Consider the following 115,343-nt stretch of genomic DNA (forward strand, 5'->3'; position numbering starts at 1 on the left):
AGCATTGGCGAGAGTCTGCAGAAATTATTTCAGTATTAAAATGCTGCGCCAATTGTATAGCCAGACTTGTTTTACCCGATGCAGTGGCACCAGCAATTATAATAACGGTATTCTTTTTGGGTGCCATAATATAATAGTTATGCAGACTATTAAAAACAATAGCAATATTTTAAAATATTTGGTAAGGCTTGGCTAATTAGCAATTAATGTTTTGAGCCCGGCTTATATTTTCAATGAGGCTTTTCTTGCGTCGCACTCTTGTACGTTCAGTACATTATTCAACAATTTTTAATACCCATCTATTTATTAGATATCAATACATTCTTTTTAGCCGCCACAAAGAAGAAACCTGAAGTGTGCGACGCAAGTAAAGCTTAATAGAAATTCAATTGTCTGGTCCAGCAATAAATTAAATAAGCATCTATTAGCCCGGTAATACAAAATTCTTTACATCTTCGGCTGTAATTAATTTGCCCGATAATATAATAAGCCTTTCTACCACATTTCTTAATTCGCGTATATTTCCTGTCCAGTTATGTTGTTGTAACGCTACCATTGCAGCAGGATCTATAGACTTTTTTGCCTGGCCATAATCTTCCGCAATATCTGCCAGAAACTTGTTTACCAGCAAGGGAATATCATCCTTACGGTTATTAAGCGAAGGCACATGAATTAATATTACACCCAAGCGGTGATAAAGGTCTAACCTGAAATTTTTAGCTTCGGTTTCTTTTAATAAATCCTTATTAGTAGCTGCAATTACACGTACATCTACAGCAATTTCTTTATCGGCCCCTACCCTTGTTATTTTACCTTCCTGTAACGCACGTAATACTTTGGCCTGGGCGCTTAAACTCATATCGCCTATTTCATCTAAAAACAAAGTACCACCGCTGGCTTGTTCAAATTTACCAATGCGCTGTTTAATTGCAGAAGTAAAAGAGCCTTTTTCGTGACCAAATAATTCGCTTTCTATCAACTCGCTGGGGATAGCCGCGCAGTTAACTTCTACCAGCGGTCCATTGCTTCTGTTGCTTTTTTCGTGCAACCAACGGGCTACAAGTTCTTTACCTGCACCATTTTCACCGGTTATTAAAACCCGTGCATCGGTGGGTGCCACTTTATCAATAGTATCTTTTATGCGCAAAATAGGTTCGCTTTCGCCAATAATTTCCTGTACACGGTTTACTTTACGTTTTAATACTTTGGTTTCCTTTGCCAAACTGTTTTTATCTACCGCATTTCGAATGGTAATTAACAGTCGGTTTAAATCCGGGGGTTTGGCTACATAATCATACGCACCTTTTTTTACAGCATCAACAGCAGTTTCAATAGTGCCATGCCCACTTATCATTATAACCGGTACGTCTGGATTTTTTTCGGTGGCGCGGGATAAAAATTCAAGTCCATCTATTTTGGGCATTTTAATATCACAGAGTACCGCATCGTAAGTGGTGGCACAAAACAATTTCCAGCCTTCCTCACCATCGGCGGCTTCATCTACTTTAAACCCTTCATATCCCAGTATTTCGCTCAGGGTTTTACGAATGGCTCTTTCATCGTCAATAATCAGTATCTGTTGCATATTCTAATTATTTGGTGCGCTATTAGCATTGTGATTGACTGCAAATATAGGTATTGCTTTGCTGAGCTATTACAAAGCTAAAACAGGATTGGTTGCATCAGCATAGATGGCAGAATGCCAAAAGGCCTCAAAACATTCGGTTGGGTTATTTTTAAACCCATTGCTGAATAGCCTTACAAACGTACAAGAGTGCGACGCAAGTAAAGCCCCCAACTTTTGTTTTGCCCGGCCAATAACTAAATTTTACAATATTATTTTAACTCCAGCATAATAATTTCTGGTTGAGGCTGCATTAAAATACCTGTTGCCAGCTGCATTAATATCGTTGCCAAGGCTGTATTTTTCGTTTAACAGGTTATCGGCACCTGCAAAAATATCAAGCCTGGTATTTTTTAATTGCAATTGCTTACCTATTTTTATTTGTAATAAATGATAAGGTGCAGACGCTACGGTATTAGCATCGTTTAATTGAATTGCACTGGAATAGTTGAACATTATATTGGCATAATAAAGATGTCTGGTTATTATATCAACACCGGTAATATTTACTGTGCGCGGAACACCAGTTATTTTATTGCCGGAATAATCGGTAGTACCAATAGTGTAGCTATCAAAATAATAGGGCTGATAGGCAAGACTATTCCACAAATGCAAACTGCGTACTAAACTGTTTTTTTGTTCTATAATTCGGGCATTCCACCAAATTTCCAAACCCTTTTGTATGGTACTTCCGGCATTTACAAAATAGTCGGCACCATTTGCATCGTTACGGCGAACAATGGCGCTTTTAAGATTAAAATAATTGAAGGAGGCACTGTAAGAAAAACTGTTTTGTAGTAAAGTACCTTTTATACCCACTTCATAATTCCAGCCATACTCGGCCTGCAGGGTTTCGTTTACCACACCAGAAGAAGGCCTTACTTCGGCAAGGCTTGGTGGTGAAAATCCTTTAGAGATATTGGCAAATATATTAGTACTTTTTAATACTGCATAGGAAATACCCAAACGTGGACTAATAGCAGGATCGGCATTTTTTATTTTGGGATAATCGGTATTGACTGGTGTTACCCTGTTGTACCAAAAACGATAATCGTTATTACTAATACCTGCCTGTAAAAACCATTTTTCTGCAATATTCATATTTACCTGAGCAAACAAAAAATACTGGGTAACATGTACTTTGTCTTTATACTGTGTAGTATCTGGCACCCCAGCTTTATTGCCGTATACCCTTATATAAGAATCGTTGTATTGAAAATCGGCGCCTGCATTGGCTTCCAGTTTAAATGAATTGTGTTTATACGTGTAGGCAAAGTTGGTACGGGCACTATAGTTCCACTCTTTTCGCTTTTCAAAGTTGGTAATAAAGGGATTTTGAAAATCGGTTTTATTCAACCCAACTGTGGTGCTATTGGTAATATGTCCCGTAAGCTTTGTTTGCAATGTTATTGCAGCTAAACCAGTCTCGTTATAAACAGCTGTTTTTTGGGTTATTGCGCCAGGAAAACTACCTGCTGCAAGGCGGGCCAGCCGTGGCGCAGTATCGTATTGCGCCTGAGTTATACCACCCGGTGTTTCATAATGAAGCCTGGTATATAATGCCAGAAAGGAAATGCTGGTATTTTTACTGGCCATCCATTTGCCATTCCACCTGATTATATTTCTGTCTAATGCAGATTGCTGCCGGTAGCCATCGCTACGCACATACGATTGCTGTAAGTCGGATACAAATTTAGTGCTGCTATAATGCCAGCCTGCCTGCCCGCTAAAAAGCCCAAAAGAACCGCCGGCAAGCCCAAATTGTAATTGGTTCTTTTTTGCCAAAACCTCAGTGTTACTATGTAGGATAATGGCGCCACCGGTATTAGCCCCATAAAAACTTGATGCTGGCCCTTTAATAATCTCCATAGATTGAATACTGTTTGCATCAACCAGATTAATATAGGTGTTACCAGTAGCATCAGTTAAAGGCAGTTCGTCCCAGTATACTTTTATATTTCTAACACCAAATGGCGAACGCAATAAACTACCCCTAACTGATAATCGGAAACTGCCGGGAGAACGTTCTTCCATTCTAACACCAGGAACAGTATTTACTGCCGGAAGCAGGCTTACAACACCTTGCGCAGTTAAATCCTTCTTGCTGATGAACGCGATAGAAGCAGGCACATCTTTTAATGGCAGCTTGGCAGAAAAGGCAGTAACGGTCACACTTTGCAGTATAACACTATCATTTAATGCAAATAAAGAATCTGCCTTTTGGGCAAACAATACGCTATTACCAAAAAACATTATCACCAATAGTTGTAAAAATTTGATGCGCATACAATGTGTTCTTGTTTAAACAGGAAATGGAATATAAAAGAGGCTTCTAAAAAATAAAAATCCCGATATAAATCTATACCGGGATTTTTACAAATTGTTTATTAATTACTTCTGTAAATACATGACTTCTTTAACCAATTTAACCGTTCTGGTTACATCTGGTATGGCGAGTGCTGCCAAATTAGGCGCATAGTGCATGGGGGCATCGGCACTGGTAATTCTTAAAACTGGTGCATCAAGGTAATCAAAACCTTCTTTTTGGATACGGTATGCTATTTCCGATGATACAGAACACATTGGCCATTGTTCTTCTACTATTACCAGGCGGTTGGTTTTCTTTACACTTTCCAAAATGGTTTTCCAATCCAATGGACGAATAGTTCTTAGGTCTATCACTTCTGCGCTGATACCTTCTTTCTCCAATTCTGCAGCAGCACTAAGTGCTACTTTCATCATTTTGTTATAAGAAACAATGGTAACATCCTTACCCAAACGTTTTACATCTGCTTTACCCAGTTCTATATAATATTCTTCTTCAGGTACTTCGCATTTATCACCATACATCATTTCACTTTCCATAAACATTACCGGATCTTCTTCGTACCTGATAGCTTGTTTCAACAAACCTTTTGCATCGTAACCGTTGGAAGGTGATATTACTTTTAACCCAGGAATATTTGCATAATAACTTTCAAATGCTGTTGAGTGCTGGGCACCTAACTGGCCGGCACTGCCATTACCACCACGAAAAACAATGGGGCAGGTTATTTGCCCGCCACTCATGGCAAGCATTTTAGAGGCAGTATTTAAAATCTGGTCTAATGCCAATACAGCAAAGTTCCAGGTCATAAATTCCACAATTGGGCGTAAACCATTTTGGGCTGCACCCACAGCTACAGCAGTAAAACCAAGTTCTGCAATGGGGGTATCTATTACCCTTTTTGCACCAAATTCGGCCAACATACCCTGACTTACCTTGTAAGCACCATTATATTCTGCTACTTCCTCACCCATTAAAAAAACCCTGCTGTCTCTTCTCATTTCTTCATTCATGGCCTCACGCAGGGCCTCACGAAAAGCAATTTGTCGCATATATTTCTCTGTTTAAACGCTTTAAAAACTTGGCAAAAATATAGGTTTATAGTTTACAAAATTCAAATAAGGCCAACAGTACTTATATAAATAAAAAACATGGGTGTATTGTAACCATAAAACAATACAGGCTAATCTATTATTTACCAGGCAATGGAATGTTATAGCAGCATTCTTGCGTCGCACTCTTGTGCTGCAGGTACTGTATGCGGCTTATTGAAATAGGGAAAAGTGGCATTTAAACCAGTTAGAATGCTCTATCAATTAATCTGTCTTTTGTCCAATAGCATTCATGCAGCACAAGAGTGCGACGCAAGTAAAGCTACATTTTGTATTGGGCCGGGTACATAAAAAAAATCCCGCAGTTGTTGGCTGCGGGATAAAGTATTAAACCATGGTAAAGGTTTCCAGAAATTTGGTAGTAAAATTACCTTTTCTGAAATCTTCATTTTTCATGAGTTGCAAATGAAATGGAATGGTGGTTTTAACACCTTCTATAATATACTCGCTTAATGCACGGTACATGGTGTCTATTGCCTCTTCACGGGTGCGGGCTACCGCAATTAATTTGGCAATCATAGAATCATAGTAAGGCGGAATTACATAACCGGCATACACATGACTATCAACACGTACACCATGGCCACCTGGCGTATTTAACACGGTTATTTTACCCGGAGATGGTCTGAAATCGTTGTAAGGATCTTCAGCATTAATGCGGCATTCTATGGCATGCATCTGAGGCAGGTAATTGATGCCGGATATTTTCTCACCCATTGCAATTTTAATCTGCTCTTTAATCAGGTCGAAATTAATTACTTCTTCGGTTACACAATGTTCTACCTGTATACGGGTATTCATTTCCATGAAGTAAAAATTACGGTGTTTATCTACCAGAAATTCAATGGTACCAACACTTTCGTAATTAATGGCGCTGGCTGCCTTTATAGCTGCTTCTCCCATTCTTTCTCTTAGCTCGGGTGTCATAAAAGGAGAAGGCGATTCTTCCACCAGCTTTTGGTGGCGGCGTTGAATGGAGCAATCTCTTTCACTTAAATGGCAAATATTACCATATTGATCGCCTGCCACCTGAATTTCTATATGGCGTGGTTCTTCCACAAATTTTTCCATATAAATACCATCGTTTTTAAAGGAGGCTGCTGCTTCAGTTTTGGCTGTTGTGTAGGCTTTTTCCATTTCGGTATCATTCCAAACCACCCGCATACCTTTACCACCACCACCGGCAGTTGCTTTAAGTATAACCGGGTATCCAACTTCTTTAGCTAAAGTAATGGCCTCTTCAATACTGCCTAGCAAACCTTCGCCACCGGGCACAACCGGCACACCGGCTTTAATCATTGTTTCTTTGGCGGTAATTTTATCGCCCATGCTATTAATCATGCTGGCTGTTGGGCCTATAAACTTAATGCCATGATCAGCACAAATTTGGGAGAATTTTGCATTTTCGGCCAAAAAACCATACCCTGGGTGAATAGCATCTGCATTGGTTATTTCTGCAGCAGCCATAATATGAGGAATGTTCAAATAAGAATCGCTGCTTTGAGGTTTTCCTATACAAACGGCTTCATCAGCAAATTTTACATGCAAGCTATCTTTATCGGCAGTAGAATAAACCGCTACTGTTTTAATACCCATTTCGCGGCAGGTTCTAATAACACGTAAAGCAATTTCGCCACGATTGGCTATAAGTATTTTTTTAAACATTGAATTAGATTGAAGTTGTGCAAATAAACAAAAGTGCGGATATAACAATAAGGATTATACCTGTTTGTTTATCCGCATCATCGTGTAAGCTTATGCTGGTTCTACCAGGAACAAAGGTTGGTCGTATTCAACCGGGCTGGCATCATCTACCAATACCTTAACAATTTTACCGCTTACTTCACTTTCAATTTCGTTGAAAAGTTTCATTGCCTCTATGATACAAACCACTTTACCTACAGAAACAGCTTCTCCAACTTCTGTTAGCAAAGGTTTATCAGGCGAAGCCCTGCGGTAAAAAGTACCTATCATCGGGCTCTTAATAGTAATTAAATTAGAAGCTGCAGGCGCAACAGGTGTTGCAGGAGCAGCGGCAGCGGGAGCAGCAGGAGCGGCGGCTACAGGTGCAGGTGCATATACTGGAGCAGCCGGTGCGGTTGCATAAACTGCCGGCGCTATATCTTCTTTTTGCTTAATGGTAATTTTAAAACCTTCTTCCTCTATACTAAGTTCCCCGATATTACTCTTGTTTACAATCTTGATAAGTTCCTGGATCTGCTTGAAGTCCATAATTGAATTTTTTGGGATTTTGTAATGTTTTGAGACCTTTTTACCCTAATTGGAGGGGCAAAATAGGCATTTTTTGGCTAAAAGTGCAGAAAAATAAAAAAATCATCCTGCGCAATTAGTAAAAAAAAGACAGTAAAAAACTGTCTTTTTCGAATTACATATTAAAATTAATTATTATTCTTTAACACGCTCAACATATTCGCCACTCTTGGTATTAATCCTTATCAGCTCGCCATCATTTACAAATAGGGGCACATTCACTGTGGCACCTGTTTCGATGGTGGCTTGTTTTAGGGCACGGGTGGCAGTATCACCTTTAAGGCCAGGTTCGCAATAGGTAATTTTTACAACAATTTTTTCAGGCAATTCGGCGCCAATTGGCATATCTGTTTCGGTGTTTACAAATACAAATACTTCGCTGCCTTCTTTTAAAAACTGAGGTGCGTCAATCATTTCTTCGGCCAAAGCAATTTGCTCAAAAGTTTCGTTATTCATCAGGTTAAAGCCTGATTCGTCTTTATACAAATATTGATAGGTTTTCTTTTCAACCCTTACCGGAAAAATGTTTTCACCACTATTCCAGGTTTTTTCAATAGAACGTTTATTATCAACCCCTTTAAGTTTGGCCCAAACTTTTGCTGCTGCTCTTGCGGTTTTATTCTCGCCAAATTCAATAACAGAATACAAACTGCCGTCCAGTTTCAAAATCATTCCGCGGCTGATATCTGCTGTACTTGCCATAAATAGTTTTTTTATTAGACGGCAAAAGTAGTAATTGACTTTTAAATTACCACTACTATTCAAATACCATTTTAAAGAAGCATGTTTTTGGCCCGAAACATTAAAAAAAATTTAGATTTTGAATCATTATTGCATAATCAAAAAAAAAAATGTAATAAATCCCGTTTTTTGAAGAATATTTTTATTTTCGTATATCCAAAGAGGCAGTGCGACCATACTCTTGAACGTTTCCGGTAAATGTTTTTAGTTTTGGGTTACTGAATTCTGTTGGCTTTTATTCACTTAACTTTTTTTTCAAAATGAACATTTACGTTGGAAACCTGAACTGGAACATGACCAGTGAAGACCTTCAAAACCTGTTTGCTCCCTATGGCGATGTAATCTCAGCAAAAATTGTTACTGACAAATTTAACAACAACCGCAGCAAGGGCTTTGGTTTTGTTGAAATGAGTGATGATGATGCTGCACGCACAGCTATTAGCAACCTAAACGACACTGATGTATCAGGTCGCAAAATTGTAGTAAACGAATCTGCACCCCGCAAAGAGGGTGAAGGTGGCTACAAGAAAAAACCTTACAGCGGTGGCGGCGGTGGCGGCTTCCGTGGTGGTAATGGCGGCGGCGGAAACAGCGGTGGCGGTTATAACCGTAACCGTGGTGGAAGCGGTGGAAGCAGTAGTGGCGGTGGTTACAACCGTTATTAATATACGTTCAACCAAAACGCATTAAGTCTGGCAAAATTTGCCAGACTTTTTTTATTTTAACCATCTCCTATATTAAATTTTACATTTTACAGTCTTTACAAATGATGTTTTATATGGTTTACCAGCCCCTCTTACTGCTGCCATGTAAGAGGAACCCTGAACCGAGCGTGGCAAGTAAAGCTTAATTATTGTTCTATTGCCTGCTCCATAAATTGTTTTTCCTGCAAATATTGAAAAGGTATTTTACCAAAATAATATTTATGAGAATTTTCTGTGCCGGGTTTTACCCTGTAACAAACTTTTACCGATATTGCCCAAAAAAATAATTGAATAAGTTAGCAAATACCACAAAAGCATTATTGGCAGGCAGTTTACTTTTTGCTGCCTGGCCGGTTTCTCCACTTACTTTTATTATATTCATTGCATGGGTGCCACTACTTATGGTGGCAGATAATACAACAAAGAAATTATCCTTTTTTTGGTATACGTTTTTAACAACGCTTGTTTGGAATGTATTAACTACCTGGTGGATATGGAATTCTACCGATATTGGATCCATAGCAGCCATGGTGGCCAATAGCCTGTTGATGACCTTGCCTTGGTGGGGCTATTTTATTTTTAAAACCAATTATGGGAAAAGAACTGGTTATATATCGCTGGTGTTTTTTTGGTTGCTATTTGAATATATACACCTTAACTGGCAACTAAGCTGGCCATGGCTAACATTGGGTAATGTATTTGCGCAACAAATTAATTGGGTACAGTGGTACGAATTTACAGGCACCAGTGGCGGTAGTTTATGGATATTATTGGTAAATATTTTGCTCTACGATACATGGATACAAATAAGGAACAAATCAGTAAAACCTTTGCACATATTAATACTTACTGTTGTTTGGGTTTTACCTTTTGTTATTTCTTTTCTTGTAAAACCGGAAACCAATCAAAACCCTGTTGCCAATAGCAACAATGTTATAATTGTACAACCAAATATTGACCCCTACAGCCAAAAATTTGACCAATCCACCATTTCAACACAGGTACAAACATTTATACAATTATCAGAACAGGCATTAGATACCAATACAAGACTTGTTGTATGGCCCGAAACTGCATTACCCGCAGCAGTTTGGCAGGATGAACTTAAAAACGCCAGTATATATGCTCCTGTTTTTGATTTTGCAAACAGGCATCGCAATATTACCATTGTAACCGGTGCAGAAACTTTTAAAAGCTATGGCGCGGAAAAACTAACCACATCTGCCCGATTTAACGAAAACGATAATAGTTATTACGATGTGTTTAATGCAGCTGTAGCTATAAAATCAAATAGCCCTTTGCAGTTTTATAACAAAAGTAAATTGGTGCCCGGCGTTGAAACCTTACCCGATTTTTTACTTTGGATGGCACCTGTTTTTGAAAAATTTGGTGGTACCGCCAGCGGCTATGGTAAATCAGCTGAATCTGCCGTTTTTATTGAGCCTGGCAACCCCTATATTCCTGCCCCAATTATTTGTTATGAAAGTATTTATGGCGAATATGTAAGCACTTATGTACAAAAAGGCGCAAATATTTTAACCATTATTACCAACGATGGTTGGTGGGGCAATACTCCTGGCCATAAACAGCACCTGGCTTATGCCAGACTAAGAGCAATAGAAACCAGAAAATGGGTGGCCCGTAGCGCCAATACTGGCATATCGGCCGTGATTGATAATGCAGGAGCGATACAACAAACACAGCCATGGGATACTGCAGCGTATATAAAAGCTGCTATACCACCAGTTAGCGGGGAAACCTTTTATGTAGCGCATGGAGACATTATATCTACCATTGCTATGGCTATTGGAATATTGCTGATTGTTTGGAATATATTCATGCAATTGCGCAAAAAAAGCATCATTAAGCAAATGCGCAAATAGGCCATGGGCCAGGCAATTAATTATTGTGGCATCGTCTCTTGCGTCGCACTCTTGTGCTGTTGGATATTTTGGCGTCAAACAAAATTTTTATATGATTCTCTTTGATAAAAAATTATTCCCACTCTTCCTGTAGCTTTTGCTTTTGGGTTGTTGAAAAATGCAACACACGATTAAGCAAATGTCCAGCTGCCATTTTAATACCATTTGAATTACTGGCTACAACATTGGCTATTGCAAATTGCAAAAAGGTACCTGCCAGTTTTTTAAGCGGGTTATGCGAAAATCCAAATAAAATTTTCTTTGATAAATAGCCTGTTGAAATACCAATTACATTATTTAATAAAGTATCCTTTATTTGGGGAGAAGCTGACACTTCCTGCAACGTTTTTTTTAGCAGGTTAATGGGCTGTAAACTTTCATAAACAATATGCACCTGCTCTTTTAACATGGTTAATTGTAGGGCCTGTTTACTTTCAGCCAACAAAATAGCTTGTCGCAAACCAATGGATTCATTGTGCTTTCTCATTCTTTATTTGATTTTAGCATGCTAACAATCAGGCTATTACTTACACTTGTCTTTATCCATTCCTTTCTGAAAATATATACTACCAATCCTATAAGCATGTATACCCCTGCCATTATAAAAAAACCATTATACAATGCCCCTGTTAAAGTGCCAAGCCATATGGCAAGTCCAATACTTACCAGCAAGGCAACGCTTGCAAACACTATAAAAAGTATAATAGTGATTGCAAGCGAAGAAACTATATCTGCGGTTTTGTCAATTGCTTTTAGGGTAACCAGCTCTATTGTTGTTTTGCGATAGTCTTCTACTTTTTCAAAAATAGTTTCTAATGAAGTTGGCTGGTTATACATAATATAAATTTTAAAGCTAGAGAAATTGCTACCTCTAAAGAAATTGCAATTGTTTATCAGGAAATTGAAGATTTCGCCTCTTTCTTTACCTCATCAAAACGCATTTTGCCATTGGCAATAAGATCGTTTGCTTCATCTTTGGTACGTTCATATTTATTGGAAATTGATTCTACCAAATCTTCAAATTTCTCCTGCAGCGATTCTGCGTAATCTTCGCCTTTATTTAAAATTTTACGCCTTGTTCTAATACCTTTTTCGGGTGCAAATAATATACCCAGCAATGTGCCTGCGGCAACGCCTGCCAGCACTCCTAATAATACTTTACCTGGTGTCATGTTTAAACTTTTTAATGATAAAAAATATTTTATAACGTACAACATTGTGTTACGTAATGCAAAGTGAACTCATATAAAAAATTACCAGTTACACAATATTGAAAATATGTTTCATAATTCACATATTAGTCCCCCCCAGCTCTCTTTTCATTACTGTTTGAACTGAATTTGTAGCATTCGGCATTAAATATTGCTAATTCAACATTACTTAATTGGTATACAATAAATTACTAAAGTATATTTACATTAACCCCATTTACACATGCAAACACCCCAATTATCTGTAAGAGAATTAAGCATTGATGATATTGCCCCTCTAACCCAATATTGGCTTTCATGCACCAATGAATACCTGCATGGTATGGGTGTAGATGTAAATAAAATGCCTGCAAAAGAATGGTGGATACAATTGCTGCAACAACAGTTATTAACGCCACATGCCCAAAAGCAATCGTTTTGCGTTATATGGCATTTAAATGATGAACCTGTTGGTCATTCAAATATTAATAAAATCATTCCCTCACAGGAAGCCTATATGCACCTCCATATTTGGAAACAGTCAGCCAGAAAAAGCGGATATGGATTACAATTTATTTATAAAACCCTGCCTTTTTATTTTAATACCTACCAGCTGCAGCATCTTTACTGCGAGCCTTATGCACTTAACCCGGCCCCAAATAAAACACTGGCCAAAGCTGGTTTTACCTTTTTAAAAGAATATATCACCACCCCCGGATTTTTAAATTTTGAACAACCCGTTAACCGATGGCATTTGAGCAGAAATGCATTTATGCAATTGCAACACTCATAGTTTTTTTATACCTGTAGATAGTTAAATTTTATTATAAATCACCTGCTGCCACTGGATCAGAACCTTGAACCGAGCGTGGCAAGTAAAGCCCCATTATTAATCGGCCGCCGGCTAACAAATTGACTTTTACGCTTACTACTTTAAAAGCTTTAACAACTATTTGATACCAATACAGAAGTTTGGTACGTTTCATGCATGCATACATAAACTTCTGTTACATGAAACCAGTTATTTCCATATTACTACTAATAATATGCAGCTATAAAATACAAGCCCAGTCTAATTATAGCAGGGCCATTGGTATAAAAATACCGGGAGGCTTTTCTGTTAGCTACAAACAATTTGTTGCCGATACAAAAAATTTGGAAGCCCAGGCCACTATTTGGAATAAAGGCTTTAGGGTTAGTGGTTTATATGAATTTAATTATTACAATTTTAATACCGCCGGACTTAGCTGGTTTGTTGGACCCGGCGCCCACATTGGCTTTTGGAAAGAGGATAGTCCCACGCCCAAAACTGAAAACAGTAAAATTGACATTGGTATAGATGGCATTATTGGTCTTGATTACAAAATAAAAAATGCACCCCTTAATATTAGTTTAGATTGGCAACCCGCCATTACATTAATAGGCACTGCCGGTTTTACACCTGCATATGGTGGTGTAGGTATACGTTACACATTTTAACCTAGTTTATAAAAAAACACAAAACACAACAATATGAAGAAAAAGATGATGGTGGCCACCTTGCTTATTTTATTGGCAGGTATAACAGCACAGGCTCAAAGTACAGGCAGCACTTACAAAACAGCGGTGGGTATTAAATTTTATCCGGGTGCTGTAAGCGTAAAAAGTTTTATCAAAGAAAATAAAGCCATTGAAGGTTTGGGCTACTTATACAGCGATGGTTTCAGACTTACTGGTTTATATGAAATTCATGGTGATATTGAAGGTGTTGACGGACTTAAATGGTATGGTGGCCCCGGCGCTCATATTGCCGCCTGGAACAACAATTGGAAAGACCAGTATCCAACCAGAGATGGAGGCATAGCCATTGGTATTGATGGTGTGTTGGGCCTTGATTATAAGTTTAATGGACTGCCCATAAATGTTAGCTTGGATTGGCAGCCATCCTTCAATTTTGTGGGTTATAATTATTTTGAAGGAGGTTGGGGTGGCCTTGGTATACGCTATACTTTATAAATATTTTTTTAGCCAGGCTAAATAACAGGTATGGCGCTTTACTTGCGTCGCACTCTTGTACGTTAAGCAATATGGCAGCAATAAAACATAACACTCCAAAGGGGGTAAGCATACCACATATTAACCCTTTATACAGCAATAAGCCATTGTAAAATTACAATGGCTTATTGCTGTTTTACAATATACTTAAAGAAACAATTAACAAACAGCTAAAAAGGATTGTATATTTTTGAATGGAAATGCTATTACATAGAATTCAATTATTTGCAATGAGGTATATTATTTTAATGTTTATTTGCTGCATAACAGAGCCTTTATTTTCACAGCAAAACACCTCAGCGAAAACCACAACTACCAACATCAATTATTTCGAAGATACCAGTAATTCACCCACCATTGCTAATGAGGTAACACGCACTTATCTGGTTAAAATTACGGAAGGCAACAATACATTATTTACAAAACGCTTTAATCAACACATATTAAGGCAAATTGATAAAAACTGGTTTATTGTATCAGCAACCAAAAAAGAGCTAAGTGCTTTTACCCAAATAAGCACCATTAAAAAAGCAAATAATAACTGGAAGCTAAGTGCTAATCTTAAAACAAATGCCGCAAAAAATGGCAATTACTTCATACAAATTCATCCGGCTGATAGTTTGGATTTTGAAAATTGGTTGGCGCAACACAAGGCAAGTGCTATTATTTTAAGTCGCTACCCTTCCCTGCAGTTGTACGAAATTAAAACCTCTGCCGCTTTTGTAAAAGAGCAATTATTGCCTAATGCCTTTGTTGTTTTTATTGATTCGAAACCAAACAAGCCTGTTGAAGAAACTTCAATAAATGACTATGATAACAGCGTAAATGCCACCAATTTATTTTTTGCAAAATATCCATCAATAAATGGTGCTGGTTTAACCACATCAGTTAAAGAAAATTTGTTTGATAGTACCGATATTGATTTTAGTGGAAGGTATCTGCATACCAATTTTGCGGGCAGTCAGCAAACCACCCATGCCAGCATAATGGCCACTTTAATTGGTGGTGGAGGCAACAGCTTTTTTTCCGGCAAAGGAGTAGCATGGGGTTGCCGTTTATCTTCGGCATCTTTTACCAATTTGCTGCCCGAAAGTAATGCCAGTTACCAGCAATATAATATTAGTGTGCAAAACCATTCATATGGGGTTGGGGTTGAAAATTTTTACGGTGCAGATGCTGCCGCCTATGATAAAAGCATGTTGGATAACCCAACACTACTACATATATTTTCTGCCGGCAACTCGGGTAGTGCCACGCCAACAGATGGTAATTATGCCGGGCTTGCAGGTTTTGCCAACCTAACAGGGAGTTTTAAGATGGCTAAAAATATCATAACGGTTGGATCGGTTGATTCATTTTATCAGGTACCGGTTTTAAGTTCAAAAGGCCCGGCCTATGATGGAAGGATTAAACCGGAACTGGTGGCTTATGGTAACGATGGCAGCTCCGGTGCAGCAGCCATTACTTCTGGCGTGGCGTTGGCCGTACAAAGCGCATATGCCAGTTTACATAACCAGGTATTACCAGAAAATGCATTGGTAAAAGCTATCCTCATCAACAGCGCCGATGATATATTAACTCCCGGACCGGATTTCTATTCAGGCTATGGAAATGTAAATACCTATAAAGCTGTAAAAGACATTTTATCGGGTAATATATTTAATGGTACAATTAGTCAAAATGAAATAATCAATCATTCCATTAGTATTCCTTCAAATGCCATTAATTTGAAAATTACCCTTGTTTGGAATGATACGGTTGCCAATACAAATGCTTTTACCGCTCTGGTAAACGATGTAGATATCAGCCTTGAACAAAACAGCAATCAACAGATAAATTACCCATGGGTATTAAATAGCGCTGCAATAACAGATTCTTTATTACTGCCTGCCAAAAATGGAATAGACAGCCTTAATACTGTTGAACAAATTTATATTGCAAACCCGCCGACAGGTGATTATATCATACATGTAAAAGGAACCAAAATTGTAACCAACCCACAAGCCTATTATATAGTATACAGATGGGATACGGCCAATACATTTGAATTTATTTCCCCGGCAAAAGAGGACCACTTTACTGCAGGTTCGGCTGCCATATTTCGCTGGCAAAGCAATTACAATACCGGTACCACAGGGGTATTGGAATATAAATATACGGGTAGCAATAACTGGCAAACCATTGATGCCGCTGTTAACCTGACACAACTTTATTACAAATGGAATACCCCGGATACATTTGCATTGGTAACTGCAAGATGCATTATTGGCAGTTCTATTTATGTTAGCGATACCTTTAATTTTTCACGACAATTATACCCGAAAATTGGATTTAGTTGTTCCGACTCTTTAATGATTTATTGGGAAGCCATTAAAGGTATTTCGCAATATGAAGTGCTTAAACTGGGTAATACTTATTTGTTGGAAGCAGCACTAACCAACGACACCAGTATTATTTTACCAGTTAATTATTTGCAGAATAAATATGTAGCTGTAAGACCGGTATTTAGCGCCGGCCATACTGGTGTAAATAGTTATACATTTGATTATAGCACACAAGGTATTGGTTGTTATATCAGCAATTTTTTAGCCGATCTAAACTCCAGTAATAATGCCAGCTTACAACTGTCACTGGGAACGGTTGTAAATATTAATCATATTGCTTTTGAAGAATTGGGTTTAAATGGATGGGTGAATATTGCCACATTAACACAGGTTACCCAGCTGAATAATAGTTTTGAAGACAATACCTTACACAATGGCATTAATACTTATCGTGCTGTTGTTACTTTAAATAATGGCACTGTTTTGTATAGCAATACCGCTACTGTATACTATTTTGGCAATAATACCATTGTGCTGTTTCCGAACCCGGTGCCACAAAATGGCAAACTGGTAGTATTATCCAATAATTTTTTGGCAAATGCACTTACTATTTACGATATGATGGGGAAAAAAGTATTACAGGAAACAATAAGCAATTTGCGTCAGGATATTCCCATACATAGGCTTGCAAAGGGTATGTATATTGTTCAAATTACCCGAAATGATACCATACTTTATAATGGCAAATTACTGATACAGTAAAGTATACCCTTCGCTAATACTGCAGTTTTTTGCCGATAAAAGAACCGGAGGCACAAGAGTGCGACGCAAGGGAAGATGCCAACTTTACTGCTGCCTGGCTAATAATTATCTGTTTAAAATCTAATAAAACAAAAGACCCGTAAAAATACGGGTCTTTTAAACTTCATAGGATTGTGGTAGGTTTTGTCTTTAGGATACGGATGGTCGCTTTCTAAGGGTAAAGGGTTGAATACTGTTTGCTTTTATTAACACTGTAAAATTACAGCCGCACCCAAACTATGGATGTAGTAATGCGATTAAAGATGATTTATAAAATGTACTTTTTTAGTGTAGAATATTTTCTACATCATAACCATTCGCTGCTTTTTGGCAGGTATATAACAATAGCAATTTTATACTTTAGCTGACTTGAAAGAGAAAAAGCGTTGTGCCAGATAGCTGAATGTGATTACAAATACAGAGGTAATCATATTGGCAGGCGTAGGATACCAGCCAAAAACCTCGATAAATAATTTTAGTAATATATACTTTAATAGAATAGCGCCGGCTACAGTTACAAAATAGCGGAAAAGTTGGATACCTTTTTTTATTTCAGATTCGGGGAAAACAACATAACGGCTTAAATAAAAACCAATGGGGAAGGTAAACCAGATAGAAAACAGGTATTCCGCTGCTATATAGGGCTTTAAAGCAAAAAAACCAAGGTCTACTGCCGGCTTTAGAAAAATGAAATTATTGGCAATAAAGTACAGAAATATACCAAAAGCCGTATTGCCCCCACCACAGGCTGCATACCTGAAAGTTTGCAGCGGCATGATTTTTTTGAACGGAGGATAGAAAATATCCACCACCTGCAAAATGGTTTTCTTTAGCCAGAAATGCAATTTGATCATAAACGGCGGCGAAGGTAATTGTTTAAATGATTTTATGTTGTTAAAAGCCAAAGCCGGGTTTATACCACATTGAATTGGGTTTTAGCAATGCTGCCAAATTGCTTTTCTGTATTTTTGCCACCCAAATTAATTAAGATGAGTGTTGTTGATTTTATAAAAGAGGCTGCAGCAGCTGCAATTAAGGATATTTATCAGGTTGATATCAATCCTGAACAAATTACCGTAAATGCCACAAAACCAGAATTTGAAGGCGATTATACCATTGTATTGTTTGCGCTAATAAAACAATTACGCCAATCTCCCGAGGCCATTGGTAATGATATTGGCAAGCATTTAGTAACCCAACAACCTAACCTCTTTAGCAGCTTTAATATTATAAAAGGGTTTTTAAACCTCGAAATTGCTAACCATTTCTGGTTATCTTTTTTAAATAGAGAGTACCCAAATAGTCAATATGGAATACAACCATCCAACGGTAAAAAAGTAATGGTGGAATATTCATCCCCCAATACCAACAAGCCGCTGCACCTTGGGCATTTACGCAATAATTTTCTGGGCTGGAGCATTGCAGCCATATTAAAAGCCAACGGCTGCGAGGTTATAAAGACCTGTATTGTAAACGATCGCGGTATTCATATTTGTAAAAGTATGATTGCCTGGCAGCTTTTTGGCAATGGGGCCACACCACAATCTACCCAAATGAAAGGAGACCATTTTGTTGGTGACTACTATGTAAAATTCAACGATGTTTATAAACAGCAAATAGAAGAATTAACTGCCGGTGGCATGACCAAAGAACTGGCCGAAAAAGAAGCGCCTATTTTTAAGGCTGCCCAACAAATGCTGATTGATTGGGAAGCAGGCAAACCCGAAATAATGCATTTATGGAAAACCATGAATGAATGGGTATACGAGGGTTTTGGTGCCACCTACCAAAAAATAGGCAGCGATTTTGACAAAACCTACTATGAAAGTGAAACCTATTTATTGGGTAAAGATTTGGTAGAATCTGGCCTGGCCAAAAAGGTATTTGAACAGGAAGCAGATGGCAGTGTGTGGATTGACCTAACGGCAGATGGACTTGACAGAAAAATAGTAAGAAGAAGAGACGGCACATCAGTATATATGACACAGGATATTGGCCTTGCCGTAAACAAATACGAGGAGTTTAAATGCGACCAAAGCATTTATGTGGTGGGCGATGAACAGAATTACCATTTTAAAGTATTGAAACTGATTTGCCAAAAACTGGGCTTACCCTCTGCTGATGGTATAGACCATTTAAGCTATGGCATGGTAGAATTACCTACCGGTAAAATGAAAAGCCGTGAAGGTACCGTTGTAGATGCCGATGATATAGTAGAAGAAATGATTAGCATTTCTAAAGCTAAAACAGAGGAACTGGGCAAGGTAAAAGACTTTACCAGCGATGAATTAACTGAGCTATACAATACCATTGGCCTTGGTGCCTTAAAATTCTTTTTGCTAAGGGTTGATCCTAAACGTAAAATGATTTTCAACCCGGAGGAAAGTATAGATTTTCATGGTTTTACCGGGCCATTTATACAGTACACCCATGCCAGAATAAAGAGCATTTTGCGTAAACTGGACGCTACTGTACCTCAACCCGCGGCCGGTATATTATTGCCATTGGAAAAGCAGGTTATTGCACAACTTGAACAATTTAATTCAGTAATTGCAGAAGCGGCGGCAGAGCAAGACCCTTCTAAACTGGCTATTTATATTTTTAATCTGGCCAAGACATTTAACTCATTTTATACTGAGCATTCTATTGCCAATGCCGAAAGCAACGAAAAGCAACACCTGCGTAAACACATTGCACAACTCACTGCGTATACCATTAAAAATGGTATGCAATTACTGGGCATTCAGGTGCCGGAACGAATGTAAAATGCTTGTATTACTATTTATGCAGTAGTATGTTTTGGGCCAGGCAATAAGTTTTCATGGCAGCTTTACTTGCGTCGCACACTTGTACAACAGCACTTGCAGCAGCTTTTAACAGCCAACTGCATTTGGTGTTTACAAACTGTTTGTGAACAGCGCCAGATAGCCATTACAAACAATCTAACTGAGCAAACAATCCTAATTGTATTAGCTGCTGCATAGCATTACCATAGCACAAACCTGCGACGCAAGTAAAGCCAATTTGCTACCTACTGCCGGGTAAATAAATAGGCTTATTATTAGCTCTTGCTATTAATTTATTTACTTAGCCACTGTATATTAAACAGGTTTAACTGCTGCCTGAAACTATCAATTAACGCAGGTGATGTAGCCGAAATAAGATTATGTTTTTCGTACAAATCATTGGTTAGGCTGTACAATTCTTCGGTGTGTGTTTTACCATTGTATATGTATTTTATCAAAGCACTATCGCTGCGCAACATTACTGCATAATAATCTCCCATCTGATGATACGAATATTTTTTTACCGTTCCATTTAGCAGCGAACAGCCTTCCCAGCTTGCAGGTATGGGCAAACCCAGCCGGTCTACAATGGTGGGCGCTATATCCAGAGCAGTGGCATATTTCAGCTGATGATATTGTACACTATCACTATCGTAAATAAGCAAGGGTGTTAAAATATGATCGGTATATACATTTTTGGTATGGCCGTAAATGCCTCTTTCTCCAAGTGCCTCGCCATGATCTGCGGTAACAATTACTATGCTATTTTGTAAATAACCCTTTTGCTGTAAGGTGTTAAAAATATTGCGAATAAAATAATCGGCCTGCAAAATACCATTGTCGTAATTATTGGTATATTCTACTCTATTCTTATTATGACGGCAGGGTGTAAATTGCTGAAAAGCCGCATATTTTTTGCCTGTAAAGTGTGCTGAGTTTAAATGAATCTGAAAAAAAGAAGGGTTGTTTTGATAGTTTTTTACCAAACCTAATCCCTCAAAAATAATACTATCATCATTGCGGGTATAACGTCTTGCGCCAGACCCATCCAGGTAAACGTTAAACAGGGTATCGTTGCCATAAAAAGATTTAAGATCGTAATAATTGGTATGATCGCCTGATATTAAAAAATTAATCTCGTACCCTTTATCACGCAACAGATCCTGAATTGAAAAATTAGAGTGCCCTATATGGCTCCATATTTTTGAGCGCTCTATACCCAAAATACCTGCAAATGAGGCACCTGCCGCTGAAAAGCAAATATTTGCCTTTTGCAAATGGCCATTGTTGTACATGCTATCTAAAAAGGGACTGGTTTTTCTACCATAACCATACATGCTCAGGTGGTCGGCCCTAAGTGCATCTACAATAATAATTACTACGTTCTTTTTTTTGAATTGATTTGTATCCGGATAATTTTTTCTTATGCTAATATCTTCCTCACCCTGTTGCAGGGTTTGGTTTTGATAAATAGTTCTGTCGGTGAGTAACACCCTGCTAGCAGGCTCTTCCAGGTACTGCATCCTAAGTATGCATTTTTCTCCATAACCCTCTGCAATAACCATTGCTACAAGTATACAGGCAAAACAAGAAATCAATGTAGTTAGCTGTAACCTGTTTGAAGAATGCCTCCATATTTTTATGTATTTAGTGGCATAATAAAATGGCGTTGCAAACAATTCAGCACACCAGCGTAAGGTTGCCACCATAATCAGGCAGGGAACACCAAACAATGCAGCATACACCCAAACAGCACTATAAGATGTGTTACTAATTAAGGCATCCATATTTTTTAGATAGGACCAAAAAAGTAGCATCGTAAATGGTCTTGAATTATACTCCTGCCCAATAAAAGCCAGTATATAAACAAAATAAAGTAGGATGGTAACACTGGCCCAGCAAAAAGCCATTGCATGTTGTAAAGCAATGCTATTAACCGACGAAAAACAGGCAAGCAAGCTTCCCGTTATAATTATACAGCCATACATGCTCACCACAAAAGCTACATGCCAGCAAAGCATAAATGGCGGACATTGAATATATTGTTGATAAGCAAATGCAACAATACCAGCCAGCAGTAAATGCCCAATAAAAAAAGGAAGAAATAATTTTTGTGGATGGTAATTAAATGCAGGCATAATTGTAAAAACGGGCAAACCCTCTGTAAACAAAGCTAATATTTCTATGCACTTAAAAACAAACATGTAAAAGCCAATGTATGAACCTGGCTAAAAACATGGTGCGGCTTTACTTGCGTCGCACACTTGTACGGTTAGATACTTTATGCAGCAAAACAACAGCCTGCAGGTTACTGTGGCTTCTCTAGCCACACTACATTTTGTACAGACTGGTGTGGTTTACCAATAATGTCTGCATACAATTCAGGTCTTCTGGCATTGGTATAACGGTAACCACCAGCCTGTGTAAGCTTTTCCTGTGTAATAGTGGCAATGATAACATCGTTACCCAATTTGCGACATTCAGCAATAATATCGCCAAAGGGATCAACAATCATTGAGCAGCCATTTTTTAGCTGATCATCATCCATACCAATGGCATTTGCAAATACAGCGTAAATAGCATTATCGTAAGCCCGGGCTGGCAGCCATTTCATCAGCCATTCACGGCCTTTTAAACCATCAAATTCTATGCGCAGTGATGTTGGATTGGTTTCACGGCTGTACCATAAAGCTGCATCTACAAAACCGGCGCCGGGCCTGGTAGAAGGCGTACACATGGTTACGTGCGGCATAAAAATAATATCGGCGCCCAATAAATGGGTGGCCCTTACATTTTCTGCAATATTGTTATCGTAGCAAATAAGGATACCGCATTTCCAGCCTAATAATTCAAAAACGGTATAACTGTTACCAGGTGTTATATGTGTATTTATAAATGGGTGCAATTTTCTGTGATTGGCAATTAGCCCATTTTTATCAACACAAACAAAGGCTTTGTAAATAGTATCGTTATGGTCTTTTTCAAAAAGGCCGGCAAGCACAATAATGTTATTTGCGGCTGCCATTTGTTGTAAAGCATGTATACTTTCCCCTGTGGGAATATATTCTGCTATATCCAGCATTTGCGCTCTTGAAAACTTTCTTGCAAATGCATAACCGGTAATGCAACTTTCGTGAAAGCAAATAATATCAGCACCCTCAGCGGCTGCAGTTTTGGCCAAATTGGCCATTATAGAAAGGTTATGTTCTTTATCGCCGCCTTTATGTTCAAATTGGGCAATGGCAATGCGTAATTGTTGCATGGTGGTAGTTTTACCCTAAGTATAATTGAATGGCACCCGAATTGCTGCCCATTGATTGGAACGTACAAGTGTGCGACGCAAGGAACGATGATTACCCAATTTACAGCCGGGCCAAAAATTATTTTAAAACAATAGCGCTAAGGGCCGGCAATTGTACAGATAGTTTGTACCATTCACTTTCCTCATCGGTAATTTCGAAAGGAATAGTTGGATTGTATACATCGCCGGTGCCCCAAAATTCTATATTGTTACTGTTGAATATTTCTGACCATTCTTTTTTACCCTGCACATGAACAGGCCAGTCTTTGCGCACTATGGGAGTCATGTTTAACACTACCAACACATCATCTTCGGGGTTAAGTCCTTTTCTTTTGTACGTAATTACAGAATCAGACCGGTGGTTAAGGTCTACCCACTCGAAGCCACCTGGTTCAAATTGCTTTTCATACAAAGCCGGCTCGGCACGGTAAAGCTCGTTAAGTTTTTGTACACAGTATTTCATGCCTCCATGGCTTACATGTTTTAACAGTTCCCAGGGAAGTTCGCTTTTGTAATTCCATTCGCTGGTTTGCCCAAACTCATCGCCCATAAATAAGAGCTTGGCGCCGGGGTGGGTAAACATATAGGTATACAATAGGCGCAGGTTGGCAAATTTTTGCCATTCATCGCCTGGCATTTTATATAGCATGGGACTTTTGCCATGTACCACTTCATCGTGGCTAAGTGGAAGCATAAAGTTTTCGTCGTAGAAATACATCATGCTAAAGGCAAATTTATCCTGGTGAAACTGCCGGAAGATGGGATCCATTTTAAAGTAATCCAGCGTATCATGCATCCAGCCCATCATCCATTTCATTCCAAAGCCTAGTCCACCATCGTAAATAGGTCTGCTAATTTTTGGCCAGTCGGTAGCTTCTTCGGCAATGGTTTGAATATCGGGAAAATCGCGGTACAGGGTAATATTAAGGTCTTTAATAAATGAGATGGCTTCAATATTGCCATTGCCTCCAAATTCATTAGGCTCCCATTGGCCGGCATTACGGCTATAGTCGAGCCGCAGCATAGAGCTAACGGCATCTACCCTTAAACCATCAATATGAAAGCGGTTACACCAAAAATGTGCACTGCTGATGAGAAAGCTTTTTACTTCGCCACGGGCATAGTTAAAGATATAACTGTTCCAATCGGGATGGTAACCTTTGCGCATATCTGCGTATTCGTAGGTATGTGTACCATCAAACATAAACAACCCGTGTGAATCGTAAGGAAAATGGGATGGCACCCAATCAATAATTACGCCTATGCCAGCTTTATGAAAAGCCTCTACCATGGCTGCAAAATCCTGCGGACTGCCGAAGCGGGAAGTGGAAGCGAAGTAGCCCGTACCCTGGTAGCCCCAACTGCCATCGAAAGGATGCTCGTTTACCGGCATAAATTCTACGTGTGTAAAACCCATTTCCTTAACATATGGCACCATGCGCTCCGTTATTTGAGCATAGGTATTATACCGTTCTTCATCATTTTTATCGGGGCGCATCCAGCTGGCCAGGTGCACTTCATATACGCTCCATGGAGCTTTAAGATCGTTGTGTTTTTTTCGGGTTTGCATCCACTGTTCATCATCCCAATCATAAAATGTTCCCCAGGTGATGGAAGCAGTAAGGGGGCGTGTTTCCCAAAAATGGGCATAGGGGTCGCCTTTATCTAAACGCAAACCCTGAAAACCGTGTATATGGTATTTATAAGATTCGCCTGCCAGTACATTAGGAATAAACCCTTCCCAAATGCCAGAACTGTCTAAACGTACAAATAGCTGATGGGTTTCGTTATTCCAATCGTTAAAATTACCAATAACACTTACCTGCGTAGCATTTGGTGCCCAAACGGCAAAATAGGTACCCGGAGTATCCAATACGGTAAATTGCTTATTACCCAAAAGATTGTACATAGTAGAATGGGTACCTTGCTGAAAACGGGTAATATCGTCTTCGGTAAGTATAGAATAATTCCAAACAGGTTTAGTTGAATCAACAAAATGAATGTCTTCGTATTTTTGCAAAGCGCCAATATGTTTATTATTTGCCATTGAAGTTGTTTTTGGTTTCCACTTAGAAAGGGAAAATTGCCATTGACATAAAATTAGTAATCCTTAACAGTTTACACAGCTCAAAATAAGCAAATTTGTTGGCAATAATTGGTTTTAAAAATCGTTCAAATGCAACCATGAAAAAAATACTGCTGCTTTTTGGAATTTATATACTGTACATTTCTACTGCAACGGCACAAACTGCCGTTGTAAAAGGTGTTATAACGGATACCACCAGCAAACAAAATTTGTTAAATACCTCGGTGGTTTTACTAAATGCAAAAGACTCCATGATGGTAAGCTTTACACGAAGCAATGCCAAAGGATTTTTTGAAATAAAAAACCTAAAGGCCGGCAAGTACCTATTACTCAGTTCATACCCCAGTTATGCAGATTATGTTGATGCCATTAACCTTACTGATACATCAATTGTTGACCTTGGCCGGATTGCAATGATTTTAAAAGCCAATATATTAAAGGAAGTAATTGTAAAACAGCAAATAGGTGCCATTAAATTAAAAGGAGATACGACCGAATATACTGCAGATAGTTTTAAAGTGCAGGCCAATGCCACCGTAGAAGACCTGCTTAAAAAACTTCCAGGTATACAAATAGATAAAAACGGGAACATAACTGCACAGGGAGAAAAAGTACAGAAAGTATTGGTAGATGGAGAAGAATTTTTTGGTGATGACCCTACACTGGTAACTCAAAACCTCAGGGCAGATATGATTGAAAAAGTTCAGGTTTTTGATAAAAAAAGTGATCAGGCCGATTTTACTGGAATAGATGATGGAGAGAAAAACAAAACCATTAACCTTAAACTTAAAGACAATAAAAAGAACGGCTATTTTGGAAAGATAAATGCAGGTGGAGGAACAGATGGATATCATGACAATCAAGCCATGGTTAATATTTTTAAAAACAAACAAAAATTTGCCGTTTATGGTATTGTATCTAACACAGGTAAAACCGGATTAAACTGGCAGGACAGGGATAATTATGGAGAAAGCTTTTTAAGCAATGCCGATTATGATGAAAACAATGGTTACTTTTCAATTAACGGCAGCAGCGATTTTTTAGACTCCTGGGATGGGCAATTCAGGGGACAAGGTTTTCCACTAGTGCAAACAGGCGGCATACATTATAACAACAAATGGAATGATGACCGACAAAATATAAACGGGAATTATAAAATACTTCAACTGCATATGAATGGCGGCAGTGCCACCAATTCACAATATATTTTACCTGATACTTTGTACTACAACAATTACAAAGAAGATTTTGCCAAACAAATTTTGCGTAACCGCCTGAACGGCAGCTATGAATTTAAAATTGACAGTTCTTCCTCTTTAAAAATAACCGCAGATGGAGGGATTGACCATGCCATCAGTAAAACAGTGTCTACCTCGCAGGCTTTAGACATTAATTTACTTCCAGTGAACAGTAGTGATAGAACATTATCATCCGAAGGAGATACACGTACGGTAAACAGCAATTTATTGTGGCGTAAAAAATTTAAAAAGAAAGGAAGAACCATTTCCTTCAACCTTAGGCAAAGCTTTTCCAACAACGATGCTACCGGCTATTTGTATTCAGAAAACCAATTCTATAGCAAAGGTGTAATTGCACAAAAACAAATTACCGACCAATATAAAACTACTAAAACAGTTAACCAGGGGTACGACACAAAAATTACCTATTCAGAGCCTTTATCTGCTTCTTCTTCGCTGGTGTTAAATTATGGTATTGTAGTAAACAATAGTAATTCCACACGCAACTCTTTTAACAAGGATGGTGGTGGAAAATATAGTGAGCTGGATAGTATTTACAGCAACGATTATCGCTTTAATATACTTACGCACAAAGGGGGATTTGCTTATACCCTGGTTAAAAAGAAGCTCCGCTTTAGCGCTGGCAATAATGTAGGTATTACTTCCTTTAACCAAACTGAAAACTTTACAAAAAGCGAGGTAAAAAGAAACTTTATTAACTGGTACCCATCAACATCGCTTTCTTATAAATTTAGTTCTCAGAAAAGACTTTCATTTAATTATTATGGCAATACGCAACAGCCATCCATTAACGATCTTCAGCCGGTGGCCAGTAACGATGACCCTTTAAATATTTACATTGGCAATCCCAATTTAAAACCTGCTTTTGAAAATGAGTTTAGCTTTAATTTTTCAGATTACAAAGTACTTACTGATAGAAACTTGTGGACAAGCTTCTCTTATAATTTTACAGGTAATGCCATCAGCAGCAGAGACAATATTGATACTTCAGGCAAAAGAATATACCAAAGTATAAACGTGACTGGCAACAGATCTTATAATGGATATATAGACTATGGTTTTAAACTAAAGAAAATAGATTTACGCCTGGGCTTTAATGGCAATTTTAATGCGCAGCGCAATGTGAGCATTGTAAACGATGTAAACAATATTACCAATAGTGTTAGCTATACGGCAGGAATGTACCTAAGTAAAGATGTAGACAAGAAATACAGCATCAGTATTTCGCCCAATGCCACTTATACCAGTAGTACTTCATCTGTACAAAAATCTATTCAAACCAATTACTGGACCTTTAGCTTATCGCCCAATGTAGATGTATACCTGCCACTTAAATTCCAGATACATAGCGATGCTGATATCAATTTCAGGCAAAAAACTTCTGTGTTTGATAATAATACCAACGTAATACTATGGAATGCCTGGGTAGGTAAAAAATTCATGAAAAAAGATGCACTGCTGCTAAAAGCTACTGTAAACGATTTACTAAACCAAAACCTTGGCTTTAGCAGAACAGTAAGCAATAATTATATTACGCAAAATACATACGCAACCATTCAACGCTACTTTATGTTATCGGTTGTATGGAATTTTACCAAAGCTGGCACAGCTTCTCCAGGTGGCGATGACGAGTAAACGTAACTTAAACAAACTATCATGAAAAATATATTATTGTTCCTTTTTATACTCAGCGCCACACTTACTGCAAAATTTGCTGTGGCACAAAACGCAGTTTTTTTGCGCACCGGCCGTATTGAATTTGAAAGAAAACTAAACCTATATGCGCAAAACGAAAACGATGATGAGTGGAGCGACCTGATGAAAAAATCAATGCCACAATTTAAAATCAATTATTTTAACCTGTATTTTAATAACGACAAAACGATATATAAACCTGGCAAAGAAAACCCCGATAACAATAAATTATGGGAACAACCTGCCGAAGACAATACCATTTATCAGGATCTGCAACAACAGCAGTCTGTAAGCCAAAAAAGAGTATTTGAACAGGTATTTCTTATTACCGATAGTGCCCGAAAAATTCAATGGAAAATAACTGATGAAATGCGCAATATTGCCGGCGTAGAATGCAGGCGTGCCAATGCCATTATTATGGACTCTATTTATATAGTAGCATTTTATGCAGATGCCATTCCGGTAAGCAGTGGCCCCGAATCTTTTACTGGTTTGCCGGGCATGATTTTAGGCGTTGCCATACCTCACGAACACCTTAGTTTTTTTGCCACCCGTATTTATAACGAAACGGTAACCGATGCTATGCTTGCGCCACCCGTAAAAGGCAAAAAAGTAAACAATACCACACTAAAAGAAACCATTGACAAAGCCACCAAAGACTGGGGAAAATATGGCAAAAGATATGTAAAAGCCGTTCTTTTATAAATAAGTATTATACCAGCTGCAGATAAAATAGCAGCTTTACTTGCGTCGCAATCCGTTCATCGCTTTGTTATTAATGGGGCTGTAATTTTTGCTTTAATACATTAAGTTAGGTGTATTTATTTGCTGCCACAAAGGCAACCGTACAAGTGTGCGACGCAAGTAAAGCACAAACTGGCGATACAGCCGGGCCCATAATTGTATTTGTAGAATTATATCTACAAGAAATTGACCAGCCTATAAATAGTTTTAGTGAAACAATACTACAATCAGATTTTATAAAGGGTAGTTACTTTGTGTTGTAAGAGTTTTTTTTCATAAACAGTTTTGGTTAAAGAAGAGTTTCAACCCTAATCCTTACTAAATGTAAGATTTGATTTTAAAAAAAGGTTTCGCAAAAACGAGGCCTTTTTTTATTGCCCACAAGGCCCACTTAGATGCAAATACAAACAACTGTAAGGGTAGATAAAACACTACAAAAAGAAAGGGCTAAGTATAATACAAATACATTACCGGTACTACAAATGACGCCCCGGCACGGCAGTACCTTTATGTTGTAAAAGGAAACAAGATAAACCCTAAGAAAACAAAAAAAACCAAACCCTTTTAAACAAAAGAAAAACTAAATTTTAAAAAAAGAATAACCACTTTTTTCAACCCTAAACCCTTAAAACAATTAACCCATTTTTTAACCCTAACCTTAAAAAACCAAACCTTAAAACTTAAAAAAGCAAAAGAGAACGACCGCTTTTTTCAACCCTGAACTTTTAAAAAACTAAACCCAATTTCAAACCCTAAAACTTAAAAATCAGCAAGAGAGAATGACCACTTTTTTCAACCCTAAATCCTAAAAAACTTTCAACCCTGAATTTTTATTTGTAATCGTAAAAAGTAAAAAAGTGATCGTAGCAGGAGGCTTCAAAAAAATGAAGCCTCTTTTTTTTGTTTGGCATTTGCCTTACACCAAACAATAATAAAAAAAATGACTGGGGAAATTTATTTACGCAACCTGTGCAACAGGTTATCGTACACCTGCCTCGCATCGGGTGTTAGCTGAAAGAAAAATACGCCTGTTGCTATAATTCCGGAAAATACAATACTGCGCAGGAAAATAGCCGGCCAGCCTAATAATCCATACCCTGCATAATAGGCTACCCCAAATGCCAACAGGCATAATACAATTACATAAAAGGTTTTGCCGCTAAAAGGTTGCATGCCATATTTACGCCTTAAAAATTCGTAGCGAATAAAATTGTATACGGTTAAAGAAATAAGATCGCTATAGGCTGAGCCTATAATGCCATATTGTTTTACAAAAATATAGGTAAGTGGTATGCGCAATGCCAGCATAACTATGCCGCTGATAAATTCAAAACGCCAAAAGGTAGATGTGGCAATTATTTGTGCATTTACACCTGTGCCGCCATCAATTACACGTATAATACCAAAAATAAATACGAGGGGTATACCGGCACCATATTTATCAAATACGCCTACTACCGTTAAACCATCTGTAATATTGAGCCAAATATTGCCAAAAATGAATAGGGAAATAATCAGCATATTTATACTGGAACGTTGATAAATACGGGTTATCTCTGCAAAATTCTTATCCTTCCAGTTACGCGCCAATACCCCGGTTGCAATGGTAGAAATACTGCGCTGCGGCACTTGAATTAAGTTAGACATATACAGGGCCAATGTGTACACCCCAGCCAAATCCAACCCAAGCAAACTGGAGATAATGAGCCCATCAATAGTTTGGCCAAGGGTAGTTATAATAATGCCGCCAAATATTAACCCCTGCATGCTCCAAATTTTCTTTGCGTATTTTTTGGTTACCCGGCTTTTGGTTAGGGTTAGATGTACCTTTTTGGTTTTAATAAAATAGACCATTAAAACAACTGCAATAACTATGTACGTCATTGCAAATAAAACCATAAACGTATAAAAACTAATCAGCTGGCCTATGTATAACAATACCAAAATAAGAATGCAAATACGCAAACCTGTTTCCCTAAGAAAATTGGAAATAACCGTTTTTTGCAATACCCAGGAATAGCTTTCCAGTATAGAAAAGAATAAAAGCCCAAAAGAAAAAGGGATTACCCAAAAATAATACGCCACAAACAAAGAGGCATTCTTTGAAAACTTCTGAACCACAAGTGGTTCAAACACAATGGCTCCAATGGTTACGAGTATAAAACCAATACCGGAAATAAGAAAAGTACGGCCCAGCAGGTCATTCTTTTTGTCTTCCAGATTGTCTTTATAGTAGGGATAAAATTTATACAAAACCGGTATTACACCCAATGTGGAGAAGATATAAAAATTCTGCCCCACATCAGAGAATAACCGGGTTAAACCATATTGTTCTTTGCTAAAATAACTAATAAAGAAATACGTATTCAGGGCACCTATAAGCGTACCTGCATACACTAAAATACTGGAAGTTATGGCCTGTTTACGTATTCCCGACATGTATATTGTTTCGAAGTATGCCTGCCTTATTAATTCGATGCCGGCCTGGTAGTAATATAAAAATTCTTTTCCAGGTAATCACTTTCAAAAACAGCAGCATCTATACCATTCAATTTGAGTTTTTGCCATTTAGTAGTTGGGCTAAAATGAAGTATTTTACCTGCTTCATCCTTTAACACCAATGGCATATTAAAGCCATCAATACAATTGGTCCAGCGTATTTGAACAGATTTTCTATCCGCCGATACGGTATATTCCAATACTGGTATAGCAGTATTTCTAAGGTATTGATCAAACACTTTACTTAAATCAATACCCGAATGCTGGCTTATATATTGTTCTACCTGATTGCTGGTAACGGTTTGATGATAAAAATCTTTATTTAACCCTCTTAATATTTGTCTGAATTTTTCATCATTATCCATCATATGCCTGATGGAATGCATCAAATTGGCACCTTTAGGGTACATATCTCCACTCCCCTCTTTATTTACGCCGTAATATCCAATTACCGTTTCTTTATTGGCAATCCCTGCTCTTTGCCCATAATTATATTCATTGCCAGCCTGTTTGCCATAATAATAATCGGTGAACAGGGTTTCACTATAATCGGTAAGGCCTTCATGTACCCACATATCAGCAATATCTTTAGTGGTAACATTATTGGCAAACCATTCGTGGCCGCTTTCATGAATAATAATATAATCCCATTTCAAGCCCCAGCCGGTATTTGACAAGTCACGACCTAAATAACCATTCATGTATTTATTACCATAAGCAGTTGCACTTTGATGTTCCATACCCAGGTGAGGTGCATCAACCAGCTTATAACTATCCTCATAAAAAGGATAAGGGCCAAACCAATATTCAAAAGCCCGCAACATCAGCTTTACCTGATCAAATTGCTTTACAGCCTTTTCCTTATTATAATCCAAAACCCAATAACCTAGATCAAGTTTGCCTTTTTCACCCATCAAGGTATCGCTCCAGTTTACATATTTGCCTATATAGGGAATAATGCAGTAATTGTTAATCGGGCTATTTACTTCCCAGGTATAGGTAGCCAAGCCATCAGCCATGGTTTTATCCTTTAAACGGCCATTGCCTACTGCCACCAAACTATCAGGCACTATCATGGCTAAAGAAGCGCCGCTATCAGGCTCATCACTTTGATGATCTTTACAAGGATACCAAACACTTGCGCCAAGCCCCTGGCAGGCTACGCTCATCCATGGCCGGCCTTTGGCATCTTTTTTCCATATCCAGCCACCATCCCAAGGCGGACGAACAGCTTCTCTTGGCTTTCCATGAAAATAAGCTACCACATTATTTACCGCTGCCATTGGTTGTTTGGGTACTTGTACATGCCAAACATTCTCCTCTTTGGTAAAAGATAATTTTCTATCGCCGTTAAATAATACACTGTCCAGTATCATGGGGTTTTGCAAGTCTATCTGCATAAAAGCCGGATAGCTATCACTCACCACTTTATACGTAATAACCGTTTTACCACTAATGGTTTTTGTTGCATAATCAGGTTGCACGGTAATATCATAGCGCTGTACATCCCACCAGGCCCTTTCGGGTGTAATACTGCCACGCAGGGTATCTCCATGGGTAAACACTGTTTTGGGTTCCATCAATTGTGCCTGTGCAAAAAAGAAAGAAAATAATAATGCAACAAATGCAAATAGCTTTTTATTCATAGTATCAGTTTTCTGCAATAAATGTAGTTTGTTAATTGTAATTAAGTTAAAGCTTTTTATAAGAGTTTATATAATTTGCCAAATGGCAAATTTAACATCCAAATCCCATTATTTGCCATATGCTTTAGCCGTAAATGGTCCATTTTACCATAAAAATATTAGTCATGCATATCCAATGTGTATAAGGCATTGCGTATATCGGCAAATTTTGTCCATGGTATAAAATGGTTCTCGCCTTCAAACCAAACCAGTTGTACCTCTTTTGCTTTTATAAGGTGTGCTTTAGCATAATCGGCATTAGCTGGTGGAACCAACGCATCCTTACTGCCATGCATAATTAAAACCTTACAGGTAATACTGGCCAAATCTTTGGGCATTTCTTCCACATCCTTTTTAAACATCAATAATTCAGCATTGCTTGGGCGCATAGCCCCGGGTATCATATACCGCAAGGCTGTACGGTCTAATGGCACCCGCCAGTTTTCAGGTTTTTCTTCTGCGGGGTCTACCGACCCGGCTAAAATAACCAGATTGCTAATATGCGCATTAGGATTATCTGCCGCCAGTTTTACAACCATGGGGCCGCCCAGGCTATGCCCAATTAAACATAAAGGCTTACCATTATTTATATGCGCCAACAGCGCACTTATGGCCTTGCCCTGTTCTTCCAAGTTTAGCGCTTCACCAAAATTGCTATAACCAAAACCCGGCCGGTCAATACTAATCATACGGTAGCGGGTTCTAAGTAAACTATCTTTTAAATAGCCAGCAAAAGCATCCCAGCTGCCCGGCGAGCCATGCACAAAAAAAAGTGTAGGCAAGCTATCGCTGCCGGTTACAACATAGTGTAAATTGGTATTACCACTATTAAAAAATGCAGGCGTAAACGGCGTATTATGTTTGGCAAAATCCTCCCGGGCTGCATTGTCGGTGGTACGCATACGCATACAGCTTTGTGCAAAAACCAGCCAGCAGGCGCAGATTATGGCTGTAATAAAAAATATTTTCATTAGTTTTCTTTTCACGTCAAGTACAAATAATAGTAAATATACCCTATTAGCACTTTACAAAAAGTTAGTATAAGTACAATTCAACATTACTTAATCTTTTCTGATAATAGTTATGTAACCAGCAGTGGTAATGTATTGCAACTGCTCTTGCGTCGCACTCTTGTACGTTCTAATGCCTAATCAGCTTTTGTAACAGCCAAAAACGTGTTATGCAAATAAGCGGGGCTGTTTATAGCCCAAATACCAGACAGCCGTACAAGTGTGCGACGCAAGTAAAGCCCAATAGCTTTTCATGCGCCGGGCTACAAAACATTTAATGCCATGATTAATAGTATTAAAAACTAATATGTTGGGCATTGTATTGCAGCTATTGCCCACATGACCACAATCATGCAGCCCGCTATTTTATTTCTGTAACTTTTTACTTTAAAATCAAGAATATGAAACATTATCACATTGTATCGCGTATTGCGATTTACATGCTGGCGATCGTAATGATTATTTTTGGCGTATTTTATTTTCTTAATCCACACGACCTGCTGCTGTTTGTGCCAGAATTTGTACCCGGCGGTATTTTATGGGTGTATGCAACCGGCACTGCTTTTATTTTGGTTGGACTGGCTTTTATTTTTAATAAAATGGTAAAGCTGGCAGGCTATTTACTGGCAGGCATACTACTGGTTTTTGTGCTGTTTATTCACCTGCCCAATTACCTGTATGCAGGCGATAAAGAATTGCAGCTGGCAGCACTCATTAACATGCTAAAAGATACTGCCATTGCGGGTTTTGCACTTCACCTGGCAGCAGGCGCTTACCACCAACACCTGCATTTGGAAAACAGCGATTAGGCTATATTGAAAATACTAATTGATTAGTTTATTAAGGCTTGGCTAACAAGAAATGGCGTGTGTACTACTTGCCATATGGGAAAATATTATTCACAAAAAAAGAATAAATTAAAACCTGATAATAGCACTTGCCCAGGTAAATCCACTTCCATAAGAGGCCAGGCAAAGCAAATCGCCCCGTTTTAATTTATTGTCTTTTACGGCTTCAAACATTGCAATAGGTATAGATGCGGCTGTGGTATTACCATACCGTTGAATGTTTATATAAATCTCATCATCCGTTAAGCCAAGCTTTTGTTGCACATATTCAGCAATTCTGGCATTGGATTGATTCAAGATAAGCATGTTTATATCATCTACAACAAGACCATTTGCAGTAAGGCCTTCATTTATAACTACGGGTAAATAAGTAATGGCTCGTTTCATTACGGCATTACCATCCATCTGGGCAAAAATTTGTGCATTATCAATCATTTTATGACTGATATATTGATTGCCAAACCAATCCTGCTCATCATATTCGGCTACCGGTTCTTTTACCCAATGGTTGCTATGTGTACCGGGATTACAAAAAGCAAGCGCCTCTGCACCATTACCATCGCTATGAAGATGAACGCTTAATATACCTTGCCCCTCATTGGAGGATGGTTGTAGTATTACTGCTCCTGCACCATCTCCAAACATAACACCCACTGTACGGCCCCTTGTAGAAAAATCTATGGCAAATGAATGCTTTTCGGCACCTACCACCAATATGTTTTTATAAGTGCCAGTTCGTATAAATTGATCGGCAATACTTAAAGCATAAATAAAACCACTGCACTGATTACGCACATCCAAAGCACCAATGCCTGCAAGCCCAAGATCTCTTTGTAAAAGCACCCCACATCCGGGAAAATAATAATCAGGAGAAAGTGTATCAAATATGATAAAGTCAATATCTTCTTTTTTTATTCCGGCATCTTCAATAGCCATTTTAGCCGCTGCAGTACCCATGGTGGTGGTGGTTTCTCCAAACCGATCTGCATAGCGCCTTTCTTTAATACCAGTACGCTGTTGTATCCACTCATCTGTGGTGTCCATATGTTTCAAAAGATCTGTATTGGTTACTACATTTTGGGGTACGTACATACCAATACCGGCGATGGTTGATTTTTTCAGGTGCATTAACTCTAAACTATTATTTTGATTTGTTTTCAAAAAATAATTAGGATAAACGGCAGCATTAATTGATACATAATCAATGAATTACGAAAAATTATAATTTTAGAGTAACAAATTTTGAAACCCAACCAGCTGGCAAATGGAGGAAGTTTGATTAGATAGTTGTCTGAGATACAGAAAGTGACTTTGCCAATTTTTATGCATGTTTCAGCGAAAGGAGTGATTTGATAAGTCAACAGAAAATGGCTAAAAGAAACAAAACTGATGCCTGCCAGTAAATTTGAGAGCAAATATCTCAAGATCATTTTATTTGCTTTTTCAAAAGACTGTCAGTAATCAAATTTCTATACATCAATTCTTAAGAAATAAACATTTCCTGGTTGTTGCATTATCTTGTACAGTAATGTAATACATCCCGGCTGGCATATCCGCGATGTTGATTTTTAGTATAGTGTTATTTTCTGCAAATTGTTGCCTGAAAATAATACCCGCATAATTGCTGATGGTTATTTGTGAAGCATGTTTGAGGGAAAGTCCCTTTACCCACACAAAATGCGTGGCGGGGTTTGGAAAAGCACTCAGGCTGGGAATATTTTTTTGCTGTAGTATAGTTGCTGCCTTTGAAACGGAAATCGGTGCCTGCAATGCAGGTAAAAACCTTGCCGTAAAAAAGTCTGTGGGATTTGCCCCTTCGTACTTCCATCCACCGGTTACGGGTTTACCGTCTTTCTGTAATCCCATTGTCAGCATGCTTGTGTTGAAATTAAAGTTTGACTTTATCAGGCCATTATCACCAAAGCTTTTATCTAAAACTCCTTTGGGCTTATATCTTGCCAAAACAAAGGAACCGCCACCTACAGTGATCTTTCCATTTGGCTGCACCGCCACAGCCCTTGCTATATGCGAACCTCCTACATTGGTTATAACCACCCCGCTGTCGCCAAAACTGTTATCAAGCCTACCTTGGTCATCAAATTTTACCAACCCAAAATTACTCCCCATCTCACCCGCTGCCAGTATTTTATTGTCGGCAGATACTGCCATAGCATGGAGCAGGTCGTATCCGGTTACCAGCAGTAATACCTTACCATTTATACCAAAATTCATGAGAGGCTTGCCAGTACTATCATATCCCAGCAGGCAAAACTGGTAGTTGAATGCATCATCCTGGCAGTAACCACCTACAATTATTTTGGTGCCCGGTAGTAAAATCACTGCCGTTCCCCTTTCATTGCTGGAAGTACCCATTTTTTGCACGATGGTGCCATTAGTACCAAAACTGTTATCCAGCGTGCCATTGGTATTTAAACGGGCAATAAAAGTACCGGCAATCCGACTGGCAGAACCTGTGCTTCCAGTTACAATAATTTTACCGTCTTCCTGCAAGGCCATTACAGGGTAATACTCATAATTAAGTGTATTATCAATAAATACACTACCGTTATGTCCAAAGCTGCTGTCTAATGTTCCATTCCTATTGTAACGTGACACAAAAAAATCATAATTGCTTGTCGGTTGAAAGGTATAACCTGCCACCAGTATCTTTCCATCGGGCTGCAATTTTACATCGTTCCCATAATCATTGCCAAATCCATAGCCTTGGCTTATTTTTCCCTGTGTGCCAAACTTTTTGTCTGTGGTTCCATTTGCATTATACCGCGTTACAATAACCTCGTAATACGCCGGGGCGGCATACAGCGTGTAGCCCACAGCTACTATCTTCCCGTCTTTTTGTATAGCAAGGGCACTTTCAACATCCCCATAACCATTGTTAAAATCTCCCGACACTGAGCAATTGCCGCTGAAACTACTGTCGAGGTACGATTGTTGCGCCTGTACAAAAGAAATAGACAGGGTAAGGAGGAGAATGAGGATAAATTTATCTTTCATAGCAGGTGTGGTTAAATAAACTTTTAAGAAAGAATTGGTGTAAACAGGCAATATAAGCATTATACCCTACTTTATCAATCAGTCGTTAATTAGATACTGTATTATAAATGCAGAAGTCAAGACTAAAAGACACAGAGAAATACCGGTACAATAGTATGCCAATATTGATCTTCAATCAATTATTTTGCTATCAGGAACTTTAGTTGAGTTTTAACTTTAACGCTTAGATTAACAAATTCAAACTACATATTAATTGTATTTCACTTTTAATCCCAGAAAGCGAAGTTATGTCGCCCTGCTCTCCAATCCGATCTCCTATAGATTTTCAAATCGTAACAAAAAATATTCAAAAAAAGCTATAGGAAACAGAATGTGTATCATAATTGCCTTTAATCTCGTCTCATAATAGCAAAAAATTAAAAAACTAAAAGTAGCAACGGACTTGTAGCAAATAAACACTAAAAAAGTTAACAATAATCCGCTGAAAAGGAATGTAAACAGCGGGAAATCTGCATTCTACGTGCGTCGGCTACTTTCCAATGCAAAACTTACTAAATATATAATCCAGCTGGTCTTCGTTGGTAATTTCACCGGTAATCTCTCCCAGATAATGCAGGCAGGTTTTTATATCCAGCGATAATAAATCGCCACTAAGGCCCTGCTCCATGCCCTGCATAATTTCGGTAATAGCATCCTGTATTTTTTCCAATGCGGCCACATGACGGGCATTGGTAATGATGGTTTGCTCCCCAATGGTAGCATCCTGAACCGTAGTGCTATATAATGCCTGGGTAAGGGTGGCAATATTTTGTTTATTGCGGGCAGAAATGTAAATAATATTTTCTGCGCTGGTGTATTTGCTGGCATACATGCCAGCATCGCCATCAGCCTTATTGCCTACCAAAATGTACCTTATTTGTTCCTGCTGCAGCATGGCGGTTATTTCCTGCAAATCTGCATCCGTATTGGTTTGCACGTCAAACAGGTATAACACAATATCGGCCGATCGCATTTTTTCCAAACTACGCTCTACCCCAAAACCTTCAATAATATCGTTGGTGTGTTCGCGTATACCGGCAGTATCTACCAGCCTGAATAATATTCCGTTGATGTTTAATGTTTCTTCTATGGTATCGCGGGTGGTACCGGCAATATCGCTAACTATAGCTCTTTCTTCATTTAACAATGTATTTAGCAGGGTAGATTTGCCTGCATTGGGCTTGCCAATAATAGCTACCTGCACCCCATTTTTAATTACATTACCCAATGCAAACGAGGAGAGCAATGCGCCCACTTTTTGCTGCGCTTCCTTCAACAAGGCAAAGAATTGTGTGCGATCAGCAAATTCCACATCTTCCTGGGAAAAATCCAGTTCCAGCTCAATAAGTGCGGAGAAGCTCAATAATTGGTCTCTGATATCTTTTAATGCATGAGAAAAGCCACCCCGCATTTGTTGTATTGATGTTTTTTTACTGGCTTCGGTATTGCTGGCAATAAGATCAGCTACGGCTTCCGCCTGGGCCAAATCCAGCTTGCCATTTAAGAATGCCCTTTGAGTAAACTCACCGGGTTTGGCAATACGGGCACCTTGTTGTACCAGCGCCTGCAATATTTGCTCTTGTATATAATTGGAGCCATGGCAGGATATTTCAATTACATCCTCTCCGGTATAAGAACGGGGGCCTTTAAACAAGGCCAGCACTACTTCGTCAAGCACTACAGCCCCTTGTTTTAATAAACCAACATGTAGCGTATGCGATGCCTGTTCCATCAGGTTTTTAGAGGGGAATAATGCGTTTACCATGGTAAAACTACCTGCCCCACTTACCCTTATTACCCCTATGGCACCCACTCCCTGTGGTGTTGCCAATGCTGCAATTGTATCGTCCCAACCCGAAAATTTACCACGCATATGCTATTGCTTTTGCCAAAAGTAAACGATAGCTTTTTAACGGGTTGCAATTGCTGGTATTTATTATGTTACCGGCTGTAGATTATTGGGCAGCTGTACTTGCCACGCTCGGTTCAGGGTTCCACTTTTATGGCGGCAATAATACAGGTACAGGAACTTGCAGTTATAGCTGCATAAAGCGCCAGGCGTACAAGAGTGCGACGCAAGCGGTGCTACATGCATTAACTACTGTCGGGTACAACATAAAAAAAGCCAGGGTTACCCCGGGCTTTTTATACATTAAAACAGATTTATTCTGCGGCTTCTTTTGGTTTTTTCTTGGCGCCTTTTGGCGTTAACATCAGCTGCATTCTTTTGCCTTCCAGCTTTGGCAGCGATTCGGGAATACCAAACTCGGCAAGGCGTTCAGCAAATTTTAGCAATACCAATTCGCCTCTTTCCTTAAACATGATGGCCCTTCCTTTAAACTGCACATAGGCTTTCACCTTATTGCCATCTTTCAAAAAGCCTTCAGCATGTTTTGCCTTGAAATTAAAATCGTGATCGTCAGTTCCAGGCGTAAAGCGAATTTCTTTTACCTCGCTTTGCTTGGCATTGGCTTTCATATCTTTTTCCTTACGTTTTTTCTCGTATAGGAATTTTTTATAGTCAATTACTTTACAAACCGGAGGGTCTGCATTTGGAGAAATTTCTACCAGGTCTAATTCTTGTTCACGGGCAATACGCCTTGCTTCATCAGCAGGATAAATGCCTACTGTAACATTATCGCCCACCAGGCGAACTTGTGGCACTCTTATGCGATCGTTAATGCGGTGTTCAGGCTCTGGCTGCCTGTTAAAACGTGGGTTGAAACGCCCACCTCCCTTATACGGTAAAGCCATTAATTGTTGTTTGGTGAATAATTGTTGATGTTAAAGATAATTATGTTTTGTTTATTCCTCAGTACGATTTTTTATTTCGGCTACCACGGTGCCAATAAACTCCGCAATGGTTTGACTGCCAAGGTCGCCCTTGCCCTGCCGGCGAACAGATAATTTTCCTTCTGTCATTTCTTTTTCGCCCAAAACCAGCATATAAGGTACCCGACTAAGTTCGGCTTCCCTTATTTTTCTGCCAATTTTTTCGCTACGGTCGTCTATTTCTACCCTTATACCGGCGCTGCGCAATTCGGCTTTTACTTCGTTGGTATACTCCATAAACTTATCGCTGATAGGCAGAATTTTTACCTGCAATGGCGATAACCATACCGGGAATTTACCCGCATAATGCTCCAGCAAAAAGCCAATAAATCGTTCATGTGTACCCAATGGTGCACGGTGAATAATTAAAGGCACATCGGTTTGGTTTTCTTTATTGGTGTATTCCAGTTTAAATTTACGGCCACTGTTAAAATCTACCTGGTTGGTGGCCAAAGTAAATTCCCTGCCAATGGTGCTCCATATTTGTACGTCAATTTTGGGGCCATAGAAGGCTGCTTCATCGGGTACTTCGATAAATGGCGTGTTGGTATCTATCAGCACTTTACGCACCATATCTTCAGTTTCTTTCCAAAGTGCAGGTTCATCTACATATTTCTGGCCCAGTTTTTCAGGTGCGTGCAGTGATAGGCGCATAACATATTTATCTACCCCAAATATTTTAAAATATTTAAGGTACATATCGTTTACAGCCTTAAACTCCTGGAAAAATTGTTCTTTGCTGCAATAGATATGCGCATCGTTCATATGCAGGCAACGTACCCGCATCAAGCCAAACAATTCGCCACTTTGCTCGTACCGGTAACAGGTGCCATATTCTGCAATACGGTAAGGAAGATCGCGGTAGCTTTTATGTTCTGCTGCAAATATTTTGTGGTGGTGCGGGCAGTTCATGGCCTTGAGATAATATTTTTCGCCATCCATTTCCATGGGAGGAAACATACTATCTGCATAATATGGCAGGTGACCGCTGGTAATGTAGAGGTTCTCTTTGGCAATATGCGGTGTTACTACTCGCTTATAGCCTGCAGCTTCCTCTGTTTCTTTGGCCAGTTTTTCCAGCTCTTCAATAATAATGGTACCATTGGGCATCCATAAAGGCAGACCCGGACCAATATCTTCATCCATGGTAAAAATACCCAGTTCTTTACCCAGCTTGCGGTGGTCGCGTTTTTTAGCTTCTTCCAGCATTAAAAGGTACTCGTCCAGCTCTTTTTGGTTGGGGAAAGTAATACCGTATACGCGGGTAAGCTGTTTGTTTTTTTCATCGCCCTTCCAGTATGCACCGGCAATATTGGTAAGCTTAATGGCTTTAATTACACCGGTGGCTGGGATATGTGGGCCGCGGCACAAATCGGTAAAATTACCTTGTGTGTAAAAGGTAATGCTGCCATCCTGCAGGTTTTGCAAAAGGTCTAATTTATATTCATCGCCTTTTTCGGTAAAATAGGCAATGGCTTCGGCTTTAGACATTTCTTTGCGCTGGTAGGCATTGTTTTGCTTTGCCAGTTCATTCATTTTCTTTTCCAGTACTACCAGGTCATCCTCGGTAAGCTTTTTATCGCCCAAATCCATATCGTAATAAAACCCGTTATCCAATGCCGGACCTACCCAGAACTTTACACCGGGGAACATGCTTTCTACTGCCTCGGCCATCAGGTGAGCAGAGGAATGCCAGAAGGTTGATTTACCATCTGTATCCGTCCAGGTAAGTAATTGCAAGTTGGCATCTTCACTAATTGGCCGGGAAGCATCCCAAACCTGTCCGTTTACTTTGGCGCTAAGCACTTTTCTGGCCAGCCCTTCGCTGATGGATTTTGCAATATCCAGCGCCGAAACGCCGGCTTCGTATTGCCTTACTGCCCCATCCGGAAATGTTACGTTAATCATATTATCAGTTACTTGTATATTTTATGTTTGTAAAGCGTTGTAGCACCCGGCCAAATGGCGGCGGTTGGCTTGCTGCGTTTTACGGGTGGCAAAAGTAGCAAATGATTGCCATACAATTGAATGCTGTACAGGTTATTTGGCTAAGCCGGAGGCTGGTTTGCCGATTATACCAAACAATACTTGTTGCATTAAGGATTAGTAAAGCCATTTTTGGAACCCGGCAAAGCAAATAGCCCGGCTTTACTTGCGTCGCACACTTGTACTGCAGGCAAGTAACTGAGCTGCAAAAAGCCTCTCAATAAGCCCGCAGTTTTTAATAATTATAATTAAAAGCTATGTGTCTTTTGCTGCCTGTTGTGCTAAACGTACAAGAGTGCGACGCAAGGGGTGCCAAATGCTTAGGTATCAGCCAGGCCAATACTTATTATTGTAGGCAAAAAAATGCCAGGCAAAAGAATTTGCCCGGCTTACACATAAATGAAACACTCTGTTAAACAAATAACATATGTGTGCCCAGTCCCTGTCCCTGGTTATAAAAATCGCCCACGGTAATAATGCCATCTACGTCATCGTACATATCTTCTTTTTTGTAGTGAAACATTTCCATGGCCAGTTTACAGGCCCACAGTTTTACACCGCTGGCTTTTAGAATATCCAGGAATTCGTGCACATCGGGCATATCAATTTTTTCCATTTCTTTTTTCATCATAGAGGTAGCGAGTGCTTCCATACCTGGCAGTCCGCCCAACATGGTGGGCATGTGCATGGCAGGATTACCTACGGTAGCTACATGCAGGTGTTCCAGCTTTTTTTTGTGTATGGCTTCAAGGCCAAAAAAGGTGAAGAACATTTCTGCTTCTATGCCTTCCATACGGGCGCCATTGGCCAGTACAAATGCGGCATATACGTTTTCAAGTGTGGCTTTAGAAAGTATGATCATCATCTTTCTTATTTCGCCGTTAAATTCGTTCATGGTAGTGTGTTTAATTGGTTTATAAACAGCTGGCAGGTTTAGGTATGCCGGCAATTTTGGTAGATATTTTTAGTGGTCCGTTGGGAAATAACTGGTAGAACTCTTTTATATCTACCACATTGCTTTTACCAATTTGGCGAATGCTTAATGGCAAATTGCTTTTATGTTGCAGTTGCAGGTAATTAATTACCTGCCAGTGCCTGGGTGTTAGTACCACATTGGCTTCGGCAGCAAGGGCCTCGCCAACAGCTTCGTTCCATTGTGCAAAATTGGTTAGGTAACCTTCTTCGTTTACGGTAACGGTTGTACCGGCTATTAACTTTTCCATGATAGTATGTTTTGAGTGTTTAAAAATGTTTACCTGCCTCCTGCATATTAGCAGAGACAAAGGGTATATGTGTACCTTTTAATAATACGTTCCAATATATCCACCGGAAGGCGAGTTTGCCCATATGGTTCATACGGCTTTCTTTTAACAGGCGCAATGGCCCAACGCCGGGGAATGGGAAAGTGCCTTCAACAGGTTCGTGGGTATAATTAAAATCTATTAATAATGCTTTGCCATTACCGGTTTCTATAAAACAGTTGGCATGACCATCAAACTCGGCTTTTAATGGTTGACCGCCAATGTAGAGTAAAATATTTTCGGTAAGTATTTCTGCTTCAAAATGCGCAACAGAACCTGCTTTGGAGGCGGGAACATTACTGGCATCGCCCAATACAAAAATATTCTCATAATCTTTTGACTGCAGGGTGGCTTTGTTGGTGGGCACATAGTTTAGGTCATCGCCCAGACCAGAGCGTTCCATAAGGGCATCGCCCTTATTGGTGGGTACGGTTACCAGCAAATCGAATGGCACTTCCTGGCCACCATAATCGATAATTTTTTTATTGTCGTTATCTACCTGTTCAATGGCAAAATCGCTTACAATATGAATGTTTTTTTCCTGTAGCAAATGATCTAACGCGGCAGTTGCTTTTGGCTTAGTAAACGCCCCGCTTAAGGGAGTTACAAAAGTAATATCTACCTTGTCCCGCATGTGTTTGTGCTTAAAATAACTGTCGGCCAGAAAGGCAAATTCCAATGGAGCTACCGGGCATTTGATGGGCATTTCAGTAATATGGATAACCAGTTTACCGCCCTGCCATTCACGCAGTTTGTTACGCAGGGCCAATGAGCCTTCGAAAGTGTAAAAATCAAATACAGATTTTTGCCATTCTGCGCCTTGCATACCTGTTGTTTCTTCAGGAGCAATTTTAGCACCGGTGGCAATAATCAACACATCGTATTCCAGCATTTCGCCAGTTTTCATGGCTACTTTATTTTCGGCTGGTATTATTCTTTCAATCTTATTTTTAATAAGTGATACACCTTTGGGAATAAATTCGGCAATGGATTTTACAATGTCTTCGGGCTGATAAATATCGAAAGGCAAAAACAAATAACCGGGTTGGTAGTGATGTTCTTCTTTTTCATCAATAATACTTATTTCCCAGTCGTCTTCTTTCAGGTTATGCCTTAAGTGATTGGCCATCATTGTACCGGCAGTGCCAGCGCCTAAAATGAGTAAGTGTTTCATGAGTGAATGGCATTTATGAATGAGTAATATCGGTAGCAGCCATAAGAGGAATCAGAACGATGGTTCGCAGAAATTGTGCTTCTACCTAAGTTAAATGATGTTTTGTATTGCATCATTTTCATATCACAAAATTAGATGGAGGTATACGGCTGTTGTATGACAAAAGTCACACAAGGATTTTTATTCAGGTTTATTTTTCTTGGTGACAAATATCACCGCCAATACCCTTGTAGCATTCTACTTTTGTACAACTATGAACCATATTTTACATAACTGGAATGCAATGCGAATTATCAGGCTGGCATTGGGCATCATCATCATTATTCAGGCGATAGATATTCATGACTGGATGTTGGGTATTGCCGGCACTATTTTTGCCGCTATGGCCCTGATGAATGCAGGCTGCTGTGGCACTGCCTGTTATACAAAACCTATAAAAGAATCAACACCATTACCCAATACTGTTATATATGAAGAAGTGGATATTAAATAACCAGCTGTATATTGCCGGTGCCATTACAGGTGCTGTAGCAGGCTATCTGTATTATGCCAATATTGGTTGCGTAACAGGTACTTGCATGATTACCTCCCAACCGGTAAACAGCACTTTATATTTTGCCCTGTTAGGTGCCTTACTATTTGGCCTATTTAAAAAAGACAAACATGGAAAACCAAGCAATCAATAAATCTTTTTCTGAGCTGATTAAAAGCAATAAACCAGTGCTGGTAGACTTTTCAGCCGAATGGTGTGGCCCTTGCAAAATGATGGCGCCCATTTTAAAAGAATTAAAAACACAGGTAGGCGATACAGCTACCATTATTAAAATTGACGTTGATAAAAATCCGGCAGTGGCAGCACATTATCAAATACAGGGCGTACCCACTTTAATGGTATTTAAAAACGGTGCCAGTGTTTGGAGACAAAGTGGCGTAATAGCTGCCAAACAATTAAAACAGGTATTAGATCAATTTACACCTTAACAAATACTTTATGCTTACTTCAGAAACATTTTTTGTAAACAATATACGCTGCGAGGGTTGTGTACACGCCATTGAAAAAGAACTATCCGCCATGGTGGGTATTCACAATGTTGAAGCCGAAAAAGAAACCGGCAAAGTGACTGTAACAGGTATTGGACTTGACGTTGCCGCCATTAAAAAAGCACTTTCGCATATTGGCTATCCCGCAAAAGAAAAACCCAACAGTATATTTAGCAAAACCAAAACAGCCATTATTTGTGCCATCTCTGGAAAATAAACCCGGCTTATAAACGCTGCGCAGTAAAGCGTATCAATTCAGCTTCACCTTTGTGAAACTCGCCTTCATCAAGCATTAGCTTTTTTTGCTCGCAATGCAACATTTGCATCCAGTTAAAATCACTGCATAAAGAGGGCACATCATACAACATAGCAGCATCTTTTGGTCCGCCACTGTTTTTATGCAGTTGTTCTTTTGCAAAAGCTTCCAACACCAAAAAACCGCCCGATTTTATTGATTTGTACACTTCGGCATGGAATGATAAACGTAATGCCCTGGGCAGGTGCACAAAAATCAATGCCACTGCATCATACTGCTTAGTGGCTTTAAAAGCATCAATATCTTTAACTGCATAATTAATATGTAACCCTTGTGCGTTGGCAGCTTCCAAAGCCTTTTGCTGTGCCACTTTGCTATAATCAAAAGCATCTACCTGCCAACCTTTCGAAGCTGCATAAATAGCATTTCTACCCTCACCTTCAGCAGGCAATAAAATTGTACCCGGTGCAGTAGTATCAATAAAATTTTTAAAATAAGCATTTGGCAGCACCCCATATACACTTTCGTTTTCTGTATAACGTTTGTCCCAAAAAGATTGCATCATAATTAATTTAATAATAGAACTAAAAATTTATTAGCCCAGCCTGCCCATTACTATGCAGCTATACTTGCGTCGCACTCTTGTACGGCAACAATGCTATGCAGCTAAAACAGTGGTAAAATGGCAAAATGCAAAACCGTTATTGCAAAGAAAGTGATAATCATCAATGTAAAAAGTGATACAAATCACGTTTCCATAAATAGCTTAATTGTTCCTTTGTATTGGAAAAAGAAACTTGCCACTAACTGTATTTCATACCAGCCAAAACTGCCCAAAAAAGGGTAAAGGTTATACTTACAAAAGGCATGCATTCTTATAAAAATACTAAAGCAAACATTTTAAAATTACAGAAGATGAAAACCAACATTCAATCCATCGGATTTACTGCACAGCCAGCCCTTGTAGAATTTATAAACGAAAAAACCAACAAACTAAAACATCATCTAGAGAATATTATTTCCTGCGAAGTAACCTTAAGTACTGATAACTCTTCTACCAAAGAAAATAAGGTTTGCCATATACGTTTGGTAATACCGGGTAACGATTTACTGGCATCTTCTCAAAACAAAACTTTTGAAGAAGCTGCATCACATACCAGCGATTCACTTATTAAGCAAATAGAAAAATATAAAACCAAAATCCTAAGTAAAAGGGTGGGAATTGATGATATTTAGAACTGAAAAATCAAAAATAAAAAGGGCGTATTATCCATACGCCCTTTTTTATTTCGCCTAAAAAACTAAATGTCGGTTTCTGAAGGTGCAGCCTTAATCAGGTTTTCTACAATAATTTTCTTAAAAATATGTTTTGGGAAAGCACCCGGCTGCATAGATGGTGCATCATTTACCGGTATAAATAAAAAGGTAGGAATGCTTTGTATACCAAATACAGCAGATAACTCTGTTTCGGCCTCTGTATCTACTTTGTAAATCAGTAACTCCCCGGCATATTCATCCGCCAGTTCTTCCAATATAGGTGCTACCGTTTTACAGGGGCCACACCAGTCTGCATAAAAATCAATAATTGCCGGCAGTGTACCTGCATAGCTCCATTCAGTATGCTTATCATAATCAAAGATCAGTTCTTTAAACTGTGCAGTTGTTAAATGTATAGTGGCCATATTTCGTTTATACCTATTGGTTAAATAAATAAAAAAGCTATCCTATATGCAAGATAGCTATGCATTGCATAATAACATAAAAAAGCAGGCAATCGAATATAGTTGCCTGCTGCAAATGCTTATCAGAATTGCTACTGTTTCTTTGCCGGACAAGTATTAATACCCACCAGGGTGTATAATGGGCAGAAGCTAATAAGACTGGTTAAAGCAAATACACCGCCCAAAATAACCAATACCAATCCTAATGTTCCTGTAACAACCTCTCCGAAATAGAGATAAGCAAAAACAGCTGCAAGCAGCAGACGAATAATTCTGTCGGTAGATCCCATGTTCTTTTTCATGTTTCAAATGTTTTAGTGATTAAGATTTTCAAATACAATAACAAGTAATGTAACAAGTGCTATACAGGCCAGGCAAACAAGTAATAATTTTAGTATTTTGGTTTTGGTCATACCTGTATGTTATTACATGGTAAAACTATTTATTAATTAACGTTAAAACAGTGACTTATGTCACCTAAGCTACTTTTTTCTACATTTTAATTTATTCACCCTTACTTAATCTCTTTTCTCAGCCGCATAGTAATTCTATAGTACAAGAGTGCGACGCAAGTAAAGCTGCCCATAGTATATTATGCCAGGCCAATACATATATATCATCAAAGTATTATCCAGCCTGATTTTGAAATTAATTTTTGTTGCGTGATATATGTCACGCAGTACCGGCATGCACCGAAATAGTTTTGCATTCAAATAAAGTAAGCAATGCAAAAAGCGAATATGTATTATGGTGTAAAAATAATAGGGCTGCTGCTGGGTATGGCATTATCTGTAGCCCTGCATGCACAGGAAAAGGCAAAACCACTTTTGCTTGAGAAAGCTATTAAAACAGCCATTGACAGCAACAGTACTATTTCATTGGCTTTGATAGATGAGCAAATTGCTGCCGCCAATTTTAAACAAACTGAAGCCATATTTTTGCCTCAGGCAGCACTAAGTTATACGGCCTATACAACTAACAATCCCCTAAACGCATTTGGATTTAAATTGCAGCAACAGCGTATACAGCAAAGCGATTTTAACCCAGCCTTACTTAATGCGCCAGGAGGTACACCTAATTTTGCCACCCAATTTACTGTGCAGCAACCACTGTTGAATATGGATATGCTATACCTGCGCAAAACAGCAGAAAAACAAACGGCATTATACCAATTTAAAACACAGCGTACCAAAGAATTAATTATTTGGCAGGTACAACAAGCCTACCTGCAATTACAATTTACCTACGAAGCAAAAGCTGTGTTGGAACAGGCTTTAACTACTGCTACTGCTATGCAAAAGTTTACCAATGACCGTTTTAACCAGGGCTTGCTGCAGAAATCTGATTTGCTAAATGCAGCAGTACAAGTTAAAACAGTAGAAAGCAATTTGGCAGATATTAATAGCAGTATACAAAATATAAGTGATCAGTTAAGCGTGTTAATGCACCAACCTACCGGCATCGCCTATTCCACCATTAATATGGAAGCTTTACCTGAAATGGCATTGGATACCCTTAATACTAAAAGATCGGATTTTATGGCCATGGAAACAGCCATTGCCACATACGACCTGTTGATTAAAAGTAGCAAGATGAGCTATTTACCCAAACTAAATGCATTTGCCAATTACCAGCTAAACGATAAATCTATGTTGGGTTTTGGTTCAGGCGCTTATTTGGCTGGCGTGCAATTACAATGGGATATTTTTAAAGGCAATCAAACCAAAAATAAAATAGCCGTACAATCGCTTGAAAAAAACAAACTGGCAGCACAACTAGCCAGTGAAAAAGAAGCGGCCGGCATGGAATTGAAAAAAACTTACCGCCAGTTACAGGATGCAGTAAATAAAATTACGGTACAGCAAGCAGCAGTGGATCAGGCATCAGAAGCATTAAGAATTTTACAAAACCGGTATCAACAAGGGCTTGCCAACACCACCGATTTATTATTTGCACAAACCCAGTTATCGCAACAGCAGTTAAACCTGGCACAAGCTAAATTTTCCAGAAGCAGCACACTGGCTTATATACAATTCTTAACCAGCAAATCATAATTACCCATTAATAAAATATATACTCATGTTATACAACAGATTCATACTATTATTTGCCACTATTAGCTCCTTGCTTTCCTTCAGCGCCTGCACAAATAACAACGATACTGCTGAAAAAAATACTACCAGCGATATGGCTATTCCTGTAACAATATCCCTTCCTGTTGGTGCAGCCAACAATAATGGGGTTGCTGCCAGTGGACAAATAGAAGCTGCTACTAATGCCAATATAAGCACTCGTGTTATGGGATATATTACCAAATTAAATGTAAAGGTAGGCGATCATGTAAAACAGGGGCAATTGTTATTTACTGTTAACAGTACTGATATTTCAGCAAAACGTGCCCAAACCGAAGCTATGATTGCACAGGCGGAAGCAGCAGTAAAAAGTGCTCAGAAAGATTTTGAAAGATTTACCACCTTGTATAATCAGCAAAGTGCCAGTGCAAAAGAATTGGATAATATTACTTTACAATACAGTGCAGCCAAAGCCAATTTAGATGCAGCCAAACAAATGCGTAACGAGGTAAATGCACAATTTGCCTATACAAATGTAACCGCACCTTTTAGTGGCACTATTACCCAAAAATTGATGGATGCTGGCAGTATGGCTACACCAGGAATGCCCATCCTAATTATTGAACAAGCAGATCAGCTACAGGTAAGTGCAACCATTGCAGAATCTGATATCACCAAAATAAAAACCGGCGATGCTGCAGTGGTAAATATTAAGTCAGGTGACAAAAAATTTAATACCCGTATTATACAATTGTACCCCTCCTCTGCCAATACAGGTGGGCAATACATTATTAAATTAGCCATCCCTAAAACAGAACAAACGAATGTATATTCAGGCATGTATGTAAATGTTTTTATTCCTGCTCAGGCAACCAACAGCGCAATTGCAGCACCGTCTGATTTAGTATTGGTACCAACTTCATCCATTATAAATAAAGAACAGTTAACAGGTATATATACTGTTAGCCAAAACAATACAGCTTTATTACGATGGGTTAGATTAGGTAAAACTTATGGTAGCAATACAGAAATATTATCAGGGCTAAATAAAACAGAATCATTTATAGTAAATGCACAGGGTAAATTATACAATGGCGTACCGGTAAGTGTAACAAAACAGTAGTATGCTTTCAGGTAGTGTAAAAAAATTCACGACCATTGTGTACCCAGCCAATTACAGGCATTAGGCTGTACTTGCGTCGCACACTTGTACGTTCAGCACAATATTCAGCAAACAGAACAATATTAAAATAGTTATATGGAAAAAGGATTATCAGGTAATATAGCCAATGCATTCATCAAATCAAAACTTACCATTTTATTGATGATTGGCTTCCTGCTTATTGGCGGTTACAGCACCATGCTTATTCCCCGAGAAGAAGAGCCACAAATAACAGTGCCTATTGCCGATGTTATGATTGGTTTCCCCGGCGCTAACGTTAAGGAGGTGGAAACAAAAGTAACAGCCCCAATGGAAAAAATAGTATCCAATGTAAAAGGGGTTGAATATGTTTATTCCACCACCATGAAGGGCCAGGCCATGCTAATAGTACAATTTTATGTTGGCGAAGATGTAGAACGCTCATTGGTAAAATTGTACAACGAGATCATGAAGAATATGGACAAAATGCCCCAGGGTGTAACATTGCCATTAATTAAATCCCGTGCCATTGATGATGTTCCTGTTTTGGGTATAACACTTTGGAGTGAGCATTATAACGACTATGAATTACGCCAAATGGGCGAAGTGGTAACCAATGAAATAAAAAAGATACAGGATATAGCCGCCGTAAATATTATTGGCGGACGTAACCGCGAGGTTCAGGTAGTGTTGGATAAAGATAAAATGGCGCAAAACCATACCGATTTCCTAAATATTGCCAAACAAATGCAAGGTAATAATGCCCAAATGGAAAGCGGCGTTTTGGTAAAAAGCGATACCGCCTTTGCCGTATCAACAGGCAATTTTTTGGCTACTGCTGATGAAGTAGCAAATCTTATCATTGGCGTAAATCAGCAGCAACCTGTGTATTTAAAACAAATTGCCACTGTAACTGATGGGCCGTCGGCCCCAAAACAATATGTTTCCTTTGGCTATGGCCATGCTGATACTGCTGCAGCCAAAAACTTTAAGTCAGATTATCCGGCTATCACCCTATCAATTGCTAAACGTCAGGGAGCTGATGCCATGCATTTATCCGAAGAAGTATTGAATAAAATACAGGCCCTGCAAAAAACAATTATTCCATCTGATGTACAGGTTTCTACCACCCGTAATTATGGTGAAACAGCTTCAGATAAAGTTTCCGAATTATTGTTCCACCTGTTTATTTCAATTGTAGTGGTAACCCTATTTGTAATGCTGGCAATGGGCTGGCGCGGAGGTTTGGTGGTTTTTCTTTCCGTACCTGTAACATTTGCTTTAACGCTACTATCCTATTATTTTCTTGATTATACCCTTAACAGAATTACCCTTTTTGCACTCGTGTTTATCACGGGTATAGTGGTGGACGATTCTATTATCATAGCAGAAAATATGCACCGGCATTTTAAAATGAAACGTCTGCCCATAATGCAGGCCGCCATTTATGCCATTAACGAAGTGGGCAACCCCACCATATTGGCAACATTCACTGTAATTGCAGCTGTATTACCAATGGCATTTGTATCGGGTATGATGGGGCCTTATATGAGTCCAATGCCCATTGGTGCATCCATTGCAATGATGCTTTCGCTAATTGTTGCCCTTACCTTAACACCCTATTTAGGCTATATATTCCTTAGGGAAAAAGAAAAACATGGGGTAGAAAAACCTCCAGTGCAACTGGAACAAACACCTATTTATAAAATCTACAAATCAGCCATCCAGCCAATGCTGGAAAAACGCTGGAAACGATGGGCATTTATGTTAAGTGTTGTTGCCATATTGCTGGGTACCATGATGTTGTTTTATACCAAATCAGTTGCAGTAAAAATGCTGCCTTTTGACAATAAAAATGAATTTCAGGTGGTTATTGATATGCCCGAAGGAACCACTCTGGAAAAAACAGCAGCCGTAACAAAAGAAATTGCTGGCTATATCGCTCAACAAAAACTGGTAACTACTTATCAAACCTATGTTGGTACCGCAGGCCCAATTAGTTTTAATGGACTGGTAAGACATTATGATTTAAGAAATGGCGACAATATTGCAGATATACAGGTAAATCTGGTTAATAAGGAAGATCGCAGTTTACAAAGCCACGATATTGTTAAAACTATGCGTGCCCCTATACAGGCCATAGCAGCTAAGTACAATGCCAATGCAAAGCTGGTAGAAGTGCCACCCGGCCCTCCCGTACTTTCTACACTGGTAGCAGAAATATATGGCCCGGATTATAACCAGCAAATAGCAGTTGCCAATCAGGTTAAAAATATATTCGCAAAAACTACTGATGTGGTAGACGTAGACTGGATGGTAGAAGCCGACCAACCTGAATACAATTTTGTGGTAGACAAAGAAAAAGCCATTCGCTATGGTATTGCCCCTGCACAGGTAGTTGCAACCATTAATGCTGCACTTTCAAATGCTAATGTTGGGGTATTACATACTCCTGCTTCATATAACCAGGAGAATATAGTATTAAAACTTAGCGATGCGGATAAAACCAATATAAACGATATTAAAGATCTTAAAATAATCAGTCAGCAAGGCATTGCCGTTGCCATTGGTGATATTACTTCAGTAGAAAAAACTATTAAAGAAAAAAGTATATATCGCAAAAATCAAAAGCCGGTTGTATATGTAGTGGCAGATATGGCGGGTTCTTTAGAAAGTCCATTTTATGCCATGGGTAAAATCTCCGATTCTTTAAAAAGTATACAGCTACCCGCAGGTTATACCTTAAACGAAGAATACAGTAAACAACCCGATAGTGAAGAAAATTTTAGTTTAAAATGGGATGGCGAGTGGCAAATTACCTATGAAGTGTTTCGTGATCTTGGAATTGCATTTTTGGTAGCCATTATCATTATTTATATGCTTATAGTAGCATGGTTCCAAAACTTCACCGTGCCATTGGTAATGCTGGCAGCCATTCCTTTATCATTAATTGGTATTATTATCGGGCATTGGATAATGGGCGCATATTTTAGTGCAACATCTATGATTGGATTTATAGCCCTGGCAGGCGTAATGGTGCGTAACTCGCTGTTATTAATAGATTTTATTGATATCAGGCTGCACGATAATATTCCATTAAAACAAGCCATTATTGAGGCAGGCGCCGTGCGTACCACGCCCATTTTGTTAACCGCTGGAGCAGTAGTATTGGGAGCCGTAATCATTTTGTTCGATCCCATCTTTCAGGGGCTAGCCATATCACTAATGGGCGGTACAATTACTTCTACCTTTTTAACCTTATTGGTAGTACCTTTAATCTACTTCAAAATGAAAGGCAAAAAATAGCAGTATTAACCCGGCTGCTAAGCATTCATGTAGCAGCCGTTGCGTCGCACTCTTGTACTTTATTAACATGGTGCAGCATTTAAAAACATAGTCAACAATAAACAATAACAATATGAAACTCCTTTTTGTAACCTGCCTAAAAGAATACCAGAGCGAAGTGGCAGCCATATTTTCAAAAGCCAATATACATGTGTTTAGTGCTACAAAAACAACCGGCTTTAGAGATAATCAACAGCCCGATATTATACATTCCTGGTTTAGCAGCGGAGATGAAAAATTTGATTCAATTTTTCTGTACAGTTTTACTGAGGATGCCAACGCTGATAATGCGATGGAGTTTGTAAAATCATACAATGCCAGCGTAAACTCCGGATTCCCCATCAGGGCATTTATATTACCGGTAGAAAAATCCAGTTATTGATTTAAAACAGAAAAATGAAAGAGAAAATAGTTCGGGCCGTTGCCGGCACATTCGTGCTAACCAGCATTATACTTGCATTTTATGTAAACATAGCTTGGCTATGGCTGGGTGTATTTGTTGGTGTAAATCTTGTACAATCTTCCATCACAGGCTTTTGCCCGCTTGAAAAAATATTAGACAAAGCCGGTATTGGGAAAGAAAAAAGGGGTAGCTAAGCATACACTCCACTTCGAAAATATGCCCACGGTTTTCTGTTGGGTAAAGTGATACTGTACAAGAGTGCGACGCAACGAATGTTAAATAGCTGCTCTATAAGCCTGGTCAATAAATACTTAAAAAAAACAGTTTACTATTACACATACACACCTTTATTAACCTACATCAAATTAACCATATGAAATATATTATTATAGGGGCAGTAGCCGGTGGTGCCAGTACTGCAGCCCGTTTAAGAAGATTAGATGAACATGCTGAAATTATTATTTTTGAACGGGGCGCATATATATCTTATGCCAATTGCGGTTTGCCCTATTATATTGGCAATGTAATTACAGAAAGGAATAAGTTATTTGTACAAACAGCGGCAGCATTTAATACCCGGTTTAATATTGATGTAAGGGTAAGAACAGAAGTTATATCCATTGATGCAGAACACAAAACCATAACCGCAACCAACCTTGAAACCGGCGAAACTTACAGGGAAGTTTATGACAAACTAGTATTATCGCCTGGAGCTGAGCCACTTCGACCACCAATTCCGGGTATTAACAACGAGGGCATATTTACGCTGCGTAATGTTACTGATACAGACACAATAAAAAAATTTGTTACAACCACAAAAGCAAAAAAAGCCATTGTAGTTGGCGCAGGTTTTATCGGACTAGAAATGGCCGAAAATTTTCATCACCTTGGCATGGATGTAAGTGTGGTAGAAATGGGTAATCAAATATTGGCTCCGGTAGATTATCCTATTGCTGCAATTGTACAACAACATATGCGCAGTAAAGGCATTTATTTACATCTAAATACAGCAGTAACAGGCTTTTCAAAGGAAAATGACATCCTAAAAGTTACCTTAAAAAACGGCAATCAACTGGAGGCCGATATAGTTATTTTATCTATTGGAGTTAGGCCCGATACCAAGCTGGCAGTAAGTGCCAATCTTACTCTTGGACCAGCAAATGGAATTTGGGTAAACGAGTTTATGCAAACTTCCAATAAGGATATTTATGCAGTAGGCGATGCTATTGAATTTACCAATCCAATTACACAGCAATCAATGATTACTTATCTGGCTGGGCCTGCCAATAAACAAGGACGTATTTGCGCCAATAACATTGTTTTGGGGAATAAACAGTCCTACAAAGGAGCCATTAACAATGCCATTGTAAAAGTGTTCGACATGACAGTTGGTACAGCAGGTACTGCGGCAAAACATTTAGCTGCTGCCAACATACCCTATGTGGTATCTACCACTCATAATGGTTCACATGCAGGCTATTATCCTAATGCAAAACAAATGAGTATACAAATTGCATTTTCACCTGCAGATGGCCGTTTATATAGTGCCCAAATAGCAGGTTACGAAGGTGTAGATAAACGTTTGGATATACTTGCAGGCATTATAAAAAATAACGGCACAATTGAGGATTTGATGGAATTTGAACATGCTTATGCACCGCCTTATTCATCAGCAAAAGATCCCGTTAATATGGCTGGCTTTGTAGCAGATAATATCATGCAAAAAAGGCTATCTGTTTTTTACTGGAACGAAACAACCAATATACCACCAACTGCTTTGTTGATAGATGTAAGAAGACCGGATGAATTTGAAAAAGGCAATATTCAACATGCTATCAATATTCCGGTTGATGAATTAAGAAACAGGTTGAACGAAATACCCACAAATACGCCCATTTACATTTATTGCGAAGCAGGTTTAAGAGGTTATCTGGCCCACCGTATATTAAAGCAAAATGGATTTAATGAGGTATTTAATTTATCAGGAGGGTATTATTTGTGGCAATCCTGCACTGCCGAGCAACAACTACTTGATATGTAGATTTGTGGTAAACAAAATGCCATTTATGTAGTGAGCCAATATTTACATGGCAGCTTTACTTGCCACGCTCGGTTCAGGGTTCCTCTTTTATGGCAGCAATGGCGTTGGCAGCAATCCATCCTGTTGTCCATGCATTTTGGAAATTAAACCCTCCTGTAACACCATCAATATCCAATATTTCCCCGGCAAAATAAAGGTGGGGAACAATTTTACTTTGCATGGTATTTACATCCACTTGGGCCAATTTTATGCCCCCACATGTAACAAATTCTTCTTTAAAAGTTGTTTTGCCTTTTACGGGGAAACTATGGGCCGTTAAATATTGAATAAGGGTATTTTGTTGTTTAGCCGGCAAATCTGCCCACCTTTTTTCAGCATCAATACCTGCCTGTAGTAAAAGATATTGCCATAACCTGTTAGGCAAGCCAAAGGGGTTTTTTGTGTACATTTTTTGAGCACCATTCAGCCGGCGTAATTCTGGCCAGCTATCCCTTAAACTATTTTCTGTATAATCCGGAAGCCAGTTTACCAATGCAGTAAAATGATAATTACAATCTGCCAGGTATCGGGCACCCCAGGCAGATAATTTTAGTATTGCCGGACCGCTTAGTCCCCAATGCGTAATTAGCAATGGGCCAGATTCCACCAGTTTTGAAGACTGTATTTTTATCGTTGCCCGATCTACACTTACCCCCATTAACTGGGTAATATTATTATTGGGTATATTAAATGTAAATAATGAAGGCACCGGTAATTCAATATCGTGCCCCATAGAAGTAAGCCATTCGTATTGCGTGGTTTTAGGCTGGCCGCCTGTGGCAATACATAAATAATCAGCCGTTAAGGATTTACCATTTACATCCTGCATCACAAAATGGTTATCGATACGGTCTATGCGTTTAATATCCATTCCTAATTGCACCCGAACACCGTATTTGTCAGCTTCCTTTAACAGGCAATCAATAATCGTTTGCGAACTATCTGTTACAGGGAACATTCTTCCATCGGCTTCTGCTTTTAAGGTTACCCCTCTTTGCTCAAACCATTGTATTGTATCAGTGGCATTAAACCAATGAAATGCTTTTTTGAGAAAATGCTGGCCCCGGGGATAATGTTTAGACAGGGCCTCAATTTCAAAACAGTGGTGGGTAACATTGCATCTTCCACCGCCACTGATTTTAACCTTGGACAAAACCTTATTGGATTTTTCTACAAGTATTACCTGTAAATCAGGCTGTAGCATAGCTGCATTTATAGCACAAAAAAAGCCAGCTGCACCACCGCCAATAACAACCAGCTTTTTTTGTATTGCCATACTTATTGCGCAGCAACTGCTGCGGTATAATAGGAAGTATTTAAATGAGGGTTAGCTTGTTCAGCAGCTTCAATAATAGAATAATCGCTTAATATAAGGGCCTTATTACGTTTTACACAAACGTCATGTTCAAAATGCACGGATGGCTTTCCGTCACGTGTTTTAACTGTCCAGCCATCTGATTCGGTATACACATCTTTGGTGCCCATATTGATCATTGGCTCAATAGCCAGCACCATATTCTCTTTCATTTTTTTTCCATCACCACGCTTGCCATAATTGGGTACTTGTGGATCTTCATGCAAGCTTCTACCCAAACCATGACCAACCAATTCACGCACTACTCCATAGCCATTACGACGCTCTGTATGCTCCTGAATAGCATAACTGATATCACCTACCCGATTACCAGCTATTGCCTTTTCTATGCCCTTATATAATGATTCTTTTGTAACCTTTACCAAACGCAGTATTTCTTCACTTACCTCTCCCAAAATAAAAGTATAAGCATGATCTCCATGCCAGCCATTAAGAATTACGCCCATATCAATAGAAACGATATCTCCTTCCTTTAGGGGCACATTATCAGGAAAGCCGTGGACCACAACATCATTTACAGAAGCACAAATATGATGAGGATACCCACGATAATTATAGAATGAAGGTATTGCTTTATGATCCTGCACAAATTCAGCACAAAGCTTATCAATCTCAAGGGTTGTCATACCCGGTTGTAAAACATTGGCTACGGCTGTAAGTGTTTTACTTACCAATGTAGCACTTTGTTTCATTAATGCTACTTCTGCTTCGGTTTTGTAAATTATCATACCATTTATTCTTCGTGACATTATAATAGTTGATTTGATATTGCATTAGTGCAAATACCAAAATTTGAGGGCAAAAATTGCTTTCTTATACCCACTTAATTTCAATTTGTTTTGCTGCGGCAGTTGTTAGCGCCGAAGAGTGCGACGCAACGGATGCCTCATTTTTAACCTTTTGCCTGGCTAAAAAAACAGTTATTAGGCTTTATAAAAAATAACACCTGCCAGATTGCTGACAGGTGTTATGTATATCAAAGAAATTATACTAATAACTTGCTGAAGATACGGCCTGTCTGCCCTGTATTCTTCCACCACTCATTAACCCATCGTATTGACGCATTAAGAGGTGAGTTTCAATTTGTTGTAGTGTATCTAAAATTACACCCACCATAATTAGCAAGGAGGTACCACCAAAGAAGGTACTGAATCCTTGTATAACACCAAGCATTTGTGCGAAACCAGGTAAGATACCTATGAAAGCTAAAAATACGGCACCAGGTAAAGTAATTTTATCCATGATAGCACCTATATAATCGGCAGTTGGCTGACCAGGTTTTACACCAGGTATAAATCCGTTATTGCGTTTCAAGTCTTCGCTCATTTGCTTTGGATTAAAAATCAAAGCAGTATAAAGGAAAGTAAAGCCAATTACCATGATACCATAGATTAACATGTACCAGCCATTACTATGATCGGAGAATATTTTTACTATACCCTGAGCAGAATCTAAATTGGTGAAGGAGAACAATGTTGGCAAGAACATGATGGCTTGCGCAAAGATAATAGGCATTACACCCGCACTGTTAACTTTTAAAGGCAGGAATTGACGTGCACCACCAAATTGCCTGTTACCAATTATTTGCTTGGCATAATTAACAGGAACTCTTCTTACACCCTGAATAAGGATAATAAGACCCATGATGATGGCAATTAAAATAGCTATTTCAATCATGAATATTAATAAACCACCGCCACCTTTGGTTTGCTTGGCAGCAAATTCCTGAATGATAGATTGCGGTAATCTGGATAATATACCAATCATGATGATAATTGATACACCATTACCTAAGCCTTTATCCTGAATTTTCTCGCCTAACCACATTACAAACAAAGTACCTGCAGAAAGAACGATGATAGTAGAATAAAGGAAATAATCTTTGTAAGATTCAATCATTGCTTCTGCATAGCCTGGCGTTTTAAGGTAAGCTACATAAGCGCTTGCCTGCAGAATAGTTACCAATACGGTTAAGTATCTTGTCCACTGATTGATTTTTTTACGGCCACTCTCTCCTTCTTTTTGCACTTTCTGCATTTGAGGAACAAGAATCGTCATTAACTGCATAAAAATAGAAGCAGAGATATAAGGCATTACACCCAAAGCAAAAATAGAAGCTTGTGAAAAAGCGCCACCTGCAAATGCATCAAATAAACCTAGTAAACCATTGCTGCTGGCACTGGATTGAGCTGCGGATAATTTATTAGGATCGATACCAGGCAAAACAATATGTGCACCCAATCTGTAAACCAGAATTAGCGTTAAGGTTACCACGATTTTACTGCGTAACTCTTCTATGCCCCAAATATTCTTAATTGTCTGAATTAATTTTTTCACTGAAAAATATGTTATGAAAGTGAATGCATGCTGTAAACCAAAAGACGCATCTATGGATGCGTCTGGCAAATGTCGTTAAAATAAATTATATAATTTCAACGGTACCGCCTGCTGCTTCAATAGCCGCTTTGGCTTTTGCGCTAACCGCGTTTACTTTGAAAGATAATTTAGATTGCAGTTCGCCATTTCCTAATATTTTAACTTTATCTGATTTAGCTATTAAACCATTTACATATAAAGTCTCTACGCTAAATTCAGCAAAACCGTATTTTTCATTTAGTTGATCGATCTGACCTAAGTTAAACACAGAAAATTCTACTCGGCCATGATTTTTAAAACCACGCTTTGGAATTCTTCTTTGAATAGGCATCTGACCACCTTCATGTGCCATTTTGCTGGCATAACCGGCACGGCTTTGTCCACCCTTATTACCCTTGGTAGAGGTACCACCTTTACCACTTGCTTCACCACGACCGATACGTTTTTCTTTGTGTACTGAACCTTCAGCAGGTTTTAAATTGTGCAGTTTCATGTTGTATTGATTTTTTTACTCAACGGGGAATCGCCCCCTCGCTATTAATGATATGACTGTAAAACAAATGTGCAAATTGTATAACAATTGCACATTAATAATTTATTCGGCTATTTGTTCAACCTTAACTAGGTGACTAACTTTTTCCACCATCCCAAGAATTTGTGGAGTTACTTCAACCTCTTTGGAAGAGTTCAGCTTCTTCAGACCTAAAGCCTGCAATGTAAGCTTTTGACGTTCAGATCTGTCAATGCCGCTTTTTATTTGCGTAATCTTGATTTTGCTCATGATAAATAAGTTTGCCAATAATTTACCTGCACACAGCAGATAACTATTGAATATTATCCGTTAAAAACTTTAGTTAATTTAATGTTTCTGTTTTTAGCTACTTCAATAGGTTCCCTTAATAGGGTAAGCGCTTTTATAGTAGCTTTTACAACATTGTGAGGATTGGCAGAACCCAGGCTTTTAGCAAGTACGTCTGTTACACCGGCACTTTCTAATACAGCACGCATGCTACCACCCGCGATAACACCGGTACCATGTGCAGCTGGCTTAATCAATACTTTAGCAGCACCATCTTTAGCCAGTTGTTCGTGAGGAATAGTTCCATGCATTACAGGCACTTTTACCAAATTTTTCTTAGCATCTTCAATGCCTTTGGTAATAGCTTCCTGTACTTCTTTTGCTTTACCTAAACCATGACCAACAACACCATTCTCGTTACCTACAACAACAATTGCAGAGAAACTAAATGTACGGCCACCTTTGGTAGTTTTTACAACACGGTTAATGGCAACAACTTTATCTTTCAATTCAACATCGCCGCCGGCCTTTACCTTATTTAAATTAACTTTAGCCATTTGATATTTGCAAATTATGCCTGCCGTTTGGCAAACAGGTTTTACGAATTACGTTTTATAACATTCTGCTATGCAGATAATTTTTAGAACAACAGGCCACCTTCACGTGCACCTTCTGCTACAGCTTTAACACGACCATGGTATAAATAACCACTACGATCAAACACTGCGGTGGTAACACCTAATGCAATTGCTTTTGTTGCAATAGCAGCACCCACCATTTTACTTTTTTCTACTTTATTACCAGCCTGTGCTTTAATATCTTTATCGTTTGAAGATGCAGCAGCAATTGTTTGTCCGCTAATATCATCTATCAATTGAACATAGATATCAGTATTACTGCGGAATACAGACAATCTTGGTTTTACAGCTACACCAGCAACTTTCTTACGAATTCTGTAGCGTATCTTTTGTCTTCTTAATATTTTACTGTCCATATACTTCTATTTGATGACTCCTGAATAATGCCAGAAGGTTTTATGTTTTTGAACTAAACGCTTTGTGGTGCTTTAGTTGTGTCACTCACTTGTACTCTATCACTTTGCTGAGCAATGACCTGAAAGTAAAAGTGTGCGACGCAAGATAAGCAGATATAAGATATACAGCCGGGAAAATAAAATTTCGGCAGCTGTATATTTAAATTTATTTACCGGCAGCTTTACCAGCTTTTCTACGTACAATCTCATCGCTGTACTTAACACCTTTACCTTTGTACGGTTCTGGTTTACGTAAACTGCGAATTTTTGCAGCCACCTGACCAAGCAATTGCCTGTCTGATCCTTCAAGTATAATTTGTGGATTTTTACCTTTTTCAGTAAGCGTTTCCACCTTTAATTCTTTAGGAACCTCGAAAATAATATTGTGCGAATAACCCAATGAAAGATCTAATAAATTTCCCTGATTGGCTGCTTTGTAACCCACACCCACTAATTCTAATTGCTTTTTAAAACCTTCAGTTACGCCATTAACCATATTGGATAATAAAGAACGGTATAAACCGTGCATAGCGCGGTGACGAATTTGATCAGTTGGTCTTTTTAAAACAATATGATCTTCTTCAATTGTTACAGTAATATCTCTGTCAACAGCTTGCTTTAATTCAGCTTTAGGGCCTTTAACGGTAATGATATTATCAGCTCCTACAGTTATTTTAACACCTGCAGGTATTGTGATGGGCTTTTTACCTATACGTGACATAGTCGGTTTTTAATTTATTATTATACAAATCGGATGAGTGTTCAGCCACGACTGGGGCTTAATTATCAAATCCATTATTAAATATTTATTAGGAAATGTAGCAAAGCACTTCTCCGCCAACATTTTCAGATTTAGCTTGCTTATCTGTCATTACACCTTTAGATGTACTTAAGATAGCAATACCCAAACCATTGATAACACGCTTGATTTCTGCTGGCTTAGCATACTGCCTTAAACCCGGACGGCTAACTCTTTCAAGAGAGCGTATTGCAGGTTGTTTGGTTTGAAGGTCATACTTCAAGGCTATTTTGATAATACCTTGTTTTGTATCTTCTTCAAATTTGTATTTAAGAATATAACCTTGATCGTAAAGGATCTCAGTAATACGCTTTTTTAAATTAGAAGCAGGTATTTCTACCAACCTATGACCAGCCATTTGAGCGTTACGAATCCTGGTAAGGAAATCTGCTATAGGATCAGTTACCATAACTATTATTAATTAATCTGTTCAAAATTTAAGATTCACTATGAACATTACGTTCATAATATGTTGTTGCAGCGTGTAAATACTACCAGCTGGCTTTTTTCACACCTGGAATTTTACCATCCAATGCCATATCGCGGAAAGCTATCCTTGATACACCAAAGTACCTGATATAACCGCGGGGTCTACCCGAAAGCTGACAACGGTTTTTAAGACGTACAGGTGAAGCATTTTTTGGTAAAAGATCTAATGCCTGGTAATCGCCGGCAGCTTTTAAGGCAGCACGCTTTTCAGCATATTTAGCTACCATTACTTCACGCTTTCTTTGCCTGGCCTTTACTGATTGTTTTGCCATAATGAGATTTGTTTATCACGAAAAAGGTAAAACTTAATTAGTCCCGATTCGTTTGTCTTAGACTATATTAATTAGATGACTCTTTTTTAGCATTTTTGAAAGGCATGCCTAACTCTTTCAACAATTCATAAGCCTCTTCGTTATTAGTTGCGGTAGTAACGAAAGTGATATCCATACCAGTAATTTTGCTTACTTTATCAATATCAATCTCTGGGAATATGATTTGTTCTGTAACACCCAAGGTATAGTTACCACGACCGTCAAAAGCCTTATCACTGATACCTTTAAAATCACGTACACGAGGTAAAGCAATGGATACTAGACGATCAAGGAATTCGTACATTTTCTCACCACGTAAAGTAACACGTGCCCCAATTGGCATGCCTTTACGTAATTTAAAGTTAGAGATATCCTTTTTACTCATGGTTGGCACAGCTTTCTGACCAGTAATCATTGTTAGCTCATCTACAGCTACATCAACAATTTTCTTATCAGCTACGGCACCGTTAACGCCACGGTTTACACAGATTTTCTCAAGCTTTGGAGCTTGCATGATGCTTTTGTAACCGAATTTTTTCATTAAAACGGGTACAACTTCGTTTTTGTATTTATCCTCTAATCTGGGACTATATTTTGCAGTACTCATTATTTAATTACCTCCCCGGATTTTTTTGCAATACGAACTAATTTACCATCAACTTTAGAGCGCTTAATTTTAGAAGGCCCACCAGTTTTAGCATCCCATAACATAACATTGCTGATATGAATAGGTGCTTCGATTTTTACAATACCACCTTTGGTATTTTGTGCAGAAGGCTTGGTGTGTTTTGTAATAATATTCACACCTTCTACAACCACCCTACCTTTATCAATGATAACGCTAAGTACCTTACGCGGCTTTTTTAAATCTTTATCATCGCCGGCAATAATAACTACTTCATCGCCCTTTTTGATATTGTATTTAGGTTTAAATCTGTTGCTCATTGTATATTATTTATGAAGTCAACCTTAGTTTATTTAACTTCTATCTTTCACTACTTTGGTTTATAGTCTATATTTCTATGTAAGAATTATAGTACTTCAGGAGCCAGAGATATAATTTTCATATATCCTTTATCCCTTAATTCCCTGGCAACAGGGCCGAATATACGGGTACCTCTTGGCTCATCAGAATTATTTAATAAAACAACTGCATTGTCATCAAAACGGATATAAGATCCATCTTTACGACGCAATTTGTTTTTGGTGCGTACAATAACAGCTTTAGAAACTGTGCCCTTTTTAACGCCACCGGCAGGTATTGCATCTTTAACAGTTACAACAATTTTATCGCCAATTTTGGCATAATCCTGTCCGCTGTTTCCTAATACCCTGATGCAAAGCACTTCTTTGGCACCGCTATTATCAGCTACATTCAATCTACTTTCTTGCTGAATCATCTTTTTAGCTTTGAGCTCTTTCCACTTATGCGGATTGAACAGTTAAAACATTTTTGATATCAATCAGAGGCTTTCCATGGCTATATAATACAACCAGTGTAGAGCTTGAAAAAAACTATTTAGCTTTCTCAACAATCTCAACCAAGCGCCAACGTTTTGTTTTGCTTAGCGGACGTGATTCCATGATTTTCACTACATCACCTACAGTACACTCATTCTTCTCGTCATGGGCATGAAACTTGGTAGTTTTCTTTACGAACTTACCATAGATCGGGTGTTTTACTTTTCTTTCAACAGCAACCGTGATAGTTTTAGTCATTTTATTGCTGCTAACAACACCAACCTTCGTTTTACGCAAATTTCTTTCAACCATTGTTGTATATTTTAATTAGATACCGAGACTTCTTTTCTTTAATTCAGTATTTAAACGTGATATATCACGTCTTAAGCCACGAATACTCATAGGATTTTCCAGAGGAGAAATTGCATGAGCAAATTCCAGCTTTTTTAAACGTAAACTATCTTCTTGTATACGTGCTTTAAGATCAGTCTCGTTCAGATCTTTTAAGCTTTTGTTGAATTCAATTTTCTTAACCATTGTTGTTCAATTTGAAAACTTTGTAATTGCACTGTACCCATTAGATACTATGCCATTTTCACATTGTTTTATTATTATTGTAAGTCTCTTCTTACAATGAATTTTGTTTTAACAGGCAATTTTTGCGAAGCAAGATGCATTGCATCTTTAGCTACTTGCTCAGATACACCATCACATTCAAATATGATGCGACCTGGCTCAATAACCGCTGCAAAATATTCAGGGTTACCTTTACCTTTACCCATCCTTACCTCTAATGGCTTTTTGGTGATTGGCTTGTCAGGAAAAATCCTAATCCACACATTACCTTCACGTTTCATAGCACGTGTCATTGCCTGACGGGCAGCTTCAATCTGACGATTGGTTAACCAAATGGCTTCTAAGGACTTGAGTGCAAAAGAACCAAAAGCTATACTGGTGCCACGCTTGGCAACTTCACGTATACGACCTTTTTGTGCTTTTCTATGTTTCGTTCTTTTCGGCTGTAACATTTTAAATTCAATTTGATCATTCGGCTTTGTACAGTTTTTTTTAAAACTTCGTATAAAACCTATGGAACTTTAATTAATGTAATTATCTTCTTCTTTCTCCACCACCTCTTCTATCTCCACCACCGCCGCCGCGTCTGTCATCTCTTCTTTCAGGCCTTTCGTTTCTGTCACCTTCTCTTCTATCTCTTCTATCACTAACATCACTCTTACCACCTACAAAGTTTGGATTTAACTCTCTTTTGCCTAAAACCTCACCTTTACAAATCCATACCTTGATACCAATTTTACCATAAACGGTTAAGGCAAAAATAGAAGCGTAATCTATATCCATACGATAAGTATGTAATGGAACACGACCTTGCTTAATTTCTTCTGAACGTGCAATTTCAGCACCACCTAAACGACCGCTTACTTTTACTTTGATACCTTCAGCACCCATACGTAAGGTAGATGCGATGGCCATTTTGATGGCACGTTTGTAGTTGATACGATTTTCAATCTGCCTGGCTATCGTGTCTCCAACAATGTTGGCATCCAATTCCGGGCGGCGTATTTCAAGAATGTTGATCTGCACATCATCTTTGCTGGTCAATTTCTTCAACTCTTCTTTAATACGATCTACTTCGTTACCACCTTTACCGATAATGATACCAGGTTTAGATGTATGTATTGTAACAATTAACTTACCTAATGTACGCTCAATAACAATCTTGGCTATGCCACCTTTATTGATACGGGCATTCAGGTATGTTCTTATCTTGTTATCCTCGATAAGTTTGTTAGCATAATCTTTTTTACTAGCATACCAGTTGCTCTCCCATCCGCGGATGATACCTAACCTGTTACCAATAGGATTTGCTTTCTGACCCATATTATCGTTTAAAAATTTTTATTAATTTTTTGAATCAACAATGATAGTTACATGATTACTACGTTTACGAACCCTGTAACCACGACCCTGTGGAGCCGGACGCATACGTTTTAATACACGGCCACCATCTACAAAAACCGTTTTAACTATCAGGCTGGCATCTGCTGCGCTTTTACCTTCGTTCTTTTGCTCCCAGTTATTAATAGCGCTCTTTAACAATTTTGCCAATGGTATAGCATTATGTTGTGGATGATGCTCCAGAATACCCAGTGCTTTTTCCACTTCCATATTCCTTATAACATCTGCCAGCAAACGCATCTTACGCGGACCCGTAGGATAATTTCTAAGTTTTGCTACTGCTTCCATTTTTTCAGTTTCTTTTATTGAGTTGCTCGTTAAACCGGCTTGCCTTTACAAACCAATAAAACTAATTACTTATTTTTTGCTACCAGAGTGACCTTTAAAATTTCTGGTTGGTGCAAATTCACCCAGCTTATGACTTACCATAAATTCTGTAACATACACAGGTATAAACTTATTACCATTATGTACTGCGAAAGTATGACCTACAAAGTCTGGAGTAATTGTTGAGCGACGGCTCCACGTTTTAATTACAGACCTTTTGCTTTTGCCTTCGTTCATAGATAATACCTTTTCTTCCAGGTTTGCATCTACGTAAGGACCTTTTTTAATCGAACGACCCATGAGGATTTACGATTTAATGATTTTCGATTTCTGTTTCTATTTTGGAATCAGGCTTTTGTTCTTTTATCATCTTTTGTTGTGTCACTCACTTGTACTGTATTTCTTTGCTCAGCAAAAATCTAACAGTTGAAGAGTGCGACGCAAGTAAAGTTTCATTTATTTACAAGAGCCCGGTTAATGCTTTACTTATTTGGCCAGTTTTTTACCGTTGCTGCGAACAATAATCAGCTTATCGCTGCCTTTGCCCTTAGTACGTGTTTTAAGACCTCTTGAGTATTGGCCGTTCCTTGAACGAGGCTGTCCACCTGAAGCTTTACCTTCACCACCACCCATTGGGTGATCTACTGGGTTCATGGCAACACCCCTGTTTCTTGGGCGAATACCTTTCCATCTGTTTCTACCGGCTTTACCCATGGTTTCCAGATTATGGTCTCCATTAGATACAACACCTACGGTTGCATAGCAATTAATTAATACTTTGCGTAATTCACCAGAAGGCATTTTTAAGATAGCGTATTTTTCTTCTTTGTTACTTAACTGTGAAGAGGTACCTGCGCTTCTTACCAATTTACCACCCTGACCTGGTTGCATTTCAATATTATGAATCATAGTACCTAATGGTATATTTTTCATTTTTAATGCATTACCAATTTCAGGTGCTACTGCATCGCCAGAGATTACTTTTGTACCTACCTGTATACCCTGTGGTGCAAGTATGTATCTTTTTTCACCATCTGCATATTGTAACAAAGCGATGAATGCTGTACGGTTTGGATCGTACTCTACAGACATTACAGTTGCTTCAATTTCCTTTTTATCACGTTTCCAATCTATAATACGATAGTGCTTTTTGTGACCACCACCAATATAACGCATTGCACGACGACCCTGTGAGTTACGACCACCAGTTTTGCTGATAGACTCAATTAAGCTCTTTTCAGGTTTGTTGGTAGTAATTTCAGCAAAGGCGTTACCAATTCTCCATCTGGTGCCTGCTGTAATTGGTTTATATTTTCTAAGTGCCATACCCTGATTCGCCTTAGGCGATAAACTTTTGGTTATAAAATATTTTCAACTTTTGCGGTAGTTGAACTACCATTCTTTATACTTCTAAACTTCTTTACAGAAATTAGATATTTGCGTACAGGTCAATAGTTTCACCTTCTGCTACAGTTACATAAGCCTTTTTGTATGAAGGCTTAACACCTTTAATAAAACCTGCTTTTGTAAATTTGGTTTTATTTTTTCCGGGAACCACCACTGTATTTACTTCAGTTACAGATACGCCGTAGAATTTTTCTACCGCATCTTTAATTTCAAGCTTATTAGCCCTACGGTGCACTTTGAAAGTAAATCTTCTCAATTTATCTTGCTGAGCATTTGCTTTCTCAGTAAGTATTGGCTTTATTAAAACTTCTGTCGGTTGCATTTTTTATATCATTGAAACGTTACTCAATTATGCTTCTACAGCACTATCTTGATCGGTAAATATTTTTGCCGCATTCTCAGTTAGTACCAAAACATCAGCATTTATTATATCGTATGTGTTAATGTCTGATAATAAAACACTGGCAATGTTGGGAACGTTACGTGTGCTTAAATAAAGATTTTCATCAAAGCCAGGTGTAACAAACAAAGTTTTCTTTGATGCAACCTTTAAACCGCTCATTATACCCATGAACTGGCTTGTTTTAGGAACATCCATATTGATGTCTTCAACAACAACAATTGCATTTTCCTTTGCTTTATAGGTAAGGGCACTCATTTTGGCAAGGTCCTTTACTTTCTTATTTAATTTAATATCCCATTTGTGGGGTTTAGGTCCAAAAATAGTACCACCACCTTTGTATAACGGGTTACGTATATTACCTTTTCTTGAACCACCGGTACCTTTTTGTTTGTGCAGTTTACGACTGGCACCTTTTACTTCGGCACGGGTTTTTACTTTATGTGTACCCTGGCGTTGAGCAGCAAGGTATTGTTTAACAGCCAGGTAAATTACGTGGTCATTAGGTTCAATACCGAAAATATCTTCCGGTAACTCTAATGTTCTACCGGTTTTCTCGCCTTGTATATTATAAACGTCTACTTGCATTTTACTTCAGATTAAAGTTTACTTCTGGATTAAAACTATTGAACCGATATGACCCGGTACTGATCCGCTGATAAGAATGTAATTTTTTTCAGCAAAGATTTTTACCACCTTTAAGCCTTTCAATTTCACCCTGTCGCTACCCATACGGCCAGCCATTCTCATTCCTTTAAATACCCTTGAAGGATAAGAAGAACCACCAATAGAACCTGGTGCACGTGAACGGTCGTGCTGGCCATGCGATTGTTCGCCAACACCGTGGAAGCCATGGCGTTTTACAACACCCTGAAAACCTTTACCCTTGGTTGTACCTACAACTTCAACTTTATCGCCTTCAGCGAAAATGTCTACAGTTACGGTTTCACCTAAATTTTTATCCAGAGAAGAATCACGAAATTCTTTTACAAATTTCTTAGCTGATGTATTAGCTTTTGCGAAGTGATTTGTTTCGGCTTGCGTGGAGTGCTTTTCTTTTTTATCGCCGAAAGCAAGTTGTAATGCATTATAACCGTCAGACTCCTGAGTCTTAACCTGAGTTACAACGCAAGGACCAGCTTCAATAATTGTACAAGCAGTTTGCTTGCCATCCGGGGTAAAGATGCTGGTCATCCCGATTTTTTTTCCAATAATACCTTTCATCGTTTGTTTGCGGTTTGCGCCCCGCATGGTTGTGAGGACATTTCGCCGATGTGCGAAATTCAATCCTTGTTTGCCTACGACCTTTTCCGTTGTTTCTCAAACTGTTGAGAGAGGAAGTACCGTTGGTAAACAAACCTCGAAGGGCTTGTTCATATGTTTAACCAGGTGCTTTGTTGCACAAGGTTGATGTATGTTGTTGATCAGAGCTCCTTTTTTCCTTTCAGAGTTGGGAGATAATTCAATTTATAAGAACTTGTATTGCCAGCCTTTCGGCGGCAGGCTTATGCCTTAATTTCTACCTCAACACCAGATGGCAGGTCTAATTTACTCAACGCATCTACTGTTCTTGATGATGAAGTGTAGATATCCAATAATCTCTTGTGCGTACACAATTGAAATTGTTCACGGCTTTTCTTGTTCACGTGTGGTGAACGAAGAACAGTGAAAATTCGCTTGTGTGTAGGCAAAGGAATTGGACCTGTAACTACTGCTCCTGTGCTGCGCACAGTTTTTACGATTTTCTCAGCAGATTTATCTACCAAGCTATGATCGTATGATTGTAATTTTATTCTTATTCTTTGAGACATATCTTAAGCCAATTTTCAGATTGGGAGCGCAAAGGTAAGGGGATGGATATTAACTGACAAGAATATTTGCAATGTTTTTAAAAAAAAGAGCAATTATTTTTTAAAAATGTGCCTGTCAAGTAAAAATATAGGTTTTTTGGGTAAAAAAGGGTGGTTTTAGGCTTCTGATTATCTTTCAAAATTAATTGCTAGTGCAGTTTTTGCAACATGAGGGCATAATTTATTGTAAACAGCATCGAGGTAGATGATTTAAGCCAAACCACAGAATGTGCTGCCATTTTGCTAAACGTACAAGAGTGCGACGCAAGTAAAGCTGCTTTTTATTCTATGGCCTGGCCAATAAAAACACATTTGCTATTCTATTATATACATACCGGCAGGGGAATAACAGGCTGGTAAGCCAGCGCCTATACCTGTTGCAGGCAAAACGCCGCCAATGATGCGGCCATCCCATTTAAAAGTGGCTGATTTAGCTTTAGCTTCAATTACATTTTGCCTGAATGGCATGGGAAAAGGGTCTCTGTTATAATATTGTGCAGGGTCAAAATCGCTCATTTCCAACTCACAAATATGGCCGGCAACAGCAATTTTTACACTTACATTTCCCGGAAAATGCACATTTACGTCAATATCTGCCACATAAACCGGTGCCCGTTCAAATGGTGTACCCTTAAAAATGGCCGGACCATAATAGGCCCCCAGGGCCTCGTTGGCACAAATAAATCCAAAAAAATCAGGTATTTCTTTCATATCAGGATTAATCAGCAGCATTCCTCCCGGTGCTATTCCCCAGGGTGTATTGGTAAAACGTGCCGTATGTACCAATACATTGGGCAACATGGCGTCTTCAGAAGGTTTTAACATGGCATCAACACCATCTGTCCACGAAAGAAAATCAGTTGTATAATGCTGGCCATGATTACGAGTAATTAGATTGTTCATATCAGTTTTTGTTTAAGTTTGTTGAGAGTTTAAAAGTATTTATACCAGTAAAATATAACATACCCAACAAATGGTATTTATGGCCCTTTTTACAAATTATTGTATTGAAAATTTGTGACCCCAACTGTATGCGGGAATGATGCTTTACTTGCGTCGCACTCTTATACTGCAACAATACTATTGGGCCATAAAAACAGGTTAAGTAAGTTCCTAAAATAAAAAGGGCCACCTGTTAACAGATGGCCCTTTTACTAATTTTGCCCGGTCTATATTAATTCTACCAGCGCTTTTACTTTGTTTATAAGCTGAAGTAAATTACTAGCATCCTGGCCGCCTGCGGTAGCTAAGGATTTTTGGCCGCCTCCACCACCTTTAATTAAAGGGGTAGCCTGTTCTTTTATAATTTTTACTGCATCCAATTTGCCGGCTGCGGCAAGCGCTTCGTCAATCATTACTACTACACTGGCTTTGCCATCAATATTGGCAGCAAGTATAAATACATGGTTAGCAATATTGGATTTAAGGTCAAAACATATTTTTTTCAGGGCATCAGCATTGGATACTTCTACCAATTCTCCAATAAAATTAACCCCATTTATATCCTGTACCTTAGCCTGCAATTCTTTGGCAAAAGCAGCCAATTGCTTGGCTTCCATGCTTTCCAAACGCTTTTCAAGGTCTTGCTTTTCCTGTACAATTTTTTCCACTGCTTTTACCGGATCTTTTGTTTTTAACAAGCCGGCAATTTCTTTTAATCCTGCAAACTGGCTGTATAATAAATTAAAGGCAGCGCTGCCAGTTAAGGCTTCTACCCTGCGTACACCTGCTGCCACCGCCGCTTCACTGGTAATTTTAAATACCCCAATCATACCGGTACTCATTACATGGGTACCGCCACATAGCTCTATTGAATAGTTTGGATCAATAATCACCACCCGAACCGTATCTCCATATTTCTCCCCAAATAAAGCCATAGCGCCTAATTGCAATGCTTCTTCCTTAGGCATTTGCTTAATTACCACGGGGATATTTTCCCTTATTTTTTCATTTACAATTTGCTCTACTTCACGAATTTCCTCGTCCGTCATCTTGGCAAAATGAGAAAAATCAAAACGCAGGTATTCCTCATTTACCAAACTTCCTTTTTGTGCCACATGTGCACCCAATACCTTACGTAAAGCAGCATGCATCAGGTGCGTAGCGGTATGGTTATAAGAAGTAAATAACCTTTTCTCAATATTAAAACCTGCTTTAACGGGCGCAGCAATATTTGTGGGTAACTGATTGGTATAATGAATAATCAACCCATTATCCTTTTTTGTATCTGTAACCCATATTTTTTCGCCATCAAATTCCAGATAACCATTATCACCAACCTGGCCGCCACTTTCGGCATAGAACGGGGTTTCTGCCAAAACAATCTGATACTGCTCTTTACCTTTTGCAGTGATTTTGCGGTATTTGGTTACTAAAGTGTGTACCAAAACATCGTCGTACACAAAACCTTTATCAGGGGTATTATGTACTTCAATCCAATCTTCCGTATCAACAACACCTGCAGCGCGGCTGCGATTTTTTTGCTGCTGCATTTCCTCTTTAAAACCAGCTTCATCAATTACAAGATTGTTTTCAGCAGCTATTAGCATGGTTAAATCTAAGGGAAAGCCATAGGTATCAAACAGTTCAAAGGCAGATTTACCGTTGATGGTATTGTTTTGATCTACACCCGCAATAATATCATCAATTCTTTTAAGACCCTTATCTAAGGTTCTTAAAAATGCATCTTCTTCTTCTTTCACAACCTTGGCCACAAAATCTTTTTGCTGATGCAGTTCAGGGAAAACTTGTTCAAACTGCGCAGCTATAACTGGTATTAACTGGTGTAAAAGGGGTTGTTTATAATCTAAATAAGAATAATAATACCGTACGGCCCTGCGCAAAATTCGGCGAATTACATAACCGGCTCCGGTATTAGAAGGCAGCTGTCCATCTGAAATGGCAAAACCAATTGCCCTGATATGATCTGCAATTACACGAAATGCAATGGCATGCTTGCTATCACTATAGTCATACCGCTGGCCAGTAATACGCTCTGTGGCATTTATGGTTCCTGTAAAAACATCTGTATCATAATTGCTTTGTTTGCCCTGAAGCACCCTTACCAAACGCTCGAAGCCCATACCGGTATCTACATGGGTAGCAGGCAAAGGAACGAGGCTGCGATCCTTTAAACGGTTGTATTGGATAAATACATTGTTCCAAATTTCTATTACCTGAGGATGGTCTTTGTTAACCAAAAGGCTTCCTGGTATCAATGCTCTTTCTTCTTCGGACCGGCAGTCTACATGTATTTCACTACAAGGGCCGCAGGGACCGGTATCGCCCATTTCCCAAAAGTTGTCCTTTTTATTACCAAACAAAATACGCTCTGCAGGTACATAGTGCTTCCAGGCTTCCAGGGCAATGGTGGAGGGAGGTAATCCTTCATTTTCATCTCCCTCAAAAACAGTTATATAAAGTCGCTCTTTATCTATTTTATAAACTTCAGTGAGTAATTCCCAGCTCCAGGCTATAGCTTCTTTTTTAAAATAATCTCCAAAACTCCAGTTACCCAGCATTTCAAACATGGTGTGGTGATAGGTATCTACTCCTACCTCTTCCAGATCGTTATGCTTACCGCTAACACGTAAACATTTTTGGGTATCTACCACCCTTTTGTAGGGCGCCTGCTTATTACCCAGAAAATAATCCTTAAACTGGTTCATCCCCGCATTGGTAAAAAGCAATGAAGGATCGTTTTTTATAACAATAGGTGCTGAAGGAACAATATGATGACCTTTTGACTTGAAGAAATCAAGAAACTGTTGTCTTATCTGTGCACTGGTAAGCATAATTTCACTGAAAATTTAGAATTGTAAATCTTTGTAAGCCTATATCTTTGTTTGATTTGGGGCAGCAAAGGTAAGGAATTGCTTTGTTGGAAACAGGAGCTTATTAGCTTTAAAATAGGTTTACTTTTTATACAGCTGGCTGTTGAAAGCTTAATAAACATTCTGCACCTGAAGTGTGCGACGCAACCAGGCAGAATAGATTTGCAATAGCCAGGCTAATAAATTATTTGCTTTAATAATAATAGAAATGATAGCTTTTATATGATACTTATCTGGATTTGAATATGCGGAAAATAAAATATTATTACAATACTCATACTTTAAGGTACGAAAAACTGGAAACGCCTTTTAGGGTAAAACTACTTAGGGTGTTTGGTTTTTTTGCTGCCAGCTTGGCTTTGGCCATCTTAATTGTGGCTATTGCTTTTGAATACATTGATTCTCCCAAAGAAAAAATGCTGCAACAGGATAATGATGCCATGAGGGAAAAATATAGTGTATTGGAACAACAGGTGCAACAGTTGCAAAAACAAATGCTTGAATTGGAAAACCGCGATAATAATGTTTACCGTGCTGTTTTTGAATCGAAACCCATTCCAGATAGTGCCCGTTTAAAGGAAATGGAAAAATCGAAAGAGATACAATTGGTACAAAGTATGAGTGAGAGCCAATTGGTTAAAAGCTTATCGGAACAGGTGAACAACCTGATTTTAAAAACTGCCTATCAGGAAAAATCGTATAAAGCGATTGATTTAATGGTTAAGAATAAAGTTAAACTATTAGCGGCTATTCCGGCAATACAGCCGGTTAGCAATAAAGATTTGAGCCGAATAGCTTCAGGTTTTGGTTATAGAATAGACCCAGTTTATAAAGTAACAAAATTTCATGCGGGGCTTGATTTTACTGCACCCCAGGGCACCCCCATTTATGCTACTGCAGATGGTATTGTTAAAGAAGCCAATTTTAATGCAGGTGGGTTTGGCAATCATGTAGTGATTAGCCACGGATATGGCTACGAAACCTTATACGGACACATGGTACGCATAAAGGTAAAAGCAGGTAATAGAGTAAGCCGTGGAGAAGTTATAGGCTATGTTGGCAATACCGGTAAAAGTACCGGCCCTCATTGCCATTACGAGGTACATAAGGGTGGGCAGCCAGTTGACCCGGTTTATTATTTTTATAATGATCTGTCACCCGAACAATATGACCGCCTTTTAAAAATGGCGGCAGCAGCCAACCAGAGTTTTGACTAAAAATTTAATAATACAAATACCAGTATATCTGTACTTTCAATTTTCAAAAAAACAATTATGTTCGAAAATTTATTAAGCCTTATACAGCAAAATGCAGGAGATGCAATAGTAAACAATCCTGCAATACCCAATGAGCACAACAATACAGCTATTTCAATGGCTTCCGGGTCTATTATAGATGGGTTAAAAGGTGTTATTTCAAATGGCAATGTAAGTGATATTATGCAGTTGTTTTCCCAAGGCAGCAATGCAGGCAATAGCGCAATTACACAAAATATACAAAGTGGTTTTATTGAAAATCTGGTGGGTAACCTGGGTATCGATAAATCACAGGCTGGAAATATTGCTGCAAGCTTAATTCCAACAGTAATAAACCAGTTTGTTCATAAAACCAATGATCCTAACGATAGCAGCTTTAACCTTCAGGATATTCTTGGAAACCTTACCAAAGGCGCTGGAAATTTAGATGTATCAAATTTATTGAATCAATTTTCTGGTAATTCAAATTCTACTCAAACCGGTGGTTTAATGGATAATATCAAAGGGTTATTTAATTAGATAGAACATATTTTATACTAAAAAGCTCCTGCAAAGGGGCTTTTTTTATGTAACCAGCAAAGAATAATTATGAGGCTTTACTTGCCACGCTCGGTTCAGGGTCCCAATCTTTGGGCAGCAAAAAAGCAGTGCAACTAAATAATTACCATACAACTTTAACGCTGCGTGGTATTGTAGTTTAATGAATCAAATTATATTTGAAAATACATCTTACTTAAACAATTAGATTATAATGATATTGAGGAATAATTATGCTATCCCAGGAAAAACATTTGCCATACTGCTACTATTAACAGCTTTCAGTATTTCTTTATTGGGTCAAACCAAATTAATGCTTGGTGCAAAATCGGGTATTTCTATCCCCAATTTAAAAGCGAAAGGTGATAATCCAATAAGCGAAGGCTGGAGTTCAAGATTGGGAGTATATGCCGGAATAATGGCAGAATATGAAATTGGCAATAATCTATACTTACAAGCAGAAATTAATTATGCTTCTCAGGGAGGCAAAAAAAATGGATTACAAACAATACCAACCAGTGCTTTTGCAAACGAAGTTCCTCCGGGCACTGTATTACCTACCTATGTTTATGGCAATTATCAAAGCGAGGTAAAGCTTAACTATCTTGAACTACCAGTGTTACTAAAATCTTCCATAACACTGTCAGAATCCATATCAATCTTACTGGAGGCGGGACCCTACGCAGGTTTTTTAATAAATGCTAAAAACATTACAGCGGGAAACGGCAATATTTATCTGGATAAATCTCTTAGTATACCGCTACTGGAAGAATCAATCTCATTTGATCAAAATAATGATATAAAAAAAGATATCAATTCATTTAATGCAGGGGTACAGGCAGGTGTTGGGCTGGGAATAAATTTACCTAACGAAAATAAAATAAATATAATCACAGGCATCAATATGGGTTTTACGCCAATTCAAAAAGATGTATTAAACGGCCAGAATAATACCGGAGCAATTACGATAACCGCCAGCTATCTTTTTAAATCAAGGAAATAATATGATAAAAATCATTAAATAAAGGGGGATTATCCAGTAACTTTAGGGTAGATAAAAAGAAATTTTAAAAACGATAAAATATCAGCATTAACAATAAAACGTGATTTAGTTAACATTTTATTATTAAAGAATAGAGGAACTTTGTATCAACAATAAGGGTTATGTAAACAGTAAAATCTGTTAACAATGTTTTTAGGATTTTTGGCACTTATTTTGAATTGTATTTGTAAAATAATTTATTAAGAATTTTCTCATAAGCAGTTAGTTTTGGTTGCGGCCCCTGTTTCTACAGGGGCTCATTTTTTTTACGTGCTTTGTACAACTGCAGTAATACATAATATGCCACCAATACCCCAATTGTGTCGGCAATAATATCAAACAAATCAAAATTTCTATCCTCGGTACAATATTTCTGAAGAAATTCTATTGAAATGCCATAGGCAATTATCAATACTACAACAATCAAAAGTTGTTTGCCAGGTTGATTGACAATCCAAATAAAGGGCCCACCCCAAAGCAGGGTTAACAACCCAAATATGCCAACATGTACCCATTTATCAAAATAAATCAACTCAAATAACTCAGATGAAGGCAAATCAGACCCTGGCATAAGGAGCAGAAAAGCAGAAATAATAGAAAAAAGGATAGCTGGTATAAAATATGGTTTAGTTGATTTCACTTTTTGCCAAATTTAAAGAAAATGTAAAGAGATGTTTAGGATGATAGTTGTGCAAATATTCATTCTAACCCGGTTTTAATTAAAATAACAGTAAATAGGAGCACCAAAAAACAATTTTATATTTTGATATTAACATATAATATTAATTAATATGTTTACTTTTTGTAGTCCAGCAAAAATTAAAAATACGCTGTTGAATAAAACATATTATTGAAAAAAATTATAAATAATTGAAAATCAATAATCAAGGTGTATAGAAAGAAAATAGGTGTAGTGTGTTGATAAATAAATTAGAAACAAATTTTGCACAATTGACATTATAAATAATAATATATTGAATATTTTTTAAGCAAAATGAGATTTTTCTGTATTTTTGAAACCATAACATAAACATTATTATTTTTTTTAATGTAAAAATTACAATTTATGAGCAAATCAACAGCCAAACAAATTGCCCCTTTTGCAATACTTATAATTTTAGCTATTGCAGCAATATTTGTTCCCTCTCTTCCCGCATTTGATGATGCAGGCAAATACAGCGGTGCAGATATCACATGGATTTTAGTAGCCACTGCACTGGTATTCTTAATGACCCCCGGTCTTGCATTTTTTTATGGTGGAATGGTACACAGAAAAAATGTTATTTCAACCATGATGAAAAGTGTTGTTGCTGCCGGTGTGGTTAGTGTTCTTTGGGTAGTTGTAGGTTATAGTTTATGTTTTGGTCAAAGTATCGGTGGTTTTATTGGGTCTCCGTCTACAAATTGGTTTTTTAAAGATGTAGCTTCTGGTGCACCATGGAGTTTAGCACCAACCATTCCATTAACCCTGTTTTCTCTTTTCCAGTTAATGTTTGCCATTATTACCCCTGGTCTGGTAGTTGGTGCCGTTGCTGAGAGAATTAGATTTACCTCCTATGTTTTATTTATAGCATTATTTAGCTTGCTTGTATATGCACCTATTGCACATTGGACATGGAATCCGGAAGGTTTCTTATTCAAAATGGGTGTTCTTGACTTCGCAGGCGGAACCGTAGTACATATTTCTGCAGGTTGCGCCGCACTGGCTGGTGCACTTGTTTTGAAGAGAAGACAATCACATATTGAAAACAGAGAAATTCCACCAGCCAATGTACCTTATGTATTGATAGGAACAGGTCTGCTTTGGTTCGGTTGGTTTGGTTTTAATGCCGGATCTGCAGGTGCTGCAAATTCCTTAGCTGTTTCGGCTTTTGCTACCACTAATACTGCTGCAGCTGCTGCCGGATTATCCTGGATGTTTTTTGATGTTATGAGAGGTAAAAAACCATCAGTTCTTGGTTTTTGTATTGGTGCAGTTGTAGGACTTGTGGCTATTACTCCGGGTGCTGGTTTTGTAGCAATCCCACAAAGTATTTTTATAGGTGTGGTAGCTGCAATAATTTCAAATCTTGCAGCTCATTACAAAACTAAAACTACCCTTGATGATACCCTTGACGTATTCCCTTGCCATGGTATTGGTGGTATGGTGGGTATGTTGCTGACTGGTATTTTTGCTACAAAAACTGTAAATAGCGCAGGTAACGATGGCCTATTCTATGGCAATTTTGAATTTTTCTTTACACAAGTAAAAGCCTTAGCAATTGTTGTTTCCTACAGCTTTATTGTTTCTTACGGTATATTCAAGTTTATTAATTACATCCTTCCAATGAGGGTTAGCCTTGATGAAGAGGAATTAGGCTTGGACGCTTCTCAACATAATGAAAATTATGTACAGGGTACCTTATTGGTTACTACTGAAGGCGCCATAAAAGAAAAATTGAATAATATTTAATTATGTTTTAGTGTCAGGTATAGCATTATTACTATTATAATGCTATATCTGACTATTATTCGTCATTTGAATTTTCGAAAGATGAATAGGATTACTGGGGCACAAGTGTGCGACGCAAGAAAAGATGAATGTATATTTTTTGCCTGGTAAGTAATTACCGCTTTATTTCTGCTGTTTTGCCTGTTAATGCATTTGAATTCAGGCATATTTAACCTAATGATTTACACCAACTAACTAACTGATTGCCAATAAAGTAATATTGTTGAAACTACATGTTTCGCTTGTACTAGCCATAAGATAAAATCTGTGTCTGTATTTTTTTGTTCACTCTTAAACTAAAGCAAACATGTTAAAACGAATTCTTTCGGCAATGATTTTAATTGCTACTCTAAGTAATGTAAACGCACAAGACTCCTCTGCTCCGGCTGCTCCAGCCACAAAAATTTCGGGTTATGTAGATGCATATTTCCGTTACAACTTAAACGACCCAAAAGAAAGTTATAATACTGGTGGCACCAGTTTTACTAATTCTCAAAATGCTTTCCAACTGGGTATGGCTTCTGTTAAAATTGAACACAGTTTTGGAAAAGTTGGTGCTGTTGCTGACCTTGGTTTTGGTACAAGGGCCAGAGAATTCTCCTACGCTGATGCTGATTATCTGGCCAATGTTAAGCAAGCTTATGTTACCTATGCTCCTTCTGACAATGTAAAATTTACCATGGGTAAATGGGCTACTCATGTTGGATATGAACTGGTAGACCCTACACTTAACAAAAACTACAGCATGTCTTACATGTTCTCTTATGGTCCGTTTAGTCATACAGGTATCAAGGCTGATTTTACCTTAGGTGGCGGATCTGGTTTGATGTTTGGAATTGCTAATCCAATTGACGTAACTGCACCAGCATCTGCACCAACCAAAACATTGCTTGCCCAATATAGTTATGTAGGCAGCAAGTTCTCGGCTTACTTAAATTACCTGGGCTATTTTGGTGCAAAAACATCAATTCCTACAGCTTCCAACCTGAACCAATTTGGTTTAACCATGACCGCTACACTTAGTGACAAATTCAGTATTGGCTATGATGGTACTGTACAATCTGTAAAAGACGAGGAAGACGATAAATCTAAAAGTTGGTGGGGTTCAGCCTTGTATTTTAATTATATGCCAACCGATAAATTTGCTCTTTGCCTACGTACAGAATATTTTGGCGACGAAAAATATGGTTTAAAAACCGGTGCTAATGTTTTTCAATCAACACTATCTGCAAATTTCAAAGTAGGAAGTTTTCTTATTATTCCAGAAATCAGGTTGGATAATGCATCTCAGGAAATTTTTGAGAAAAAAGGTGGTACAACTAAGAGCACAGCTACCGGAATCCTTGCAGCTGTCTATGCATTCTAAGGTGAATCGATGGATTGTATTACAGTAAATAACACTCAAAATAAATAGTTAATATGAGAAAAATATTTTCACAATCCTCTTACATATTAGCATCATTATTAATAGTAATGCTAATTGTAGCAGTGGTTCCAACCTTTGCCCAAGATGCTACCGGTGCAAACACAGGAACTATAAATGACATTACAGCCGCAACTCCAGGAAAGCCTACCACCGAGGAAATCGCAGCTCAAGCGGGTCATAACAAAATAGCAATAAATATTATGTGGACTTTGCTCGCAGGGTTTTTAGTAATGTTTATGCAAGCAGGTTTTGCATTAGTTGAAACAGGCTTTACGCAAAAGAAAAACGTTGCACATACAATGGGCATGAACTTTATGGTTTATGCAATAGGTATGTTTGGTTTTTGGATATGTGGTTTTGCTTTTATGTTTGGAGGAGCATTAAATGCTGCAACAATAGGTGGTGCACCTGGCGTTATACCGCATGAATATGTTATAAATATTTTTGGTCATGATTTTGGGATTCTTGGAAGCGTGGGATTTTTCCTAAACAGTGATGTATATGATGTTGGCGTATTCACATTATTTCTCTTTCAAATGGTGTTCATGGATACAACAGCAACGATACCTACTGGTTCTATGGCGGAAAGATGGTCGTTTAAATCCTTTATGATATTTGGCTTTTTCATATCTATGTTTGTATATCCAATTTATGGCAACTGGGTTTGGGGAGGTGGATGGCTGGCCACCCTGGGAAGCAACTTTGGGTTGGGTCATGGCCATGTTGACTTTGCAGGTTCTTCAGTAGTTCACCTAGTTGGCGGTGTTGCCGCCTTAGCAGGAGCAATTGTTATTGGCCCACGTATTGGTAAATATGGAAAGGATGGTACAGTAAATACCATCCCAGGCCACAATATTCCTATGGCAATATTAGGAACGTTTATCCTGGCTTTAGGTTGGTTTGGATTTAATCCGGGATCTACCTTAGCTGGTGGCGATTTCCGAATAGCAATAGTTGCTGTTAATACAATGATGGCAGGTACCGCTGGAACTCTATCTGCCTTAATTTACATGTACATAAAGGGTATGAAACCAGATCCAGGTATGTTATGCAATGGACTTCTTGCAGGTTTAGTTGCTATTACAGCACCTTGCGCATTTGTTAACTCTATTTCTTCAGTGATAATTGGTTTTGTAGCAGGTATTCTTGTAATTGTGGTATATAATTTCTTAGATAGAAAATTAAAAATTGATGATCCCGTAGGTGCATTTGCGGTTCATGGGGCTAATGGCGCCTGGGGTTGTCTTGCGTTAGGGTTGTTTGCTGACGGCTCATACGGAGATGGTTGGAATGGAGTTGCTGGTCCTGTAAAGGGACTATTTTATGGTGACTCTAGCCAATTTCTAGCTGAAATTATAGGTGTAGTTACTTGTTTTGTATTTGTATTTCCGGTAATGTACTTTTTCTTTAAGCTATCCAATAAAATCACGCCGATTCGTGTAAAAGAAGCTGATGAAATCGCTGGTCTTGATATACCAGAAATGGGTGTTGTAGGATATGTTGACTAGATTTCTCTCTATTTTCAATATGAATTATCTGTGCATTATACGGTACAGAAATCTTATAATATGCAGATAATTCATATGCTTTATTAGGCTAATCACTGAAAAACACCAATTTTTTTCAATACACATTTTTATTTTATGACTAAGCAATTTCACAAAATAAAAAATGTTCATCATCATTTTCTAACCCCCATTCGTGCCTTCCTTCAAGACAGTAGAGCAGTTGGCGTAATACTCATATTTTGCACGGCCCTATCGCTATTTCTTGCAAATACTGCTTCAACTCAAGCTTCCTACACAAATTTTTTTCAAATAAAACTCTTCATTAATTCTGGTAAATTAAATTTTCCAGATACTCCACTAAGCTGGATAAATGATATTTTTATGACACTCTTTTTCTTGCTTGTAGCAATGGAAATAAAAAGAGAGTTAACAATTGGAGAATTAGCTTCCATAAAAAAATCTTTGCTCCCTGTTTTAGCCGCAGTTGGAGGTATGGTCTGTCCTGCCCTAATCTTTAGTATTTTTAATGTAGAAACACAATTTGAACATGGATGGGGAATACCAATGGCTACAGATATAGCCTTCTCGTTGGGAGTACTTTCTTTGTTAGGAAAAAGAATTCCCATACAATTAAAAATATTTTTAGCTGCTCTTGCTATAATTGATGATTTAGGTGCTATCATAACAATAGCGATATTTTATACAAATAATATACAATTCTATTATTTGATTTGCTCTTTTGGTACAACTGGCATCCTAATACTTTTAAGTTTTTACAAAATTAAAAATCCGCTTTTATATATTATACCTGGAATTATATTATGGTATTGTCTTTTCAACTCAGGGGTACATCCCACAATTTCCGGAGTAATTGTGGCATTTACAATGCCATTAACAAATCTTGAAAAGCTGGAAAAAATCTTACATTTTCCTGTAAATTTTTTAATTATGCCTTTATTTGCTTTAGCAAACACGGCAATTATTTTACCCCATGAAGTTGGTAATACATTCACATCAAGCATCAGCTTGGGTGTGATGCTAGGTTTAATTGTAGGTAAACCTGTTGGCATATTTTTATTTTCATTTTTCGCCACAAAAATGGGTATAGCATCATTGCCATCCGGAACAAATTACAAGCAAATTTTCGGAATTGGTATGTTGGGTGGGATTGGATTTACAATGTCCATTTTCACTTCAACACTTGCATATGATATTGAATCACTACAAATAGTTTCAAAAGTATGTGTTATCTGTTCATCAATAGTTTCGAGTTTAATAGGCTTTGTTTTCCTAAAAAATTTACACCCTGTAATGGAAATTACCCCTGTTAAAAAGAAGTCCGCACGATTCATACCAATACCTTCAACAGATTTAGCAATGTAAATTATAACAAGATTTAATACCATATATTGGTTTCAAAATAGCTTTACTTTAATTAAATAAATTATCCTGGCAAAAATTCAAACAATGCTTAAACTCACAAATAAATTACATCAGATGCATTCCAAATGGTAATTCTATTTAAATAGAATGAATTTTTTAGCAAAAATTAACCATATTGAAAAATAAAATAATTCTAAATGTTATAATCCCTATATAAAAATTATTATTCTTAAATATATACTTTCCCTATCCGACTTTCACATTACTTTACGAAAATACATAGGTAGAAAAATACAAATTCTAGTTTTGCATGTCAAATACAATAATCATCATTTTAATATTTTCAATTTTTTTAGCTTGCTATTTTTTGGCGCGCAAGGACGACAAAATCATAGAATTAGAGCAACGACTTACCTTTTTGGAACAAAAAATAAACAAGAAACTAGTAAGTCGATTACTATTTGTAGAACTAAAATCTGTCAATAGTGTACTTGATACATTAAATAACTGCTTTTACGAAATTGATAGTGATGGCGATTATATTATAGATAGCGAATACCGTTTAGAAGATGTAACAGATGAATGGTGGGAGAGTTTATCAAAAGGCGATCTGGATATTGTAAACAAAATTAAATAATTAAAATCTGTTTTTAAAAAGCACCAAATTTCTATTCTTTACACCTTGAAACCCTTTATATAAATAGGGTTACTTATCGATCCATATTCATAAAAGTTAAGCATTCCAAAGAAATACATATTTAAAAATCTTATACTTAATAATTTTTGTTCGATTGTGGCACCTAAATTATTGTTAGAAGAATTTATAAAGCAAGATCTACCGGTACTAAATTCCATAGGAATCTCTGATAAAGGAGAAAAATGGTATAAAAATAAAAGTCTCGGGTATCTTTAAAAAGAATAAAATCTTTTGAAAAGAAAGCCGTATTGACGAGGCTTTTATCCAAAGATTAAACTCAGCAAGTTACTTATGCCAGTTTACATAGTTTTGTAAAATCAAATTGCTTTTGCATAAATTCCTTCCAAAGCCATTTTATCTTTATTGATAATAGCAAGCATAAAACTAAAAAGGCTCACCAATTGGTGAGCCTTTAAAAGTAATATTATACAAACTTTACTTTGACTTCTGTAAGTTAGGGAATGGAGCTGGAACTGTATTTGGACCAGACTGAGTTGTACCCATTAAATCTACAGTGTTAACGTCACCACCACCACTTAAATTGAAGATTAAACGGCTTTCAGAAATACCTTGTTTTTCAACTAAGTATTTGATAACACTATTTACACGATCCCAACTTAATTGCTGTGAACGTTTATTAGAAGCTTCGTAATAACCGTTAACCTGTACATTACAAGATGGGTTTGCATTCATCTGAGCAGCTACACTACTAAGAACGGCAGTAGCAGTTGGGCTTAATGCAATAGTACCAGATTTGAATTGTACGCTAGGTAAAGAACTGATTGCACAAACCGGAACCTGAGGTCTGTTGCGTAATTCAGCGCAGCAAGGAGGTTCTGGACATTTACCAATACCATCGGCATCAACTGGAAAACAATCACGACCTGTAAGAGGTTCTTTATCACGGAAATCAGGGATACCATCGCCATCTGTATCACGGCTAACACCATGACTATCTACAGGGCTTCCAGCAGGTGTATTTGGTTCCATATCAAATTGGTCAGTTACACCATCACCATCAGCATCAGGCAATACAACAGGAGGCATTTTCATGTGCTTAGGTGCATTTACCTCATTGTATATGTAATTATTTGGATTTAACCACCATAATGGTGCAACATTTTTAGCGGTGCTTCCCATGTTAAAATTAAATCTAACCTGAGAATATGCATACATATCACCACTGTTGCCTATTTTATTACCATCCAAGAAATCCTGTCCTAATAAAGGAGTTACAAATCTTTCTTCTACTCCAATATTCAATTTATCAGAAACTTTGAAAGCTATACCGCCACCAAAACTGGCAGCATGAAAAGTACCCCAGGCTTTTCTGTTGTTTAATTCAGTAGGACCGAATGAGCCAGCAAGGTTCTTTGGTTCATAATACAAAGTATGGAAACCTGCATCACCAGGTAAAGCCTGATAAGTTTTAACCCTAGAAGCTACAAAATTATAGCCAATAAAAGTGTAAATATCAGTTTTAGGATTACCCCTATAAGAAGAAATAGCATTTAAAGATGCAATTAAATCAACTCCAAGCATGTGAGTTTCATTCTGAGCACCCACTAAAGCTTTATAGTTAGGAATAGATACTTTTGATCCATTATAACCGCCACGAACAGAAAAAACATGGCTTAATGCCTTTCTGGCAGAAATACCACCAGATAAACCACCATTGTACTCACTTAAAGTACCTGGTCTATCACCAATGATAAATCCGTGACCTCCCGAAATTCCCAATTCCCATTGGCTTCTTGGTTTAGAAGGATAAGGATATTGATTATTAATAAATTCATTTTGCTGAGGCATGTTCTTCACTGATCTTTTTGAAGAATCTAATACCCAAGCATAATTAGCGTCGCCTTTTTGAGCGAAGGTTGAAGATGCTATTAGTCCCACAAGGGCTAAAAGTGTAATGCGCATTCTGCTTGCCATAGGTGAAAATTAAATTGTTTGTAAAGTTTCCCGTAAATGTTATTATTGCAAATTTAAAGATAGATAACGAAATACCAAATTTTTAAAGTTTATTTTATTGGTTTAGGTCGTTCTCTTCAATTATATTTCTTTATATCCTTGCAGAATACGCTTTTATTGCGTTTGTAAGAGTTATGTAGCTATCATATTATCATTAGAATGGATAAATTAACTCAGGTAATCAGTTCAGAGATTATTGCTTTTGAAAATTATTTTAAGGAAGCAGTAAAAAGCAGGGTGCCGCTTTTGGATAGGATAATGAGATACCTGGTTAATAGGAAAGGCAAGCAACTAAGACCCAAATTTGTACTACTTAGCGCTAAACTTGGAGGGCCAATAACAAATGCAACTTTGCGGGCTGCCTCTTTAGTTGAACTACTGCATACTGCAACACTAGTGCATGACGATGTTGTAGATGATGCAGACGAAAGAAGAGGATTCTTCTCTGTTAATGCCTTATGGAAAAATAAAGTAGCCGTGCTGGTTGGAGACTACCTCTTATCTAAAGGATTGTTACTTTCATTGGAAAACGATGATTTTGAAGTATTGAAAATACTTTCAGAAGCAGTAAAAATGATGAGTGAAGGGGAGTTATTACAAATGGAAAAATCCCGCAAACTCAATATTAGCGAAGAAATATATTATGAAATCATAAAGGGTAAAACAGCTTCTTTGTTATCTTCTGCTTGCGGTGCAGGAGCCTGCACCACTTTTTCTGATCCGGAATTAATCAATCGAATGAAATTGTTTGGTGAAAAAACTGGAATGGCATTTCAAATAAAGGATGATCTATTTGATTACGGTAATGAAAATGTTGGAAAACCAACAGGAAATGACATCAAAGAAAAAAAACTTACACTACCACTTATCTACACATTGAACAATTGTGATGTCGATTTGAAAAAGAAAATTATCAGCATCATTAAAAATGATAGTACCAATAAAAAGAAAGTGAGTTTTGTTATAGAGGCAGTACACCGGTCTGGTGGAATTAAATATGCCTACGATAAAATGTTTGCATTCAGGGATGAAGCTTTATCAATTTTATACGAATTTCCTGAAAGTGAAGTAAGAGACGCGTTGGAGCAACTTGTACGTTATACCACAGACAGAAAGTATTAATGAAAAAAAGATGGAAAATATTACCCCTGCCTAAAGAAAAAGTTGCCAGTTTACATGCAACACTTAAAATTAATAAAGCCTTATGTGCCATACTTGTACAAAGAGGCATAGATACATATGAAAAAGCCAGACATTGGTTTAGGCCACTACTAAGCGAACTACATGATCCCGGTTTGATGAAAGATATGCAACTGGCCGTAAACCGCATCCAACTTTCGATTGATAATAATGAACGCATTTTGGTATTTGGCGATTATGATGTAGATGGAACTACCGCTGTAGCCTGTATGTACCGCTTTTTAAAATCTGTTTATCCCAATGTAGATTTTTATATTCCCCATCGCTATAAAGAAGGTTATGGTGTTTCAAAAATGGGCATTGATTATGCAAAGGAAAATGCGTTTTCCCTGATTATTTCTCTTGACTGTGGCATTAAATCAACCGAGCTTATTACGTATGCAAAAACATTGGGTATAGATTTTATTGTCTGCGATCACCATTTGCCAGATGCTGAATTACCGCCTGCAGTAGCCATTTTAAATCCAAAGCAAAAAAATTGCAGCTATCCTTTTAAAGAGCTTTGTGGTTGCGGTGTTGGGTTAAAATTAATTCAGGCTTTATGTATAGTTTGGAAAATACCTGATACAGTATGGCAAAACTATCTTGACCTGGCTGCAACTGCTATTGCTGCTGATATTGTTCCTATTAATGGCGAGAACAGAATTCTGGCTTTCTATGGTTTAAAACAGGTAAATGAAAATCCAAGTAAAGGCATAAAAGCCCTGCTACAATTGGGCAAATTGGAAAAAAATATCCATATCAATAATCTAGTGTTTGTTGTAGCACCCCGGATAAATGCTGCTGGCCGGATGGATGATGCCCGCAAGGCAGTTCAATTATTTATTGAGGAAAATGATGAACAGGCTTTATGCTTTGCAGAAATGCTGCACCATGATAATACTGATCGCAGAGATGCAGACAGCACAATTACAGAGGAAGCAATTGCCATTATTAAAGATAATCCCACCCTTATAGATAAATATACAACCGTTGTGTATAAAGAACACTGGCACAAAGGTGTAGTAGGTATTGTAGCATCCAGATTAATTGAAAACTTTTACAGGCCCACTATTGTACTTACTAAAAGCGGAGACGTTGTTGCAGGAAGTGCACGCAGTGTACCGGGGTTTAATTTATACGAAGCCATTCATGCATGTAAAGAATATTTGCTTGGATACGGCGGCCACTTTGCAGCAGCTGGGATGACATTGACAGAAGATAATGTAGCCCCATTTTCTGCAGCTTTCGAGGCTGTGGTAAAAGCCACCATTACTCCAAATTTAATGGTGCCCGAAATTGTTATTGACAGTGAAATAAATTTCACCGATATTACAATGGCCTTTTACAATATTCTGTTGCAAATGGAACCTTTTGGACCAGAAAATATGAGGCCTGTTTTTATTTCCAGAAATGTTTCTGAAACCGGTTTTTCAAAAATTGTAAAAGAAAAACACCTGCGTTTTGTTTTAAAGCAAAACGATATAACCCTTACCGGCATTGCATTTAACATGGCTAATAAATTTGATTTACTACAACCAAACTCCCTTATAGATGTTGTGTATACTTTGGATTTAAATGAATGGAATGGCGAACAAAGCCTGCAATTAAGGGTATTGGATTTTGCTCCATCACCTAATATTTATTGCTGATTTTTTTTGTAACCAACCATCAGATCATTTATTAAACATCCGTTGCGTCGCACACTTGTACGTTCGGTACATAATCGGCAAAAAAAACAGTTTATTTTTACGGATTGACATCGGGTATCGCTTCTTATTTGCTGCAAAATATTCTACAGTACAAGAGTGCGACGCAAGTAAAGCCTGATTATTATTCAAATGTATGGCCCAAAAAAATGAAACTTTTACGCAATATTATGCGTACGATATAGATTATGGTTTGTTGTTTATTTGATAACACTTTAACCAATCATTATTTACACCAATGAACACTAATTGCCTGTTGCCTGCAGTGGTTAAGGTTTGCATTGATTTTACATCTCCGTTTACAATTAAACCCGTTTGCGTATTTGCTACATTGGAAAAAACACCTTTACCTATACCTTTTAAAAAGGTTCCATATGATGCATCATAACGGCCGGTGGAAATTTCTATCTGGTATTCATTACCTGCCAGCAACATATCAGTTTTACCATCTCCATCAATGTCTTTTATAAGCATTGCATTTACTGGTGCAAACTGCGCCTGTATTGGCAGTACGTGGTAAATGTATTTGCCAGACCCCGTATTTTCGAACCAGGCGCTGGCAGTGGTGTAGCATGTTAACCTTATGAGACCTGTTGTATCAATAGACTGTAATAGTTGCTGCATATTAATATTGGCATAATCTTCGTTTAAAAGATATTTCTTTTTTATGGCAAGCACCTCTTCTGCAAACTGCGTTCTGTCTATACCAGGAAATTCATCGTATTGCCCTTTTTTGTTTAACATGTAATATGCCGGAATAAGGTCGATAGAACCATTGCCATCGATATCCTTTGCATACAAATTATAAGGCCTTCCTTCGGCTATGCGGTATTTATTGTTTTGGCCTATATTACCAGCTACAATATCCATATCGCCATCATTATCCACATCAGCCACTTGTAAAGAACGCCAAAGGCCAGATTTATCCGAAACACCTTCCACTTTTGTTTGTTCCTGCAGTTTGCCTCCTGTATTTTTAAATAGCCTAATAGGCATCCATTCTCCACATAAAATCAGGTCGGGTAAATGATCGTTATTAAAATCTGTCCATACGGCAGCAGTTAACAAACCAGGATTCAATAGGCTGGCACAAACTGATTTTGTTACATCAGTAAATACGCCATTATTATTTTGTAAAATATAGCTACGTGGTGCAAGCGGATACATATTGGGCAATATGCGGCCACCCAGAAAAATATCCAAATCTCCATCGCCATCATAATCGGCTACGGATAATGCCTGTGCAATAAGGTGGATTGAATCTGCAAATGCCTTTTCATTAAGTGTATATTGGGCATGTCCATCATTTAAATACAATCTTGGAATATTTAATGTAGAGCTGTTCCCATATTCGAGGCTGCCTTCGCTTATAAGTAAATCAAGGTCTTTATCGCCATCTGCATCAAATAATTCAGCAGCTATATCCTCACCAGTTTTTTCCTTTGCTATTAGATTTGTTGATTTAAAAGTGCCATTTTTTTGCTGTAAAAAAATACTGCCCGACTGGTAACTGGCGCCTCCAACAAATAGATCTGTTAACCCATCACCATTTACATCTCCTGTTGTAATACACGGACCTAATTGCGAATACTTCTGGGGTAAAACACGCTGTATACCAAAATCGAAATAAGAATTTTCATTGTGCTTAAAGGTCAGATTTACCGCTGTATTAACGTTTGTAAATAAGGGCATGTATGGCTTTTCACTAATAGAATCAGGTAAAACTGCATTTATATAACTAACCTGCAAAACCTGATTTGCGTTTATTTGCTTTAACCATTGTACGTTTCCTCCAGGCCAGATTATTTTTAATGAATCTGCATACTGGGCATTTCCGATACCAAAATGAAGTGCAGAGGAAACAGAAGATAAATAACCCCTTGCCGGATATTGTTCTGCCATTTGTTCCTTACCATCTGCATAAAGTATTGCCTTTACACCAATTCCAAAATCATTGCCTGCTGTACCTTTTAGCTGTACATCAACAAAATTATGTACGCTATCTTTTATTGATTTACGTAATTCATTTTTCCAGATAAAGGCAGGCTGATTCATATTATTCACTACCAAATCAAGATCACCATCATTGTCTAAATCAGCATAAGCAGCACCATGAGAAATGGAAGGTGATGCCAAACCGGCCGCCTCTGTACTATTAGAAAATGTAAGATTGCCGTTATTATGATAGAAGTAGTTATTTATTTTGATACTGCCATATGCATCAAGGTCTTTGCGTAATGAAGTAACGCTGTTTTTATCTTCTGTATTAGGGGCCATTTCGCCTTCAGCCATTGCAGCTTCTCCCCGGGAACTACGAAAAAAAAGAAAATCATTATTGGTAAGATCTTTTGCAATGCCATTGGTTATATGAACATCTTTCCAGCCATCGTTATCAAAATCGGCCATTAAAACACTCCAACTCCAATCAGTTTCGGAAATGCCTGAAAGTTGAGCTATCTCACTAAAAAAAGGTTCTTTGGCATTATTTACCTCTCTGGTTCCATTATGCAATTGGAGCATATTACGCGTAAACTGCGGCTGATAACCGCCAAAATTTTGCTCCATTTCATAACGCTCCGGGTTTGATCCTGCAAACATGGTTTTTTTACGGTAATTGGTTTCCGGCATCATATCAAGCACTGCTATATCGGGCAATCCATCATTATTCATATCTGCTGCATCAACACCCATACTATTATAGCTTTGGTGATAAATAGCATCAGCAATTATGTTGGTAAAACTGCCGTTTTTATTGTTCAGCCATAATAAATCGTTGCTTACAAAATCATTGGCCACATAAATATCTGGCCACCCATCCTCATTTAAATCACTTATACAAATACCCAGGCCATATCCATTTTCTAAAATGCCAGCGTTAGTAGAAACTTCTTTATAATAAGGATGATCAGTTCCTGCTGCAACCCCTTCATTACGATATAATTTATCCGCAGCCATTAAACTGCCTTTTATATCTTTTACAACAATATCATTGGGCTGGTTTTGAAATACATTATGATTCATGAGGTACATATCCAGGTCTCCATCATTGTCATAATCAAAAAAAGCAGCCTGAGTAGAAAAGCCATCATTATCTAGTCCATAGGCCGCAGCTTCTTCAGTAAACCTGAGGCCGGGATGGTTGATAAATAAAAGGTTCTTACGCTTTTGAGGATCACGGCTATGAGACACACATACATATATATCAGGCAACCCATCGTTATTAATATCAACAATACTTACTCCTGTGCCCCATGTACTGGTGGTAATACCTGCCTTTTCAGAAATATCTTCAAAAGCAAAATTGCCCTTATTAATATATAGCTTGCTGCTTACCTGGCCACCCACAAAAAAAATATCCTGTAATCCATCCTTATTAAAATCGGCCACGCCAACTCCAGAACCTATATAGATGTATTGGTTGCTTACAAAATTTACTGAATCACTTTCGGTAAGTGTATTATTAAAATCAATATTACTGGTTGCAGCATCTACCAAACTAAATTGCAATCCCTCTTTGGTGCCCGTAACTTTTTCTTTACAGGAAACAATAAAAGAAAAAGCAAAAAAAATCAGTAAAGCTTTCTCAAAAACCTGCCTTATCATAATAAACATGATAGTAATAATTTTCAATGAAATAAAATTGTAACGAAAAAATACTGCCTATTCAAACCGCATTTTATGCAAAACCCACTCTCCTACTTTTGTGCCCTGAAATTGCCCATTTTCTATTGCATCCATAAAATGAATACCACCATAAAATCTGGAAATACCAGCCTCGGCAGCAGCTTGTTTAAATGAGGTAAATGATCTTGACGGCAAGCCATAAGTGGTTTCCACGGTATCTGTATAAGCAAAACTATCACCAAAAAAATGAGTGAGAATAGTTGCTGAGGATGATGAAATAGTAGAATGTCCGCTTAGGTATTCCGGAAATGGTGGTGTTTGTAAAAAGGGTGTCCATAAAGGATCTATCAGCTTTCTTATGGCCGTTTCCGGACGTATTCGGTTACTTCGGTATTTTTCATCCCAACAACACATAAATGCATCCATTAATCCTACAGAAACCGATGTGTAAATCTGCATCGTTTCATTAAATGATTTTTTTGATTGTAAACAGGCAATTCCCGTAATACCCAACCAATGTGCACCCGGAGAAATTTTCTTATTCCCGTATTGCAAATGCCCTTCATCCTGCACTGCAAATGGATTACAATCCCAAAATGCGGCCACCATTTTTTGCGAATCAGTTAAGTTATGTGCAGTAGTAAAAACTGCTTCTGTAATACCATAAAAAGCAGATTCCTTTTTACTGCTATATGCAACCGGTGGTGCCGGTTTAAACTGTGCGGCCGAGTCTAAAGTAAAAGGCCTAACTGTATTAAAATTTGGTTCTACAGCAGCCATAAAAGCAGGTGGAGTTGGATACCAACTGCCTTCCTTTTCCACAGGCGTATACCTGGGCAAATTGCTTATTTTATTATACCCATCGGCCTTGGCATAGGCAAGTATTTGTTTGGAAATTAATTGCGCATATTGCATGGACTTATCCATTACTTCATCTGCAATACCAATGCCTTTACAAGAGTCTACAAAGCGTTGTTCATATGGTTCCAGCATATTACCTGATGGCTGCATTTTTTTTGCAGTTTCGTACATAGCCAATAAAGCAGCTACCTGATAGGAATAGCCCGTGATTGTATCCGGCTTTTGAAAATCCGGATAACCATTTAATATTCCATGCATCGATGCCTTGCTGCTGTCATGTTCTGCAACAATTTCGTAACCTGCTAATGTGGTATACGAAAAAAAACGGGCTGCCAGCGGCGGATTGGTAATATCGTGAATCATTATATCCGTCATTTGCGCTATTACATGACTAATGTCTGTGCTTTGCAAAGGCGCAATTTCTTTATTAGGCTTACACGAATTGGCCACCAGCATATACGTTATCATTCCTGATAGAACTACTACCGATGCAATTTTTTTTGATACTGAAATACCCATAACACAATAATTATGAAGAGTGATCTTATTAATGTTTAATTTTTAACCCAGCTACAACACAGTATTAAACTTTACTTGCGTCGCACTCTTGTACTTTCAGGCTATATGGCAGCTTTTTGTTTTACTGATTTACAATTACAATGCTGCCACAGAGGAAGAACCCTGAACCGAGCGTGGCAAGTAAAGCTCAATTAATAATCAGAAAGCTGGTAACAAAAACTATGGCAACCTGTAAGCCTTTACGCCAGCCTGATTAATACCAAACAACAATTGATTATTAATGGAAACCACACTACGCACATCTCCTTTTAGGTGAAAACCGCTCTGTTGTTGGTTTACATAGGTAAACCCACCATTACCATTGCCTTGCAGCAATACGCCATAGTTGGCATCGTATTTTCCAAAACGCAAACGGGCATGGTTGTTATTGCCACAAAGCAGCAAGTCTGTTTTACCATCTTTATTATAATCAATAGGGGTTATTGTAAACACGGGTGAGAACTGTGCCTGTACCGGCAAATCTTTTTCGGCAAACTTACCATCTGCCCCCATTTGAAAATAAGCGGTTTTAAAATAATTGGCTTGCAGGTGCTTTACATCCTTCATTTCTTCCTCACTAAAAATATCTTTCATAGTGGCATCGGCATAACTTTTATAATCGGTAAAGCGTGTGCGCATCATGCTCATTTGGTCTAGCAATTCATCCCTGCTTACATAAGGGTAACTCTTGTGTTGTATATAAAAGCAAAGCATAGGATCGATTGCACCGTTATTATCAAAGTCTTTATAAAACAACTCAGCCGGCTCTTCATCAGTAGCAGTGCATTGTGTATTTAAACCTGCATTACCAATTATAAGATCCTGTTTGCCATCGCCATTCATATCTGCCACCTGTAATTTGTTCCACCATCCGCTGTATTCCTTTGCAAAATAGTCTTTGGTTTTATTTTCAAATTTTCCGTTCACGTTTCCATAAACAGTTACCGGCATCCATTCGCCAACCACTATCAGATCATTTTTCTTATCGTTATTAATATCTATCCAGGCCGCATCTGTAATCATACCGGCATTTTGCAAAGCTGGTGCAAGGGTTGCAGTTTGATCAGTAAAATGCCCTTTGCCATCGTTTAAAAGCAAATAGCTTTGAGGTATTTCAGGGTATACACCCGGTATGTTTCTGCCTCCAACAAAAAAGTCGGTATTCCCATCTCCATTAATATCTGCTGGTTTAACACAAGCCTTACTACATAACATGGCGGGTAAGGCATTTGCCGTTTTGGTAAAATTGCCTTTGCCATCATTTAAATACAGCCTATCCTGCAAAAGGGCATCATTGGCGGCATAATTATGATAACCACCGCTGGCTACATACAAATCAGCAAAACCGTCTTTATTTACATCTGCAAAAACTGCATCGGCATCTTCGCATAATTTATCTGCTTCAAATGCAGCCTGAGGTTTAAGCGTAAATTGACCGTTTTTTTGCTGAATATATAATTCACCAGCTTTACCGCTACCGGCACCGGCATAAATATCTTCCAAACCATCGCCATTAACATCTGCTTTAACCAAACAGGGACCACTAAAAGAAAGTGGACTTACCAATAAAGGCTGTCTTTTAAAATCGTTTATGCTGTTTGTTGCATTGGTATAGTTTAGAGGTGACTTCACTTCTTCAAAAATAGGTTTCTCAGGTGCCTGCGGCTTGAATTTTTCAACAGCATCATTCTCGTTTAATGTTAACAGCTGATTGGTGGTTACATTGGAAAGAATCTGTTGTTTACCATTAAGCCAAATGATTTTAAGTGAATCAATTTTTTCATCTTTTCCAGTACCAAAATGCAGGATGGCAGATACGGTAGACTGATAACCGCGTGCCGGCATTTGTTCCTGGTATTGTACCTGGGATTTATTGTATAAAAATACTTTAGCGCCTAAGCCATTAGTATTTTTATCATTACCATTTAACTTAATATTCAGGTAATGATTTTGGGTATTAGCACCTGCTTCGTTTCTAAATATAAAAGCAGGTTGGTTAACATTGTTTACTATTAAATCAAGGTCACCATCGTTATCCAAATCGGCATAGGCGGCCCCATTACTGTTAGAAGCGGTATCAATACCCCATGCATTGCCTATATTAGAGAAAGTGAGGTTGCCATTATTTTTAAATAAATAATTTTTTACATTGGAAGCAGGCATTTTTTGTAAAATATCCAATACATCTTCCCGCATTAAACGGCCTTTGGCCTGTACATAATCATTCATATACTTCAGAAAATCCATATTGGTAAAGTCCCGGGTATAACCATTGGTTATGTACAAGTCTTTCCATCCATCATTATCATAATCGGCAAATAAAGGTGCCCAGCTCCAATCGGTATTAGATATACCTGCCAGCTGGCCAATTTCGCTAAAAGTACCATCGCCATTATTTAGCTGCAGCATATTGCGCATATACTGGTAATAAAATCCTGATTTTACAGTAATATCAAATTTTTCATAGTTATCGGGGGCAAATAATAGTTTTTGTCTTTTATTGTCTTCGGGTAACATATCTAATACAAAAATATCGGGCAGGCCATCGTTGTTTATATCGGCAACATTATTACCCATCGACGATTTTGAAGTATGTCCAAGGGCTGATTGTATTTTATTAGTAAATGTGCCATTTTTATTATTGATGTACATATAATCCGGTACCATATAATCATTGGCAATATAAATATCCTGCCAGCCATCGCCATCCAAATCGGCAATACCGGCACCGAGCCCATAGGTTAATACAGAGCTGTTTAGCCCGGCTTTGGAAGTTATATCCTCAAAATGGTTATTGTTATTCTGTAATAGTTTTACACCAATATTTTTATCGTGTTGTTGCAATAAAGCTGCGGTACTTGCTTCATCTAAAACAGGTAGGTTGTTGGGGTTATGGTTTAGGGCAAACATATCCAAATCGCCATCCTTATCATAATCAAAAAAGAAAGCCTGGGTTGAGTAAGAAGAATCTGCTAAGCCATAGGCTGCAGCTTCCTCATTAAAATGGGGCACGCCTCCATTATCGTTGCCTTTATTTATAAATAGCTGGTTAATACGGTTTTCACCCCGCACTTTTCCTGAATAACAAACATAAATATCCGGTTTTCCATCTCCATTTATATCGGCAATAGTTACGCCAGTTCTCCACGGAACCGGGCGGTTGGCTACACCAGCAGAAACAGTAATATCTTCAAACTGCATGTGGCCACGATTGAGATAAAGCTTATTATCGCTCATATTTCCGGTAAAATATATATCCTGTAAACCATCTTCGTTTAAATCGCCAATGGCCACGCCGGCACCATTGTAAAAATATTCGTACATCAGTACATTGGTATTAAGGCCTTCATTGAGGGTGTTGGCAAAGGTTACATGTGTACTATCTGGAGAAAGCAATGTAAATAATGGTTTACCGGCTGCTGTTTCTTTGCCATCATTTCCGTTTTGGGAGCAAGAGGCTAAAACAAGTAATAAAAACAATAAGATGGAAGTAGAGCTCCGCATGAATTCATATTTAGAACGTAAATAAAACAACTATGCCAGTATAAATATACTGGCATAGTTGATAATTATCACTAAAAATAATAAGATAAACCTATGCTATTGTTGCCAGACTTTTTTTTAACAAATCAACATCCTTGCGTCGCACTCTTGTACGTTTAGCCCTTTATTCATCCAATGTTCTATGGGTTGTTTACGTATCTTCTTTTTTGCTTAGTCGCCTTTTGTTATAATGTACAAGAGTGCGACGCAACGGGTGTTTAATTAATAACTTTTTGCCTGGCCAATATTGCCCTATCTGCTATTCGTAACCTGGGTTTTGAACAAGAGATAAGTTTTTATTCATTTCATCCCTGCTGATTGGTCTGAAATACATTTTGTCAACCCATGTTCTGTTTTCATGGTTGGCATCTTCAATATTGGTATAAGTATAATCGTAAATAGTTGGATCGTAACGATAAGTATCGCTTAACGTTTTACCTGGCTTAAATTTACCTACCACACCAATAAAGGTAATTTTTCTACCCAATGTTGTTGGTGCAATCATCCAGCGGCGTGCATCGTGGTAACGTTGTTCTTCGTATACCATTTCAATACGACGTTCGTTACGGTAACGGTTAACCAGTGCATCACCTGCATCGCTTACGGCTGGCATACCGGCACGGAAACGAATTTTGTTTAACCAGTTTCTTGCTTCAGCTTCATCACCCAATGCTATACAACTTTCTATATAGTTAAATACAGCTTCGGTATAACGGAAGAAAGGCCATGGAATAAATTGCTTGGTATTGTTTTCTACAATTGCAGGATTGGGATCAGTGAATTTTTTGCAATAGTAACCAGTACGGCTACCATTCCAGTCTTCAATGGTACTGCTTCTTGTATCTAAACCTTTAAAGTTGATAGTAGAACCACCCACAACCAGGTCGTACTGACCAGTTTGAATTTGGTTTGCAGGATCTACATTACCAGAAATTAAATCACGTGGTTTCCAGCCTGCACCATCGTATAAAATGGTAGCATATAAACGTGGGTCACGATTGGTATATGGGGCTGCTTTTTGAGCCGGGTTACTCCAGCTAAAAGAAGTTCCATCCATCATTTCATAATCATCCACTAATAAACCAATTGGAGTATTACCAGCCCAGTTATGGTAACCGTTAGGCCCATTGAATAAACCTGTGTAAGGCCCACCCCACTCATCTTTATCAGCAATATAGTATTTAGCAAACAGTAATTCACTGCTGGCAGATTTATCTATACCGGCAGCAGAACTTGCACCAGCCATTGCAATAGAGGTGTAGTTTAATTGAGCCTGTTGAGATGAAACTGGAGCAGATAAATTAAGTTGGTATCCGCCACCACCTGCATCCATTACAGCTTTAGCGGCATTTTTTGCAGCCACCCAACGTGCAGTACGATCGCCACTTACGTATCCTAAGAACTCAGGATTAGCATAACCTGCTATAGTAGCAGATTTGGCTTTTGCAGTTGGTATATCATGCAAATCGCTTGCAGCATATAAAAGCACACGTGATTTTAATGCTAAAGCAGCAACAGCAGTGCTTCTGCCTTTATCCATGCTACGACCGCTAAGGTTGGTATTAGCAGTATCACAATCAGCAACAATAAAGTTTACGCACTCTTCATAAGTGTTTCTTGTTGCACTATAATCTTCATTAAGTCCGTATACCTTGGTAATAATAGGTACAGCGCCATAATAGCGTACCAATTGATGATATAGGTAAGCACGCATAAAATGCGCTTCACCGCTTAATCTTTCTTTCAAATCTTCATCAATAGTGGAAGAAGCCAGGCTTTCAATAGCCAGGTTACAACCCCTGATGCGGGAATACATGGTACTCCACTCGTAAGTACCACTTACCCAACCAGTGTTGCTGGGGCTAAGGCTACCTTCATTGATAGTATTAATACCACGACCGGTATGTGTAAAAACTGCCTCATCAGAAAGTGAAGCCAGCATTTGTTCTTCAAAACCACCAGCACCCAAACCATTGTACAATTCCGTAACAAAGGCAGTTGCTAATGGACCATCATTCCACACAGCACTACTGGAGATTGAATCGAGCGGCTTAGTGTTTAGAAAATCCTGTTTGCAGGATGATATCAGTATAACCGACATCAAGCATATTGCCTGCAGATAATTAATTTTTCGTTTCATATGTATATGTTTAGAAAGTTACTGATGCACCAAAATTTAATACTCTGGCTTGTGGATAATATTGACCACTGCCGCTTACAGACTCAGGATCCCAAATTTTCATTTTATCCCAGGTAAATAAATTTACACCATTAGCAAAAACCCTGAATGTACCTATACCTGCTTTTTTCAATGCTGCAGCATTTACGGTATAACCTATTTCAAAGTTTTTAAGACGTACATAATCATTCTTTCTTAACCAATAAGTATTGTTACCAGCACCTGAACCAGTGTAATATGTGTTATTACGGTTGGCCAAACGAGGATCAACACTACTTGGATTATCAATACTCCAACGGTTATCAAAGCTGTATTGAAGGTAATTACCTATATCGCCAGACTCTGTTCCGATAAACAGTAAGCCACCCAACGCAGTCTGAAACAAAATAGAACAATCAAAGTTCATATATTGTAAAGAAATATTTAAACCACCGCTAAAAACAGGGTCACGGGTTTTATCTAACCTCACCTGATCGTCACCTGTAATTTTACCATCTCCGTTTACATCTTTAAACTTCATATCGCCCGGACGTAAGTTTGCACCGCCAACACCGCTATAATCAATAGTATTAGCTTGTATTTCTTTTACGTCTTTAAATACGCCATCGTATTCATACGCAAGGAAAGAAAATCCACTGCTACCGTATGGTTTGCCGGTTGATTGCTGCCATGCAGGAACACCAGCTGCCTCATCCCAGAAAACAACTTTGTTTTTAGCATAGCCACCATTTACACTTACATTGTACCTTAATTTACCTACCTGATCGCTATAACCTACCTTGAATTCCCAACCTTTGTTATCAATTTTACCAATATTTACCGGAGGTAAAATACTGCTAATACCAGCAGATTGAGAAATAGAACCAGATTGAGGTAATAACGCTCTTGTACGCTTATTCATGAAATAATCGAATTCAACATTCAATTTGTTTTTCAGGAAAGACGCTTCTAAACCAAAATTGATACTTGTACCTACTTCCCATGTAAAACCAGGATTTGGCAGGATTTGTTCATAAAGACTTTTTGCTACCGCATCATTTATTACATAAGAGCTAAAGCCATATGTACTAAGGAATTGATATTCAGCTAAGCTACTGGTACCAAAACGGTAAGGCTCAGCACCCATTTGACCCCATGAAGCACGTAATTTCAGGTTATCAACAAATTTTACATTCTTTTTAAAGAAGTCTTCTTCAGATACCCTCCAACCAGCAGAAACGCCAGGGAAGAAACCAAAACGTCCATCAGCAGGGAAGATATAGGAACCATCATAACGCCATAAGAACTCAGCGATATATTTTTGCTGGTAGTTATAACCAACCCTTCCAAAATAACTTAAACGGGCTCTGTTAAATGCACCACCACTATTATTTTTCTCCACATCACCACCGGCAAACATCTGATCTACAGCAGATGAAATAAAGTACCTGCGGTAAGCATTGAAATATTCATCAGATAATGTTTCTCTTTGTACACCAGCCAGGAAATTAATAGTATGATCACCAAATACTTTATCATAATTCACCAAACCAGATAAGTTGATGCTCAGATTATTTTCTGTATTCTGGCTTAATCTTGGATCAGTAAAAGTAGAACGAAGCTCTTTGGTTAAAGCGGGTGTTACACCATCTGCTTCGTAGGATACTTTATCCCAGGAATACAGATACCAAGGTGTTTGCCATCTTTTACCATTATAAATATACTTATCAACAGATGCAGTACCTGTTACTTTTAGGCCTTCTACACCTGGAATAAGGATTTCAATTTTACCGGTTGTTTGAAAGTAATCTCTTTTATCCTTATCGTAACCAGTTGCATTGGTTGTAATAACAATTGGGTTCTGACCGTTTTCGATATCCCTTCCTGGCAAGCCGTTTGGCCAAATTTCAGGCTCATTAGGTTTACCCCTCATTAACATCCTGAAAACTGCTCCTGCACTTTCTGTTGGGAAGAACCTGTATTCTTCACGTGCAGTAACACCAATACCAATATTAACATACTTATTTACTTTGGCATCTACGTTAATACGCATATCGTATTGCTTGTAGCCAGTAGCAGAATTTTTATAATAACCATCCTGATTCTGGTATCCTAATGATGCCAGGTATCTGATGTTCTCACTACCGCCATTAATTTGAACGGTATGACGTTGTTGAGGAGCCCAGGTTTTTAAAGCATCTCCAAACCAATCTGTATTTGGATGTCCCCAAGGATCAGAACCATCTTTGTATTTAACAATATCATCCGGAGCAAAACCTACAGGTGAACTTACAGTTGCACCATTATCGGTTCTAACATATGTACCAGTAGTATTAAGTGCGCTAAATGCAGCATCCCATTGGTCAACAGGTACATTTTCAAATACAGTAGACTCATTTCTGATGGTACCATATTCAACAGCGTCTGTTAATTCTGGAATTCTGGTAGCCTGAGCCCAACCCTGATTAAAGTTGTACAATAACTGAGGTTTACCTGATTTACCACGACGGGTAGTAATAAGGATTACACCATTTGCAGCCCTTGAACCATAAATGGCTGCAGATGCATCTTTCAATACTGATACACTTTCAATATCAGCAGGATTTAAGCGTTCCAAACCACCGGTACGTTCTGGCACACCATCAATTACGATCAGTGCAGAGGTGTTACCTAATGAGTTGGTACCGCGAATACGAATAGCAGATCCATCATAACCTGGCTCACCGCTACCATTTACAGCAGTAATACCTGGCAAGCGGCCAGCTAAAGTGTTTGATAAGTTCGCTGTTGGTGTTTTGGCCAGTTCAGAACCTTTTACTGTAGCAACAGATCCTGTAACTGTTACCCTTTTTTGGGTACCATAACCTACAACAACCACATCACTTAGCTGTTCTGCACCCTGTGCCATTTTTACTGATATTAAGGCTTGTTCGCCAACAGTGATTTCCTGTGTTGCATAACCAACAAATGACAATACCAATACTGCATTAGCATCAGGAACTGTAATACTAAATACACCATTTTGATCGGTAGTTGTGCCTTTTTTGGTACCTTTTAACATTACAGATACAGCTGCCAAAGGCGCTCCTTTGTCATCAGTAACGGTACCGGTTACTTTCCTGTCCGGTGCAGGGTTATCAAAGCCTTTCGCCTGTACTTGGGTATGTGTAATAAGTACAAGAGAAAAACAGCCGATGGCTGCAAGCAATGCTTGAATTAAAAATTTTTTTCGGTAATTTTTTCTCATAATAAGCAAATTAGAGTGGTTTAAAAAATGAGTCGTTTAATGTTTACTTCAGGTAGTGTTTAGCTGTCGTCGCATAGGTTTTTATTCATTATTTCTAAGTTTTATAGTTAACAAAAAAGGTGCTTAATATTTTGCCATTTGGTTTAGTTTAACCCTCCTGGATGATTCTCTGAAATACAAAACCGGTTCTAAAATAATGTTCTCTTCACTAGTATCATCTACCCCATTTTCTATAATTTCCAACAATAACTCAAACGATTTTTTTCCCATTTCTACGGTTTGCTGATCAACGGTAGAAAGGGAAGGACTGATATATTCACCAAAACTTTCATTTGCAAAGCCAATTACCCCAAATTCTTTTGGTATAATAATTTTAAGCTCTTTTAACCGCTGCATAACCCCTAAAGCCGAAAAATCTTCTACAGCAAAAATGGCATCCGGTTTTGTTTCTAAACTCAAAAAATAATCTACCGCTTCCTTTCCTGATTCTATAGAAATATTACCATTATAAATAGAGGCTTCAGAGTAAGGCATCTTATAGTCGGCCATCGCTGCTTTGTATCCATTTAATCTGTCTTTAAATGCCTTCAAATGGGGAGCTCCGGTTACATGCATGATATTACGGTAACCCATTTCTATCAAATGTGCAGTTGCGCGGTAAGCCCCTTTAAAGTCATCTATAACTACAGAAGGTATTTTTAGCGATTCGTTATTACGGTCAAAAAAAACAAGTGGTATTTTTTTCTTCTTTAATTCTACAAAATGCGAATAATCAGTTGTTTCTTTTGAAATAGACACCAAAATACCATCTACCCTGGCATCTAAAAATGTTTCTATGGCTTTCTGCTCTAATGCCTGATTTTCTTCAGATTGATAAAGGATGATGGTATACCCGTTTACACTGGCCATATTTTGTATACCATGCACCACAGATCCAAAGAAATTAATTTGGGCACTTGGAATAATTACACCAATTGTATGCGATTTACCTGAACGTAAGGAGGAAGCCAATTTATTCTGTCTGTAGTTCATTTCAAGCGCTTTCGCCTGAACTGATTTCTTTGTGTCTACACTAATACGCGGATGATCATTCAGTGCTCTGGATACAGAAGCACTGGTTAAACCCAGCTCCCTGGCAATATCGTTTATTGTTGTTCGTTTTGACAATGTGTGCAATCGTGTGCACAATATAAATACTAAGTTTTCAAATCACCAAAGAAAATTAACAGTTTTTTGGCCCAAACGTTTATAAAAACAAAATTTTAATCGTCAATTGAACAATTAATCCAAAAATGGGGTTAGGTAGTGTAAATTGTACACATTATAATTAGCATTTCCCCCAATTAAATCAGGCTTTTCGCTTTCTTCACACTGCATACCGTTCACTACTGTTTATTGCCATTTTTGGCCAGGCAAAAACACATTTTTCATCGTTCTTTGCGTCGCACTCTTGTACACCTGAAACCAGTTGCAACTGAACAGATTTACTGAAAATAAAGGTACCATTTGAAATTAAAATTAACAACCTAACTTGTAATACATTAGAGCCATTTAAAGATGCCCCTTGTTATGCAGTACAAGTGTGCGACGCAAGTAAAGCTACATTGCGGTTCTTTTGCCGGGCTCCAAAAAAAGTTGCATTGCTTTCTAAACTAAGGTTCTTGCTGATAAACCCGCACATAATCTACCTGATAAGTAATTGGGTGTTGCATACCAGATGGATTGCCGCCATTACCACCCATGGCCAGGTTTAGCAATAAATAATGCGGTTGCAAAAATGGATTGGTTCCATTATCATTTAGCGTTTCACTTAACATTGTGGTATTTAATAGCACATCATCAATATAAAGATTTATAGCTTCTTTTGACCAATCCATACGCCATACATGAAACTTATTTGGCCAATCGGCATCATTTGCCAAAAAACGGCTCAGCGGGTGTATTTCTGTATGCCATTTGGCCTTAAAGCGGGTGGCAGTGCCCCATGCAACATTTGCCAGTATGGCGGGCTGTTGCTGTACACGGTAAAATTCCATTATATCTACCTCGCCGTTATTTGGCCATTCGCCTTTTGTGCCTAGGGTCCAAATAGCAGGCCAGGCACCTAATGCTGTATCAATTTTTGCACGTACTTCAATGCTACCAAATTGCCATTGGTGCATTGTTCTTGTTTGTATACTTGCAGATGTATAATTGGCATATTCCCTATTCAGCTTCCAGTCTGCATTACCAGGTTGATAAGCAGGGTTTTTCACCTTCTCCTTTTTTCCTTGTATTAACAAAACCCCATTTACACAATTGGCATTTTGAGGTTGATACCATTGCAGTTCTTCATTGCGTACAAAGCCAGTTTCATATACCCAGTTAGTGCTATCAGGCTTGCCATTTATATTAAATTCATCGTGCCAAATTAAATTATACCCGGCCTTTTTTGGGGGACTAGAAAAATCCGGCTGATATGGATTTGGTTTTTGGCCCACTACAGTTATTGCCATACTTAAGACAATCACATTTAATAGTGCTATTTTTAAAAACATAAGTTTTGTTTAGTTGATAAAATTAATGAGGAAATAAAAACACAAGATTGGTTTTCCTGCTGCCTTATGCGAGGAATAAGAATTGTATCAGCCAGGTACAAAAGGCATCTGTAGTTGTGTCACTCACTTGTGCGTTCAAATCCCTATTCAACAGAATTAAATATCGATAGCCTCTATTATTTCGCCAAGTTCTGCAGCTAATGGTGTTGCCCCTTTATCTGCTTCGTACCATTGCCAGGTTTCGTTTACTAATTCTTCTGCAATTATTACCTGCGAAGCAAAATGTATTATAAAATAAATATTGCCGCCATTTATTACCGGAGAAACCTTTACCTGCCTGCCGGCAAAAGTTATAAAAAAATCTTCCTCATTTGGCATTGTTTAAAGGTAGCTAGAAATTGGGTGTAATAGAATAATGTTCTTAGTGTATGGTAATGAATTTATACAAGTTGCCTACAAAATGGCTATTTTTTCCAGCTTATTTAAAATCTTGAAAAATACGAAAGACAAACATTTAGCAATATAGAGTTAATGTTTATCCCAAAAATTACGCAGCCCGAAAAAAAGTTTAATAAACTACCTATACCCTTTTGCCTGTAGTTGAAATAACTCGGCATAGCGGCCATTTTGTTGCAGCAATTGTTCATGGCTGCCCAGTTCTATCAACTGCCCTTTTTCCAGCACCAGAATACGGTCGGCCATGCGCACGGTAGAAAAACGGTGTGAAATCAATACTGCAGATTTGCCCTTTGTCAGCTCAGCAAAACGTTGAAACACTTCATACTCTGCACGGGCATCCAGCGCACTGGTAGGTTCATCTAATATCAATACTTCGGCTTCCTTCATATAGGCGCGGGCCAATGCTACTTTCTGCCATTCACCGCCCGATAATTCTATGCCATCATTAAAACGGCGGCCCAATGCCTGATCATATTGATTGGGTAATTTCATGGCCAACAGGTTAGCCAGGCTTTTTTCAGCAGCCTTAATAATTAAAGGGCGGTTATTTTGCTCATCTATATTACCAACTGCAATATTTTGCGCAAAGCTCATCTGGTAGCGCAGGTAATCCTGAAAAATAACGCCTATATGTTTGCGCAGTTGCAAAATATCATATTCCTTCAGGTCTATATCATCCAATAAAATACGGCCCTCTTCAGGATCATATAAACGGGCCAATAGTTTTACCAGCGTGGTTTTGCCGGCTCCGTTCTCCCCTACCAATGCCAGTTTTTCACCAGCATGTAAGGTAAAACTCAAATAACGGTTGGCCCATTGCTCGCTATTGGCATATCTAAAACCTACATTTTCAAATACAAAACCCTTTTGTATGGGGTTAGGAAATGGTAGCGGGGTTTTGCTCACTTTTATTTTGGGTTTTATTTCAAAAAAATCAAAGAAATCCCTTAAGTAAATAGCCCCCTGAGATACCGTACTAAAACGCGATAATATCCCTTCCAGTAAACTGCGTAACTGACGGAAAGAGCCGGCCAGGAATGTAAGATCACCGATGGACAAAGACCCTTCTACCGTTTTTAAAATCATAATAATATAGGCCGCATAATACCCCATACTACCCAATATGGCAAACAAACTACCCCATGCTGCCCTGCGGGTAGAAAGCGATTTATTATCCGCATAAAACTGCTGACTAAGTGCCTTAAACCGTTTTATCAAAAAGCCTGACAAATCAAAGAGTTTTACTTCTTTGGCAGTCTCGTCGCTGGCGCCCAGGTAACGCATATAATCCAATTCGCGGCGTTGAGGGGTTTGCCCGCGGGTAAGCGCATAACTTTGATCGTTAAAATAAGATTCGCCCAAAAAAGCAGGTACAATTGCTATTAGTAATAACAATATCAACCATGGGTTAAAAGCCATTAAGCCCACTGCTAAAAACAACATGGTAATTAAATCCTGCACCTGCGTTAATACCTGCGATAATAATACAGTCCGCCCAACGGTTTGCTGGCGGGCACGTTCCAGCTTATCGTAAAAAGCAGAGTCTTCAAACTGGTCAAGGTCCAGGGTGGCGGCATGTTCCATAATTTTTACAGAAGTATGGTTAGAAAACAAATCGCCCAATAAACCATCAACCAGCGATATGGCCCGGCTTAATGCATCAGATACTATTGCCAATACAAACTCAGCTGCCACCAACTGCCACAAATAAGTATGATCTGTATTTGAATCAGGTGTTTTGGCTAACAGTACCACCTGATCAATAATCAATTTACCAATATATAAAATAGCCACAGGTACGGCAGATTTGGCAATACGCAAAACAGCATTAATAATAGTGTACCAGCAATTGGTTTGCCAAACCAAAGCAAAAAAACGGGGCAGGTTACGCAGGGCAGCAAATTTTTCTTTTAAAGTTGGTTGTGGCACCCGGTTGTATAACAGCGGCCTTTTTTCGCGGGCCATTCTTACCTTACTCATAACAACGAAATTATGCAAACCTCAGCTGAGATATTTTTTGTTTATAGCTTTTGATATTTAATCTGTCAGCTTATTGTATTATATGTGGCGGGGATAATTTTTGGCGGCTAAATAAATAACAAATTATCCCCGTTACAGTGAAATTAAAAAGATTAGTGTTTTTTTAATTGGTGCATGTTTTTTAAATCAAATGTTTTGCTATATCTTGCCACCAGTTTTTTAAGGGTTTAGGGTTGAAAAAAGGGGTTATGGTTCTCCACTACCCCTCTTTTTTTGTCTATACCTCAACCACAACAATAGTTTCCCCGCTTTTTTCATTTATTTTTTTTCATTTATGTACCCGACTGTATAATGTAATGCATCGCCTGTTGCGTCGCACTCTTGTACGTTCAGTTAATATTTCAGCTTTAATTTTTTGTTTAAATAGAAATACAACCCCGCATAATTTGGGTATTTGTTTTAGCCGCCACAAAGGTGGAACCCCGAACCGAGCGTGGCAAGCGGTGATGCCATTTATGCAACAGCCGGTTACCCAATAAAAAAAGCCCCGTACCATGTACAGGGCTTTTATAATAGTGATTTTTTTTATTTTGTATTAAACTGCAACATAGCCGCCCCTGCCTGCAAAGTGCCTTTAGGGTTTACCGGTGTGTACAACACGTAAATGGCATGAAACTTACCATCGGTAACAGCTTCGATTGGCACATGCACCATACCCATTTGCGAATTTTTTGCGGGTACGGGCATTAGTCCTTTGCCAATAGTTTTACCATCGGCAGCATCTATTTTAATTTCGTAGGAGAAAGCAAATTCGGGTGCTCCCTGCCATCCGCTAACTACATTTATAGAATGTACGCCTGTAAGATCAATGCTATCTACTGCAAACCAACCACCTGAATTTGCAGGATACATTAAATAGTTATTACCATTGTAATTGAAAAACGTAAAGCCTTCTGTTTTTTCTTTACCAGTAAAGCTTAGGTTGTTACTTGATAAAGCAATGCTGGCATTACCTGTTAATGGTTTTATGCCACTACCACCTTTATCAGTATAACTGGCTGACAAAACCAATGTAGCATTGGGCTTTTGATTAGCCAATGGCGTTATAGTACCTGTTTGCGGCAGCGAAGGTTTTAGTGCCTCTTTGTTTGATAAAGAAAGTATCCAGGTTACAATGGTTTGCAAATCGGCTTGTGGTATATTTGGGTGTGCAGCCATTGCAACTTCGCCCCATACGCCACCGCCGCCTTTTATAATTTTTTGCGTTAAATAGCTCATGGCATTGGGGTCTTTATTATACTTTTCAGACACCCGTAAAAACGAAGGCCCTACTGAGGTTTCGGCCTCTTTATGGCAGCTTTTACAATCTAATGAAGCCATTAAGCTTTTAGCACTAACCGCTGCAGTGCCCTGCTGGTGCCCCATTGTACTGGAGGCTTTATCGTACCCTTCAGTATAATCAACAGAGGCATACAAATTGGCAGCATCTACCGCTGCGTTATCGTTATCTTTTACTACAATCTCATAATTAAAAGGTACACCAGGCAAATAGAATGATTTGTTACCACCAGTAATATTGATAGAAACTTCCGGTTCCTGATTACCGGCATATACAGCAACGCCTTCGCTTTTGGTTACACCACCATTGCCATCGTTTACTTCTACTGAAATATTAAAATCGCCGGCAGCTGTAAATGTGTATTCCAGTTCTGGTGTAGTAGTTTCCTTGGTAATACCTGTACCCAGATGCCAGGTATATTTTAAAGCATCTTTTTCTGTATCAGTAGCTTTTACAGCAGCTTTTATAGTAAATGGTAAAACACCTGAGGTTTTGTTTACGGTAACAGCACTTACTTTTGGCGCAATATTGCCTGGGTTATAATCAATTCTTGCCAAACCTGCATCGGGGTTTTTAGTAAACCAGCCGGTGCCATATTCCAGTAAATACAGTTTACCGTCGGGGCCAACTTCCATATCTATGAGTGAGTTTACTTTTAAAGAGGGGAAGAAAGGCTCCATTTTATCAAAATCGCCATTAGGCAACATGGTTACTGCTTTTACCCATCCGCGAATCCAATCGTAAATAATAAGTTTATTATTGTAGTAATCAGGTAACCGTGTTTCCTTAGGAAACATATCTGTATAATACACGGGGCCAGCCATCGCATTACGACCGCCGGTTCCTACCTGAGGAAAATCTGGAGAAGCAGCATAAGGATACCAGATAAAGGCTGGCTGCGCAGGTGGCAATTCCGTTAAGCCGGTATTATTGCGTGAATTATTTATAGGTTTTGCAGGATCATAAGGCTCACCAGATTTACCTGTTGCATAATCGAATTGCCTGTACGCATAATTATTACCTACAAACAGTGGCCATCCAAAATAGCCGGCTTTACGTGCCTGATTCACTTCGTCGTACCCACGTGGCCCGCGGGTTTCTAAACTGTCGTTACCTGCATCCGGACCAACTTCACCCCAATATAAAAAGCCGTTCTTTTGGTCAATCGAAATACGATATGGGTTGCGGTTACCCATCACGTATATTTCAGGCCTGGTTTTAGGCGTGCCCTTTGGGAAAAGATTACCATCAGGTATTTCGTAGGTGCCGTCATCCTTTACGCGAATACGGTTTATTTTACCACGCAAATCGTTTGTGTTGGAAGAAGATCTTCTGGCATCATATTGCTGACGGCCCGGCAAATCGTTGGCAGGGCCAAAACCACTGTTTACATATCTTACACCTGGTTCATCGAATGGAGTTGAATTATCGCCGGCAGAAAAATATAATAAGCCATCGGGACCAAATGCAATGGAACCACCAGTATGGCAACAAATTTCCCTTTGTGATTTTACTTCTAAAATTACTTTTTCAGTTGAAATGTCTATAGTATCATTTGTAAAAGTAAATCTGGACAAGCGGTTTACAGCACTATCGGCCGGACTGTAATACATGTACACCCAATTGTTTTTATCAAAATGTGGATCTTTTGCTAAACCCAATAAACCTTCTTCTGCATTTACGCCTGATTCTTTTGTTTTGAAGTAAACATTTAAAAATCCAGCCTGTTTTACTTTTTTGGAATCATTTTTATAGAGCATTATTTCACCACGTCTTTGAATAACAAGTATATCCAGGTTGGGTAAAATAGTCATTTCGGTAGGCTCATAAAACTCACCCTGAGAAAGTTGTGTTTTGGTAAAGCGATCTTCATCGGGTGGCAATTGTGTTTTTACTTTGGTATAATCACCCACTCTATTTTCGCCAATAGCATATTGAATACCACCTAATAAATGTTTCAGGTAATTCACTTCGGTATAAGATTCCTCTGTATGGCCCAACTCAGTATAAAAAGCACGGCCACCATCAAACTCTTGGTACCAGCTCATGGGATGAAATGCACCATTTGTGCCACCTTCGTAAGAAGTTTCATCAATAGTTAATACCACATGAATATCGGGGCTAAGTTTCTTGAAATTATATAGTTCATCTTTTCTTTTCCAAACAGAATCTGTGAAAAAACTGGTAGCGCCAAATGATTTATCTTTTATAATAAACCGGGCTTCCTGTTGGTGAGGGTGGCCATTAAAATAACCGCCTACCAATCTGCCATACCAGCCCCAATCATATTCAGTATCGGTAGCAGCATGCACGCCTACAAATCCGCCGCCTGCCTGTATGTATCTTTCAAATGCAGCTTCCTGTTTATAATCCAGCACATCACCTGTAGTGCTTAGAAAAATAACGGTAGCGTATTTCTTAAGTGAATCCTCGTTGAACACATCGGCATTTTCTGTTGTATCTACATCAAAACCATTTTCAGCACCCATTTTCATAATAGCTACTTTACCGTTTGGTATAGAAGAATGCCTGAAGCCCATGGTTTTAGAAAAAACCAGTACCCGGGGTTTATCGCTGCGTTTGCTGTTACAGGAAATGCTGATTACTACAATTGCAATAAGCAACAATAACATTAATTTTCTCATATGGCAGTATATATTCATTGATAAAATTGAGGTCTAAATTTAGCAGTTAATTGTATTAAGGCAAGATAATTTTTTACAATGCGTTAATTTAACGCATTACAGTTAAAAACAAACCAGTGCAAAAGGGCTTAATTATACTGCCGATTCGGGATTCAAAAAATTAGGTCTGGAGGACAAATTTGCATACATATTGTGTCATTTCCGCATTGTAATTTCTTATTAGTTTATTAAAATTATCCGGCAAAACCCTTTAGAAAATAGCGTTATTTGGCTTCATGCAGGTATCTTACCACAATTACCATGATAAATTATAAGACACGAAGAATTCTACGATGAAGGCCTTTAATAAATATTTTGAAGTAGTTCTTCAGAAAAAGCTGCGCAATGCGTTAGAGTACAAGTGAGTGACACAACCAGGCCTGATAGTAAACAAACTGCCCGATATCTAAAAACTTGAGTTTACATATTTGTTTAATCTATAACATTTTTGTCCACAACATTGCTCCACATAAAATCAACCAGCTTTAAAAACTTTTGAATTGGATTATACCAGATGCGCAAGGAATAATGGGTTTCAAGGCCTATAAATGGTTATTGTATTATTGAAAACTGCCTTAATTTTTTATAATCTGCAATAGAATTGATTAATATTTTTTTTATAACAAGCGCATTTGAAAATGACCGTATTAAAAAAAGATTATTTTTAAAAGGATTACCTGTTTGCTATATAACACACATCCCAAAATGCAATAATTTGCATTTAAATATTTGTTTATAACAACCCAAATTCCTTTTATCCATTCAAAAAACTCAATTAACTATTATGAAATTTTACACAATGCTGGCTTTGCCTTTTTTATACGTGTTAGCATCTTTGATAACGCCAGAACAAACCAATAATACATATGCCTATACAAATGAAGTGGCCGTTTCTGAATTAAGGGATATAAAAGGAAGGGTATTTGCAACAGGCCTGGTTGATTACAGAGGTTACCCGGTTGATACTTTAAGATTTGATGCTTATTACCCAACTGGTGCAAGTTCTGACAAAAAATATCCTGTTTTGTTGTTTTGCCATGCAGGAGGATTTACAGGCGGTAACAGGTTTAATGTTTCTGCTATTTGCGACAGATTTGCTGATCAGGGTTTTATTGCTGTAGGTTTTGATTATCGTGTAGGTTACCGAAAAGGTAATATTCATAACTGTGAGGCTGATACTACCACACAAAACGAGGCTATTTACCGTGCCAGCCAGGATGCAAACTCTTGCATGCGTTATTTGGTTGCACATGCAGATGAATTAAATATAGACACCAGTAAAATATTTATAGGAGGCTCTAGTGCGGGTGCCGTATTAGCGTTAACAAATGCATACCTGAATGATT

General features: G+C 38.2%; 98 protein-coding genes (2 of these 98 cut by a window edge). 32 read left to right on the forward strand and 66 right to left on the reverse strand.

From position 1 onward, the window contains the following. From miaA to efp, 7 genes are all read right to left on the reverse strand, one after another. Positions 1 to 127, reverse strand: partial view of a tRNA (adenosine(37)-N6)-dimethylallyltransferase MiaA gene (gene miaA, locus GD597_RS14515; protein WP_171608606.1) — the 5' end (the start) only. The gene continues 785 nt to the left of window position 1, outside the view; 127 of the gene's 912 nt are visible here — the first part of the coding sequence; it begins with the start codon at positions 125 to 127; the stop codon falls past the left edge of the window. Between the two features lie 297 nt (positions 128 to 424). After that, the gene (locus tag GD597_RS14520) at positions 425 to 1,585 is read right to left on the reverse strand and encodes a sigma-54-dependent transcriptional regulator (RefSeq protein ID WP_171608607.1); all 1,161 of its coding nucleotides are present in this window, start codon (positions 1,583 to 1,585) and stop codon (positions 425 to 427) included. 243 nt (positions 1,586 to 1,828) lie between these two features. After that, positions 1,829 to 3,910 (reverse strand): TonB-dependent receptor, encoded by a 2,082-nt coding sequence (locus tag GD597_RS14525; protein WP_171608608.1) that lies wholly within the window; start codon positions 3,908 to 3,910, stop codon positions 1,829 to 1,831. A gap of 105 nt (positions 3,911 to 4,015) precedes the next feature. Continuing rightward, positions 4,016 to 5,002, reverse strand: coding sequence for a pyruvate dehydrogenase complex E1 component subunit beta (locus GD597_RS14530; protein WP_171608609.1), 987 nt, complete (start codon positions 5,000 to 5,002; stop codon positions 4,016 to 4,018). Positions 5,003 to 5,389: 387 nt separating this feature from the next. Continuing rightward, positions 5,390 to 6,727 (reverse strand): acetyl-CoA carboxylase biotin carboxylase subunit, encoded by a 1,338-nt coding sequence (accC, locus tag GD597_RS14535; protein WP_171608610.1) that lies wholly within the window; start codon positions 6,725 to 6,727, stop codon positions 5,390 to 5,392. A gap of 90 nt (positions 6,728 to 6,817) precedes the next feature. After that, the gene (gene accB / locus GD597_RS14540) at positions 6,818 to 7,294 is read right to left on the reverse strand and encodes an acetyl-CoA carboxylase biotin carboxyl carrier protein (protein ID WP_171608611.1); all 477 of its coding nucleotides are present in this window, start codon (positions 7,292 to 7,294) and stop codon (positions 6,818 to 6,820) included. Between the two features lie 174 nt (positions 7,295 to 7,468). Next, positions 7,469 to 8,035 (reverse strand): elongation factor P, encoded by a 567-nt coding sequence (efp, locus tag GD597_RS14545; RefSeq protein WP_171608612.1) that lies wholly within the window; start codon positions 8,033 to 8,035, stop codon positions 7,469 to 7,471. Positions 8,036 to 8,334: 299 nt separating this feature from the next. Here efp and GD597_RS14550 point away from each other — a divergent pair, with 299 nt between their 5' ends. Both GD597_RS14550 and lnt read left to right on the forward strand, forming a co-directional pair. Next, positions 8,335 to 8,739 carry an RNA recognition motif domain-containing protein gene (locus GD597_RS14550; protein ID WP_171608613.1) on the forward strand — a complete coding sequence of 135 codons (405 nt, stop codon included), beginning with the start codon at positions 8,335 to 8,337 and terminating at the stop codon, positions 8,737 to 8,739. Positions 8,740 to 9,065: 326 nt separating this feature from the next. Next, positions 9,066 to 10,661: an apolipoprotein N-acyltransferase gene (gene lnt, locus GD597_RS14555; RefSeq protein ID WP_171608614.1), complete on the forward strand. Its 1,596-nt coding sequence runs from the start codon at positions 9,066 to 9,068 to the stop codon at positions 10,659 to 10,661. A gap of 112 nt (positions 10,662 to 10,773) precedes the next feature. Here lnt and GD597_RS14560 read toward each other — a convergent pair whose 3' ends face one another. From GD597_RS14560 to GD597_RS14570, 3 genes are read right to left on the reverse strand one after another with little or no spacing between them, the layout of a single operon-like run. Next, the gene (locus GD597_RS14560) at positions 10,774 to 11,187 is read right to left on the reverse strand and encodes a hypothetical protein (protein ID WP_216368593.1); all 414 of its coding nucleotides are present in this window, start codon (positions 11,185 to 11,187) and stop codon (positions 10,774 to 10,776) included. Then, a complete protein-coding gene (locus GD597_RS14565; protein WP_171608615.1) occupies positions 11,184 to 11,537 on the reverse strand; it encodes a hypothetical protein in 354 nt (117 codons plus the stop codon). Before GD597_RS14565 ends, GD597_RS14560 begins: the two co-directional genes overlap by 4 nt. A 56-nt stretch (positions 11,538 to 11,593) precedes the next feature. Further along, the gene (locus GD597_RS14570) at positions 11,594 to 11,872 is read right to left on the reverse strand and encodes a YtxH domain-containing protein (RefSeq protein ID WP_171608616.1); all 279 of its coding nucleotides are present in this window, start codon (positions 11,870 to 11,872) and stop codon (positions 11,594 to 11,596) included. Positions 11,873 to 12,134: 262 nt separating this feature from the next. Between GD597_RS14570 and GD597_RS14575 the strand changes: the two genes are divergently transcribed. The 4 genes from GD597_RS14575 to GD597_RS14590 all read left to right on the forward strand — a co-directional run bounded on the left by GD597_RS14575 (position 12,135) and on the right by GD597_RS14590 (position 17,010). After that, a complete protein-coding gene (locus GD597_RS14575) occupies positions 12,135 to 12,683 on the forward strand; it encodes a GNAT family N-acetyltransferase (protein WP_171608617.1) in 549 nt (182 codons plus the stop codon). 218 nt (positions 12,684 to 12,901) lie between these two features. Next, complete coding sequence (locus tag GD597_RS14580) at positions 12,902 to 13,369, forward strand: hypothetical protein (RefSeq protein ID WP_171608618.1); 468 nt, start codon at positions 12,902 to 12,904, stop codon at positions 13,367 to 13,369. Positions 13,370 to 13,402: 33 nt separating this feature from the next. Then, positions 13,403 to 13,885, forward strand: coding sequence for a hypothetical protein (locus tag GD597_RS14585; RefSeq protein WP_171608619.1), 483 nt, complete (start codon positions 13,403 to 13,405; stop codon positions 13,883 to 13,885). A gap of 269 nt (positions 13,886 to 14,154) precedes the next feature. Continuing rightward, positions 14,155 to 17,010 (forward strand): S8 family peptidase, encoded by a 2,856-nt coding sequence (locus tag GD597_RS14590; RefSeq protein WP_171608620.1) that lies wholly within the window; start codon positions 14,155 to 14,157, stop codon positions 17,008 to 17,010. A 392-nt stretch (positions 17,011 to 17,402) separates the two neighbouring features. On the opposite strand, the gene GD597_RS14595 is transcribed toward GD597_RS14590, so the two are convergent. Beyond that, a complete protein-coding gene (locus tag GD597_RS14595) occupies positions 17,403 to 17,903 on the reverse strand; it encodes a GtrA family protein (RefSeq protein WP_171608621.1) in 501 nt (166 codons plus the stop codon). 135 nt (positions 17,904 to 18,038) lie between these two features. Between GD597_RS14595 and argS the strand changes: the two genes are divergently transcribed. Then, positions 18,039 to 19,814 carry an arginine--tRNA ligase gene (gene argS / locus GD597_RS14600; protein WP_171608622.1) on the forward strand — a complete coding sequence of 592 codons (1,776 nt, stop codon included), beginning with the start codon at positions 18,039 to 18,041 and terminating at the stop codon, positions 19,812 to 19,814. Between the two features lie 314 nt (positions 19,815 to 20,128). Here argS and GD597_RS14605 read toward each other — a convergent pair whose 3' ends face one another. The 3 genes from GD597_RS14605 to glgB all read right to left on the reverse strand — a co-directional run bounded on the left by GD597_RS14605 (position 20,129) and on the right by glgB (position 25,183). Continuing rightward, positions 20,129 to 22,039 (reverse strand): sulfatase-like hydrolase/transferase, encoded by a 1,911-nt coding sequence (locus GD597_RS14605; protein WP_171608623.1) that lies wholly within the window; start codon positions 22,037 to 22,039, stop codon positions 20,129 to 20,131. 104 nt (positions 22,040 to 22,143) lie between these two features. After that, a complete protein-coding gene (locus GD597_RS14610) occupies positions 22,144 to 23,097 on the reverse strand; it encodes a nitrilase family protein (RefSeq protein WP_171608624.1) in 954 nt (317 codons plus the stop codon). A gap of 118 nt (positions 23,098 to 23,215) precedes the next feature. Then, positions 23,216 to 25,183, reverse strand: a complete 1,968-nt coding sequence (gene glgB / locus GD597_RS14615) for a 1,4-alpha-glucan branching protein GlgB (RefSeq protein WP_171608625.1) — start codon at positions 25,181 to 25,183, stop codon at positions 23,216 to 23,218. A 137-nt stretch (positions 25,184 to 25,320) separates the two neighbouring features. Between glgB and GD597_RS14620 the strand changes: the two genes are divergently transcribed. Next, the gene (locus GD597_RS14620) at positions 25,321 to 28,116 is read left to right on the forward strand and encodes an outer membrane beta-barrel family protein (protein WP_171608626.1); all 2,796 of its coding nucleotides are present in this window, start codon (positions 25,321 to 25,323) and stop codon (positions 28,114 to 28,116) included. A 21-nt stretch (positions 28,117 to 28,137) separates the two neighbouring features. Further along, the gene (locus GD597_RS14625; RefSeq protein ID WP_171608627.1) at positions 28,138 to 28,881 is read left to right on the forward strand and encodes a GLPGLI family protein; all 744 of its coding nucleotides are present in this window, start codon (positions 28,138 to 28,140) and stop codon (positions 28,879 to 28,881) included. 993 nt (positions 28,882 to 29,874) lie between these two features. Here the strand turns inward: GD597_RS14625 and GD597_RS14630 are convergent. The 3 genes from GD597_RS14630 to GD597_RS14640 all read right to left on the reverse strand — a co-directional run bounded on the left by GD597_RS14630 (position 29,875) and on the right by GD597_RS14640 (position 34,075). Continuing rightward, entirely contained in the window at positions 29,875 to 31,359 is a 1,485-nt protein-coding gene (locus GD597_RS14630) for a polysaccharide biosynthesis C-terminal domain-containing protein (protein ID WP_171608628.1), read from the reverse strand. Positions 31,360 to 31,388: 29 nt separating this feature from the next. Continuing rightward, complete coding sequence (locus GD597_RS14635) at positions 31,389 to 33,065, reverse strand: M1 family metallopeptidase (protein ID WP_171608629.1); 1,677 nt, start codon at positions 33,063 to 33,065, stop codon at positions 31,389 to 31,391. 158 nt (positions 33,066 to 33,223) lie between these two features. After that, complete coding sequence (locus GD597_RS14640) at positions 33,224 to 34,075, reverse strand: alpha/beta fold hydrolase (RefSeq protein ID WP_171608630.1); 852 nt, start codon at positions 34,073 to 34,075, stop codon at positions 33,224 to 33,226. A 440-nt stretch (positions 34,076 to 34,515) separates the two neighbouring features. Here GD597_RS14640 and GD597_RS14645 point away from each other — a divergent pair, with 440 nt between their 5' ends. After that, positions 34,516 to 34,923, forward strand: a complete 408-nt coding sequence (locus GD597_RS14645; protein ID WP_171608631.1) for a DoxX family protein — start codon at positions 34,516 to 34,518, stop codon at positions 34,921 to 34,923. A 108-nt stretch (positions 34,924 to 35,031) separates the two neighbouring features. On the opposite strand, the gene GD597_RS14650 is transcribed toward GD597_RS14645, so the two are convergent. From GD597_RS14650 to sqr, 8 genes are all read right to left on the reverse strand, one after another. After that, positions 35,032 to 36,123, reverse strand: a complete 1,092-nt coding sequence (locus GD597_RS14650) for a 3-oxoacyl-ACP synthase III family protein (protein ID WP_216368594.1) — start codon at positions 36,121 to 36,123, stop codon at positions 35,032 to 35,034. Between the two features lie 315 nt (positions 36,124 to 36,438). Continuing rightward, a complete protein-coding gene (locus GD597_RS14655; protein WP_171608632.1) occupies positions 36,439 to 37,977 on the reverse strand; it encodes a T9SS type A sorting domain-containing protein in 1,539 nt (512 codons plus the stop codon). A gap of 529 nt (positions 37,978 to 38,506) precedes the next feature. Then, entirely contained in the window at positions 38,507 to 39,889 is a 1,383-nt protein-coding gene (gene mnmE, locus GD597_RS14660; protein ID WP_171608633.1) for a tRNA uridine-5-carboxymethylaminomethyl(34) synthesis GTPase MnmE, read from the reverse strand. 290 nt (positions 39,890 to 40,179) lie between these two features. Next, a complete protein-coding gene (gene infC / locus GD597_RS14665; RefSeq protein ID WP_171608634.1) occupies positions 40,180 to 40,770 on the reverse strand; it encodes a translation initiation factor IF-3 in 591 nt (196 codons plus the stop codon). A 51-nt stretch (positions 40,771 to 40,821) separates the two neighbouring features. Further along, positions 40,822 to 42,756: a threonine--tRNA ligase gene (thrS, locus tag GD597_RS14670; RefSeq protein ID WP_171608635.1), complete on the reverse strand. Its 1,935-nt coding sequence runs from the start codon at positions 42,754 to 42,756 to the stop codon at positions 40,822 to 40,824. Between the two features lie 490 nt (positions 42,757 to 43,246). Next, entirely contained in the window at positions 43,247 to 43,729 is a 483-nt protein-coding gene (locus tag GD597_RS14675; RefSeq protein WP_171608636.1) for a DsrE/DsrF/DrsH-like family protein, read from the reverse strand. A 19-nt stretch (positions 43,730 to 43,748) separates the two neighbouring features. Then, a complete protein-coding gene (locus GD597_RS14680; RefSeq protein WP_171608637.1) occupies positions 43,749 to 44,057 on the reverse strand; it encodes a TusE/DsrC/DsvC family sulfur relay protein in 309 nt (102 codons plus the stop codon). 19 nt (positions 44,058 to 44,076) lie between these two features. Next, positions 44,077 to 45,309 (reverse strand): type III sulfide quinone reductase, selenoprotein subtype, encoded by a 1,233-nt coding sequence (sqr, locus tag GD597_RS14685; RefSeq protein WP_171608638.1) that lies wholly within the window; start codon positions 45,307 to 45,309, stop codon positions 44,077 to 44,079. A gap of 253 nt (positions 45,310 to 45,562) precedes the next feature. Between sqr and GD597_RS14690 the strand changes: the two genes are divergently transcribed. Genes GD597_RS14690 through GD597_RS14705 form a run of 4 tightly spaced genes read left to right on the forward strand, consistent with a single transcriptional unit; the run spans position 45,563 to position 46,567 of the window. Then, positions 45,563 to 45,802: a hypothetical protein gene (locus GD597_RS14690; RefSeq protein ID WP_171608639.1), complete on the forward strand. Its 240-nt coding sequence runs from the start codon at positions 45,563 to 45,565 to the stop codon at positions 45,800 to 45,802. After that, on the forward strand, positions 45,780 to 45,995 hold the full coding sequence (locus tag GD597_RS14695) for a hypothetical protein (protein ID WP_171608640.1): 216 nt from the start codon (positions 45,780 to 45,782) through the stop codon (positions 45,993 to 45,995). Before GD597_RS14690 ends, GD597_RS14695 begins: the two co-directional genes overlap by 23 nt. Beyond that, positions 45,973 to 46,290 (forward strand): thioredoxin, encoded by a 318-nt coding sequence (trxA, locus tag GD597_RS14700; protein ID WP_171608641.1) that lies wholly within the window; start codon positions 45,973 to 45,975, stop codon positions 46,288 to 46,290. Before GD597_RS14695 ends, trxA begins: the two co-directional genes overlap by 23 nt. A 10-nt stretch (positions 46,291 to 46,300) precedes the next feature. Next, positions 46,301 to 46,567 (forward strand): heavy-metal-associated domain-containing protein, encoded by a 267-nt coding sequence (locus GD597_RS14705; protein ID WP_171608642.1) that lies wholly within the window; start codon positions 46,301 to 46,303, stop codon positions 46,565 to 46,567. 7 nt (positions 46,568 to 46,574) lie between these two features. On the opposite strand, the gene GD597_RS14710 is transcribed toward GD597_RS14705, so the two are convergent. Next, positions 46,575 to 47,171, reverse strand: a complete 597-nt coding sequence (locus GD597_RS14710; RefSeq protein ID WP_171608643.1) for a class I SAM-dependent methyltransferase — start codon at positions 47,169 to 47,171, stop codon at positions 46,575 to 46,577. Positions 47,172 to 47,521: 350 nt separating this feature from the next. On the opposite strand from GD597_RS14710, the gene hpf reads away from it, so the two are divergent. Then, positions 47,522 to 47,842 (forward strand): ribosome hibernation-promoting factor, HPF/YfiA family, encoded by a 321-nt coding sequence (gene hpf / locus GD597_RS14715; protein ID WP_171608644.1) that lies wholly within the window; start codon positions 47,522 to 47,524, stop codon positions 47,840 to 47,842. 65 nt (positions 47,843 to 47,907) lie between these two features. Here hpf and GD597_RS14720 read toward each other — a convergent pair whose 3' ends face one another. Beyond that, on the reverse strand, positions 47,908 to 48,288 hold the full coding sequence (locus GD597_RS14720; protein WP_171608645.1) for a thioredoxin family protein: 381 nt from the start codon (positions 48,286 to 48,288) through the stop codon (positions 47,908 to 47,910). A gap of 131 nt (positions 48,289 to 48,419) precedes the next feature. Beyond that, positions 48,420 to 48,629, reverse strand: coding sequence for a YgaP family membrane protein (locus tag GD597_RS14725; protein ID WP_171608646.1), 210 nt, complete (start codon positions 48,627 to 48,629; stop codon positions 48,420 to 48,422). A gap of 423 nt (positions 48,630 to 49,052) precedes the next feature. Here GD597_RS14725 and GD597_RS14730 point away from each other — a divergent pair, with 423 nt between their 5' ends. The 6 genes from GD597_RS14730 to GD597_RS14755 all read left to right on the forward strand — a co-directional run bounded on the left by GD597_RS14730 (position 49,053) and on the right by GD597_RS14755 (position 57,329). After that, positions 49,053 to 50,381 (forward strand): TolC family protein, encoded by a 1,329-nt coding sequence (locus tag GD597_RS14730; protein ID WP_171608647.1) that lies wholly within the window; start codon positions 49,053 to 49,055, stop codon positions 50,379 to 50,381. Between the two features lie 25 nt (positions 50,382 to 50,406). After that, entirely contained in the window at positions 50,407 to 51,522 is a 1,116-nt protein-coding gene (locus GD597_RS14735) for an efflux RND transporter periplasmic adaptor subunit (protein WP_171608648.1), read from the forward strand. Between the two features lie 135 nt (positions 51,523 to 51,657). Continuing rightward, positions 51,658 to 54,846 carry an efflux RND transporter permease subunit gene (locus GD597_RS14740; protein ID WP_171608649.1) on the forward strand — a complete coding sequence of 1,063 codons (3,189 nt, stop codon included), beginning with the start codon at positions 51,658 to 51,660 and terminating at the stop codon, positions 54,844 to 54,846. Between the two features lie 112 nt (positions 54,847 to 54,958). Beyond that, complete coding sequence (locus GD597_RS14745; RefSeq protein WP_171608650.1) at positions 54,959 to 55,267, forward strand: hypothetical protein; 309 nt, start codon at positions 54,959 to 54,961, stop codon at positions 55,265 to 55,267. A 14-nt stretch (positions 55,268 to 55,281) separates the two neighbouring features. Next, positions 55,282 to 55,482, forward strand: coding sequence for a YgaP family membrane protein (locus GD597_RS14750; RefSeq protein ID WP_171608651.1), 201 nt, complete (start codon positions 55,282 to 55,284; stop codon positions 55,480 to 55,482). A 179-nt stretch (positions 55,483 to 55,661) separates the two neighbouring features. Next, entirely contained in the window at positions 55,662 to 57,329 is a 1,668-nt protein-coding gene (locus GD597_RS14755; protein ID WP_171608652.1) for an FAD-dependent oxidoreductase, read from the forward strand. 73 nt (positions 57,330 to 57,402) lie between these two features. Here GD597_RS14755 and GD597_RS14760 read toward each other — a convergent pair whose 3' ends face one another. The 26 genes from GD597_RS14760 to alaS all read right to left on the reverse strand — a co-directional run bounded on the left by GD597_RS14760 (position 57,403) and on the right by alaS (position 75,766). Then, complete coding sequence (locus tag GD597_RS14760; protein ID WP_171608653.1) at positions 57,403 to 58,644, reverse strand: BaiN/RdsA family NAD(P)/FAD-dependent oxidoreductase; 1,242 nt, start codon at positions 58,642 to 58,644, stop codon at positions 57,403 to 57,405. 2 nt (positions 58,645 to 58,646) lie between these two features. After that, complete coding sequence (map, locus tag GD597_RS14765) at positions 58,647 to 59,492, reverse strand: type I methionyl aminopeptidase (protein ID WP_235954312.1); 846 nt, start codon at positions 59,490 to 59,492, stop codon at positions 58,647 to 58,649. A 241-nt stretch (positions 59,493 to 59,733) separates the two neighbouring features. Continuing rightward, positions 59,734 to 61,080: a preprotein translocase subunit SecY gene (gene secY / locus GD597_RS14770; protein WP_171608654.1), complete on the reverse strand. Its 1,347-nt coding sequence runs from the start codon at positions 61,078 to 61,080 to the stop codon at positions 59,734 to 59,736. Positions 61,081 to 61,165: 85 nt separating this feature from the next. After that, a complete protein-coding gene (gene rplO / locus GD597_RS14775; RefSeq protein ID WP_171608655.1) occupies positions 61,166 to 61,612 on the reverse strand; it encodes a 50S ribosomal protein L15 in 447 nt (148 codons plus the stop codon). Between the two features lie 102 nt (positions 61,613 to 61,714). Beyond that, positions 61,715 to 61,900 (reverse strand): 50S ribosomal protein L30, encoded by a 186-nt coding sequence (gene rpmD / locus GD597_RS14780; protein ID WP_216368596.1) that lies wholly within the window; start codon positions 61,898 to 61,900, stop codon positions 61,715 to 61,717. 53 nt (positions 61,901 to 61,953) lie between these two features. Next, positions 61,954 to 62,475, reverse strand: coding sequence for a 30S ribosomal protein S5 (rpsE, locus tag GD597_RS14785; protein ID WP_171608656.1), 522 nt, complete (start codon positions 62,473 to 62,475; stop codon positions 61,954 to 61,956). Between the two features lie 83 nt (positions 62,476 to 62,558). After that, the gene (rplR, locus tag GD597_RS14790; protein ID WP_171608657.1) at positions 62,559 to 62,912 is read right to left on the reverse strand and encodes a 50S ribosomal protein L18; all 354 of its coding nucleotides are present in this window, start codon (positions 62,910 to 62,912) and stop codon (positions 62,559 to 62,561) included. A gap of 205 nt (positions 62,913 to 63,117) precedes the next feature. Next, positions 63,118 to 63,672, reverse strand: coding sequence for a 50S ribosomal protein L6 (gene rplF / locus GD597_RS14795; RefSeq protein WP_171608658.1), 555 nt, complete (start codon positions 63,670 to 63,672; stop codon positions 63,118 to 63,120). An 88-nt stretch (positions 63,673 to 63,760) separates the two neighbouring features. After that, a complete protein-coding gene (gene rpsH / locus GD597_RS14800) occupies positions 63,761 to 64,159 on the reverse strand; it encodes a 30S ribosomal protein S8 (RefSeq protein WP_171608659.1) in 399 nt (132 codons plus the stop codon). Positions 64,160 to 64,241: 82 nt separating this feature from the next. Further along, complete coding sequence (rpsN, locus tag GD597_RS14805; protein ID WP_171608660.1) at positions 64,242 to 64,511, reverse strand: 30S ribosomal protein S14; 270 nt, start codon at positions 64,509 to 64,511, stop codon at positions 64,242 to 64,244. 67 nt (positions 64,512 to 64,578) lie between these two features. Beyond that, complete coding sequence (rplE, locus tag GD597_RS14810) at positions 64,579 to 65,157, reverse strand: 50S ribosomal protein L5 (protein ID WP_171608661.1); 579 nt, start codon at positions 65,155 to 65,157, stop codon at positions 64,579 to 64,581. Beyond that, positions 65,157 to 65,495 (reverse strand): 50S ribosomal protein L24, encoded by a 339-nt coding sequence (gene rplX, locus GD597_RS14815; protein WP_171608662.1) that lies wholly within the window; start codon positions 65,493 to 65,495, stop codon positions 65,157 to 65,159. The genes rplE and rplX overlap by 1 nt, the downstream gene beginning before the upstream one ends. Before the next feature lie 86 nt (positions 65,496 to 65,581). After that, positions 65,582 to 65,950: a 50S ribosomal protein L14 gene (gene rplN, locus GD597_RS14820; RefSeq protein ID WP_116849282.1), complete on the reverse strand. Its 369-nt coding sequence runs from the start codon at positions 65,948 to 65,950 to the stop codon at positions 65,582 to 65,584. Positions 65,951 to 66,065: 115 nt separating this feature from the next. After that, entirely contained in the window at positions 66,066 to 66,323 is a 258-nt protein-coding gene (gene rpsQ / locus GD597_RS14825; protein ID WP_171608663.1) for a 30S ribosomal protein S17, read from the reverse strand. 15 nt (positions 66,324 to 66,338) lie between these two features. Continuing rightward, positions 66,339 to 66,548, reverse strand: a complete 210-nt coding sequence (gene rpmC / locus GD597_RS14830; RefSeq protein ID WP_171608664.1) for a 50S ribosomal protein L29 — start codon at positions 66,546 to 66,548, stop codon at positions 66,339 to 66,341. Between the two features lie 74 nt (positions 66,549 to 66,622). Next, a complete protein-coding gene (rplP, locus tag GD597_RS14835) occupies positions 66,623 to 67,039 on the reverse strand; it encodes a 50S ribosomal protein L16 (RefSeq protein WP_171608665.1) in 417 nt (138 codons plus the stop codon). A gap of 82 nt (positions 67,040 to 67,121) precedes the next feature. Beyond that, positions 67,122 to 67,910, reverse strand: a complete 789-nt coding sequence (gene rpsC / locus GD597_RS14840) for a 30S ribosomal protein S3 (protein WP_171608666.1) — start codon at positions 67,908 to 67,910, stop codon at positions 67,122 to 67,124. Positions 67,911 to 67,931: 21 nt separating this feature from the next. Further along, complete coding sequence (gene rplV / locus GD597_RS14845) at positions 67,932 to 68,276, reverse strand: 50S ribosomal protein L22 (protein ID WP_171608667.1); 345 nt, start codon at positions 68,274 to 68,276, stop codon at positions 67,932 to 67,934. A 69-nt stretch (positions 68,277 to 68,345) separates the two neighbouring features. Continuing rightward, entirely contained in the window at positions 68,346 to 68,615 is a 270-nt protein-coding gene (rpsS, locus tag GD597_RS14850) for a 30S ribosomal protein S19 (RefSeq protein ID WP_171608668.1), read from the reverse strand. A gap of 186 nt (positions 68,616 to 68,801) precedes the next feature. Beyond that, on the reverse strand, positions 68,802 to 69,641 hold the full coding sequence (gene rplB, locus GD597_RS14855; protein WP_171608669.1) for a 50S ribosomal protein L2: 840 nt from the start codon (positions 69,639 to 69,641) through the stop codon (positions 68,802 to 68,804). Between the two features lie 103 nt (positions 69,642 to 69,744). Beyond that, positions 69,745 to 70,044: a 50S ribosomal protein L23 gene (rplW, locus tag GD597_RS14860; protein ID WP_171608670.1), complete on the reverse strand. Its 300-nt coding sequence runs from the start codon at positions 70,042 to 70,044 to the stop codon at positions 69,745 to 69,747. Between the two features lie 27 nt (positions 70,045 to 70,071). Continuing rightward, positions 70,072 to 70,710, reverse strand: coding sequence for a 50S ribosomal protein L4 (rplD, locus tag GD597_RS14865; RefSeq protein WP_171608671.1), 639 nt, complete (start codon positions 70,708 to 70,710; stop codon positions 70,072 to 70,074). A gap of 18 nt (positions 70,711 to 70,728) precedes the next feature. Beyond that, the gene (gene rplC, locus GD597_RS14870) at positions 70,729 to 71,346 is read right to left on the reverse strand and encodes a 50S ribosomal protein L3 (RefSeq protein ID WP_171608672.1); all 618 of its coding nucleotides are present in this window, start codon (positions 71,344 to 71,346) and stop codon (positions 70,729 to 70,731) included. Between the two features lie 281 nt (positions 71,347 to 71,627). Further along, complete coding sequence (gene rpsJ / locus GD597_RS14875; protein ID WP_171608673.1) at positions 71,628 to 71,933, reverse strand: 30S ribosomal protein S10; 306 nt, start codon at positions 71,931 to 71,933, stop codon at positions 71,628 to 71,630. Positions 71,934 to 72,287: 354 nt separating this feature from the next. Continuing rightward, positions 72,288 to 72,875, reverse strand: coding sequence for a hypothetical protein (locus GD597_RS14880; RefSeq protein ID WP_171608674.1), 588 nt, complete (start codon positions 72,873 to 72,875; stop codon positions 72,288 to 72,290). A gap of 266 nt (positions 72,876 to 73,141) precedes the next feature. Then, positions 73,142 to 75,766 (reverse strand): alanine--tRNA ligase, encoded by a 2,625-nt coding sequence (alaS, locus tag GD597_RS14885; RefSeq protein ID WP_171608675.1) that lies wholly within the window; start codon positions 75,764 to 75,766, stop codon positions 73,142 to 73,144. A 284-nt stretch (positions 75,767 to 76,050) separates the two neighbouring features. Between alaS and GD597_RS14890 the strand changes: the two genes are divergently transcribed. The 3 genes from GD597_RS14890 to GD597_RS14900 all read left to right on the forward strand — a co-directional run bounded on the left by GD597_RS14890 (position 76,051) and on the right by GD597_RS14900 (position 78,601). Then, positions 76,051 to 77,022: a M23 family metallopeptidase gene (locus GD597_RS14890; RefSeq protein WP_171608676.1), complete on the forward strand. Its 972-nt coding sequence runs from the start codon at positions 76,051 to 76,053 to the stop codon at positions 77,020 to 77,022. A gap of 57 nt (positions 77,023 to 77,079) precedes the next feature. Continuing rightward, positions 77,080 to 77,580 (forward strand): hypothetical protein, encoded by a 501-nt coding sequence (locus tag GD597_RS14895; protein WP_171608677.1) that lies wholly within the window; start codon positions 77,080 to 77,082, stop codon positions 77,578 to 77,580. Between the two features lie 232 nt (positions 77,581 to 77,812). Continuing rightward, positions 77,813 to 78,601, forward strand: a complete 789-nt coding sequence (locus GD597_RS14900) for a porin family protein (protein WP_171608678.1) — start codon at positions 77,813 to 77,815, stop codon at positions 78,599 to 78,601. Positions 78,602 to 78,887: 286 nt separating this feature from the next. Here the strand turns inward: GD597_RS14900 and GD597_RS14905 are convergent, their stop codons facing one another. Continuing rightward, positions 78,888 to 79,280, reverse strand: a complete 393-nt coding sequence (locus tag GD597_RS14905; RefSeq protein WP_171608679.1) for a VanZ family protein — start codon at positions 79,278 to 79,280, stop codon at positions 78,888 to 78,890. 426 nt (positions 79,281 to 79,706) lie between these two features. Here GD597_RS14905 and GD597_RS14910 point away from each other — a divergent pair, with 426 nt between their 5' ends. The 5 genes from GD597_RS14910 to GD597_RS14930 all read left to right on the forward strand — a co-directional run bounded on the left by GD597_RS14910 (position 79,707) and on the right by GD597_RS14930 (position 86,085). Then, on the forward strand, positions 79,707 to 81,092 hold the full coding sequence (locus GD597_RS14910; RefSeq protein ID WP_171608680.1) for an ammonium transporter: 1,386 nt from the start codon (positions 79,707 to 79,709) through the stop codon (positions 81,090 to 81,092). Positions 81,093 to 81,438: 346 nt separating this feature from the next. Then, complete coding sequence (locus GD597_RS14915) at positions 81,439 to 82,497, forward strand: porin (protein WP_171608681.1); 1,059 nt, start codon at positions 81,439 to 81,441, stop codon at positions 82,495 to 82,497. A 53-nt stretch (positions 82,498 to 82,550) separates the two neighbouring features. Next, entirely contained in the window at positions 82,551 to 84,065 is a 1,515-nt protein-coding gene (locus GD597_RS14920; RefSeq protein ID WP_171608682.1) for an ammonium transporter, read from the forward strand. Positions 84,066 to 84,200: 135 nt separating this feature from the next. Beyond that, entirely contained in the window at positions 84,201 to 85,448 is a 1,248-nt protein-coding gene (nhaA, locus tag GD597_RS14925) for a Na+/H+ antiporter NhaA (RefSeq protein WP_171608683.1), read from the forward strand. 367 nt (positions 85,449 to 85,815) lie between these two features. Then, positions 85,816 to 86,085, forward strand: a complete 270-nt coding sequence (locus tag GD597_RS14930) for a hypothetical protein (RefSeq protein WP_171608684.1) — start codon at positions 85,816 to 85,818, stop codon at positions 86,083 to 86,085. Between the two features lie 495 nt (positions 86,086 to 86,580). Here GD597_RS14930 and GD597_RS14935 read toward each other — a convergent pair whose 3' ends face one another. Continuing rightward, positions 86,581 to 88,080: an OmpA family protein gene (locus GD597_RS14935; protein WP_171608685.1), complete on the reverse strand. Its 1,500-nt coding sequence runs from the start codon at positions 88,078 to 88,080 to the stop codon at positions 86,581 to 86,583. A 198-nt stretch (positions 88,081 to 88,278) separates the two neighbouring features. On the opposite strand from GD597_RS14935, the gene GD597_RS14940 reads away from it, so the two are divergent. Beyond that, positions 88,279 to 89,241 (forward strand): polyprenyl synthetase family protein, encoded by a 963-nt coding sequence (locus tag GD597_RS14940; RefSeq protein WP_171608686.1) that lies wholly within the window; start codon positions 88,279 to 88,281, stop codon positions 89,239 to 89,241. Next, positions 89,241 to 90,950: a single-stranded-DNA-specific exonuclease RecJ gene (recJ, locus tag GD597_RS14945; RefSeq protein ID WP_171608687.1), complete on the forward strand. Its 1,710-nt coding sequence runs from the start codon at positions 89,241 to 89,243 to the stop codon at positions 90,948 to 90,950. The genes GD597_RS14940 and recJ overlap by 1 nt, the downstream gene beginning before the upstream one ends. Before the next feature lie 243 nt (positions 90,951 to 91,193). On the opposite strand, the gene GD597_RS14950 is transcribed toward recJ, so the two are convergent. The 10 genes from GD597_RS14950 to GD597_RS14995 all read right to left on the reverse strand — a co-directional run bounded on the left by GD597_RS14950 (position 91,194) and on the right by GD597_RS14995 (position 113,958). After that, positions 91,194 to 94,619, reverse strand: a complete 3,426-nt coding sequence (locus GD597_RS14950; protein ID WP_171608688.1) for a VCBS repeat-containing protein — start codon at positions 94,617 to 94,619, stop codon at positions 91,194 to 91,196. Positions 94,620 to 94,667: 48 nt separating this feature from the next. Then, the gene (locus GD597_RS14955) at positions 94,668 to 96,011 is read right to left on the reverse strand and encodes a vanadium-dependent haloperoxidase (RefSeq protein WP_235954313.1); all 1,344 of its coding nucleotides are present in this window, start codon (positions 96,009 to 96,011) and stop codon (positions 94,668 to 94,670) included. A 219-nt stretch (positions 96,012 to 96,230) separates the two neighbouring features. After that, complete coding sequence (locus GD597_RS14960; protein WP_171608689.1) at positions 96,231 to 99,554, reverse strand: VCBS repeat-containing protein; 3,324 nt, start codon at positions 99,552 to 99,554, stop codon at positions 96,231 to 96,233. A gap of 298 nt (positions 99,555 to 99,852) precedes the next feature. After that, on the reverse strand, positions 99,853 to 101,733 hold the full coding sequence (locus GD597_RS14965) for a RagB/SusD family nutrient uptake outer membrane protein (protein WP_171608690.1): 1,881 nt from the start codon (positions 101,731 to 101,733) through the stop codon (positions 99,853 to 99,855). A 10-nt stretch (positions 101,734 to 101,743) separates the two neighbouring features. Then, the gene (locus GD597_RS14970; RefSeq protein ID WP_171608691.1) at positions 101,744 to 104,998 is read right to left on the reverse strand and encodes a SusC/RagA family TonB-linked outer membrane protein; all 3,255 of its coding nucleotides are present in this window, start codon (positions 104,996 to 104,998) and stop codon (positions 101,744 to 101,746) included. Between the two features lie 123 nt (positions 104,999 to 105,121). Next, positions 105,122 to 106,165, reverse strand: coding sequence for a LacI family DNA-binding transcriptional regulator (locus GD597_RS14975; RefSeq protein ID WP_171608692.1), 1,044 nt, complete (start codon positions 106,163 to 106,165; stop codon positions 105,122 to 105,124). Positions 106,166 to 106,650: 485 nt separating this feature from the next. Beyond that, positions 106,651 to 107,535, reverse strand: a complete 885-nt coding sequence (locus GD597_RS14980) for a glycoside hydrolase family 16 protein (protein ID WP_171608693.1) — start codon at positions 107,533 to 107,535, stop codon at positions 106,651 to 106,653. A gap of 156 nt (positions 107,536 to 107,691) precedes the next feature. Next, positions 107,692 to 107,913 (reverse strand): hypothetical protein, encoded by a 222-nt coding sequence (locus GD597_RS14985; RefSeq protein WP_171608694.1) that lies wholly within the window; start codon positions 107,911 to 107,913, stop codon positions 107,692 to 107,694. 198 nt (positions 107,914 to 108,111) lie between these two features. Next, a complete protein-coding gene (locus tag GD597_RS14990) occupies positions 108,112 to 109,974 on the reverse strand; it encodes an ABC transporter ATP-binding protein (protein ID WP_235954314.1) in 1,863 nt (620 codons plus the stop codon). A gap of 585 nt (positions 109,975 to 110,559) precedes the next feature. Continuing rightward, positions 110,560 to 113,958, reverse strand: a complete 3,399-nt coding sequence (locus tag GD597_RS14995) for a ThuA domain-containing protein (RefSeq protein ID WP_216368597.1) — start codon at positions 113,956 to 113,958, stop codon at positions 110,560 to 110,562. A gap of 823 nt (positions 113,959 to 114,781) precedes the next feature. Here GD597_RS14995 and GD597_RS15000 point away from each other — a divergent pair. Next, on the forward strand, positions 114,782 to 115,343 hold the 5' portion of the coding sequence (locus tag GD597_RS15000) for an alpha/beta hydrolase (RefSeq protein WP_171608696.1). 440 nt of this gene lie beyond the right edge of the window; only the first 562 of its 1,002 coding nucleotides appear in the window; it begins with the start codon at positions 114,782 to 114,784; the stop codon falls past the right edge of the window.

Source organism: Limnovirga soli (genome assembly GCF_013106755.1).
In the GTDB taxonomy this organism is placed as follows: domain Bacteria; phylum Bacteroidota; class Bacteroidia; order Chitinophagales; family Chitinophagaceae; genus Limnovirga; species Limnovirga soli.

What these genes read in the sequence shown, in the direction of transcription:
- GD597_RS14520 (WP_171608607.1), bottom strand. Translation starts at nt 1,585, where the DNA reads ATGCAACAGATACTGATTATTGACGATGAAAGAGCCATTCGTAAAACC.
- GD597_RS14525 (WP_171608608.1), bottom strand. Translation starts at nt 3,910, where the DNA reads ATGCGCATCAAATTTTTACAACTATTGGTGATAATGTTTTTTGGTAAT.
- GD597_RS14530 (WP_171608609.1), bottom strand. Translation starts at nt 5,002, where the DNA reads ATGCGACAAATTGCTTTTCGTGAGGCCCTGCGTGAGGCCATGAATGAA.
- accC (WP_171608610.1), bottom strand. Translation starts at nt 6,727, where the DNA reads ATGTTTAAAAAAATACTTATAGCCAATCGTGGCGAAATTGCTTTACGT.
- accB (WP_171608611.1), bottom strand. Translation starts at nt 7,294, where the DNA reads ATGGACTTCAAGCAGATCCAGGAACTTATCAAGATTGTAAACAAGAGT.
- efp (WP_171608612.1), bottom strand. Translation starts at nt 8,035, where the DNA reads ATGGCAAGTACAGCAGATATCAGCCGCGGAATGATTTTGAAACTGGAC.
- GD597_RS14550 (WP_171608613.1), top strand. Translation starts at nt 8,335, where the DNA reads ATGAACATTTACGTTGGAAACCTGAACTGGAACATGACCAGTGAAGAC.
- GD597_RS14560 (WP_216368593.1), bottom strand. Translation starts at nt 11,187, where the DNA reads ATGAGAAAGCACAATGAATCCATTGGTTTGCGACAAGCTATTTTGTTG.
- GD597_RS14565 (WP_171608615.1), bottom strand. Translation starts at nt 11,537, where the DNA reads ATGTATAACCAGCCAACTTCATTAGAAACTATTTTTGAAAAAGTAGAA.
- GD597_RS14570 (WP_171608616.1), bottom strand. Translation starts at nt 11,872, where the DNA reads ATGACACCAGGTAAAGTATTATTAGGAGTGCTGGCAGGCGTTGCCGCA.
- GD597_RS14575 (WP_171608617.1), top strand. Translation starts at nt 12,135, where the DNA reads ATGCAAACACCCCAATTATCTGTAAGAGAATTAAGCATTGATGATATT.
- GD597_RS14580 (WP_171608618.1), top strand. Translation starts at nt 12,902, where the DNA reads ATGAAACCAGTTATTTCCATATTACTACTAATAATATGCAGCTATAAA.
- GD597_RS14585 (WP_171608619.1), top strand. Translation starts at nt 13,403, where the DNA reads ATGAAGAAAAAGATGATGGTGGCCACCTTGCTTATTTTATTGGCAGGT.
- GD597_RS14590 (WP_171608620.1), top strand. Translation starts at nt 14,155, where the DNA reads ATGAGGTATATTATTTTAATGTTTATTTGCTGCATAACAGAGCCTTTA.
- GD597_RS14595 (WP_171608621.1), bottom strand. Translation starts at nt 17,903, where the DNA reads ATGATCAAATTGCATTTCTGGCTAAAGAAAACCATTTTGCAGGTGGTG.
- argS (WP_171608622.1), top strand. Translation starts at nt 18,039, where the DNA reads ATGAGTGTTGTTGATTTTATAAAAGAGGCTGCAGCAGCTGCAATTAAG.
- GD597_RS14605 (WP_171608623.1), bottom strand. Translation starts at nt 22,039, where the DNA reads ATGTTTGTTTTTAAGTGCATAGAAATATTAGCTTTGTTTACAGAGGGT.
- GD597_RS14610 (WP_171608624.1), bottom strand. Translation starts at nt 23,097, where the DNA reads ATGCAACAATTACGCATTGCCATTGCCCAATTTGAACATAAAGGCGGC.
- glgB (WP_171608625.1), bottom strand. Translation starts at nt 25,183, where the DNA reads ATGGCAAATAATAAACATATTGGCGCTTTGCAAAAATACGAAGACATT.
- GD597_RS14620 (WP_171608626.1), top strand. Translation starts at nt 25,321, where the DNA reads ATGAAAAAAATACTGCTGCTTTTTGGAATTTATATACTGTACATTTCT.
- GD597_RS14625 (WP_171608627.1), top strand. Translation starts at nt 28,138, where the DNA reads ATGAAAAATATATTATTGTTCCTTTTTATACTCAGCGCCACACTTACT.
- GD597_RS14630 (WP_171608628.1), bottom strand. Translation starts at nt 31,359, where the DNA reads ATGTCGGGAATACGTAAACAGGCCATAACTTCCAGTATTTTAGTGTAT.
- GD597_RS14635 (WP_171608629.1), bottom strand. Translation starts at nt 33,065, where the DNA reads ATGAATAAAAAGCTATTTGCATTTGTTGCATTATTATTTTCTTTCTTT.
- GD597_RS14640 (WP_171608630.1), bottom strand. Translation starts at nt 34,075, where the DNA reads ATGAAAATATTTTTTATTACAGCCATAATCTGCGCCTGCTGGCTGGTT.
- GD597_RS14645 (WP_171608631.1), top strand. Translation starts at nt 34,516, where the DNA reads ATGAAACATTATCACATTGTATCGCGTATTGCGATTTACATGCTGGCG.
- GD597_RS14655 (WP_171608632.1), bottom strand. Translation starts at nt 37,977, where the DNA reads ATGAAAGATAAATTTATCCTCATTCTCCTCCTTACCCTGTCTATTTCT.
- mnmE (WP_171608633.1), bottom strand. Translation starts at nt 39,889, where the DNA reads ATGCGTGGTAAATTTTCGGGTTGGGACGATACAATTGCAGCATTGGCA.
- infC (WP_171608634.1), bottom strand. Translation starts at nt 40,770, where the DNA reads ATGGCTTTACCGTATAAGGGAGGTGGGCGTTTCAACCCACGTTTTAAC.
- thrS (WP_171608635.1), bottom strand. Translation starts at nt 42,756, where the DNA reads ATGATTAACGTAACATTTCCGGATGGGGCAGTAAGGCAATACGAAGCC.
- GD597_RS14675 (WP_171608636.1), bottom strand. Translation starts at nt 43,729, where the DNA reads ATGAACGAATTTAACGGCGAAATAAGAAAGATGATGATCATACTTTCT.
- GD597_RS14680 (WP_171608637.1), bottom strand. Translation starts at nt 44,057, where the DNA reads ATGGAAAAGTTAATAGCCGGTACAACCGTTACCGTAAACGAAGAAGGT.
- sqr (WP_171608638.1), bottom strand. Translation starts at nt 45,309, where the DNA reads ATGAAACACTTACTCATTTTAGGCGCTGGCACTGCCGGTACAATGATG.
- GD597_RS14690 (WP_171608639.1), top strand. Translation starts at nt 45,563, where the DNA reads ATGAACCATATTTTACATAACTGGAATGCAATGCGAATTATCAGGCTG.
- GD597_RS14695 (WP_171608640.1), top strand. Translation starts at nt 45,780, where the DNA reads ATGAAGAAGTGGATATTAAATAACCAGCTGTATATTGCCGGTGCCATT.
- trxA (WP_171608641.1), top strand. Translation starts at nt 45,973, where the DNA reads ATGGAAAACCAAGCAATCAATAAATCTTTTTCTGAGCTGATTAAAAGC.
- GD597_RS14705 (WP_171608642.1), top strand. Translation starts at nt 46,301, where the DNA reads ATGCTTACTTCAGAAACATTTTTTGTAAACAATATACGCTGCGAGGGT.
- GD597_RS14710 (WP_171608643.1), bottom strand. Translation starts at nt 47,171, where the DNA reads ATGATGCAATCTTTTTGGGACAAACGTTATACAGAAAACGAAAGTGTA.
- hpf (WP_171608644.1), top strand. Translation starts at nt 47,522, where the DNA reads ATGAAAACCAACATTCAATCCATCGGATTTACTGCACAGCCAGCCCTT.
- GD597_RS14720 (WP_171608645.1), bottom strand. Translation starts at nt 48,288, where the DNA reads ATGGCCACTATACATTTAACAACTGCACAGTTTAAAGAACTGATCTTT.
- GD597_RS14725 (WP_171608646.1), bottom strand. Translation starts at nt 48,629, where the DNA reads ATGAAAAAGAACATGGGATCTACCGACAGAATTATTCGTCTGCTGCTT.
- GD597_RS14730 (WP_171608647.1), top strand. Translation starts at nt 49,053, where the DNA reads ATGCAAAAAGCGAATATGTATTATGGTGTAAAAATAATAGGGCTGCTG.
- GD597_RS14735 (WP_171608648.1), top strand. Translation starts at nt 50,407, where the DNA reads ATGTTATACAACAGATTCATACTATTATTTGCCACTATTAGCTCCTTG.
- GD597_RS14740 (WP_171608649.1), top strand. Translation starts at nt 51,658, where the DNA reads ATGGAAAAAGGATTATCAGGTAATATAGCCAATGCATTCATCAAATCA.
- GD597_RS14745 (WP_171608650.1), top strand. Translation starts at nt 54,959, where the DNA reads ATGAAACTCCTTTTTGTAACCTGCCTAAAAGAATACCAGAGCGAAGTG.
- GD597_RS14750 (WP_171608651.1), top strand. Translation starts at nt 55,282, where the DNA reads ATGAAAGAGAAAATAGTTCGGGCCGTTGCCGGCACATTCGTGCTAACC.
- GD597_RS14755 (WP_171608652.1), top strand. Translation starts at nt 55,662, where the DNA reads ATGAAATATATTATTATAGGGGCAGTAGCCGGTGGTGCCAGTACTGCA.
- GD597_RS14760 (WP_171608653.1), bottom strand. Translation starts at nt 58,644, where the DNA reads ATGGCAATACAAAAAAAGCTGGTTGTTATTGGCGGTGGTGCAGCTGGC.
- map (WP_235954312.1), bottom strand. Translation starts at nt 59,492, where the DNA reads ATGTCACGAAGAATAAATGGTATGATAATTTACAAAACCGAAGCAGAA.
- rplO (WP_171608655.1), bottom strand. Translation starts at nt 61,612, where the DNA reads ATGAAACTGCACAATTTAAAACCTGCTGAAGGTTCAGTACACAAAGAA.
- rpmD (WP_216368596.1), bottom strand. Translation starts at nt 61,900, where the DNA reads ATGAGCAAAATCAAGATTACGCAAATAAAAAGCGGCATTGACAGATCT.
- rpsE (WP_171608656.1), bottom strand. Translation starts at nt 62,475, where the DNA reads ATGGCTAAAGTTAATTTAAATAAGGTAAAGGCCGGCGGCGATGTTGAA.
- rplR (WP_171608657.1), bottom strand. Translation starts at nt 62,912, where the DNA reads ATGGACAGTAAAATATTAAGAAGACAAAAGATACGCTACAGAATTCGT.
- rplF (WP_171608658.1), bottom strand. Translation starts at nt 63,672, where the DNA reads ATGTCACGTATAGGTAAAAAGCCCATCACAATACCTGCAGGTGTTAAA.
- rpsH (WP_171608659.1), bottom strand. Translation starts at nt 64,159, where the DNA reads ATGGTAACTGATCCTATAGCAGATTTCCTTACCAGGATTCGTAACGCT.
- rpsN (WP_171608660.1), bottom strand. Translation starts at nt 64,511, where the DNA reads ATGGCAAAACAATCAGTAAAGGCCAGGCAAAGAAAGCGTGAAGTAATG.
- rplE (WP_171608661.1), bottom strand. Translation starts at nt 65,157, where the DNA reads ATGAGTACTGCAAAATATAGTCCCAGATTAGAGGATAAATACAAAAAC.
- rplX (WP_171608662.1), bottom strand. Translation starts at nt 65,495, where the DNA reads ATGAGCAACAGATTTAAACCTAAATACAATATCAAAAAGGGCGATGAA.
- rplN (WP_116849282.1), bottom strand. Translation starts at nt 65,950, where the DNA reads ATGATTCAGCAAGAAAGTAGATTGAATGTAGCTGATAATAGCGGTGCC.
- rpsQ (WP_171608663.1), bottom strand. Translation starts at nt 66,323, where the DNA reads ATGGTTGAAAGAAATTTGCGTAAAACGAAGGTTGGTGTTGTTAGCAGC.
- rpmC (WP_171608664.1), bottom strand. Translation starts at nt 66,548, where the DNA reads ATGGTTAAGAAAATTGAATTCAACAAAAGCTTAAAAGATCTGAACGAG.
- rplP (WP_171608665.1), bottom strand. Translation starts at nt 67,039, where the DNA reads ATGTTACAGCCGAAAAGAACGAAACATAGAAAAGCACAAAAAGGTCGT.
- rpsC (WP_171608666.1), bottom strand. Translation starts at nt 67,910, where the DNA reads ATGGGTCAGAAAGCAAATCCTATTGGTAACAGGTTAGGTATCATCCGC.
- rplV (WP_171608667.1), bottom strand. Translation starts at nt 68,276, where the DNA reads ATGGAAGCAGTAGCAAAACTTAGAAATTATCCTACGGGTCCGCGTAAG.
- rpsS (WP_171608668.1), bottom strand. Translation starts at nt 68,615, where the DNA reads ATGGGTCGTTCGATTAAAAAAGGTCCTTACGTAGATGCAAACCTGGAA.
- rplB (WP_171608669.1), bottom strand. Translation starts at nt 69,641, where the DNA reads ATGGCACTTAGAAAATATAAACCAATTACAGCAGGCACCAGATGGAGA.
- rplW (WP_171608670.1), bottom strand. Translation starts at nt 70,044, where the DNA reads ATGCAACCGACAGAAGTTTTAATAAAGCCAATACTTACTGAGAAAGCA.
- rplD (WP_171608671.1), bottom strand. Translation starts at nt 70,710, where the DNA reads ATGCAAGTAGACGTTTATAATATACAAGGCGAGAAAACCGGTAGAACA.
- rplC (WP_171608672.1), bottom strand. Translation starts at nt 71,346, where the DNA reads ATGAAAGGTATTATTGGAAAAAAAATCGGGATGACCAGCATCTTTACC.
- rpsJ (WP_171608673.1), bottom strand. Translation starts at nt 71,933, where the DNA reads ATGTCTCAAAGAATAAGAATAAAATTACAATCATACGATCATAGCTTG.
- GD597_RS14880 (WP_171608674.1), bottom strand. Translation starts at nt 72,875, where the DNA reads ATGAACAATCTAATTACTCGTAATCATGGCCAGCATTATACAACTGAT.
- alaS (WP_171608675.1), bottom strand. Translation starts at nt 75,766, where the DNA reads ATGCTTACCAGTGCACAGATAAGACAACAGTTTCTTGATTTCTTCAAG.
- GD597_RS14890 (WP_171608676.1), top strand. Translation starts at nt 76,051, where the DNA reads ATGCGGAAAATAAAATATTATTACAATACTCATACTTTAAGGTACGAA.
- GD597_RS14895 (WP_171608677.1), top strand. Translation starts at nt 77,080, where the DNA reads ATGTTCGAAAATTTATTAAGCCTTATACAGCAAAATGCAGGAGATGCA.
- GD597_RS14900 (WP_171608678.1), top strand. Translation starts at nt 77,813, where the DNA reads ATGATATTGAGGAATAATTATGCTATCCCAGGAAAAACATTTGCCATA.
- GD597_RS14910 (WP_171608680.1), top strand. Translation starts at nt 79,707, where the DNA reads ATGAGCAAATCAACAGCCAAACAAATTGCCCCTTTTGCAATACTTATA.
- GD597_RS14915 (WP_171608681.1), top strand. Translation starts at nt 81,439, where the DNA reads ATGTTAAAACGAATTCTTTCGGCAATGATTTTAATTGCTACTCTAAGT.
- GD597_RS14920 (WP_171608682.1), top strand. Translation starts at nt 82,551, where the DNA reads ATGAGAAAAATATTTTCACAATCCTCTTACATATTAGCATCATTATTA.
- nhaA (WP_171608683.1), top strand. Translation starts at nt 84,201, where the DNA reads ATGACTAAGCAATTTCACAAAATAAAAAATGTTCATCATCATTTTCTA.
- GD597_RS14935 (WP_171608685.1), bottom strand. Translation starts at nt 88,080, where the DNA reads ATGGCAAGCAGAATGCGCATTACACTTTTAGCCCTTGTGGGACTAATA.
- GD597_RS14940 (WP_171608686.1), top strand. Translation starts at nt 88,279, where the DNA reads ATGGATAAATTAACTCAGGTAATCAGTTCAGAGATTATTGCTTTTGAA.
- recJ (WP_171608687.1), top strand. Translation starts at nt 89,241, where the DNA reads ATGAAAAAAAGATGGAAAATATTACCCCTGCCTAAAGAAAAAGTTGCC.
- GD597_RS14950 (WP_171608688.1), bottom strand. Translation starts at nt 94,619, where the DNA reads ATGTTTATTATGATAAGGCAGGTTTTTGAGAAAGCTTTACTGATTTTT.
- GD597_RS14955 (WP_235954313.1), bottom strand. Translation starts at nt 96,011, where the DNA reads ATGGGTATTTCAGTATCAAAAAAAATTGCATCGGTAGTAGTTCTATCA.
- GD597_RS14960 (WP_171608689.1), bottom strand. Translation starts at nt 99,554, where the DNA reads ATGCGGAGCTCTACTTCCATCTTATTGTTTTTATTACTTGTTTTAGCC.
- GD597_RS14965 (WP_171608690.1), bottom strand. Translation starts at nt 101,733, where the DNA reads ATGAAACGAAAAATTAATTATCTGCAGGCAATATGCTTGATGTCGGTT.
- GD597_RS14970 (WP_171608691.1), bottom strand. Translation starts at nt 104,998, where the DNA reads ATGAGAAAAAATTACCGAAAAAAATTTTTAATTCAAGCATTGCTTGCA.
- GD597_RS14980 (WP_171608693.1), bottom strand. Translation starts at nt 107,535, where the DNA reads ATGTTTTTAAAAATAGCACTATTAAATGTGATTGTCTTAAGTATGGCA.
- GD597_RS14985 (WP_171608694.1), bottom strand. Translation starts at nt 107,913, where the DNA reads ATGCCAAATGAGGAAGATTTTTTTATAACTTTTGCCGGCAGGCAGGTA.
- GD597_RS14990 (WP_235954314.1), bottom strand. Translation starts at nt 109,974, where the DNA reads ATGAGTAAGGTAAGAATGGCCCGCGAAAAAAGGCCGCTGTTATACAAC.
- GD597_RS14995 (WP_216368597.1), bottom strand. Translation starts at nt 113,958, where the DNA reads ATGAGAAAATTAATGTTATTGTTGCTTATTGCAATTGTAGTAATCAGC.